The sequence below is a fragment of the Pelomonas nitida genome, assembly GCF_043555975.1.
GTDB classification, from domain to species: domain Bacteria; phylum Pseudomonadota; class Gammaproteobacteria; order Burkholderiales; family Burkholderiaceae_C; genus Pelomonas; species Pelomonas nitida.
On the sequence record NZ_JBIGIA010000011.1, the window covers coordinates 1 to 112,281 of the forward strand.

98 protein-coding genes and 2 pseudogenes (1 of these 100 only partly in view) are annotated in these 112,281 nt (G+C 70.5%); 51 read left to right on the plus strand and 49 right to left on the minus strand.

Annotated elements, in window-relative coordinates:
* On the plus strand, positions 1-840 hold an 840-nt coding region (locus tag ACG00X_RS14860), incomplete at its 5' end, for an IS3 family transposase (protein ID WP_394488974.1).
* A gap of 40 nt (positions 841-880) precedes the next feature.
* Here the strand turns inward: ACG00X_RS14860 and ACG00X_RS14865 are convergent.
* A complete protein-coding gene (locus tag ACG00X_RS14865; protein ID WP_394488975.1) occupies positions 881-2,593 on the minus strand; it encodes an NAD(P)/FAD-dependent oxidoreductase in 1,713 nt (570 codons plus the stop codon).
* A gap of 89 nt (positions 2,594-2,682) precedes the next feature.
* Positions 2,683-2,847, minus strand: coding sequence for a hypothetical protein (locus ACG00X_RS14870; protein ID WP_394488976.1), 165 nt, complete (start codon positions 2,845-2,847; stop codon positions 2,683-2,685).
* Positions 2,848-3,005: 158 nt separating this feature from the next.
* Between ACG00X_RS14870 and ACG00X_RS14875 the strand changes: the two genes are divergently transcribed.
* Positions 3,006-5,780 (plus strand): patatin-like phospholipase family protein, encoded by a 2,775-nt coding sequence (locus ACG00X_RS14875; protein WP_394488977.1) that lies wholly within the window; start codon positions 3,006-3,008, stop codon positions 5,778-5,780.
* Here ACG00X_RS14875 and ACG00X_RS14880 read toward each other — a convergent pair.
* A complete protein-coding gene (locus ACG00X_RS14880) occupies positions 5,764-7,869 on the minus strand; it encodes a putative bifunctional diguanylate cyclase/phosphodiesterase (protein WP_394488978.1) in 2,106 nt (701 codons plus the stop codon). The two genes, ACG00X_RS14875 and ACG00X_RS14880, sit on opposite strands and share 17 nt — an antisense overlap.
* 34 nt (positions 7,870-7,903) lie before the next feature.
* On the minus strand, positions 7,904-8,272 hold the full coding sequence (locus ACG00X_RS14885) for a methylglyoxal synthase (RefSeq protein ID WP_394488979.1): 369 nt from the start codon (positions 8,270-8,272) through the stop codon (positions 7,904-7,906).
* A 177-nt stretch (positions 8,273-8,449) separates the two neighbouring features.
* On the opposite strand from ACG00X_RS14885, the gene ACG00X_RS14890 reads away from it, so the two are divergent.
* The gene (locus tag ACG00X_RS14890; protein WP_394488980.1) at positions 8,450-9,238 is read left to right on the plus strand and encodes an isocitrate lyase/PEP mutase family protein; all 789 of its coding nucleotides are present in this window, start codon (positions 8,450-8,452) and stop codon (positions 9,236-9,238) included.
* Here ACG00X_RS14890 and ACG00X_RS14895 read toward each other — a convergent pair.
* The 4 genes and pseudogenes from ACG00X_RS14895 to ACG00X_RS14910 all read right to left on the minus strand — a co-directional run bounded on the left by ACG00X_RS14895 (position 9,213) and on the right by ACG00X_RS14910 (position 11,642).
* The gene (locus ACG00X_RS14895) at positions 9,213-9,872 is read right to left on the minus strand and encodes a hypothetical protein (protein ID WP_394488981.1); all 660 of its coding nucleotides are present in this window, start codon (positions 9,870-9,872) and stop codon (positions 9,213-9,215) included. The two genes, ACG00X_RS14890 and ACG00X_RS14895, sit on opposite strands and share 26 nt — an antisense overlap.
* A 10-nt stretch (positions 9,873-9,882) precedes the next feature.
* Entirely contained in the window at positions 9,883-10,770 is an 888-nt protein-coding gene (locus ACG00X_RS14900; protein WP_394489163.1) for an EamA family transporter, read from the minus strand.
* 92 nt (positions 10,771-10,862) lie between these two features.
* Positions 10,863-11,108, minus strand: a pseudogene (locus ACG00X_RS14905) (metallophosphoesterase family protein); the annotation flags it as partial.
* 51 nt (positions 11,109-11,159) lie between these two features.
* Positions 11,160-11,642: an Lrp/AsnC family transcriptional regulator gene (locus ACG00X_RS14910; protein ID WP_394488982.1), complete on the minus strand. Its 483-nt coding sequence runs from the start codon at positions 11,640-11,642 to the stop codon at positions 11,160-11,162.
* Positions 11,643-11,857: 215 nt separating this feature from the next.
* Here ACG00X_RS14910 and ACG00X_RS14915 point away from each other — a divergent pair, with 215 nt between their 5' ends.
* From ACG00X_RS14915 to ACG00X_RS14955, 9 genes are all read left to right on the plus strand, one after another.
* A complete protein-coding gene (locus ACG00X_RS14915; protein WP_394488983.1) occupies positions 11,858-15,400 on the plus strand; it encodes an indolepyruvate ferredoxin oxidoreductase family protein in 3,543 nt (1,180 codons plus the stop codon).
* A 328-nt stretch (positions 15,401-15,728) separates the two neighbouring features.
* Positions 15,729-16,625, plus strand: a complete 897-nt coding sequence (locus ACG00X_RS14920; protein ID WP_394488984.1) for a DUF2167 domain-containing protein — start codon at positions 15,729-15,731, stop codon at positions 16,623-16,625.
* A 99-nt stretch (positions 16,626-16,724) separates the two neighbouring features.
* Positions 16,725-17,642 (plus strand): DMT family transporter, encoded by a 918-nt coding sequence (locus ACG00X_RS14925; RefSeq protein ID WP_394488985.1) that lies wholly within the window; start codon positions 16,725-16,727, stop codon positions 17,640-17,642.
* 101 nt (positions 17,643-17,743) lie between these two features.
* Positions 17,744-18,280: a cytochrome b gene (locus ACG00X_RS14930; RefSeq protein ID WP_394488986.1), complete on the plus strand. Its 537-nt coding sequence runs from the start codon at positions 17,744-17,746 to the stop codon at positions 18,278-18,280.
* A 13-nt stretch (positions 18,281-18,293) separates the two neighbouring features.
* Complete coding sequence (locus ACG00X_RS14935) at positions 18,294-18,833, plus strand: YceI family protein (RefSeq protein ID WP_394488987.1); 540 nt, start codon at positions 18,294-18,296, stop codon at positions 18,831-18,833.
* A 47-nt stretch (positions 18,834-18,880) separates the two neighbouring features.
* Positions 18,881-19,447, plus strand: a complete 567-nt coding sequence (locus ACG00X_RS14940) for a YceI family protein (RefSeq protein WP_394488988.1) — start codon at positions 18,881-18,883, stop codon at positions 19,445-19,447.
* Positions 19,448-19,618: 171 nt separating this feature from the next.
* Complete coding sequence (locus tag ACG00X_RS14945; protein ID WP_394488989.1) at positions 19,619-21,094, plus strand: sensor histidine kinase; 1,476 nt, start codon at positions 19,619-19,621, stop codon at positions 21,092-21,094.
* Complete coding sequence (locus tag ACG00X_RS14950) at positions 21,091-21,498, plus strand: hypothetical protein (protein WP_394488990.1); 408 nt, start codon at positions 21,091-21,093, stop codon at positions 21,496-21,498. The genes ACG00X_RS14945 and ACG00X_RS14950 overlap by 4 nt, the downstream gene beginning before the upstream one ends.
* Before the next feature lie 19 nt (positions 21,499-21,517).
* Positions 21,518-22,354, plus strand: a complete 837-nt coding sequence (locus ACG00X_RS14955) for a LytR/AlgR family response regulator transcription factor (protein ID WP_394488991.1) — start codon at positions 21,518-21,520, stop codon at positions 22,352-22,354.
* Here the strand turns inward: ACG00X_RS14955 and ACG00X_RS14960 are convergent.
* Positions 22,341-23,252, minus strand: a complete 912-nt coding sequence (locus ACG00X_RS14960) for a LysR family transcriptional regulator (protein WP_394488992.1) — start codon at positions 23,250-23,252, stop codon at positions 22,341-22,343. The genes ACG00X_RS14955 and ACG00X_RS14960 overlap by 14 nt on opposite strands.
* A 107-nt stretch (positions 23,253-23,359) precedes the next feature.
* Here ACG00X_RS14960 and ACG00X_RS14965 point away from each other — a divergent pair, with 107 nt between their 5' ends.
* Together ACG00X_RS14965 and ACG00X_RS14970 are read left to right on the plus strand one after the other, a co-directional pair.
* Positions 23,360-24,361: a bile acid:sodium symporter family protein gene (locus ACG00X_RS14965; RefSeq protein WP_394488993.1), complete on the plus strand. Its 1,002-nt coding sequence runs from the start codon at positions 23,360-23,362 to the stop codon at positions 24,359-24,361.
* Between the two features lie 71 nt (positions 24,362-24,432).
* Positions 24,433-25,236 carry a substrate-binding periplasmic protein gene (locus tag ACG00X_RS14970; protein WP_394488994.1) on the plus strand — a complete coding sequence of 268 codons (804 nt, stop codon included), beginning with the start codon at positions 24,433-24,435 and terminating at the stop codon, positions 25,234-25,236.
* A 15-nt stretch (positions 25,237-25,251) separates the two neighbouring features.
* On the opposite strand, the gene ACG00X_RS14975 is transcribed toward ACG00X_RS14970, so the two are convergent.
* From ACG00X_RS14975 to soxR, 4 genes are all read right to left on the minus strand, one after another.
* A complete protein-coding gene (locus ACG00X_RS14975) occupies positions 25,252-27,387 on the minus strand; it encodes a TonB-dependent siderophore receptor (protein WP_394488995.1) in 2,136 nt (711 codons plus the stop codon).
* 66 nt (positions 27,388-27,453) lie between these two features.
* Positions 27,454-27,582: a hypothetical protein gene (locus ACG00X_RS14980; RefSeq protein ID WP_394488996.1), complete on the minus strand. Its 129-nt coding sequence runs from the start codon at positions 27,580-27,582 to the stop codon at positions 27,454-27,456.
* A 120-nt stretch (positions 27,583-27,702) separates the two neighbouring features.
* Positions 27,703-28,479, minus strand: a complete 777-nt coding sequence (locus ACG00X_RS14985) for a ferredoxin--NADP reductase (protein ID WP_394488997.1) — start codon at positions 28,477-28,479, stop codon at positions 27,703-27,705.
* A 69-nt stretch (positions 28,480-28,548) separates the two neighbouring features.
* Positions 28,549-29,013, minus strand: a complete 465-nt coding sequence (gene soxR / locus ACG00X_RS14990; protein ID WP_394488998.1) for a redox-sensitive transcriptional activator SoxR — start codon at positions 29,011-29,013, stop codon at positions 28,549-28,551.
* Positions 29,014-29,065: 52 nt separating this feature from the next.
* Between soxR and ACG00X_RS14995 the strand changes: the two genes are divergently transcribed.
* On the plus strand, positions 29,066-30,058 hold the full coding sequence (locus ACG00X_RS14995) for a questin oxidase family protein (RefSeq protein WP_394488999.1): 993 nt from the start codon (positions 29,066-29,068) through the stop codon (positions 30,056-30,058).
* Between the two features lie 4 nt (positions 30,059-30,062).
* Here the strand turns inward: ACG00X_RS14995 and ACG00X_RS15000 are convergent, their stop codons facing one another.
* On the minus strand, positions 30,063-32,048 hold the full coding sequence (locus ACG00X_RS15000) for an alpha/beta hydrolase family protein (RefSeq protein ID WP_394489000.1): 1,986 nt from the start codon (positions 32,046-32,048) through the stop codon (positions 30,063-30,065).
* Between the two features lie 165 nt (positions 32,049-32,213).
* Between ACG00X_RS15000 and ACG00X_RS15005 the strand changes: the two genes are divergently transcribed.
* The 4 genes and pseudogenes from ACG00X_RS15005 (at position 32,214) to ACG00X_RS15020 (ending at position 34,121) form a co-directional block, all read left to right on the plus strand.
* On the plus strand, positions 32,214-32,792 hold the full coding sequence (locus tag ACG00X_RS15005; protein ID WP_394489001.1) for a helix-turn-helix domain-containing protein: 579 nt from the start codon (positions 32,214-32,216) through the stop codon (positions 32,790-32,792).
* A pseudogene (locus tag ACG00X_RS15010) lies at positions 32,789-33,160 on the plus strand (GNAT family N-acetyltransferase); the annotation flags it as partial. The gene ACG00X_RS15005 and the pseudogene ACG00X_RS15010, both read left to right, overlap by 4 nt.
* Before the next feature lie 81 nt (positions 33,161-33,241).
* Complete coding sequence (locus ACG00X_RS15015; RefSeq protein WP_394489164.1) at positions 33,242-33,757, plus strand: GNAT family N-acetyltransferase; 516 nt, start codon at positions 33,242-33,244, stop codon at positions 33,755-33,757.
* 31 nt (positions 33,758-33,788) lie between these two features.
* Positions 33,789-34,121: a hypothetical protein gene (locus ACG00X_RS15020; RefSeq protein ID WP_394489002.1), complete on the plus strand. Its 333-nt coding sequence runs from the start codon at positions 33,789-33,791 to the stop codon at positions 34,119-34,121.
* Here ACG00X_RS15020 and ACG00X_RS15025 read toward each other — a convergent pair.
* The 3 genes from ACG00X_RS15025 to ACG00X_RS15035 all read right to left on the minus strand — a co-directional run bounded on the left by ACG00X_RS15025 (position 34,118) and on the right by ACG00X_RS15035 (position 37,826).
* Positions 34,118-36,436: an ATP-binding protein gene (locus tag ACG00X_RS15025; protein WP_394489003.1), complete on the minus strand. Its 2,319-nt coding sequence runs from the start codon at positions 36,434-36,436 to the stop codon at positions 34,118-34,120. The two genes, ACG00X_RS15020 and ACG00X_RS15025, sit on opposite strands and share 4 nt — an antisense overlap.
* Before the next feature lie 92 nt (positions 36,437-36,528).
* The gene (locus ACG00X_RS15030) at positions 36,529-36,801 is read right to left on the minus strand and encodes a BTH_I0359 family protein (protein ID WP_394489004.1); all 273 of its coding nucleotides are present in this window, start codon (positions 36,799-36,801) and stop codon (positions 36,529-36,531) included.
* 122 nt (positions 36,802-36,923) lie between these two features.
* Positions 36,924-37,826 (minus strand): hypothetical protein, encoded by a 903-nt coding sequence (locus tag ACG00X_RS15035; RefSeq protein WP_394489005.1) that lies wholly within the window; start codon positions 37,824-37,826, stop codon positions 36,924-36,926.
* Between the two features lie 33 nt (positions 37,827-37,859).
* On the opposite strand from ACG00X_RS15035, the gene ACG00X_RS15040 reads away from it, so the two are divergent.
* The 3 genes from ACG00X_RS15040 to bla are packed head-to-tail and all read left to right on the plus strand — an operon-like array spanning position 37,860 to position 40,454.
* Complete coding sequence (locus ACG00X_RS15040; protein ID WP_394489006.1) at positions 37,860-38,636, plus strand: fumarylacetoacetate hydrolase; 777 nt, start codon at positions 37,860-37,862, stop codon at positions 38,634-38,636.
* A complete protein-coding gene (locus ACG00X_RS15045; protein ID WP_394489007.1) occupies positions 38,633-39,574 on the plus strand; it encodes a nucleoside hydrolase in 942 nt (313 codons plus the stop codon). Before ACG00X_RS15040 ends, ACG00X_RS15045 begins: the two co-directional genes overlap by 4 nt.
* A gap of 19 nt (positions 39,575-39,593) precedes the next feature.
* On the plus strand, positions 39,594-40,454 hold the full coding sequence (bla, locus tag ACG00X_RS15050) for a subclass B3 metallo-beta-lactamase (RefSeq protein ID WP_394489008.1): 861 nt from the start codon (positions 39,594-39,596) through the stop codon (positions 40,452-40,454).
* Here the strand turns inward: bla and ACG00X_RS15055 are convergent.
* Entirely contained in the window at positions 40,451-43,150 is a 2,700-nt protein-coding gene (locus ACG00X_RS15055; RefSeq protein WP_394489009.1) for a bifunctional acetate--CoA ligase family protein/GNAT family N-acetyltransferase, read from the minus strand. The two genes, bla and ACG00X_RS15055, sit on opposite strands and share 4 nt — an antisense overlap.
* Before the next feature lie 159 nt (positions 43,151-43,309).
* Between ACG00X_RS15055 and ACG00X_RS15060 the strand changes: the two genes are divergently transcribed.
* Both ACG00X_RS15060 and ACG00X_RS15065 read left to right on the plus strand, forming a co-directional pair.
* A complete protein-coding gene (locus ACG00X_RS15060) occupies positions 43,310-43,981 on the plus strand; it encodes a DUF4197 domain-containing protein (protein WP_394489010.1) in 672 nt (223 codons plus the stop codon).
* Positions 43,982-44,096: 115 nt separating this feature from the next.
* Positions 44,097-45,056, plus strand: coding sequence for a ProQ/FINO family protein (locus ACG00X_RS15065; RefSeq protein ID WP_394489011.1), 960 nt, complete (start codon positions 44,097-44,099; stop codon positions 45,054-45,056).
* Here ACG00X_RS15065 and ACG00X_RS15070 read toward each other — a convergent pair whose 3' ends face one another.
* Positions 45,057-46,436, minus strand: a complete 1,380-nt coding sequence (locus tag ACG00X_RS15070) for a leucyl aminopeptidase family protein (protein WP_394489012.1) — start codon at positions 46,434-46,436, stop codon at positions 45,057-45,059.
* A 148-nt stretch (positions 46,437-46,584) separates the two neighbouring features.
* Here ACG00X_RS15070 and ACG00X_RS15075 point away from each other — a divergent pair, with 148 nt between their 5' ends.
* The 6 genes from ACG00X_RS15075 to ACG00X_RS15100 all read left to right on the plus strand — a co-directional run bounded on the left by ACG00X_RS15075 (position 46,585) and on the right by ACG00X_RS15100 (position 51,323).
* Positions 46,585-46,758 carry a hypothetical protein gene (locus ACG00X_RS15075; protein ID WP_394489013.1) on the plus strand — a complete coding sequence of 58 codons (174 nt, stop codon included), beginning with the start codon at positions 46,585-46,587 and terminating at the stop codon, positions 46,756-46,758.
* A gap of 127 nt (positions 46,759-46,885) precedes the next feature.
* Entirely contained in the window at positions 46,886-47,458 is a 573-nt protein-coding gene (locus ACG00X_RS15080) for a hypothetical protein (RefSeq protein WP_394489014.1), read from the plus strand.
* Positions 47,455-48,009: a tRNA-uridine aminocarboxypropyltransferase gene (locus ACG00X_RS15085; RefSeq protein ID WP_394489015.1), complete on the plus strand. Its 555-nt coding sequence runs from the start codon at positions 47,455-47,457 to the stop codon at positions 48,007-48,009. Before ACG00X_RS15080 ends, ACG00X_RS15085 begins: the two co-directional genes overlap by 4 nt.
* 9 nt (positions 48,010-48,018) lie before the next feature.
* Positions 48,019-50,241, plus strand: coding sequence for a protein-disulfide reductase DsbD family protein (locus ACG00X_RS15090; RefSeq protein ID WP_394489016.1), 2,223 nt, complete (start codon positions 48,019-48,021; stop codon positions 50,239-50,241).
* Positions 50,147-50,713, plus strand: a complete 567-nt coding sequence (locus ACG00X_RS15095; RefSeq protein ID WP_394489165.1) for a redoxin domain-containing protein — start codon at positions 50,147-50,149, stop codon at positions 50,711-50,713. Before ACG00X_RS15090 ends, ACG00X_RS15095 begins: the two co-directional genes overlap by 95 nt.
* 64 nt (positions 50,714-50,777) lie before the next feature.
* Positions 50,778-51,323 carry a hypothetical protein gene (locus tag ACG00X_RS15100; RefSeq protein ID WP_394489017.1) on the plus strand — a complete coding sequence of 182 codons (546 nt, stop codon included), beginning with the start codon at positions 50,778-50,780 and terminating at the stop codon, positions 51,321-51,323.
* 3 nt (positions 51,324-51,326) lie between these two features.
* Here ACG00X_RS15100 and ACG00X_RS15105 read toward each other — a convergent pair whose 3' ends face one another.
* A complete protein-coding gene (locus tag ACG00X_RS15105) occupies positions 51,327-52,241 on the minus strand; it encodes a glutaminase (protein WP_394489018.1) in 915 nt (304 codons plus the stop codon).
* A 303-nt stretch (positions 52,242-52,544) separates the two neighbouring features.
* On the opposite strand from ACG00X_RS15105, the gene ACG00X_RS15110 reads away from it, so the two are divergent.
* Both ACG00X_RS15110 and ACG00X_RS15115 read left to right on the plus strand, forming a co-directional pair.
* The gene (locus ACG00X_RS15110; protein ID WP_394489019.1) at positions 52,545-53,456 is read left to right on the plus strand and encodes a class I SAM-dependent methyltransferase; all 912 of its coding nucleotides are present in this window, start codon (positions 52,545-52,547) and stop codon (positions 53,454-53,456) included.
* Between the two features lie 38 nt (positions 53,457-53,494).
* Positions 53,495-53,710 (plus strand): hypothetical protein, encoded by a 216-nt coding sequence (locus ACG00X_RS15115; RefSeq protein ID WP_394489020.1) that lies wholly within the window; start codon positions 53,495-53,497, stop codon positions 53,708-53,710.
* Between the two features lie 3 nt (positions 53,711-53,713).
* Here the strand turns inward: ACG00X_RS15115 and ACG00X_RS15120 are convergent, their stop codons facing one another.
* A complete protein-coding gene (locus ACG00X_RS15120; protein ID WP_394489021.1) occupies positions 53,714-55,168 on the minus strand; it encodes a serine/threonine-protein kinase in 1,455 nt (484 codons plus the stop codon).
* Between the two features lie 103 nt (positions 55,169-55,271).
* Entirely contained in the window at positions 55,272-56,144 is an 873-nt protein-coding gene (locus ACG00X_RS15125; RefSeq protein ID WP_394489022.1) for a c-type heme family protein, read from the minus strand.
* A gap of 212 nt (positions 56,145-56,356) precedes the next feature.
* On the opposite strand from ACG00X_RS15125, the gene ACG00X_RS15130 reads away from it, so the two are divergent.
* Complete coding sequence (locus ACG00X_RS15130) at positions 56,357-57,292, plus strand: TIGR01777 family oxidoreductase (RefSeq protein WP_394489023.1); 936 nt, start codon at positions 56,357-56,359, stop codon at positions 57,290-57,292.
* Positions 57,293-57,301: 9 nt separating this feature from the next.
* On the opposite strand, the gene ACG00X_RS15135 is transcribed toward ACG00X_RS15130, so the two are convergent.
* On the minus strand, positions 57,302-60,034 hold the full coding sequence (locus ACG00X_RS15135; protein ID WP_394489024.1) for a M16 family metallopeptidase: 2,733 nt from the start codon (positions 60,032-60,034) through the stop codon (positions 57,302-57,304).
* 145 nt (positions 60,035-60,179) lie between these two features.
* On the opposite strand from ACG00X_RS15135, the gene ACG00X_RS15140 reads away from it, so the two are divergent.
* The 5 genes from ACG00X_RS15140 (at position 60,180) to ACG00X_RS15160 (ending at position 64,349) form a co-directional block, all read left to right on the plus strand.
* Entirely contained in the window at positions 60,180-60,848 is a 669-nt protein-coding gene (locus tag ACG00X_RS15140) for a response regulator (RefSeq protein WP_394489025.1), read from the plus strand.
* Between the two features lie 57 nt (positions 60,849-60,905).
* Positions 60,906-62,303, plus strand: a complete 1,398-nt coding sequence (locus tag ACG00X_RS15145) for a sensor histidine kinase (protein ID WP_394489026.1) — start codon at positions 60,906-60,908, stop codon at positions 62,301-62,303.
* A 189-nt stretch (positions 62,304-62,492) separates the two neighbouring features.
* Positions 62,493-62,975, plus strand: coding sequence for a hypothetical protein (locus ACG00X_RS15150; RefSeq protein ID WP_394489027.1), 483 nt, complete (start codon positions 62,493-62,495; stop codon positions 62,973-62,975).
* Between the two features lie 10 nt (positions 62,976-62,985).
* Entirely contained in the window at positions 62,986-63,717 is a 732-nt protein-coding gene (locus tag ACG00X_RS15155; RefSeq protein WP_394489028.1) for a hypothetical protein, read from the plus strand.
* 74 nt (positions 63,718-63,791) lie between these two features.
* Positions 63,792-64,349 carry a hypothetical protein gene (locus ACG00X_RS15160; RefSeq protein ID WP_394489029.1) on the plus strand — a complete coding sequence of 186 codons (558 nt, stop codon included), beginning with the start codon at positions 63,792-63,794 and terminating at the stop codon, positions 64,347-64,349.
* Here ACG00X_RS15160 and ACG00X_RS15165 read toward each other — a convergent pair.
* The 3 genes from ACG00X_RS15165 to ACG00X_RS15175 form a co-directional block, all read right to left on the minus strand.
* Positions 64,333-65,592: an MFS transporter gene (locus ACG00X_RS15165; RefSeq protein WP_394489030.1), complete on the minus strand. Its 1,260-nt coding sequence runs from the start codon at positions 65,590-65,592 to the stop codon at positions 64,333-64,335. The genes ACG00X_RS15160 and ACG00X_RS15165 overlap by 17 nt on opposite strands.
* A 133-nt stretch (positions 65,593-65,725) precedes the next feature.
* Positions 65,726-66,520 carry a carbon-nitrogen hydrolase family protein gene (locus ACG00X_RS15170; protein ID WP_394489031.1) on the minus strand — a complete coding sequence of 265 codons (795 nt, stop codon included), beginning with the start codon at positions 66,518-66,520 and terminating at the stop codon, positions 65,726-65,728.
* Positions 66,521-66,579: 59 nt separating this feature from the next.
* On the minus strand, positions 66,580-70,701 hold the full coding sequence (locus ACG00X_RS15175) for a YhdP family protein (RefSeq protein ID WP_394489032.1): 4,122 nt from the start codon (positions 70,699-70,701) through the stop codon (positions 66,580-66,582).
* A gap of 58 nt (positions 70,702-70,759) precedes the next feature.
* Between ACG00X_RS15175 and glnE the strand changes: the two genes are divergently transcribed.
* The 4 genes from glnE (at position 70,760) to ACG00X_RS15195 (ending at position 77,058) form a co-directional block, all read left to right on the plus strand.
* Positions 70,760-73,543 carry a bifunctional [glutamate--ammonia ligase]-adenylyl-L-tyrosine phosphorylase/[glutamate--ammonia-ligase] adenylyltransferase gene (gene glnE / locus ACG00X_RS15180; protein ID WP_394489033.1) on the plus strand — a complete coding sequence of 928 codons (2,784 nt, stop codon included), beginning with the start codon at positions 70,760-70,762 and terminating at the stop codon, positions 73,541-73,543.
* The gene (rrtA, locus tag ACG00X_RS15185) at positions 73,536-74,135 is read left to right on the plus strand and encodes a rhombosortase (RefSeq protein WP_394489034.1); all 600 of its coding nucleotides are present in this window, start codon (positions 73,536-73,538) and stop codon (positions 74,133-74,135) included. The genes glnE and rrtA overlap by 8 nt, the downstream gene beginning before the upstream one ends.
* 91 nt (positions 74,136-74,226) lie before the next feature.
* Positions 74,227-74,826 carry a hypothetical protein gene (locus tag ACG00X_RS15190; RefSeq protein ID WP_394489035.1) on the plus strand — a complete coding sequence of 200 codons (600 nt, stop codon included), beginning with the start codon at positions 74,227-74,229 and terminating at the stop codon, positions 74,824-74,826.
* A gap of 192 nt (positions 74,827-75,018) precedes the next feature.
* The gene (locus tag ACG00X_RS15195) at positions 75,019-77,058 is read left to right on the plus strand and encodes a S8 family serine peptidase (protein ID WP_394489036.1); all 2,040 of its coding nucleotides are present in this window, start codon (positions 75,019-75,021) and stop codon (positions 77,056-77,058) included.
* Here ACG00X_RS15195 and ACG00X_RS15200 read toward each other — a convergent pair.
* From ACG00X_RS15200 to ACG00X_RS15210, 3 genes are read right to left on the minus strand one after another with little or no spacing between them, the layout of a single operon-like run.
* A complete protein-coding gene (locus ACG00X_RS15200; RefSeq protein ID WP_394489037.1) occupies positions 77,041-77,715 on the minus strand; it encodes a hypothetical protein in 675 nt (224 codons plus the stop codon). The genes ACG00X_RS15195 and ACG00X_RS15200 overlap by 18 nt on opposite strands.
* Entirely contained in the window at positions 77,715-78,446 is a 732-nt protein-coding gene (locus ACG00X_RS15205) for a biotin--[acetyl-CoA-carboxylase] ligase (protein ID WP_394489038.1), read from the minus strand. The genes ACG00X_RS15200 and ACG00X_RS15205 overlap by 1 nt, the downstream gene beginning before the upstream one ends.
* Positions 78,447-78,450: 4 nt before the next feature.
* Positions 78,451-78,915, minus strand: coding sequence for an SET domain-containing protein (locus ACG00X_RS15210; RefSeq protein WP_394489039.1), 465 nt, complete (start codon positions 78,913-78,915; stop codon positions 78,451-78,453).
* A gap of 117 nt (positions 78,916-79,032) precedes the next feature.
* Between ACG00X_RS15210 and ACG00X_RS15215 the strand changes: the two genes are divergently transcribed.
* From ACG00X_RS15215 to ACG00X_RS15230, 4 genes are all read left to right on the plus strand, one after another.
* Entirely contained in the window at positions 79,033-81,639 is a 2,607-nt protein-coding gene (locus tag ACG00X_RS15215) for a DNA topoisomerase III (RefSeq protein ID WP_394489040.1), read from the plus strand.
* Between the two features lie 52 nt (positions 81,640-81,691).
* A complete protein-coding gene (locus ACG00X_RS15220) occupies positions 81,692-83,557 on the plus strand; it encodes an ATP-binding protein (RefSeq protein ID WP_394489041.1) in 1,866 nt (621 codons plus the stop codon).
* 102 nt (positions 83,558-83,659) lie between these two features.
* Positions 83,660-84,643 (plus strand): AEC family transporter, encoded by a 984-nt coding sequence (locus tag ACG00X_RS15225; RefSeq protein WP_394489042.1) that lies wholly within the window; start codon positions 83,660-83,662, stop codon positions 84,641-84,643.
* A gap of 82 nt (positions 84,644-84,725) precedes the next feature.
* Positions 84,726-87,578 carry a M16 family metallopeptidase gene (locus ACG00X_RS15230; RefSeq protein WP_394489043.1) on the plus strand — a complete coding sequence of 951 codons (2,853 nt, stop codon included), beginning with the start codon at positions 84,726-84,728 and terminating at the stop codon, positions 87,576-87,578.
* Here ACG00X_RS15230 and ACG00X_RS15235 read toward each other — a convergent pair.
* The 11 genes from ACG00X_RS15235 to ACG00X_RS15285 all read right to left on the minus strand — a co-directional run bounded on the left by ACG00X_RS15235 (position 87,564) and on the right by ACG00X_RS15285 (position 98,640).
* Complete coding sequence (locus ACG00X_RS15235; protein ID WP_394489044.1) at positions 87,564-88,331, minus strand: ParA family protein; 768 nt, start codon at positions 88,329-88,331, stop codon at positions 87,564-87,566. The two genes, ACG00X_RS15230 and ACG00X_RS15235, sit on opposite strands and share 15 nt — an antisense overlap.
* Before the next feature lie 51 nt (positions 88,332-88,382).
* Entirely contained in the window at positions 88,383-88,958 is a 576-nt protein-coding gene (locus ACG00X_RS15240) for a peptidylprolyl isomerase (protein WP_394489045.1), read from the minus strand.
* A gap of 8 nt (positions 88,959-88,966) precedes the next feature.
* Positions 88,967-89,296: an antibiotic biosynthesis monooxygenase family protein gene (locus ACG00X_RS15245; RefSeq protein ID WP_394489166.1), complete on the minus strand. Its 330-nt coding sequence runs from the start codon at positions 89,294-89,296 to the stop codon at positions 88,967-88,969.
* A gap of 5 nt (positions 89,297-89,301) precedes the next feature.
* Positions 89,302-89,688: a hypothetical protein gene (locus tag ACG00X_RS15250; RefSeq protein ID WP_394489046.1), complete on the minus strand. Its 387-nt coding sequence runs from the start codon at positions 89,686-89,688 to the stop codon at positions 89,302-89,304.
* The gene (locus ACG00X_RS15255; RefSeq protein WP_394489167.1) at positions 89,685-91,562 is read right to left on the minus strand and encodes a B12-binding domain-containing radical SAM protein; all 1,878 of its coding nucleotides are present in this window, start codon (positions 91,560-91,562) and stop codon (positions 89,685-89,687) included. The genes ACG00X_RS15250 and ACG00X_RS15255 overlap by 4 nt, the downstream gene beginning before the upstream one ends.
* Before the next feature lie 187 nt (positions 91,563-91,749).
* On the minus strand, positions 91,750-93,399 hold the full coding sequence (locus tag ACG00X_RS15260; protein ID WP_394489047.1) for a GMC family oxidoreductase: 1,650 nt from the start codon (positions 93,397-93,399) through the stop codon (positions 91,750-91,752).
* A 47-nt stretch (positions 93,400-93,446) separates the two neighbouring features.
* Positions 93,447-94,742 carry a cell envelope integrity protein CreD gene (creD, locus tag ACG00X_RS15265; RefSeq protein WP_394489048.1) on the minus strand — a complete coding sequence of 432 codons (1,296 nt, stop codon included), beginning with the start codon at positions 94,740-94,742 and terminating at the stop codon, positions 93,447-93,449.
* Positions 94,743-94,790: 48 nt separating this feature from the next.
* A complete protein-coding gene (gene creC / locus ACG00X_RS15270; protein ID WP_394489049.1) occupies positions 94,791-96,215 on the minus strand; it encodes a two-component system sensor histidine kinase CreC in 1,425 nt (474 codons plus the stop codon).
* 80 nt (positions 96,216-96,295) lie between these two features.
* The gene (gene creB / locus ACG00X_RS15275) at positions 96,296-96,970 is read right to left on the minus strand and encodes a two-component system response regulator CreB (RefSeq protein WP_394489050.1); all 675 of its coding nucleotides are present in this window, start codon (positions 96,968-96,970) and stop codon (positions 96,296-96,298) included.
* The gene (locus tag ACG00X_RS15280; protein ID WP_394489051.1) at positions 96,967-97,992 is read right to left on the minus strand and encodes an NAD(P)H-dependent flavin oxidoreductase; all 1,026 of its coding nucleotides are present in this window, start codon (positions 97,990-97,992) and stop codon (positions 96,967-96,969) included. The genes creB and ACG00X_RS15280 overlap by 4 nt, the downstream gene beginning before the upstream one ends.
* A 6-nt stretch (positions 97,993-97,998) precedes the next feature.
* A complete protein-coding gene (locus ACG00X_RS15285; protein WP_394489052.1) occupies positions 97,999-98,640 on the minus strand; it encodes a MarC family protein in 642 nt (213 codons plus the stop codon).
* Positions 98,641-98,849: 209 nt separating this feature from the next.
* Between ACG00X_RS15285 and ACG00X_RS15290 the strand changes: the two genes are divergently transcribed.
* Entirely contained in the window at positions 98,850-100,178 is a 1,329-nt protein-coding gene (locus tag ACG00X_RS15290; RefSeq protein ID WP_394489053.1) for a reverse transcriptase family protein, read from the plus strand.
* A 120-nt stretch (positions 100,179-100,298) separates the two neighbouring features.
* On the opposite strand, the gene ACG00X_RS15295 is transcribed toward ACG00X_RS15290, so the two are convergent.
* The gene (locus ACG00X_RS15295; RefSeq protein ID WP_394489054.1) at positions 100,299-101,198 is read right to left on the minus strand and encodes a hypothetical protein; all 900 of its coding nucleotides are present in this window, start codon (positions 101,196-101,198) and stop codon (positions 100,299-100,301) included.
* Between the two features lie 223 nt (positions 101,199-101,421).
* Here ACG00X_RS15295 and ACG00X_RS15300 point away from each other — a divergent pair, with 223 nt between their 5' ends.
* The gene (locus ACG00X_RS15300) at positions 101,422-101,964 is read left to right on the plus strand and encodes an RNA recognition motif domain-containing protein (RefSeq protein ID WP_394489055.1); all 543 of its coding nucleotides are present in this window, start codon (positions 101,422-101,424) and stop codon (positions 101,962-101,964) included.
* Positions 101,965-102,025: 61 nt separating this feature from the next.
* Here ACG00X_RS15300 and ACG00X_RS15305 read toward each other — a convergent pair whose 3' ends face one another.
* From ACG00X_RS15305 to ACG00X_RS15325, 5 genes are all read right to left on the minus strand, one after another.
* Positions 102,026-104,377, minus strand: coding sequence for a DUF5916 domain-containing protein (locus ACG00X_RS15305; RefSeq protein ID WP_394489056.1), 2,352 nt, complete (start codon positions 104,375-104,377; stop codon positions 102,026-102,028).
* Positions 104,378-104,599: 222 nt separating this feature from the next.
* Positions 104,600-105,373: an SDR family oxidoreductase gene (locus tag ACG00X_RS15310; RefSeq protein WP_394489057.1), complete on the minus strand. Its 774-nt coding sequence runs from the start codon at positions 105,371-105,373 to the stop codon at positions 104,600-104,602.
* A gap of 144 nt (positions 105,374-105,517) precedes the next feature.
* Positions 105,518-106,174, minus strand: a complete 657-nt coding sequence (lptC, locus tag ACG00X_RS15315) for an LPS export ABC transporter periplasmic protein LptC (RefSeq protein ID WP_394489058.1) — start codon at positions 106,172-106,174, stop codon at positions 105,518-105,520.
* Positions 106,174-106,752: a KdsC family phosphatase gene (locus ACG00X_RS15320; protein ID WP_394489059.1), complete on the minus strand. Its 579-nt coding sequence runs from the start codon at positions 106,750-106,752 to the stop codon at positions 106,174-106,176. The genes lptC and ACG00X_RS15320 overlap by 1 nt, the downstream gene beginning before the upstream one ends.
* Complete coding sequence (locus ACG00X_RS15325; protein ID WP_394489060.1) at positions 106,752-107,738, minus strand: KpsF/GutQ family sugar-phosphate isomerase; 987 nt, start codon at positions 107,736-107,738, stop codon at positions 106,752-106,754. The genes ACG00X_RS15320 and ACG00X_RS15325 overlap by 1 nt, the downstream gene beginning before the upstream one ends.
* A 131-nt stretch (positions 107,739-107,869) precedes the next feature.
* Between ACG00X_RS15325 and ACG00X_RS15330 the strand changes: the two genes are divergently transcribed.
* From ACG00X_RS15330 to ACG00X_RS15340, 3 genes are all read left to right on the plus strand, one after another.
* Entirely contained in the window at positions 107,870-108,577 is a 708-nt protein-coding gene (locus ACG00X_RS15330; RefSeq protein ID WP_394489061.1) for a phosphatase PAP2 family protein, read from the plus strand.
* A 51-nt stretch (positions 108,578-108,628) separates the two neighbouring features.
* Entirely contained in the window at positions 108,629-109,144 is a 516-nt protein-coding gene (locus ACG00X_RS15335) for a hypothetical protein (RefSeq protein WP_394489062.1), read from the plus strand.
* Between the two features lie 94 nt (positions 109,145-109,238).
* Complete coding sequence (locus tag ACG00X_RS15340) at positions 109,239-110,159, plus strand: PEP-CTERM sorting domain-containing protein (RefSeq protein WP_394489063.1); 921 nt, start codon at positions 109,239-109,241, stop codon at positions 110,157-110,159.
* Between the two features lie 24 nt (positions 110,160-110,183).
* On the opposite strand, the gene ACG00X_RS15345 is transcribed toward ACG00X_RS15340, so the two are convergent.
* The 3 genes from ACG00X_RS15345 to ACG00X_RS15355 all read right to left on the minus strand — a co-directional run.
* Positions 110,184-111,323: an MFS transporter gene (locus ACG00X_RS15345; protein ID WP_394489064.1), complete on the minus strand. Its 1,140-nt coding sequence runs from the start codon at positions 111,321-111,323 to the stop codon at positions 110,184-110,186.
* Complete coding sequence (locus tag ACG00X_RS15350; RefSeq protein WP_394489065.1) at positions 111,320-111,790, minus strand: thioredoxin family protein; 471 nt, start codon at positions 111,788-111,790, stop codon at positions 111,320-111,322. Before ACG00X_RS15350 ends, ACG00X_RS15345 begins: the two co-directional genes overlap by 4 nt.
* Before the next feature lie 374 nt (positions 111,791-112,164).
* Positions 112,165-112,281: the final stretch of an efflux transporter outer membrane subunit gene (locus ACG00X_RS15355; protein ID WP_394489066.1), read on the minus strand. The gene runs 1,269 nt beyond the window's last position; only the last 117 of its 1,386 coding nucleotides appear in the window; its start codon lies beyond the right edge, outside the window — the gene reads right to left on this strand; its stop codon occupies positions 112,165-112,167.

A 112,281-nucleotide genomic window follows, 5' to 3' on the forward strand; every position in this document is an offset into this window, starting at 1 on the left:
CGGGTCTTGCAGGTCAGCGTGGCCGGGTATCACGAGCACTTCGTGCGCCGAGCCAGCCCGGCCCAGCGGCGCCACCTCAGCGATGACGCGCTGCTGGTGCACATCAAGGCCATCCACGCCGAAACGCGCGGCGGCTACGGCTGGCCGCGCACGTGGAAGGAGCTGTTGGCGCGCGGCATCCGCGTGGGCAAGGAGCGGGTGCAAAAGCTCATGCAACAGCACGGCATTCGCGCCAAGGGCAAGCGGCGCTTCAAAGTCACGACCGACAGCCAGCACGACCTGCCCATTGCCTCGAATCTGCTGAACCGGGAGTTCGCGGTGACCGAGCCCGACAAGGTCTGGGTGGGCGACATCACCTACATCGCCACGGACGAGGGCTGGCTGTTCCTGGCCGTGGTGATCGACCTGTTCAGTCGTCAGGTGGTGGGCTGGTCGCTGAGGCAAGACATGACACGCGAGTTGGTCATCGACGCGCTGCGCATGGCCTGGTTCAAGAGGCATCCAGCCAAGGACGCGGGCCTGATCTTCCACAGCGACCGGGGCAGCCAGTACGCCAGCAAGGACTTCCGCGACGTGCTCACCGAATACGGCATCACCGCCTCGATGAGCCGGCGAGGCAACTGCTGGGACAACGCCTGCAGCGAGACCTTGTTCGGTTCGCTGAAGGTGGAGCGGCTGCACGGGCAGCGCTTCAAGAGCAGGCGCCAGGCCATGGACGAAGTTGTGGCCTGGATGCTCTGGTACAACCGAACTCGGCTGCACTCGACGCTGGCCTACGTCAGCCCGATGCAGTTCGAAGAAAACTGGCTCGCCGGCCAACGCCGGCAAGTCAACGCGTAGTCCAGCTATGGGATACGGAATTCAGGGGCAAGGTCATACCTCACACCTGCCCGCCCGCCTTCGCCCCCTTGCCCTGCAGCACCGGCGCATCCGGCAGCCCCAGCAGGTCCGCTGCCAGCGCCTCGGCCACTTCAATGCCGTCCACGCCGGCCGACATGATCCCGCCCGCATAACCCGCGCCTTCACCGGCGGGGAACAGCCCGCGCACGTTGACGCTTTGATAGTCGCGCCCGCGGTTGATGCGCAGCGGTGACGAGGTGCGCGTCTCCACGCCGGTCAGCACGGCATCCGGGCGGTCGAAACCGCGGATCTGGCGGGCGAAGGCGGGGAGGGCCTCGCGGATGGCTTCCAGTGCATAGGTCGGCAGCGAACCGTTGCCCTTGGCCTGCAGGTTGGTCAGCGTCACGCCGGGCTTGTAGCTGGGCTGCACGTCACCGAATTCCTTGCTGACCTGGCGCTTGATGAAGTCGCCCACCAGCGAGCCCGGCGCGAGGTAGCCGCCGCCGCCCAGCTCATAGGCGCGGCTCTCCCAGATGCGCTGGAAGGCCATGCCGTCCAGCGGGTTCACGGGGCTGCCGTCGCGCTTGCCGTCCTGGCGGTAGTCCTCGGGGGTCAGGCCCACGACGATGCCGGCGTTCGCGTTGCGCTCGTTGCGTGAGTACTGGCTCATGCCGTTGGTGACGACACGGTTTTCCTCGCTGGTGGCCGCCACCACGGTGCCGCCGGGGCACATGCAGAAGCTGTAGACGGCGCGGCCGTTCTTGGCGTGATGGACGAGCTTGTAGTCGGCCGCGCCAAGGATCTCGTTGCCGGCGTTCGCGCCGAAGCGGGCCGCGTCGATGAGGCTCTGCGGATGCTCGATGCGGTAGCCGATGGAGAAAGGCTTGGCCTCCATCTGAACGCCGCGTTCGTGCAGCATCTGGAAGGTGTCGCGCGCGCTGTGGCCCAGCGCGATGACGACGTGCGTCGTGCTGATCTGCTCGCCCGATGCCAGCTGCACGCCGCGCACGTGCTTGCCATCGGCGCCGTCCTCGATCAGCAGGTCCGTCACCTTCTGCTGGAAGCGGATCTCGCCGCCCAGCGCCTCGATGTCGGCGCGCATCTTGATGATCATGCTGACCAGCCGGAAGGTGCCGATGTGGGGCTTGCTGACAAACAGGATCTCTTCGGGCGCGCCGGCCTTGACGAACTCTGTCAGCACCTTGCGCGTGAGGTGGCGCGGGTCGGAGATCTGGCTGTAGAGCTTGCCGTCGGAGAAGGTGCCGGCGCCGCCCTCGCCGAACTGCACGTTGCTTTCGGGGTGCAGCTTCTGCTCCCGCCACAGGCCCCAGGTGTCCTGCGTGCGCTCGCGCACCGCCTTGCCGCGCTCCAGCACGATGGGGCGCAGGCCCATCTGCGCCAGGATCAGCGCGGCGAACAGGCCACAGGGGCCGAAACCGACGACGACCGGGCGCGGGCCGGTGTGCTCGCCGACTTGCGCGAGGAAGTGGTAGCCGGTGTCGGGCGTGGGGCGGATCTGGTGGTCGCCGGCAAAGCGGGCCAGCACGGCGGCCTCATCGACGCCTGGGGCGACGGTGCAGTCCAGCGTGTAGACGAGCTGGATGTCGCTGCGCTTGCGGGCGTCGTAGCCGCGGCGGGCGATGTGGACGCTGGCGAGATCGGTGTCGGCCAGCTTCAGGCGTGCCAGCACGGCCGGGCGCAGCTCGCTCTCGGCGTGGGCGAGCGGCAGGCGGAGTTCGGTGATGCGGATCATGGTGTTTGGTCAGTGTCGAGCCGACAAAAACAAACAGGCCCGTCAGGGCCTGTTGTGAGGTCAAACCTTCAGGCGGTCAGCCCGAAAGATCAGCCCGAATGCGGGCGCTTGCCCGGGTTCTTCTTGGAGCGGGTGTGCGAGCCGCGCTCCAGGCTGCGCAGTTGGCCCTTGCCGGTCGTGAAGGTGACGCCCTTGGGGGCGGCGGGACGGGGAGTGGCCTTGCGGTCCGCTTCGGTGACGATCTTGTTGCCCATGAGTGGCTCCAGTGAAACTTAGCCCACAGCAGGGGCAAAACGACGAAAGGCCGGCATTTTAGCCGTTGTCCGGGCGCCCGCGCCGGGGTCAGCAAAACTGCGGATGCGCGCGGCGGCGGCGCTCGTGACAGTGGCGCCTGGTCATCGGGGAGAAAACCGTGTCGCATCGGCTGCAGCAGGGGGAATCGGGCGGGTGGACGGGTTGGCGTGGCGCCGCCCGGCGCCTGACCCGGCGTGTGGAGGCCTGGATGGGTGGCGAGCCGTCGCAGGAGGCCGTGCCGGACGAAGGCCGGCTGCTGCGTGCCCGCCGCGCCGACATGCAGCTGCCGGTGGCCGAGCAGTTCGACGCGCTGGCGCTGTCTGGCGGCGGCATTCGCAGCGCGACGTTCTCGCTGGGCGTGCTGCAGGCGCTGGCCGAGGCGCCGCGCGAGACGGCCGAGCCAGGGCCTGCCCGGCCGCCCTCGGGCTTCAGGGACTCCATGCTGGCGCGGTTCGACTACCTGTCCACCGTCAGCGGTGGCGGGTTCATCGGGGCGTTCCTGGTGGGGCTGTTCGTGCCGGGGCGGCTGCAGCGAGCCGGCAGCGGCGCGGACGACGCCGAGGCGGCCGCCGATCGCGCCCAGGCGGTGCTCGCCAGCGGGCCGCCCGAGCGCATCCGCTCGGCGATGCTCCGCGGCGAGACGGCGCTGCTGCGCGCGCCGCTGGCCTGGCTGCGCGAGAACGGCCGCTACCTGACGCCCACGGGCACGGGGGACTTTGTCTACGCCGCTGCCATGGGGCTGCGCAACTGGGTGTCGCTGCACGTCGTCATCGGTGTGGCGCTGCTGCTGGCGCTGACGCTGGGGGCGGCCGTGCGCAGCGCGCTGCTGGGGCAGCTCGGAGAGGGCTTGCTCAGCGGCCTGGAGACCCGGTTCCTCGGTCGCGCGCTGCAAGGCCTGGCCGCGCTCAAGGCAGCGGCGGCCTGCACGGGGCAATGCCCGGCGCCGTCGCTGACGGGCGTCATCTGGTGGAGCTCGCTGCTGCCGCTGGCGCTGGCGCCGCTGGTGCTGTGGGTGGTGCCCACCGGCATCGCGTTCTGGACGACCAGCCGGCGTGCGGACGGCGTGAGCCGGCCGGTCAACCGCAGCATGCTGGGCATGTCGCTGGCTGGCGGCATCTTCGCGGCGCTGGCGTGGCTGGGCACGGGGGACACGGCACGGCTGCAGCAGGTCTGGGCGGGGCTGGTAGCCGTGACGCTGTTCGGCGTGGCGCTGCATGTCGTGCTGGCGATGTTCGAGCCCGGTGCGCGCCTGCAGGCGGTGACGTTGACGCGCTGGCTGGGCGGCGGCCTGGTCATGACCGGCGTGCTGCTGTTGCTGGGGGTCGTCGAGACGCTGGGCCACACGCTGTATCTGCTGACGCTCGCCCATGGCGCCTGGTTGCCCAGCGTGCCGGCGGCGCTGGGCGCTGCCGTGGCCTGGGTGGCCAAGCAGGTCGGCGCGGCAGGCAGCGGTGCGGCCAAGAGCGCCTCCAAGGGCTGGCTGCAGAGGCTGCCGCTGTCCACGCTGAGCGGCGCGGCGGGGTTGGCGGTGCTGCTGCTCATCGCCACGGTATGGGCCTGGTGCGTGCAGTGGCTGGCCTGGCAGGGCGAGGCGCCGTCGGTGCCCGCCATGGGCAGCGTCGCGCACCTGAAGTTGCTGCTGCTGCATGCGCTGGCCTGGCTGCTGCTGGCCGTGGGGGTGGGGCAATTCCCCGCGTTCATCAACCTGTCCAGCCTGCAGAGCTTCTATGCGGCGCGGCTGATCCGCACCTATCTCGGGGCCAGCAACGGCGCGCGCTTCGACGGTGACGCGCGGCATCTGTCGGCCGCCGAGCCGCTGCCGGGCGACAACCTGCCGCTGGACAAGCTCTATGCCGGTGGTCAGTTGACGACCTGGGCGCCGCTGCATCTCGTCAACGTGACGGTGAACAAGACCATCGACCCTGCCGAGCAGCTGGTGCAGCGTGATCGCAAGGGCCAGCCCATGGCGGTGATGCCTTACGGCTTCAGCATCGACGGCTGGCGCAATCTCTTCAAGCCCTTGAGTGGCAGGCTGCCGTTGAACCCGCCCATGCACCTGGGCGACTGGGTGGGCACGTCGGGGGCGGCCTTCTCGACCGGCATCGGCCGTGAGACGACGCTGGGCATGTCGCTGCTGATGGGGGCGGCCAATGTGCGGCTGGGCGTCTGGTGGGCATCGGGCGTGCACGATGCGCCGTCGCCGGCCTGGTGGCGGCTGGGTGTGTGGCTGGGGCGCGGCCTGGGCGTGCTGTTCCGTACGCAGACCTACCTGAGCTACGAGTTCACCGCGCGCTTTTATGGCCTGCGGCGGCGCTGGCAATACCTGTCGGACGGCGGGCACTTCGAGAACACGGCCCTGTACGAGCTGCTGCGGCCGCAGCGCCGCGTGGGCTTCATCCTCGCCAGCGACAACGGCGCCGACCCGGATTACCGCTTCGACGACCTGGCCAACCTGATCCGGCTGGCGCGCATCGACCTGCGCACGGAGATCTGCGTCGTCAGCGACTTCCGCGGCTGGCAGCCGTTGCGCGACGTGTTCGGCACGACGACGCAGTTCAGCGCCGAGGCGGGCCACGCCAACCCGGCCGCGCTGCTGCTGCGCGCGCAGGGCTTGCCGGGCGAAGACGGTGTCTCGCCGCCGCCTTGCTGGATCGTGCTGCTCAAGCCCAGCAAGCAGCCCGGCGCGCCGGCCGATGTGCTGCAGTACGCCAGCACGCACCCGGCCTTCCCGCAGGAGCCCACGTCCGACCAGTTCTTCGACGAGGCGCAGTGGGAGAGCTACCGCAGCCTGGGCCAGCATGTGGCCGCGCGGGTGCTCGCGCCCGAGGTGCGCCGGGCGCTGGAGAAGTTCATGGCCGGCGAGACGCCGCCGGCCGTCAGCCCTGGGCCGTGAGCCAGGTCTCGAAGTCGGCCAGCGCCATCGGCTTGGCCAGCAGATAGCCCTGCACGAGGTCGCAGCCGGCGTTGCGGATGATGGCCAGCTCGGCATCGTTCTCGACGCCTTCGGCCGTCACGGTCAGCCCGAGCCCGTGCCCGACGCTGACGATGGAGCGCAGCAGCGCCTCGCGGCGCGGGTCGGTGTTGACGTCCTGCACGAAGCTGCGGTCCACCTTCAGCTCGTCGACGGGCAGGTGCTGCAGATAGGCCAGCGACGACTGGCCGGTGCCGAAATCGTCGATGGCCAGGCGCACGCCCCAGCGCCGGATCGCGTGCAGCACGGCGATGGGGTCGGTGCCGCTGGCCATCAGGCCGGTCTCCGTCACCTCCAGCTGCAGCTGGCCCGGGTCCACCTGGTGTTCGGCCAGCAGGGTCGCCAGCCGCGCGGGCAGCGACTGGTCTTGCAGGTCCAGCGTGGAGATGTTGACGGCGATGTAGAGCGGCGCCCGCCCCTGTGCCGCCCAATCGGCCAGCGTGCGCACGGCGCGGGCCAGCATCCAGTCGGTGATCTGGCGGATGCGGCCGCTGCGCTCGGCGAACGGGATGAAATCGCCCGGCGGCAGCCAGCCGCGTTGCGGGTGATGCCAGCGCACCAGCGCCTCGGCGCCGGTGATGCGGCCGGTCTTGAGGTCGCGCTTGGGCTGCAGGAACTGGCGCAGCTGGTCTTGCTGGATGGCGGTGTGCAGGTCCGACAGCAGGCTCAGGTGCAGCGCGCGCGCGGCCTCGGCGCCGGGGTTGTAGACGGCCACCGGCTGGCGCAGCCGCTTGGCCTCGAACATCGCCTGCTCGGCACGGCGCAGCAGCGTCTCGGTCGTGTCGGCGTGCTCCGGCCAGTGCGCCACGCCCAGCGAGACGGACAGGTCCAGCGCCTGCCCCTGCCACGAGAGCTTGTGCTCCACCTCTTCGCGCAGTTGCGCGGCCAGCGCGGTGCCGTGATCCAGCCGCAGCACCGGGGCCAGTGCCGCGAACGTGCCGCCGGCCAGCCGGCCGTAGGCGGCCACGCCCTCGAACAGCGAGGCCAGCTTGGCGGCGGCACCGCGCAGCAGCGCATCGCCGGCATCGAAGCCCAGCACGCCGTTGACGGCCTTCAGGCGGTCCACGTCGATGCAGATCAGCACCGCCAGGCGCTCCCCTTCCGGCAGGCCGGCCAACAGCCGGTCGCCGTCGGCGATGAAGCGGGCGCGCTGTGGCAGGCCGGTCAGCAGGTCGATGTCGGCGAGCCGGCGCAGCTCGGCCTCGCGTTCGCCGACGGCGGCCGCCATCGTGTTCATCGCGGTGGCCATGCGCCCGAGTTCGTCGGCGGCCCCCACCTCGATGCGGTGGCCGTACTGCCCGCGTGCGATCAGCTCGGCGCCTTGCTCCGCGCGCTTGAGCGGGTAGACGATGGAGCGCGTGACGCCCACCGCCAGCAACGCGCCGGCCACCAGCGCCGCCGCGCACAGCACCAGCACGCCGGTGCGGTCCACGTCGATCTGCTCGCGCAGCGCGCGGGCGCGCGCCATGCCCGCCCGCTCCTCGCTCGCGGCCAGCTGGTAGATGGCGCTCACCAGCTGCGACAGCGCCGACTCCGTCTCGCTGCCCAGCAACACCCGGGCGGTCTGGAAGTCCTCGTTCTCGGTGAGGTCGCGCACGTTCACATAGCTGGTGCGGTAGTCGGCCAGGTGCTGGCGCACCTCGCCCAAGCGCTCGCTGCGCGGGCCTTTGGGCAGCAGCAGCGCCAGGCGTTGCATGGCGTCGTCCAGCCGGCCGTTGGCCGCGTTGATCTCCGGGTAGGCGGCCAGGCGCAGTTCGTCGTCCGGGCTCATGACCACCAGCAGCTTGCGCGCGATGGACTCCGCGTTGCGATTGATCTCGTTGACGGCGTCGCGGATCGCGGCCTGGTCATCGATGATCTGGTTCAGCGCGTCGGACAGCCCCGTGAGGCGGTGGATGGACAGCCCCGCCAGGCCCAGCAGCAGCAGCAGCAGGCCGAAGGTCAGGCCCAGCCGGGCGCGGATGCGCAACCACCGCGACAGCCCGGGCAGCGGCTGGCCACCCGGCTTCACGGGTGGGCACCTCGCCGTGGCCGGGCGCGGCAGCTCACGCCGCGCTCCAGAGGTTCAGCATCAGCCGCGCGGTCGCCACGTTGGTGGCGCAGGGCACGTCGTGCACGTCGCAGGCGCGCACCAGCGCGTTGATGTCGGGTTCGTGCGGCTGCGGGGTCATGGGGTCGCGCAGGAAGATGACGCCGTCCACCTCGCCCACGGCGAGCCGGGCGCCGATCTGCAGGTCGCCGCCCCAGGGGCCGCTGAGCATGCGCTCGACCGTCAGGCCATGGGCTTCGGCCAGGCGCGCGCCGGTCGTGCCGGTGGCCAGCAGCGTGCAGCGGCGCAGCAGCGGCAGGTAGTCGCCGGCGAGGGCGATCATGGCGTCCTTCTTGCCATCGTGGGCGATCAAGGCGAGTCTCATCGGGCAGCCAGGCTGTCAAAAGCGGGCACGTTACACGCAGTCTGCGGCGGCCGGTGCGAAGAACTTGGCGCTTCCGGCGCTTCGCTGGTAACGCGGCGGTGCCTGACCACTGCCAGATGCTGGCAGCAGGTGCTGGCAGCATCGCGCATTCCTTCACGCTTTCGGAGCCCGACCGCCATGAACTTCCGCCAGCTTCACCAGGGCCCCGCGCTCCTGAAGATCGCCAACGTCTGGGACGCCGGCAGCGCGGCCCTGGTGCAGAGCCTCGGCGCGCCGGCGCTGGCAACGACCAGCGCCGGCCTGGCCTGGGCGCTGGGCCATGCCGACGGCAACCACCTGCCCATCGCCGAGCATGTGGCGGCCGTGCGCCGCATCGCCCGCATCGCGCGCGTGCCGCTGAGTGTGGACAGCGAGGCCGGCTACAGCGACGACCCGGCCGTCGTGGCCGGCCACGTCATGCAGCTCGCCGAGGCCGGCGCGGCGGGCATCAACCTGGAAGACGGCGCCGGCGCCCCGGCCCTGCTGGCGCGCAAGATCGAGGCCATCAAGGCGGCGACGGCGCGCGCCGGTGTGGACTTGTTCATCAATGCCCGTTGCGACGTCTGGCTGAAGAACCTCGCGCCCGGCCGTGCGGTGGACGAGGTGCTGCTGCGGGCGCGCGACTATGCGGCGGCCGGCGCTGACGGCTTGTTCGCGGCCGGCGTGACCGCCGAGGCGGACATTGCCGCGCTGGTGGCCGGCCAGCCGCTGCCGCTGAACGTCATGGCGCGCCCGGCGCTGCCGGCGCCGGACGTGCTGCAGCGTCTGGGCGTGCGCCGCCTGTCGGCCGGCAGCGCCATCGCGGAGGCGGCCTGGGGGCGCGCGCAGCGGGCGGCGGAGGCCTTTCTGGCCGAGGGCGGCGGCGCCGGGCTGTATGACGGCGCCGCGCCCTATCCGCAGATCAACGGTCTGCTGAACCGGGGTTGACCGACACGCGCAGCTGCAGCTCGCGCTCGGGTTGGCCGGCAGCGTCGCGGCTGCTGACGGTGCCACGCGACGCGGGCGCGCTGCCACCGGTGCGGGCGACGGTCTGCCAGCGGTCCAGCGGCAGGTCCAGCGTGGACTGGAAGGCGTTGTCGCCATCCTCCACATCGAAGGCCACGCGCACCGGCGCACGGCCGCCCGGCCAGGTGGGCGTGACGCTGAAGGCCTGCGTCACGCGGCGCTCGCCCTGGCGCGGCTGGGCATGAAGGCGGCGCGAGGCAGCCGCGGGCGCCGCGCCGTCGATGTCCAGCGTCACGACGGCATCCACCCACTGCAGCGGCTCCCGCGTGGTCAGTCGCATCGCGGCGCGCTGGCCGTTCAGCACGAACAGGCGCTGGGCCGGTGGTGGCGTGGCCATGGCAGTGGACGTGACGACGCCCGGCCCGCGTGGCGACACGGCGCCGGCCGTGCCCACGACGACCGCGCCGTCCCGCACGCCCGCCTGGGCCGCGGGCGGCAGGCTGCTGTCCACCCAGCGCAGTTCCACGACGAGTGGCACGGCCGGCGGCGCGGCCACCGACAGCAGCGGCAGCCACAGCGGCAGGGACAGCAGGGCGAGCGAGGTGCGGCGCTTCATGCGCCCGAGCTTATTCCTGCGCAGGCTTCGGCCGTGCCGCCAAAAGCAGCGGTCCGAACAGGTTGATCGCCAGACCGGCCAGCACCAGCCCGGCGGCGGCGAGCTTCCAGCCCGGCAGCGTCTCGCCCAGCAGCCAGCTGCTGGCGCCCATGCCGAACACCGGCACCAGCAGCGCCATCGGCACGATGCGGCCGGCCGGGTGGCGGGCCAGCAGCCAGCTCCAGCAGCCGTAGCCGAACAGCGTGTTGGCGAAGCTCTGCCACAGCACGGCGGCCCAGGTGCCCGCGCCGGCCGCCGCGAGCCCGGCGGCGATGCGGTCGGGGCCGTCCACGAGCAGCGCCAGCACCAGCAGGGGCGGCACGGCGAAGGCGCTGCTCCACACCACATAGGCCAGCATGTTGACGCGGCCGGCGCGCTTGCCCACCTGGTTGCCGCAGGCCCAGGACAGGGCGGCGGCCAGCACCATCGCCAGCCCCAGCGGCGTGGCCGAGCCGTCGGTGTGCACCACGATGACGGCGATGCCGGCGACGGCCAGCGCCAGGCCCAGCCACTGGCTGGCCTGCACGCGCTCACCGGCCAGCCGCACGGCCAGCAGCAGCGTGAAGAAGACCTGGGTCTGGATCACCAGCGACGCCAGGCCGGGCGAGATCTCGCTGCGCATCGCGAGGTAGAGCAGCCCGAACTGCCCGACGGCGACGAAGCCCCCGTAAGCCGCCAGGTTGCGCCAGCCGACCGCCGGCCGCGGCAGGAAGAAGCAGGCGGGCACGAAGGCGATCGCGAAGCGCAGTACGGCCAGCAGCATCGGCGGCAGCACGTCGAGCGCGACCTTGATGACGACGAAGTTGCTGCCCCAGATCGCGACGACGGCCATCGCGAGCAGCAGGTGGCGCCAAGGCAGCGGGGCGGTCATGGAGTGGTGGCCGGGCGGGCCGGGCAGGGCAGGGCGGTGCGAGTCTTCATCGTGGCGATGGGCGGCCGGGGAGGGGTGAGAGCGTAGCCGTCGGAGGCGCCGCCGGTGTGCGGCGTCCATTCGAGGATCTGGCGCTCGTGGTTGCCGGCCAGCACGGGCCAGCCCGAGGCCATCAGCCATTGCGCCGTCTCGCGCGGCAGCAGCGGCCCGGAGAGGTTGTCGCCCAGGCACAGCACCCGGTCCACACCGTGGCGGCGGAGGTCGGCGGCGACGGTTTCGAGCGCGGGCAGGTTGCCGTGGATGTCGGAAACGAGGGCGAGGCGCATGGTGGTTGATGTCAGGTATTGCGGGCGCCGGGCCGCCTTGGACGAAGGGCCTCATGCCGCGAGATGCCCCAGCGGCAGTGCGCCGCCGGCTTTCACCTCGCCCAGCGAGAAGCTGGTGTGGATGTCCTTCACGTTGGGCAGCTTCAGCAGCGTGTTGATGGAGAAGCGCGAAAACGCGTCGAGGTCGGTGGCCATGACCTGCAGCTCGAAGGTGCCGGCGCCCGAGATGTAGTGGCAGGCGACCACTTCGGGCAGCTGGCGGATGGCGTCTTCCAGCGCCTGCGTGGCGGAGGCGGCGCTGCGCTCGGCATCCACGCGCACGAAGGCCAGCACGCCCAGGCCGATCTTGCGGCGGTCCAGCTCGGCGCGATAGCCGGTGATGTAGCCGCGCTCCTCCAGCCATTTCACGCGGCGCCAGGTGGGCGCGGCCGACAGGCCCACGCGCGTGGCCAGCTCGGCGTTGGACTGCCGGGCGTCGCGCTGCAGCTCGGCCAGGATGGCGATGTGATATCGGTCGAGGGCGTCGGCGCTCATGGTTTGCCCTTATCGGCAATGGATCGATGGAAATCGTTCGAATCGTAGTGGTTTGCGAAAGGATATTGCCGAAATCGCCGCGAAAGTGTGGAAATGAGAAAGCACCCCGCGCCGCTGTTTCCCTAAACTGCCCGCTCTGGCCATACTGGCCCCACAGCCCGCGCGCACCGCCTCACAAGGGTCACCTCGCCGGGCCGCTATCAGGAGTACCTCCGATGAACGCCCCGCTGCCCGAGCACGTCTTGAAGTCGCTTCAGACGGTCTCGCTCGACGACAAATACGCCCTCGACGCCGGTCGGGCCTTCATGAGCGGCGTGCAGGCGCTGGTGCGGCTGCCCATGCTGCAGCGCACGCGGGATGCGATGGCGGGGTTGAACACCGCCGGCTTCATCAGCGGCTATCGCGGCTCGCCGCTGGGCACCTACGACCAGGCGCTGTGGCAGGCCAAGAAGCACCTCGCTAAGCAGAACATCGTGTTCCAGCCCGGCGTGAACGAGGAACTGGGCGCGACGGCCGTGTGGGGCACGCAGCAGCTGGACCTGTTCCCCGAAAAGGCGAAGTTCGACGGCGTGTTCGGCCTCTGGTACGGCAAGGGCCCGGGCGTCGACCGCTGCATCGACGTGTTCAAGCACGCCAACATGGCGGGCACGTCCAAGCATGGCGGCGTCATCGCCATCGCCGGCGACGACCACATCGCCAAGAGCTCCACGGCGGCCCACCAGAGCGACCATGTGTTCAAGGCGGTCGGCTTCCCGACCTTCTTCCCGAGCAGCGTGCAGGACATCCTCGACATGGGCTTGCACGCCTTCGCGATGAGCCGCTTCTCCGGCCTGTGGGCGGGCATGAAGACCATCCAGGAGATCGTCGAGTCGTCGGCTTCGGTCAGCGTCGACCCCGACCGCGTCAACATCCTGCTGCCCGAGGACTTCGTCGTGCCGCCGGGCGGCCTGCACATCCGCTGGCCGGACCCGCCGCTCGAGCAAGAGTCGCGGATGATGAACTTCAAGTGGTACGCGGCGCTCGCCTACATCCGCGCCAACAAGCTCAACTACAACGTCATCGAAGGCAAGAACGACCGCTTCGGCATCATCACCAGCGGCAAGGCCTACAACGACACCCGCCAGGCGCTGCACGACCTGGGCCTGGACGACGACACCTGCCGCCGCATCGGCATCCGGCTGCACAAGGTCAACGTCGTGTGGCCGCTCGAGGCCCAGGTGGCGCGCGAGTTCGCGTCAGGACTGCAGGAAATCCTCGTCGTCGAGGAGAAGCGCCAGATCATCGAGTACCAGGTCAAGGAAGAGCTCTACAACTGGCGCGCCGACGTGCGGCCCAACGTGCTGGGCAAGTTCGACGCCGGGGACGGCGAGGGCGGCGAGTGGAGCGTGCCCAACCCCAGCGACCACTGGCTGCTGCGCCCGCAGGCCGACCTGACGCCGGCCCTCATCGCCCGCGCCATCGCCAAGCGGCTCAAGCGCATGGGCGTGGACGGCGACATCGTCGCGCGCCTGGATGCACGCCTGGCCATCATCGATGCCAAGGAAGCCTCGCTGAAGGCCGAGGAAAAGACCGCCGGTGGCGCCGACCGCACGCCGTGGTTCTGCTCCGGCTGCCCGCACAACACCTCCACCCGCGTGCCGGATGGCTCGCGTGCCGTCGGCGGCATCGGCTGCCACTACATGGTCACGTGGATGCCGGGCCGCAACACCGCCACCTTCACGCAGATGGGCGGCGAGGGCGTGCCCTGGGTGGGCCAGGCGCCGTTCACGAACGAAAAGCACATCTTCAGCAACCTCGGCGACGGCACCTACTTCCACAGCGGCAGCCTGGCCATCCGCCAGAGCATCGCCGCGGGTGTCAACATCACCTACAAGATCCTCTATAACGACGCCGTCGCAATGACCGGCGGCCAGACCGTGGGCGAGCGGCCCGAGGGCCACACGGTCATCCAGATCATGAACAGCGTGATCTCGGAGGGCGTGAAGAAGCTGGTCATCGTCACCGATGACCCGGCCAAGTACGCCGGTGTCGCGCTGGCGCCCGGCGTGACGGTGCACCACCGCGACGAGCTCGACGACATCCAGCGCCAGTTCCGCGAGATCGAGGGCACCACGGCCATCATCTACGACCAGACCTGCGCCACCGAGAAACGCCGCCGCCGGAAGCGCGGCAAGCTGGTGGACCCGGCCAAGCGCGTCGTCATCAACGAGCTGGTCTGCGAGGGCTGCGGCGACTGCTCCGTGCAGTCCAACTGCCTGAGCGTGGAGCCGCTGGAGACCGACTTCGGCCGCAAGCGCCAGATCAACCAGAACAGCTGCAACAAGGACTACTCCTGCGTGAAGGGCTTCTGCCCCAGCTTCGTCACCGTCGAAGGCGGCGAGCTGAAGAAGCCCAGGAAGGAAAGCCGCAAGAGCCCGTTCGACGCGGGGCTGCCCGCATTGCCGCTGCCCGTCATTCCGAACGCTGAACAAGCCTGGGGCATCGTCGTCGCCGGCGTGGGCGGCACGGGCGTCATCACCATCGGCCAGCTGCTGGGCATGGCGGCGCATCTGGAAGGCAAGGGCGTCATCACGCAGGACGCCGCAGGCCTGGCGCAAAAGGGCGGCGCGACCTGGAGCCACATCCAGATCGCCAACACACCGGAGGCCATCCACTGCACCAAGGTCGGCACGGCCGAGGCGGATCTCGTCATCGCCTGCGACGCCATCGTGGCGGCCAACAAGGCCACGCTGGCGGTCATGCGCGAGGGGCGCACGTATGTGGCGCTGAACACCCACGGCTCGCCGACGGCCACGCTGGTCAACAACCCCGACTGGAGCTTCCCCGGCGCCGCCTGCGAGCAGGCGCTGGGCGCGGCGGTGGGCCCCGGCCACCTGGGCTCGTTCGACGCCGAGGACGTGGCCGTCAAGCTGGTGGGTGATTCGCTCTACACCAACCCGCTGATGCTGGGCTATGCGTGGCAGCGCGGCCGCATCCCGCTGAGCTACGACGCGCTGATGCGCGCCATCGAGCTCAATGGCGTGCAGATCGACAACAACAAGGCCGCGTTCGAATGGGGCCGCCGCTGCGCGCATGACCTGGCCGGCGTGCAGTCGCTGTTCGCCGCGCAGGCGGTCATCCAGCTCGTCAAGCGCCAGAGCGTCGACGAGATCGTCGCCAAGCGCGTCGAGTTCCTGACCGGCTACCAGAACGCCGCCTATGCGGCCCAGTACAAGGCCTTCGTCGACCAGGTGCGCGCCGCTGAGGCGAAGCTGGGCAGCAAGACCGCGCTGACCGAGGCCGTGGCCCGCTACCTGTTCAAGCTGATGGCCTACAAGGACGAGTACGAGGTGGCCCGTCTGCACACCGATGCCGCCTTCACCGCCAAGATCGCCGGCATGTTCGAGGGCGACTACAAGCTGGTGCACCACCTGGCGCCGCCGCTGTTCGCGAAGAAGAACGCCAAGGGCGAGCTGGTGAAGCGCCCGTTCGGCGGCTGGGTGCGCCCGGCGTTCGGCCTGCTGGCCAAGATGAAGGGCTTGCGCGGCACGGCCTTCGACATCTTCGGCCACACCGAGGAACGCCAGATGGAGCGCCGCTGGATTGCCGACTACCGTGCGGGCGTGGAGAAGGCGCTGGCCGGCCTGACGGCGGAGTCGCTGCCCACCGCCGTCGAGCTGGCCCGCGTGCCGGAGGACATCCGCGGCTATGGCCATGTGAAGGCGCGCCACGACAAGGCGGCGCGGGCCAAGTGGGAGGCGTTGGTCGCTCGGCTGTGAATCCTGACGAGGGCCGCGGGGCCGCCTTGGCTAGTCCAGCGAATCAGTGAAATTGGTGGTGCGTGAGCCCCTGGCCAGCGGCAATCAAGGCGCAAGCGCGCAGGCGTGTAGGCACCCGGCAAGCGCTTGCAACGCGGAGTGCGGCTGGCCAGGGACTCACCCTTCGGGCAGGGGGCTGGCCGGGCCGGCCGCGTCGTTGCAGCGCTTGCCAAGGCGGCCAGCCTTGGCTGCGCACTGCGCCTAGCCGCCAGCCCGGCCAGCCCCCTGCGCACCACCGATTTCACTGATTCGCTGGACTAGACTGCCGCCCTTTCGTCAGGGAGATCACATGAAGAAGACCATGCTGCGCGGCCTGCTGGCCGCTGTCGGCCTGAGCCTGGCCCTGGCCGCCCCCGCAGCCGACGCCCCGGCCGACAAGCCCGCCGAGAACGCTGCGTGGGCGGAGGCCAAGGCGGCAGCCCAGCAAGGCCCGACCGACATCGCCATCGCCGGGCAGGCCACCTTCCATCTGCCCGCCGGCCGCGTGTTCATTCCGCAGCCGCAGGCCGGCAAGCTGCTGCGCGCCATGGGCAACCCGGGCGAGCACAGCGAGCTGTCGGGCCTGGTCTTCCCCACGGGCGACGGGCAGTGGTTCGCCACGCTGCGCTACATCGCGTCCGGCTACGTGAAGGACGGCGACGCCAAGGAGTGGAAGGCCGACGAGCTGCTGGCCAGCTACAAGGAAGGCACCGAGGCAGGCAACGAGGAGCGCCAGAAGATGGGCGTCGCGCCGCTGGAGATCACCGGCTGGGCCGAGGCGCCGGCCTACGAGGCCAGCACGCACCGCCTCGTCTGGGCCATGAGCTCCAAGGAAAAGGGCGCGCCGGCCAGCGCCGAGCAGGGCGTCAACTACAACACCTACGCGCTGGGCCGCGAGGGTTATCTGAGCCTGAACTTCGTCACCGGGCTGAAGGAGTTGCCCGCGCAGAAGCCCGACGCCAAGGCGCTGCTGGGCGCGCTGGAGTTCGACAGCGGCAAGCGCTATGAAGACTTCAATGCCGCCACCGACCATGTCGCCGAGTACGGCCTGGCCGCGCTGGTGCTGGGCGTGGGCGCGAAGAAGCTGGGCCTGCTGGCCGTCATTGCCGCCTTCGTCGCCAAGTTCGCGAAGATCATCTTCATCGCCGTCATCGGCTTCGGCGCTGCCATCGGCAAATTCTTCAAGCGCGACAAGGCCACCGGCTGATCGGCGAGGGCCGCGCGGCGGCCTGCATGCCCGAGCGGGCGAAGCGGTCATGCATGAGGCGCAAAGCCTGGCGCTCACCGCTGCAGGCACCATGTCGCCATGTCCGCCTCGTTCCCGCTCGTCGCTCCCTCTCGCCTGAACGGCACCGGCCTGGCATTGGCCATGCTGGGGGCCATCGGCTTCTCCGGCAAGGCCATCATCGTCAAGCTGGCCTACCGTTACGGCGTGGATGCGGTGACGCTGCTGATGTGGCGCATGCTGCTGGCGCTGCCGTTCTTCCTGGCCATGGCTTGGTGGGCGGGACGGGATAAGCCGGCGCTGACGCGGCGCGACTGGCGCGACATCGCGGTGCTGGGCTTCACCGGCTACTACCTCGCCAGCTATCTCGACTTCGCCGGCCTGGCCTACATCTCGGCCAGTCTCGAGCGCCTGATCCTGTATCTCAACCCCACGCTGGTCTTGCTGCTGTCGGTGGTGTTCTTCCACCACCGGTTGCAGGCACGGCAGGTGCTGGCGCTGGCGATCAGCTACGCGGGCGTGGTGGCGGTGTTCGCGCACGAGCTGAGCTTCGAAGGGGCCAGCACGGCCATCGGCGCGGCGCTGGTGTTCGGCAGCGCGGTGAGCTATGCCGTCTACCTCGCGCTCTCCGGCAAGGTCGTGCAGCGGCTGGGGGCGCTGCGCCTGACCGGGCTGGCCAGCACCGTGGCCTGTGCGCTGTGCATCGGGCAGTTCCTGCTGCTGAAGCCGCTGTCGGCTGCGGTGGTGCCCGCGCCGGTGATGTGGCTGTCGCTGCTCAACTCGACGGCCTGCACGGTGGCGCCGGTGTTCATGGTCATGCTGGCCATCGCCCGCATCGGGGCGCCGCTGTCGTCGCAGGTGGGCATGGTGGGGCCGATGAGCACGCTCATCATGGGCGTCTTCATCCTCGGCGAGCCCATGAACGGCTGGGTCGCGCTGGGCACGGTGCTGGTGCTGGGCGGCGTCTTTCTCGTCGGCTGGAAGCCGGCGCCACGTTAACGGGATGGCCAGTTGGCACCGGCCTGTTCAAATTCGCTGAACAATGGCGTCAAGACCGGTGAACCGCCTGCCGGCCGACGAGGAACACACTGCGAGCCATCATGAGCAATGCCACCCGCTACACCCCCGTCGCCGTCGTGCTGCACTGGCTGCTCGCGCTGGCCATCGTCGGCGCGTTCTGCGTCGGCGTCTACATGTCCGACCTGCCGTTCTCGATGACGCGGGTCAAGCTCTACAACTGGCACAAGTGGGCCGGCGTCACCATCCTCGCGCTGTCGGCACTGCGCCTGCTGTGGCGCCTGGCGAACCGGCCGCCGGCCGACCCGCCCATGCCGAAGTGGCAGGCGCGTGCCGCGCACGGCGTGCATCTGCTGCTTTATGTCGCCTTCTTCGCGGTGCCGCTCACCGGCTGGGCGATGAGTTCGGCCAAGGGCTTCCCCATCGTCTGGTTCGGCGTGCTGCCGCTGCCCGACTTCGTTCCCAAGGACCACGATCTCGGCGAGTTGCTGACGCAGGTCCACGGGGCGCTGGCCTGGGGTCTGGCCCTGCTGGTGTTGGCCCATGTGGGTGCCGCGCTCAAGCATCAATTCATCGACCGCGACGGCCTGCTGGCCCGCATGTCCCTGCGTCGCTCCTGAACTGGAATCCATCATGACGAAACTGCTTTCCGCCCTGTTGATCGCTTCGGCCGCCGTCGTGCTGCCGGCCCACGCCGCCACGCTGCAGGCCGACAAGAGCGAACTGAGCTTCACCTTCAAGCAGATGGGCGTGCCCGTCGACGGCAGGTTCAAGAAGTTTGACGCCCAGCTCGATTTCGACGCCAAGAAGCCTGAGGCCGGCAAGATCGCCTTCACGGTGGACCTGGGCAGCGTCTCGCTGGGCGACCCGAGCTTCGACCGGGAACTGGCTGCCGCCACCTGGTTCGACACCAAGCGCAACGGCCATGCCACCTTCGTGTCCAGCGGCATCAAGGCCACCGGCCCCGGCAAGTACGACGTCGCCGGCAAGCTGACCATCAAGGGGGCGGTGCGCGACGTGGTCGTGCCCATCACCCTCACCAACGGCGTGGCCCAGGGCAGCCTGCCCATCAAGCGCCTGGACTTCAAGATCGGCGACGGTGAATGGGCCGACACGTCGGTCGTCGCCAACGACGTGGCCGTCAAGTTCCGACTGGCCTTCTCCGGCCTCTGAGCCGGTCTTTTCCTTCCCAACCTTTTCCCACCCCCGGAGATTCCCTGATGAAGAAAGCCCTGCTGCTCACCGCCCTGTTCGCCGCTGCCGGCGTTGCCCAGGCCGAGAGCGTGACCTACACGATCGAGCCGACCCACACCCAGGTCTTCTTCGAAGCCAAGCACTTCGGCACCAGCACCAACCGCGGCCGCTGGGACAAGAAGGAAGGCACCGTGACGCTGGACAAGGCCGCCAAGACCGGCAAGGTCGAGCTGACGCTGGACACGACGTCGATCTCCACCGGCATCGGCCCGTTCGACGGCCACCTGAAGAGCAAGGACTTCTTCAACGTCGCCGAGTTCCCGACGGCCAAGTTCGTTGGCGACAAGTTCACCTTCAACGGCGACAAGGTCACGAGCGTGGCCGGCGAGCTGACGCTGCTGGGCAAGACCAACCCGGTCACGCTGACGGCCTCCAGCTTCAACTGCTACCAGAACCCCATGCTCAAGCGCGAGGTCTGCGGCGGTGACTTCGAAGCCACCATCCTGCGCAGCCAATGGGGCATGGGCTATGGCCTGCCCGGCATCCCTGACAGCGTGCGCCTGCTGATCCAGGTGGAAGCGGTCAAGCAGTAAACCCTGCCGCGCTCCCGTGCAAGGCCCGCCACTGGCGGGCCTTGTCGTTTCCGGCCCGCACGGCCTGTCGCGCGCGGGTGCAGTTCGTCACCCGTGCCGGCCGGCACGTCGCCCCGGCCCCGCGCGGCGTGGTGGCCTTGCGTACAGTGGCTCCAACGACGACCCGCTCCCATGACGCCCTCCTTCAACCCCAGCCCCCAGCAGAAGCTCTGGATCGAGCGCTGGCAACGCTTCTCCGCCACGGTGGTGAAGTATTTCCACATCTACGCCAGCTGGCTGGTGGGCATCAGCTGGAAGCGTTTCGTGCTGCTGTCGCTGGCGCTGCTGATCGGCGTCAACGTGCTGAAGAACCTGCCGCCGTTCACGTGGCGGATCAGCGAGACCGTCGAGCAGCCGGACCGCAGTGACGCCGAGCGCCGCAAGGCGCGCGCCGAGGCCGACGTGGAGAAGGCGACCGAGCAGATGCGCAAGGCGGCCGCGAAGGACAGCCGCCGTGGTGCGCCCTCCGCCGACAAGGACCCGGGCCTGCACTATGAGGTGAAGATCGACGAGCGTGGCGTTCGCATACAGCCGGTGCGTGCCGCCTCTGCCGCCAGCGCTGCGGTTGCGGCCGACGGCGAGCCCGCCGAGCAGGCCGATGCGCAGGCCGACGCAGCCTCGGCACCGGCCATCATGCTGGACTTCCCGAAGAGCGCCCGCCCCGAGGACATCCGCGAAGCTGTCGAGCAGGCCACGGAGCAGCTCAGCCAGCTCAAGCAGGAGGCCGTGGAGGTCAAGGAGGCCCAGGAAGCCGCCGTCGAAGCGAAGGTCGCGCTGCGCGAGGCCATTGCCGACCTGAAGGAGGCGCAGTCGCACCGCCGCGTGACGGTGGTGCAGCTGGGCGACTCCCTCGTCGACCTGGCCTTGCTGTGGGTGCTGGCCTCGGCCGTCATCAAGGCCATGTACAAGGGCCGCATCCAGGCCGAGGTGAAGGCCGCGCAGGCCACCGAGAACGCCGAGGCCGAGGCGCTGAAGCGCCAGGTCGTCGAGGCCCGCATGGCGGCCATGCAGGCCCAGGTCGAGCCGCACTTCCTGTTCAACACGCTAGCCAGCATCGATCACCTCATCGAGGTCGATCCGCCCACGGCCAGCAAGATGCAGAAGAACCTCATCGCGCTGCTGCGTGCCTCCATGCCGACGATGCGCGAGGCCAACGCCAACGGCGCCGTGCGCGACCTGGGCCGCGAGCTGGCCGTCATCCGGCCCTATCTCGAGATCCTGAAGATGCGCATGGAAGAGCGCCTGCAGACCGAGATCGACGTGCCCGAGGGGCTGATGTCCGCCGAGTTCCCGCCCATGATGATCCAGGGCCTGGTGGAGAACGCCATCAAGCACGGACTGGAGCCCAAGGCCGAGGGCGGCACGCTGAAGGTCAAGGCCGAGATCCTGCACGGCAAGCTGGCCGTCACCGTGGCCGACACGGGCCTGGGCTTCGGCCGCGCCGCCACCAGTGGCACCGGCGTGGGCCTGGCCAACATCCGCGAGCGCCTGCAGCTGCTGCATGGCCCCCGCGCCAGCGTCACCGTCACCGAGAACCAACCCTCGGGCACCGTGGTCACCATCACCGTGCCTTACCGCAGCCGCAACGACGAAGGAGTCGCCGCATGAAGACCCTGTTCAAGATCCTGTTCGTGGGCACCGCGCTGATGGTGCTGGCCGCACTGCTGGGCGGCTACGCGCTGCTGAACCACCACGGCGCGGACATGCACATCGTCGTGAACGACGACGAGCTCCTGTTCGGCAGCGGCATCGGTGACTGGCTGGGCGCCAGCATCGGCCTGCTCGTGGCGGGCGTCGTCTGCCTGGTGGTGGTGCCGCTGGTGCTGCTGCTGGGCGTGGCGCTGCCGCTGCTCATCGTGGGTGGCGTGGTGGCGGTCATGCTGGCCGCGCTGCTCAGTGCCGGCGCCGTGCTGGGGTCGCCGCTCATCCTGCTGGGCCTGCTGCTGTTCGTCGTGCTGCGCAACCGCAACCGTGCGATGAAGGCGTCAGCGGCCCGCACGGAACCCGTCTGAGCCAGTAGCATCGCGGCCCATGAGCAACGCACCCATCCGCGCCGTTCTGGCCGACGACGAACGACTGATGCGCGAGCAGCTGCGGGCCCGCCTGACCGAGGTCTGGCCCGAGCTGGAGATCGTCGCCGAGGCTAAGAACGGGCTGGAGGCCGTCGAGCTGACGAAGGAGCACAAGCCCGACCTCGTCTTCCTGGACATCCGCATGCCCGGCCTGACCGGCGTGGAGGCGGCGCGGCAGATTGCCCAATTGCCCGGTGATCTGCCCGAGGACGACGACTGGGGGGTGCCGGAGATCGTCTTCATCACGGCCTACGACCAATACGCGGTGGAGGCCTTCGAGCAAGGCGTGGCCGACTACGTGCTCAAGCCCGCCGAACGCGAGCGCCTGCAGCTGACCGTGGCCCGCATCAAGAAGCGCCTGGCCCAGCGCGACGCGCCGGGCGGCGACTTCGCCGACAGCGCGCCGGTGCCGCTGCAGCAGTTGCTGCACAGGCTCTCGGGGCAGCTCAACCCGGCCGCGGCCAAGCCGCAGTACCTGCAGTGGATCCAGGCCACCGTGGGTCAGGCCATCCAGATGATCCCGGTCGAGGACGTGCTGTTCTTCATCAGCGACGAGAAATACACGCGCGTGCAGACGGCCAAGATCGAGGCGCTGATCCGCAAGCCCATCAAGGAACTGGTGGACGAGCTGGACCCGCAGCTGTTCTGGCAGATCCACCGCTCCACCCTCGTCAACGCGCGCGCCATCGACGGCATCACGCGCGACTTCCGCGGCCGCCAGCTGGTGGGCGTGAAAGGCCTGACCGAGAAGCTCGAAGTCAGCCGCAGCTACACGCACCTGTTCAAGGGCATGTAGGCGGCGCGCCGGCCAGGTCGGCGATCAGCGTCCACAGCCGCTGAGCGGCCGGCGACAGCGAGCGCTGCCGGCGCCGCGCCAGCACCACGTGCCGGCTCAAGGCTGCTTCCACCGGCACGGCCTGCAACTGATCGGTCGGCAGCGGCAGCGACAGCGCCGGCATGACCGACACGCCCAGCCCGGCCTGCACCATGCGGAACGCCGTGGCGGGGTGGCCCACGTCGATGGCCACGTTCAGGCTGACGCCCGCGCGGGCGCAGGCGCGGTCGATCAGCGGGCGGCTGCCGGAGCTGTGGTCCAGCAGCACCAGCGGCCAGCCGGCCAGGTGCGCCAGCTTCACTTCCTGTATGCCCGCCAGCGCATGTCCGGCCGGGCAGACCAGCACGAAGCGTTCGTCGAACAGCGGCTGCTGCTCGATCAGCGGGTCGTCTTCGTCCATGCCCACCAGCACCGCGAAGTCCACGGCGCCCTGGCGCACCCCTTCGATGGCCAGTTGCTGGGCCTGGTCGCTGAGCCGCACCTGCAGTTCGGGGTAGCGCTGCTGCGCGGCGGCCAGCACCTGTGGCATCAGCCCGCCGGAGATCGTTGGCGCGCTCGCGACGTGCACGATGCCGCGCGCCGCCGCGCCCAGCCCGCGTGCTTCGTCCAGCACGTCGTCCAGCTCGCCCAGCACCCGGCGCAGCGGCGCGACGAGGGACTGGCCCGCCACCGTCAGCACCACCTCGCGCGTCGTGCGGTCCAGCAGCTTCACGCCCAGCTCCGCCTCCAGGCTGCGCACGGCCTGGCTGACGGCGGGCTGGGACAGGCCGATGTCGTCGCCCGCGCGGCCGAAGCCGCTGTGTTCGGCCACGGCGAGCAGCACGCGCAGCTGGCGCAAGGTGATGGCGGAGGCGGGCATGGGGGCGGGCGGGGTGAGGTCAGGAACGTTCAATGATTTATTGGCTGGATTAAATCATCCGATCTATCCATTTCACAAAGGCATGGTGATCCGTTTCAATGCCGGCCATGAAACGACCTGCCTGGCTCCCTGACAACCTCGTCCTGTTGCTGCTCGCCACCGTGGCGCTGGCCACCGTGCTGCCCGTGCAGGGCGCGGGCGTGCCCGTGCTGGACGGGCTGACGCAGGCCGCCGTGGCGCTGCTGTTCTTCCTGCACGGCTGCAAGCTGTCGCGCCGGGCGGTATGGGAGGGCTTGCTGCACTGGCGGCTGCACGCGGTGGTGTTCGCGGCCACCTTCCTGCTGTTCCCGGTGCTGGGCCTGCTGCTGCGGCCCTGGCTGGAGCCGCTGGTGGGGCCGACGCTTTATCTGGGCGTGCTGTTCATCTGCGCGCTGCCGTCCACCGTGCAGTCGTCCATCGCCTTCACGTCGCTGGCGCGCGGTAACGTGGCGGCGGCCATGTGCAGCGCGTCGACGTCCAACATCCTCGGCATGGCGCTGACGCCGTTGCTGATGGCCGTCATGGGGCGCTGGGTGGGGGCGCAGGCCGGCTCCGGCGCCGTGCACCTGTCGTGGCATACCTTCGAGGGCATCCTGACCACGCTGTTGCTGCCCTTCGTCGCCGGTCAGGCGCTGCAGCGCTGGATGGGCCCCTGGGTGGCGGCGCACAAGGCCTGGGTGCGCGTCAGCGACCAGAGCACCATCCTGCTCGTCGTCTACGGCGCGTTCAGCGCGGCCACCGTGCAAGGCCTCTACCAGCACCTGCCGCCGGCCACGCTGGCGGCGGTGCTGCTGATCTGCGCCGTGCTGCTGGCGCTCGTCATGACGCTGCTGACCGTGCTGAGCCGGGCGCTGGGCTTCTCCCGCGAGGACGAGATCGCCATCGTCTTCTGCGGTTCCAAGAAGACGCTGGCCAGCGGCGTGCCGATGGCGCAGATCCTCTTCGCCGGGCAGGCGGTGGGGCTGCTGGTGCTGCCGCTGATGATCTTTCACCAACTGCAGCTGATGGTGTGCGCGTCGATCGCGCGGCGGTATGCGCGAGAAGGGGCGGGGGCGAGCCCGGCGGTGTGAGTCCGTCGGCGGGGTGAGGCCGGCCGATGCCCGATTTGTGCAGCAAGGCCCGGCCTGTAGCATCGTGGCCCATGATCAACGCACCCATCCGCATGCCAGGCCTGACCGGCGTGGAGGCGGCCCGCCGGGTTCGTGCGGTGGCGTGGATGTTGGCGTGGATGTTGGCGGGCTTGCCGCTCGGCGCCTGCCTGGCGGCGGGGGAGCGCATCAACATCATTGCCGAGGAGTGGGCGCCCTACAGCTACGCCGAGGGTGATGCCGTGAAGGGCCTGTCGGTCGACGTCGTCCAGGCGCTGGCTCGGACGTTGCAGGTGCCCATCAAGATCGAGCTCCTGCCCAGCATGCGCGCCGCCCTGGTGCTGGATCGCCAGCCCCGCACGATGATGATCTCCATGCTGCGTACGCCGGAGCGGGAGTCTCGATACAAGTGGATCGGTCCGTTGGCAGAGACCTCGATCTACTTCTACAAGCGCAAGGGCAGTGCGTTGGAGATCAACAGTCTGGAAGACGCCAAGAAGGTGCCCCTGATCTGTTCGCGCCAAGCCGGTCTGGCGGTTGCCCGGCTGAAGGCGGCCGGCTTCACCAACCTCAATGCCCGGGGCTACGACGGCCCGAGCGTCTACCGGATGCTGCTGTTCGGCCGCTGCGATCTGGCCGTCAGTGATACGCCCGTGGGCGTGGCACGTGCGTTGCAGCAAATGGGTTTCTCGCCGGACGCCGTCGTCCGGACGCCGCTGAAGCTGTTGTCGCTGCCCTTGTACATCGCCAGCAGCAAGGACATTCCCGACGCCGAGATCGACCGCTGGCAGGCCGAGCTGTCCGCGCTGAAGCAATCGGGCGCCTTTCAGGCCTTGCTCGGGACGTATGGCGAGTGAGCCGCGCACCGGCGCTCAGAAGCTGTGCCGGCCAGAGAGCGTGACTCGCCGGCCAGGGCCGGGCATGACCCAGGACTGCATGTAGGCGCTGGCGTAGTAGGTGCGGTCGAACAAGTTCTCGACGTCCAGCGCCAGTTGTGTCTGCCGATCGAGCTGCAGCGAGCCGGTCAGCTTGAAGGTCGTGTAAGCCGGCAGCACGAAGTTGTCGGCCGCCACCAGCGGCGCCACGGCCCCCTCGCGCGCGCCGGTGTGGTGCAGGCCCACACCCAGCGTCGCGCGTTGCCCGCCCAGTAGCCAGGCCTTCACGAGCAGCACATGGGCGCTGTAGCGCGGCACGTTGGCCAGAGGCCGGCCGACGAGGAAGGCGTTGTTGTCGCTGTGCACGCGGGCATCGGTCAGCGCCAGCGCCCCCGAAAGCCGCAGCCCCGGTAGCAGTTCGCCCGCAGCGTCCAGCTCCAGGCCCTGGCTGCGGACCTCGCCTGCGGGCACCGAGAAGTTGTTCGGGTCCAGCGGATCGGGCGTCAGCACCTGGTTCTTGGCGATGCGATAGAGCGCCAGCGTGGCGCTGAACTTGCCGTCGACGCCGTCGAACTTGGCGCCCAGTTCGGCCGCCCTGCCGCGCTCCGCCGGGAAGGCCTGGAAGCTGCGGCTGACGCCGCTGTTGGGCCGGAAGCTGCCTGCGAGGCTGGCGTACAGCGCCAGCGCGGCGCCGGGCTGGTAGACCAGCCCCGCGCGTGGCGATGTGGCACCCAGCGACTGCGCCGTGGTGATGCCGTTGCGGCGGTTCAGCAGGGCCTGGTCGTAGCGGTCATGGCGCAGCCCCAGCAGCAGCTTCCATCGCGGCGCCAGGTCCAGCTGATCCTGCGCGTAGATGGAGCGCGAGCGTTGCACCTCGCGGGTCCAGGTGTTGAGCGTCATCGGCGGCGCCGGCTGGCCATAGACGGGCGCCAGGATGTCGATCGACGCGGCCTGCGTGGTGCGCAACTGCAGGCGCTGGTCGATGAAGCGGTAGGCGTCGAAGCCGAACAGCACCTGGTGTTTCACGGTGCCCGTGCGCAGCCGGCCCAGCAGTTCCAGGCGGCCGGACAGGTCGCGCGCCGCATAGTCGCGGCTGCGCCGCTGGCGCGCCAGGCTGCGCTCGTCGTCCAGCAGGAAGCGGCCCTCGGTCGACACGCCCTCCAGCGAGCTTTCGCGCTGGCTGAGGCCTGCCTGGACCGACCAGTCCAGGTCGATCTCGTGCTGCAGGAACAGCTGGTGGCCGCGCGTGTCGGTCGTGTGCGGGCCGTCCCCGGGCTCGCCCAGGAAGCGCGAGCGCGGCACGGCGCCCAGTCGGCCCCGTATCGCCACGATGCCGCGGTCGAGCGTGGCCTGCTGCCGCGACAGCTCCATCTCATACGACAGCGTGCTGGCCGTGCCGATCATCCACAGCAGCGACGCCGCCACCAGATGGCGCTCGGAGCGGACCTGGTCGCGGTCGCTGCCGCCCGATTCGCTCGCCAGGTTGAGCCGGTAGGCGAGCTGATCGCTCAGCGGGCCGCTCAGGTCTCCCGTGGCGCGCCGCCGGTCCGCGCTGCCCGCGGACAGCTCCAGCCGGCGCTCGCTTACGAACGTCGGCTTCTTGGTCACGATGTTGACCGTGCCGCCAGGCTCGCCGCGCCCGTAGAGCGCCGACGCCGGCCCCTTCAGCACTTCGATGCTGGCGGTGTTGGCGGTGTCGCGCAGGCCGTTGTAGCCGCGGCTGTAGTTGAAGCCGTTGACCAGATAGTCGGAGCCGAAGTTCGGATCGCCGGTGAAGCCCCGCACCGCATAGCTGTCCCACAGGCCGCCGAAGTTGCTTTGCGCGGCGATGCCGCTGCCGAGCTCCAGCGCGTCCGACAGGCGCGTCACGCCAGCGTCGACGAGCAGGTCGGCAGGCAGCACGCGCACGCTCTGCGCCAGGTCGCGGATCGCCGCATCGGTCTTCAGCGCGCCGGTGACGAACAGGCTGCGATAGGGCTGCCGGGCCGCGGCGACGCGGACGGTCTCCAACTGGTTGATTGCCTCACCCGGCGCCGCGACGAGGGGTTGCGGCTGCGAGCGGGCCGGGGCGCTGGCGAGCGGCAGCAGCAACGCCGCCGTCGTGGCACAGAGGAGCGGACGCCTGGATCCCATGATGGCGCGGTGCTGGATCGTCCCGAGTTGGCCTCGGTTCAATCCTCGCACGCGCCGCCCGGCCGCTCACGCCCGCGTCAGGGAATGCGGCTGCTGAAACCGTTGCCGCAGGAGCGCGCCATGGGCCAGCAGCGGCTGGGCGTTGCTGGCGGCCACGTCCTGCAGTTGCCCGTCCGTCAGCGCGAGCCGTTCCACCAGGGATCGCCCCGACCTCTTGCCATCGGGCCCGGCACGCCGCCGTCCTGATGTGGTCCTGATGTCGCGTGTGATGGGTGCTGCGGTGCCCGCCGCTCCCGCGACGGGCATGCTGCTAATTTACTTCTCGACGAAGGCGCGCTCGATGACGTAGTCGCCCGGCGTCGTCGTGCTGCCTTCCTTGAAGCCGCGGATCTCCAGCATCTCCTGCATGTCTTTGAGCAGCGCGGGGCTGCCGCACAGCATGATGCGGTCGGTCTCGGGGTTCAGGGTCGGCAGGCCCAGGTCGGCCTGCAGCTTGCCGGTCTGGATCAGGTCGGTGATGCGGCCCATGTTCTTGTAGGGCTCGCGCGTCACCGTCGGGTAGTACAGCAGCTGCTCAGCAGCGTACTCGCCAAGGAACTCGTGCTTGGGCAGATCCACCGTGAGGTGGTCGTGGTAGGCCAGCTCGGCCACCTCGCGCACGCCGTGCACGATGACGACCTTCTCGAAGCGCTCGTAGGTCTCGGGGTCGCGCACGATGCTGATGAACGGCGCCAGGCCCGTGCCGCTACCCAGCAGGTAGAGGTTCTTGCCCGGCAGCAGGTAGTCGATCAGCAGCGTGCCGGTGGGCTTGCGGCCGACGATGATCTTGTCGCCGGGCTTGATGTGCTGCAGCTTGGAGGTCAGCGGGCCGTCCGGCACCTTGATGCTGAGGAACTCCAGGTTATCTTCGTAGTTGGCGCTGACGATGCTGTATGCGCGCAGCAGCGGCTTCCCGTTGTCGCCCTTGAGGCCGATCATCGTGAAGTGGCCATTGGAAAAACGCAGGGCCTGGTCACGCGTGGTCGTGAAGCTGAACAGGCGGTCGGTCCAGTGGTGGACGGTCAGGACGGTCTCTTCGTGGAAGGCACTCATGGGCGGTTTCATTGGCAGGTCAACCCGGGGATTTTCGCCGGGAACGGATAGACGGACTTCAGCCAAGGGTCAACGCTGTGTTTCGATGCGCAGAAGCCTCGCTCCCGAGCCCTGGCTGCACGCCTGATCGCCCGGGTTGTAGAGCGCACAGGCCTTCAGCGACAGGCAGCCACAGCCGATGCAACCGGTCAGCCGTTCGCGCAGCTGCTGAAGCGCGGCGATGCGTGCATCCAGCAACGGCGCCCAGCCGGCCGACAGCCGGGCCCAGTCGGCCTTCGTCGGGGTGCGACTGTCGGGCAATGTCGCCAGGGCCGCCTTGATCTGCGGCAAGGTCAGGCCCACGTTCTGCGCTGCACGGATGAAGGCGACGCGGCGCAGCGCGTGACGTGGGTATTGCCGGTGGCCGCCCGCGCTGCGGGTGCCCGCCAGCAGGCCTTCGGCCTCGTAAAAGCGCAGGGCGCTGGCGGCGATGCCCGCACGGCGCGACAGCTGGCCGATGGTCAGCGGCGTGCCGGCTGCCGAGCTTGACTTCAAGTTCACTTCAACTTCGAGCATGGCGGCCATGTTCCCATGAACGGAGTTGCCGATGTTGATGAAGACCGCCGCCGCACCCGCCACGCTGGCCGGGTTGCACCACCTGCTGGACGCCGGGCAGGCGTGGTCCGCCACCTACCGGGGCGCGCTGAGCAACCATCTGCCGATGGCGCAGCAGGCCCTGCTGGAGATGGGCGCCTCGGCCGAGCGGCTGCAGGCTTTCACCGAGCGCGAGGGGACGCACCTCGAACCCCGGGCCGTGGCGCGGGCAGGGCACATCGTCGTCGAGCGAGACCTGGGCCGGCCTGACAGCGACGCCGCCTGGCGCTGTCACTTCGTCGCCCGCATGGCCGAGCTGGGCCCGGCCGCCGCGCTGCGCGAGGCCCTGGCGCTGCTGCTGCCGGGTGCAGGCGCCATCGCCTTCCACGGCCTCATCCGCACGGCCCATGCCGTGCTGGCCGGGCACGAGGGCGAGCTGGTGGCGGGGCTGGCGCACTGGGCCGCTCACTTCATGCCGCTGCCGGTGCGCGATGGCGGGACGCCGCTGCCACTGGCCGACTGGCTGGCGGCGCTCTCGACACTCCCGCGCCCGTCGGCATCGGGCGGTCTCATCACCGGGCGCATGCAGGCCTGGGCCGGCTCACCGGCCTTCGCCGATCTGGCCGGCCGCCTTCACCACGGGCCGGACACGCTGCGGGAGCTGGCGCTGCTGGCGGCCCGCACCTATGCCGCCAGCGGCAACTTCACCGTCCTGCACCTGCTCACCGCCAGCCACGCGATGAGCGTGCTGCAGCCGTGCTGGCCCACGCCCGAGTTGCCGCGTGGCTTCAGCGTCGCGGCGGCGGCCGGCCTGCTGGCCAGCGGCGTGGCACCGGCCCTCGCGCTGGATCGCCTGCCCAGCCGTCCGTGGCCGGCGCTGCTCTCAGCCGCCTGCGCGCAGGACGACGCCCATGTCATCAAGCTCACCCATGCGGCCTGGCGCCTGGGCCGGCTGTGGCCCGACCCGGCCTGGCGCCGCGCGGTGGAGCGTTCGATGCCTGCCTGATCCCTCACTTCAGATGGCGCGACAGGAACTGCTCGATGCGTTGGTAATAGTCGAGCTGGTCCTCAAGCAATGGGAAGCCGTGGTACGCGTTGGGGTAGGTAACCCAATCCACCGACTTGCCGTACTTTTGCAACGCGTCGCGCATGCGCTCCCCGTTCTGGATGGGGACGCGCCGATCCTGCTCGCCGTGCACCAGCAGCACGGGTACTTTGATGCGGCTGGCCTGCTCCAGCGGGGAATTTTTCGCCAACAGCGCATCGTCCTTGACCCGGTCGCCCAACTTCTCGGTCAGCGAATAGCTCTTAGCGTCTGTTGAGATGTCGTTCCAGAAGAAATCGAACATGAAGCGCGGGTCGCTGACTGCGGCAAACGCGATCGCGCAGCGGTACTGGTTGGGGTCCTTGGCCACGCCCATCAGAGCGGCATAACCGCCGTAGCTGGCGCCCATGATGCAGACGCGCTGCGGGTCCACCCAACCGTTTCCCACGGCGAATGTCAGTGCGTCCGACACATCGTCCTGCATGGCCAGTCCCCACTGCTTGAAGCCGGCCCGGAAGTGATTCTCGCCATAGCCTTCGCTGCCGCGGAACTCGGGCTCTATGACGACATAGCCTCGAGATGCCAAGAACTGGCTCTCGGCTCGCCAGATCCAGGTCGCGCCCCGGCTCCAGGGGCCGCCATGGACCAGCACGACAGCTGGTGCGGGTTGGCCGGACAGGCTGCGGGGGCGCGTAATCCATACGGGAAGGTCCTCGCCGTCCCTTGCCTTGGTGCGGTGCAGTTGCAACGGTGCCATGCGCGCTGGGTCCACGCCGGGGCGGTTGCGACCCACCATCTGCCATTCATCGCTCGATGGTGTGAACAACAGCGTCATCCCAGGGTCGGTGTCGCTCGCGGAATGCACCACAAATCGCTTGCCTCCAGTGCATCGGGCGCTGCAGCTCACGATGTTGACCCGACCGGGCAGCTTGGCGTCGACCTTGGCCTGCACTGCGCGCATGCCGGGGTCCAGCCAACTGGTGGTCCAGGCGTCGACCAGCACATGCAAGCCCAGCAGATCGGCGGATTCACGCTCGAACAGAGGCATCAAGCTGCTCGAGAAGCCCGGCGTGGTCAGCAGCGGTTTGGCAGCCATCTGCCGGCTCTCGACATCGAAGTCACGAACTTGCGAATAGCCGTCTGCATCTGCCGTCCTGACCAGCAGGCGTTGGTCGTCGCGAATTGCCAACGGCCACCATGGCATGTCCAGTGTGGGTGCAGTCAGCAATTCAACCCACTTGCCTGATTTGGTGTCAAACCATGAAATGGTGGTCTGCCCCGCCTTGGTACTGATGGCGATGCGAGGCCGCCCGCGACCGTCAAAGCGCCAGTCGTCCGCACGTGGCGCCGACTCGATCAGCGTGGCGACCCCGGTCACGACGTCTAGGCTGTAGAGCGTCGAATCCTCGTACTCACCGTCAACGTCGAACTGGGCCTTGCCGACGAGTACGGCTTGCCCGCCAGGCGCACCGCCGCCGATGTAGTAGTAGTCGGGGGTTAGTACATTTCGGCGGAATACGTCGCGCTCTCTGCCCTTGTACCAGTCGCGCCCGATCAGCTGCCGCGACGTCTTGCCGTCACGGCTCATTACCGACAGGCCCCTGCTTAGGCGGCCGTGCCCGCGGTAGGCCGGGTCGTTGACCTCGAATACCAGCCAGTCATCAGTGACCCATTCGAAAGAGTCCACGTCGTCGCGTGGGCTGGCGCTGATGAAATGGCTGCCTTCCTTGCCTTCCAGGTCGATGATGACGAAACCCACCCGTTCGGCGATTCCACCTCGGAGAGCCGCCAGGTAGCGCCCCGAAGGCGACAGTGCTGCGGCCTGAAGCTCCGTTGGCTTGAAGAATGTCGCCAGCGGCACCGGTTCGTCCTTGGCGGCGGCCTCGACCTGGGCTGGCCATGCCGCGACGGCGACCACGACGGCAAAGAAGCACTGAATCCATCGTTTCATCATGAGTAGCACCGAGTTCGGGCATCGCAGTGCAATGCCTTCGCGTCCTGACAGGAGGCCGATTGTGTGCGGAGTTCTGCCGAACTTGTCTGGTGCGAACGTCGTAATTGATCGGGGTTGACTTCTTGTTTGTTGGAATTGTTGTCCAGTATGATGGAAATTGCTATGTCATCCGTTCACGACCGTATCGCTATCCGGCTTCGCCGGCTGCGTCAGGACGCCGGCCTGTCCCTCGACGCGCTGGCGCACAAGAGCGGCGTCAGCCGCTCCAACATCTCGCTGATCGAACGCGGCCAGAGCAGCCCCACGGCTGTGGTGCTGGACAAGCTGTCTTCGGCGCTGGGCGTCAGCGTGGCGTCGATGTTCGAGGCGGCGCCCGACACGGCCCCCGCGGCCGCGCCGTCGCCGCTGGCCCGCGTGGCCGACCAGCCCGTGTGGAGCGACCCCGCCTCGGGCTATGTGCGCCGCAACGTGTCGCCGTCCGGCGTGTCGCCGCTGCAGTTGGTGGACGTGATCTTCCCCGCCGGCCAGCGCGTGGCCTTCGAGACCTCGGCGCGGGATGCCGACATTCACCAGCTCATCTGGATGATCGACGGGGTGATGGACATCGGCTATGGCGAGGACCGATGGCAGCTGCGCGCCGGCGACTGCCTGGCCGTGCGGCTGGATGCGCCCATCACCTTTCACAACCCCGGGGCGACGGCGGCGCGCTACCTCGTCGCGTTGACGGGAGCCGGGTCATGACGCTGCGTATCGACGTGGCGGACCCGGACGATGCGGACGCGCAGGTGCTGCTGGGCGAACTCTCCGACGCGCTGCAGGCCATCACCGGCGACAGCGGCCGCAGCAGCTTCTCGGCGGACGATGTGCGCGGCCCACGCAGCCGCTTCGTCGTGGCGCGGGATGCTGATGGCCGGGCGGTCGGCTGCGGCGCGTTGCGGCCGCTGCAGCCCGGCGTGGCCGAGCTCAAGCGCATGTATGCGCGGCCGGGCAGTCGCGGCGTGGGCGCGGCGGTGCTGGCCCACCTGGAGGCCGCGGCCAGCGAGCTGGGCTATCGCGCCGTCTGGCTGGAAACCCGTGCGGTGAACGCGCGGGCCTTGGCCTTTTACGCGCGGCACGGCTATGGCCGCATCGAGAACTTTGGCCGCTACGCGGGCAACGCGGCAGCTGTCTGCCTGGGCAAGGCCTGGGCGATGACGATCAAGGAACTGGACGGCGCGCAGGCTGCAGCCCGCGTGGGTGAACTGGCCGAGGTGTTGCGCGACTGCGTGGAGGGGGGCGCGTCGGTGGGCTTCATGCTGCCGCTGGCCGAGGGGCGGCCGGAGGCCTTCTGGCGCCGCGCGGCCGAAGGCGTCGCGGCCGGCGAGCGCCACCTGTTCGTCGCCGAGGACGAGATGGGCCGCATCTGCGGCACGGTGTCGCTCGTCACCGACATGCCCGACAACCAGCCACATCGCGCCGATGTGTCCAAGATGCTGGTGCACCGCCGCGTGCGCCGGCAGGGTGTGGCCGAGCGGTTGCTGCGTGCGCTGGAGGTAAAGGCGCGTGAGCTGGGCAGGACGACGCTGGTGCTGGACACGGTCACCGGCAGCGACGCGTCGCGGCTCTATGAGCGGCTGGGGTGGCAGAGGGCGGGGGATATTCCGAACTACGCGTTAATGCCGGAGGGGCCACCGTGTTCGACGACTTACTATTTCCTAGCCCTATGAGCAAGATGCCGGTGAATGAGAAGGTTGCAGCATGAGAGCCTCGATCAAGATCTTGCTCTACGTGGTGATCGTCGCCTTCCTGCTGCTTGCTTTGATCTTTTGGCTGCAGGGCCGAGCCAAGGCGGCGGCTGGTGGATTGCTGTTTGCCGCTGTGCTTTCTCCAGCGCTGCTTGAAGCCTGGTGGCCAGGCCGCTACTCCCTGAGCAAGCCTCGTGACGGCTCGCCAGACACGTTCGCCAATCGACTGAAGCAGTTCCGCGGCGACCATCCGCGATGGGATGGTCGATTGCTCGTTGCGGTGGTGTTGTGCGTGTCCGCCGTCGCGCTGATCCAGCGGCTGATCGGTAGCTGGGTGTTGCGTTAGCCGGCCCTGAACCCCATCCCCCGCCGTTCCCTCACCTCCGGCTTCGCCCGGTGTTCAGCCTCCAGCTGCGCCAGGAACTCATCCGGCGTGAACGCCTCGCCGAGGATCTCGACCTGATGGCGTACGGCGGCGAAGTCGCCATGCGTCAGGCAGTCCATCGCGCTCAGCCTTGAGCGCTGCTCGCCATCCGGCGCCGCACCGGCCTCGCGCTCGAACATCGCCAGCCGCTGCTCGGGCCGCAGCGCCTTGAAGCGGATCTTGAACGCGAAGCGCCGCAGCGCGGCTTCGTCGAGGTCGTCGAACAGGTTGGTCGTGCAGATGAACAGGCCGTTGAAGCGCTCCATGCTGGCCAGCATCTCGTTGACCTCTGACACCTCGTAGTGGCGCTCCGCATGCTTGCGGCTGCGCAAAAAGCTGTCGGCCTCGTCCAGCAGCAGCACGGCGCCCTCGGTCTGCGCGGTCTCGAACATGCGGGCCATGTTCTGCTCGGTCTCGCCGACGAACTTGCTGGCGATGTCGCTGGCGCGCTTGACCATCAGCGGCCGGCCCAGTGCCTGGGCGATGTGCTCGGCCAGCGCGGTCTTGCCGCTGCCGGGCGGGCCGTAGAAGCACAGCTGGCCACGGCCCGTGCGGCGCAGCGCCTCGACGATGCGCGGGATCTCGAAGCGGCTTTCGCAGTTCAGCAGGTCCAGCGCGTACTGCGTGACGCAGGGGCGGGCGAGGGAGGCGCTGTCGTCGCGGCCCAGCGCCTTGTCGGCGTTGAGCAGCTGGCGTTCGATGAGTTTTTCGGCGTCGCCGGCCGAACCGGCCAATTGAGCGAAGCGAACGGCGGTGCGGATCTGCGCCGGCGTCAGGCCCGGCCGCTCGGCCAGCTTGGCGACGAAGGCCTCGCTGACCTGCACCTCGCTCAGCGCCTTGGCGACCAGACCCTGGCGCGCGCCGGGCGGTGGCGATTTCAGTTCCAGGTGGTACTGGAAGCGGCGGCGGAAGGCCGGGTCGATCTGCTCGATGCGGTTGGTGACCCAGATGACCGGCACGGGGTTGGTTTCCAGGATCTGGTTGACCCAGGCCTTGCCGCTGACCGAGTTGCCGGCGCCGCCGTCCACGCTGGCGTCCAGCCGGCTCAGCAGCGAGGCCGTGTCGCTGGACAGCGGCGGGAACACGTCTTCCACCTCGTCGAACAGCAGCGCCACGTTGGCGCTGGCCTTCAGGAACACCTGGCTGATCTGCAGCGAGCGGTAGCGGTCGCGGCCCGACAACGAATTGCCGTCGCGGTCGGCGTACTCCACCTCGTAAAGGTCCAGCCCGGCGGCGGCGGCGGCCACCTTGGCCAGCTCCGTCTTGCCGGTGCCCGGTGGGCCGTACAGCAGCACGTTGACGCCGGTGGCGTGCGTCGCGACGGCCTGGCGCAGCAAGCCCTTCAGCAGCCCGAGGTCCTCGGCGACGAACTGGAAATCGCTGGTGCCGAGCTGGCTGGCCGTGGCCGGCCGCGTGAACACGGCCATCAGGTCGTGCGGGCCCTGGTACTCGCGCATCAGCACCGGCGGCAGTTGGTCGCTGACCTTCATCAGGTCGGCCAGGTCGGTGATGTTGTGCTCGGAGATCAGGTTCTCGACCATGCCGATGCGTTCCAGCCGCGAGCCGGCGCGCAGGGCCTCGGCCACCTCGCGCTCGTCCACGCCGGCCACGGCCGCGATGGCCGCGAAGGCCTCCTGCGCCGTGTTCACCTTGAACTCCACCAGCGCCCCGCGCAGCTCGCGCTGGTAGCGGGCCAGCGTGCCGTACAGCAGGATGGCGCGCTCGGCCGGATTCAGCTGCAGCAGCTGGCCCAGCGCGTCGATGTTCTTCTCGACCAGCGTGGACTCGCGCTTGAGCTGACGGTCCAGGTGCTCGCAGGTGGTGGCCAGCAAGGCCATCATGTCCTTGGGCGCGTCCTTGACGTACTCGTCGAGGTAGAAGAAGAGGGTGGCCTCGGAGAACGGCCCGCTCCACTGGCCGAAGCGATCGAGGAAGGCCTCGTCGGACAGGGCGTCGTGGCCGCGCCACAGCTCGTTGCCGGCGCAGCGCTGCGCGAGATAGACGCGCAGCCGCTGCAGCACGCGCGTGGGCCAGACGAGGTGGCGGCCGGTGAAGGACAGCAGGCCGTTGAAATCGCGCCGCAGGTTGAAGCGGTTGGCGTGCTTGACGGTCAGCGTCAGCACGAACTGCGAGCACATGCGGTCCAGCACCGGGGCGCTGTCCAGGCCGGGAGACGGCAGCACGCGGGCAGCGGCGGCCCGGGAGGCGGTCTCTGCGGCAGCGGCACGCTTCACCATCGACAAGGCTCCTTGCCCACCAGCAGCGGTCGGCTCAGGCGATCTTGTATCAGGCTTCGCGGTGAATCAATGCAACGTCGCGCGTCGAGTGGTCAGTGCATCACGACGGGCTGCTGGCCCATCACGGCGTATTGCTCGATGAAGGCGTCCAGCTCGTCCTCGGACGGCTCGCCATCGTCGATGAGGGCCTGCACGCCTTGCTGAAACGACTCCGCCAGCGCACCCTCGATGAAGATTTCCTTGCGGGCGAACTTGTCGACGATTTCGAACCCGCCGCGGTTGAGCTGCGGCCCCGGCTGCGGCTCGGCGGCCGGCACGTCGAACTGGACGACGATGAAGCTGTCGGAGTTGTAGAGCATGTGCATGGAGTTCTCCTCGTGGCTTCAACTGCGGGTGGGCCCGTGTGTTTCAAGCCCGCTCGGCTTGAATACTGGCAGAACGGGGTGTTGTTCGGGTCATCCCATATCCCGACAACGTGTAGGAAGCGTCAGAAGTTCACAGGCCCAAGTACGATTTCGTAACCCCTGGTTTCTGGGTCGCCCTGGCGCAGCCGCACGGGCCAATAGCCGCGCGCTGGGTCCAGCCAGAGCTCCACGCCGGGGTCTTGTTCACCCAGTCGCTGGCGGCGCAGATGCAGCCAGCCGGCGTCATCGGCGCCGGGTTCGACCGCTTCGAACACCCATTCGCGCAGTTCGCCTCGCAAGCCGGCCACCCACACGCGCCAGCGCCCGCCCGGCGCGGGGCTGGCCTGCACCAGCGCGGCCAGCTGCAGCCACCAGGACAGGCGGTCCTGCACGCCATCGGGTGCCGGCAGCCTGGCGGTGCTGGCCGAGAAGCTGATGAGCCGCGCGGCCGTGTCGAAGTTGATGGCCTGGCGGTCCTGGCCGTCGCGCTGCAGCGCGAAGCGCTCGGGCGTGAGGCCGGCCATGCCGGTGCGGCCCAGGCTTTCCTGCGCGGGCAGTTCGCGCCCGCCCAGTTGCCGCGTCAGCCGCAGGCGGTAGCGGCCGTCGGCCTGCGGCTCCCATGCCAGCAGGGCCACGCCGTCCTGTCCGTCCTGGCGCAGTTGGTAGGGCCAGGTGGCCGGGCCGGCCAGGCGCAGCGGCGGCGTGGCGGGCGCCGGTTCGGGCTGGTCGGCTGGCGGCGCGGCAGGCTGCGACATTGCCGGTCTGACCGCGGGGGCGACCGGTGGCAGCGTGGTGACCGGGGTGGCTTCGGGCGTCGCCTCGGGCATGGGAGGCGCCGGTGGCTGCAGCCGTGTTGCCTGGATGGCCCGTGGCGGCCGCGCGACGTCGCGGCGTTGCGGGCCGTCGCCGAGCAGGGCCATGTGGCCGATCAGGCTGGCCGCCAGCGCGAGCCAGGCGGCGCGAACCGGGGCGGGCAGGGCGCGCATCGCACAATGCTGCCATCTCTGCGGACTGCTTTCATGAAACTCGCCAGCTATGCCGACGGCTCGCGCGACGGCCACCTGGTCGTCGTCTCGCGCGACCTCACCCAGGCTCACTACGCAACCGGCATCGCGACCCGGCTGCAGCAAGTCCTCGACGACTGGGGCTTCATCGCGCCGCAGCTCGAAGACCTCGCGGTGCAGCTCAACCACGGCAAGCTGCGGCATGCCTTCGCCTTCGAACCGGCCAAATGCCTGGCGCCGCTGCCGCGTGCCCACGGCTGGGCGGTGGTCGACGCCGAAGGCGGCGTGCGCCGCGAGGTGGGTGGCTTCGCGGCGCCGCATCAACCGCTGCGCGCGCCAGCAGCAGGCGAGGCCGTGCTGGCTGCGCTGACCGGCGATCTGGCGGCCGCCAGCGACCGCGCCTCGGCGCTGGACGCGCTGCGTCTGCTGACGCTCGCGCTGGACTGGCGCATCGGCGGGGACCTCGTCGCCACGCAATGCGCGCCGGTGGCCGTCACGCCCGATGAGCTGGGTGACGGCTGGGCCGCCGGCCGGCTGCAGGCCCGCCTCGTCGCGCTGCACAACGGCGCGAAGCTGGAGCCTCGCGACGTGACGGCAGCGCCTGGCGATGCGCTGGCCCGCCTGGCCCGGCTGCGCGCGCTGCGGGCCGGGCAGGCGGCGGGCGTCGCGCTCGGCGCGCTCGACCTGTCCCTCGCGGCGGGCGACAGCCTGCACCTGGACCTCAAGACCGCCGCAGGCCAGAGCCTGTTCGGCGCCATCGACCTCGACATCGCCCCAGCGCCCTCCGCATGAATCGCCAAGCCATCATCATCGACACCGACCCCGGCCAGGACGACGCCGTCGCGTTGCTGCTCGCCGCCGCCAGCCCGGAGCTGGAACTGCTGGGCGTCACGACCGTGGCCGGCAATGTGCCGCTGGCGCTGACGACGCTGAACGCCCGCAAGGTGCTGGAACTGGCCGGGCGCACGGACGTGCCCGTCTGCGCCGGCGCCGACCGGCCGCTGGATGTGCCGCTGGTCACGGCCGAGCACGTGCATGGCGACACCGGCCTGAACGGCGTCGACCTGCCCGAGCCGGCACTGCCCGTCGACCCGCGCCACGCGGTGGACTTCATCATCCAGACGCTGCGCGAGCGTGAGCCCGGCACGGTCACGCTGTGCCCGCTGGGCCCGCTGACCAACATCGCGCTGGCGCTGCGCCAGGCGCCCGACATCGCGCCCCGCATCAAGCACATCGTGCTGATGGGCGGCGGTTTCTTCGAAGGCGGCAATGTGACGCCGGCGGCCGAGTTCAACATCTACGTCGACCCGCAGGCCGCGCACGAGGTCTTCGCGAGTGGCGTGCCGATCACGATGGCGCCGCTGGACGTGACGCACCAGGTGCTGACCACGGCTGCGCGCATCGCCGCCATCCGCGCGCTGCCCAACCGCGTCGGCGCAGTCGTGGCGGCGTGGATGGAGTTCTTCGAGCGCTACGACGAGGAGAAGTACGGCCAGGACGGCGGCCCGCTGCATGACCCCTGCGTCATCGCGTGGCTGCTGCAGCCCGAGCTGTTCACCGGCCGGGACTGCAATGTGCGCATCGAGACCCAGAGCGCGCTGACGCGCGGCATGACCGTCATCGACTGGTGGGCCGTGACGGGCCTGCCGGCCAACGCGCAGGTGCTGCGGCACGTGGACGCGGACGGCTTTTTTGCGCTGCTGACCGAGCGGCTGGCGCGGCTTGGCTGACGATGAGTACGTGATACCGATGAGCGCCTGTTTCACCCGTTTCGCCGCTGTGGTTGCGCTGGCCCTGCCAGGCCTTGCCGCCGCCCAGCCGCTGCCCCAGCTCCAGTCCTACCAGGTGGATGCGTCCTGGATCACCCCCGTGGAGCCGCTGCGCATCAGCGACCATGTCTGGCAGATCGGCGCGCAGGACATCACGGCCCTGCTCGTGAAGACGCCTCAGGGCGCCGTGCTGATCGACGGTGGCATGCCGCAGATGGCCGATGCGCTGCTGAAGAACATGGCCAAGCTCGGCGTCGCGCCGGGCGAGCTGCGCTTCATCCTGCACAGCCACGCGCATGCCGACCACGTCGGCCCGCTGGCCGCCATCAGGCGCGCAACCGGCGCAGTGCTGGTCAGCAACGCCGAGTCCGCGGCCCTGCTCGCCCGCGGCGGCAGCCATGACATCCACTTCGGCGACGACATCATCTACGCGCCCGTCATCGTCGACCGCCTCGTGCAGGACCGTGAAGCGGTCAGTCTTGGCGGCATGGTCTTCACCCCCTGGTTCACGCCGGGGCATACGCCGGGAAGCCTGAGCTGGACCTGGACTGACACCCGTGATGGCAAGCCCGTGCGAATCGCCTACGTGGACAGCCTCACCGCGCCCGGCTACCGGCTGGCCGGCAACCCCGGCTATCCGCAGATCCAGCGCGACTACGCGTACAGCATCGATGTCGTGCGCCGCCTGCCGTGCGACCTGCTGCTGACCCCGCACCCGGGTTTCAGCGGCTGGAACTACGCCGACGCTGCCCGGCCCAACCCCGAACCCATGAGTTGTGCGGCGCTGGCGGATGCGGCGGCACAGCGCCTGCAGAAACAGGCGGGCGCCGAGGTTCGCTAGCCCTGCAGGCTCCGCGTGACCAGCCTGAAATCCGGCTCCTCCGGATAGGGCTTCACCGTGAAGCCCAGGCCGCGCATGAGCTTGAGCATGTCGGTGTTGTTGGTCAGCACCAGGCCTTCGATGTCCGAGAGACCTTTCTCGCGTGCCGCATCGGTGATGCCTTCCATCAACCGTGAGCCCAGGCCCTTGCCGCCGAAGTCGTCGGCCACCAGCAGGCTGAACTCGCAGCTGGTCTGGTCGGGGTTGGTGATGATGCGCGACACGCCGACGATGCGCTCGCGCTCGTCGAAGCCGCCGTCGTCGCGCGCCGTGCGTTCGGTGTAGACGGCCACCAGCGCCATCTCGCGGTCGTAGTCGATCAGCGTGAGGCGTGCCAGCAGTGTCGGCGGCAGCTCCTTGATGGCGCTGGCGAAGCGGAAGTAGCGGCTCTCGGGCTTCAAGCCGCGCACCAGGTCCTGCAGCATCTGCGCGTCGTCGGGCCGCACCGGCCGCACCGTCACCTCGCCGCCACCAGCCAGCGGCCAGACCTGCTCGAAGCGAGCCGGGTAGGGCAGGATGGCCAGGTGCGGGTAGTCGAGCGCCCGCGGGCCGCCGGTTTGCGGCGCGGGCTGCAGCACGATGCGGGCATCCACCGCGACGGCGCCGTGCTCGTCGACGATCAGCGGGTTGATGTCCATCTCGCGCAGCTGCGGGAACTCGCAGACCATTTCGCTCACGCGCAGCAGCACCTGCTCCAGTGCGGCCATGTCGGCGGGCGCGGCGCCCTGCCAGCCGCGGGCCAGCGTGTCGGCGACGCGGGAGCGCTCGACGAGCCGGCGTGCCAGGAACTGGTTCAGCGGCGGCAGTTCCATCGTGCGGTCGGCGATGAGTTCGATCATCGTGCCGCCGGCACCGAAGACGATGGCTGGGCCAAAGGCCTCGTCCGTCACGAGCCCCACGCAGACCTCGCGGCCGCGTCGCGCGCGGGCCATCTTCTGCACCGTGACGCCGTTGATGCGGGCCTGCGGCTGCAGCCGCTGCACGCGGGCCACCATCTCGTGATAGGTGTCGCGCGCGGCGGCGCCGCTCTGGATGTTCAGCGCCACGCCCTGCACATCGCTCTTGTGGGCGATGTCCGGCGAGTCGATCTTCAGCGCGACGGGGAAGCCGATCTGCGTGGCCAGCATCATGGCCTCGTTGGCGCTGCGGGCCAGCATGGTCTGCGTGACCGGGATGTGGAAGGCCGCGAGCAGCGCCTTGCTCTCCATCTCGGTCATCGTGCGGCGGCGTTCGGCCAGCACGCTTTCGATGAGCAGCCGCGCGGCCTCGATGTCGGGCTGCGCGAGGCTGGACAGCGGTGGCGGCGTCTGCAGCAGCAGCTGCTGGTTGGCGTAGAAGGCCGCGATGTTGCCGAACGCGCCCACGGCGGCCTCCGGCGTGCGGAAGTTCGCCAGCGCGGCCTCGTTGAGCACGCGGCGCGCCTGCGGCACGGAAGAGTCGCCCATCCAGCAGCCCAGCAGCGGCTTGCTCGTGGTGGCCTTAGCGGCGACGACGGCGCGCGCGGTCTCGGTGGCGTCGGAGCCCACCTGCGGTGTGTAGATGGCCAGCAGGCCGTCGACAGCCGGGTCCTGTGCGGCGGCCTGCACGGCGGCGCGGAAATGCTCCGGGGTGGCCGAGGCGGACAGGTCGATGAGATCGGTCAGCGACGCATGCGGCGCCAGCTGCGGTTGCAGCGCGCTCACCACCTCGGGGGACAGGTGGGCGAGCTGCAGGCCGATCTCGTCGACCCGGTCGGCCGCCAGCACGCCCGGGCCGCCGCCGTTGGTGATGATGGCCAGCCGCTTGCCCACCGGCCGGTAACGCGCCGCCAGGCATTTGGCGGCGGAGAACAGCTCGACGAAGCTGCGCACCCGCACGGCGCCCGCGCGGCGCAGCGCGGCGTCGAACACGTCGTCGCTGCCGACGATGGCGCGGCTGTGGGTCAGTGCGGCTTCGTTGCCGGCGCTGCGCCGCCCGGCCTTCAGCACCACCACGGGCTTGGCGTGCGCGGCCGAGCGCAGCGCGCTCATGAAGCGGCGCGGGCTGGAGATGCCTTCGAGGTAGACGACGATGCTCTGCGTGCGCGTGTCGGCGGCCAGGAAGTCCAGCACCTGGGCCAGGTCGACGGCGGCGTTGGGGCCCAGCGACACGATCTGGCTGAAGCCGACGTGGTTGTGCAGCGCCCAGTCCAGCATCGCCGACGTCAGCGCGCCGGATTGCGACACCAGTGCCAGCGAGCCGTCGGCCACCAGCGGCCCGGCAGCGCTGGCGTTGAGCTTCAGGTGCGGCCGCTGGAAGCCCAGGCAGTTGGGGCCCAGCAGATGCACGCCTTCTCGGCGGGCGATTCGCTTGAGCTGCGCGGCCTGGCCGGCTTCGATGCCGTCGCTGATGATGAGCGCCGAGCGGCAGGCAATGCGCCCGGCGATCTCCAGCGCCGCCGCGATTTCTTCTGCCGGCAGCGCGATGATGGCCAGGTCGGCCCGCGACCGCGCCAGCTCGCCCAGCGTGCCGGTGGTCTCGCCGTGCAGGAACAGCGGCGCGGCGCTGCCGGGCGCGGCTTCCAGGGCCGCGCGCAGCACCCGGGCCTGGCGTGTCTGCCGGGACGGGTCGTCCGGGGGGCCGGCGAACACGACGACCGAGCGGGGCATGAACAGCGGGGTCAGGAAATGATCGTCCATGGGAAAACTCTAGTCGTGTCCGGCACCGGCGAGGATGATCCCGCGCAACTTCCGTCACAGGGTGTGCGGCGGCATGGTGGAACGCGCCCCACGGTGGCGCAGGCCGGGCGGGCGCGGCCTGATGGCAAGATCGCGCGTTCTGCCGCTGATCGGAATTCCATGCAACGCCGCCTCGTCATCGCTACCGGCCCTCTTTTGCTGCTGCGCCCCGCCTGGGCCTTCAGCCTGACGGAGGGCGACGCCGCCGTCGGCATCCGCACCGCGCTGGAGCGTGGGGCCAATGCCGCCGTGGCACTGCTCGGCCGGCAGGACGGCTTCCTGGGCAACCCGCTCGTCAAGATCGAGCTGCCCGGCTACCTGAAAGACGCCGCCCGGCTGCTGCGCGCCACGGGCCAGGGCGCGCGGCTCGACGAGCTCGTCACGTCCATGAACCGCGCCGCCGAGGCGGCCGTGCCGGCGGCCAAGCCGCTGCTGGTCAAGGCGGTGAAGGACATGAGCGTTGAGGATGGCCTGCAGATCCTGCGCGGCGGTGACGATTCCGTGACGACCTTCTTCGCCGGCAAGACCCGCGAGCCGCTGGTGCAGCAATTCCTGCCCATCGTGACCCGGGCGACCGAGCGCGTGTCGCTGGCCGACAAATACAACGCGGTGGCCGGCAAGGCGGCCAGCTTCGGCCTGATGCGCGGCGAGGACGCCAACATCCAGCAATACGTCACGGCGCGGGCGCTGGACGGCCTCTACCGCATCATCGGCGAGGAGGAGAAGAAGATCCGCCGCGATCCGGTGGGCACGGGCAGCGCCATCCTGAAGAAGGTGTTCGGCGGGCTGTGATCAGCAAGCCGCCCACCGGCACGCTGGCCGGCTTTGCCGGCCTGAAACCCAAGACGGCGCCGATGGCCGACAATCCCGGCCCTTGCCTGTTTGCTGCCGCTTCGACGGCCTTGCGATGAATTCCGATCTGCCCGATCCCGTCACCCCGCCCGAGGCGCTGGTTGACACCCCCGCCGCCGCCGTGACCGAGGCTGCCCCGGACGCCGCTGCCGCCCCCGTGGCGGCCCAGGACGCTGCTGCTGCTCCGCAGGCGGCCGCCCCGGCTGTGGACGCCGCCGCCGAGCTCAAGGCCTTGTTCCCGGCGCTGTTCACCGGCAAGCCCAAGCCCGTCAAGCTGCGCGTGCAGGCCGACATTCAGGAGCGCGCGCCCGGCAAGTTCAGCAAGGCCCAGCTCAGCGCCTTCCTGCGCCGCCACACCGGCAGCACGGGCTATCTGATTGCGCTGACGCAGTCCAAGACCCGCTTCGACCTCGACGGCAACCCCGCCGGCGAGATCAGCGAGGAGCACCTCGCGGCCGCCAAGGAAGAACTGACCCGCCGCAAGGGCGCGCGCCAGGAGCGTGAGAACGCCGAGCAGGAGCGCCAGCGGCTGGAGGCTCAGCAGCGCCGCAACCGCGGCCAGCTGCTGTGGGACTTCGAGCGCACGACGCTGACCGAGGTCAACTTCTGCGCGCTCAAGGGCGTGCAGCCCGAGGAGCTGGCCGGCCTGCTGGAACTCGCCCGCAAGGAGCGCGCCGAGGCACCGCCCGCGCCGCCGCGTGAGGCTCGCCGCGAACCCCGTCGCGACGACCGCCGCCCCGGTGGCGGCCGGCCCGATGGCCGTGGCGGCCCGCGTCGCCCCGAGCAGCGCTCGGACGGCCGGCGCGAGCAGGCGCCGCGTGGCGACCGTCCGCCGCGCGGTGATCGCCCCGCGCGCGCCGAAGGCGGCCGCCCGCAGCAGCCGGCCCGCAAGCCGGTGGCACCGCAGGCCGAGCAGCCGATGCAGTCCCAGATGGCCCAGGCCCTGCAGGCGGCCCGTGCCGCCAAGGCGGAGCCGGCGGCTCAGCCACCGGCCCCCGATCAGGCCGCCGACTGATCAGGCCGTGTAGCGCTGCTCCAGATAGGCGAGCAGCGTGCGGATGGTCTGCGCCTCGCCGCCCACCGGGCGGCCGGGGCGCGGCGCGTCGTTCCACGCGAACAGGTCGACGTGCAGCCAGTCCTGTTGCGCCGGCAGGAAGTCTTCCAGGAACAGCGCCGCATTGATGGCGCCGGCCAGCGGGCTCTTGCCCGTGTTGACGATGTCGCCCAGCGTGCTCTCGATGCCGGCGTGGTACGGCGCCCACAGCGGCATGTGCCACAGCGGGTCGTCCAGCTTCAGGCCCAGGTCGACGAGGTCGCGCGCGGTGTCCATGTGCTTGGCGAACAGCGCGGGCAACTGTGCTCCCAGCGCCACGCGGGCGGCGCCGGTCAGCGTGGCCAGGTCGATGACCAGGTCGGGCTTGCCCTCCGCCGCGTAGGCCAGCGCGTCGCACAGGACGACGCGGCCCTCGGCATCGGTGTTGCCGATCTCGATGTGCAGGCCCTTGCGGGTCTTGATGACGTCGCCGGGCCGGTAGGCGTTGCCCGCGATCGAGTTCTCGACCGCCGGAATCAGCAACTGCAGCCGCACCGGCAGCTTGAAGGCCATGATGAGACCGGCCAGCGCCAGCGCGTTGGCGGCGCCGCCCATGTCCTTCTTCATCTGGCGCATGCTCTCGCCGGGCTTGATGTTCAGCCCGCCGGTGTCGAAGCACACGCCCTTGCCGACCAGCGCCAGCGTCGGGTGCTTGGGGTTGCCCCAGGTCACCTCGATCAGCCGAGGTGAGCGCGTGCTCGCGCGGCCCACCGCGTGGATGCTGGGGAAGTTCTTCTTCAGCAGGGCATCGCCGACGGTCTCCGCGAACTTGGCGCCGTACTGCTGCGCCAGCGCCTTGGCGGCGGCGGCCAGCTCGGCCGGGCCCATGTGCTCGGCGGGCGTGTTGACCAGGTCGCGCGTGGCGGCGATGGCCGTGGCCAGCGCCAGGCCGCGCTCGGCATCCGCACCCGACGGCAGCCACAGCGTGGCGGGCTCGCGCTTGGCGGGCTTGTAGAGATCGAAGCGGTAGCCGCCCAGCTCCCACGACATGGCGGCGGCTTCAGGCTGCAGCGTCAGGACGGCGGCGTCCAGCCGGTACTCGCCGGCGGGCAGGGCCAGCGGCAGCGCGCTCAGGGCGAACGGGTGGGCGGCGTGGGCTACGCCAGCGAACACCTGGGCCAGCCGGCCGTCTGCGCCGGGCACCAGCGCATGCGTGTCGGCGGCGCCGACGAAGCCGACCGTGGCCAGCCAGGCGCGCGTCGCGGCGGGCAGCGAGGCCGCCAGCGCCTCGAAGGCCGTGCGATCGACGACGGTGATGGGGGTGGCCTTCGCCGGGGGGGTCTTCTTCAGCTTGACGGTCATCGCTCAGATCCAGGGAATCGAAGCCGGCATTGTGTGGCGCGCAAGAACGCAAAGAAATGTGTGGAGCGTGTCAACCGGCGTGCGCCGGGCTGCGTTGTGCCCTCAATCGCGACGAATTCGCCGTGAGAGCCGACAAGGCCAGACAGCCATGATGAAGATCCAGACCCGCCAAGAAAACTCACAGCGCCGCCTCCCCGTGCCCGAGATGGGCCAGGACTGGAGCGCCGACAAGGGCCGCAAGCACGAAGCCTTCGACACCGGCTTCTACAGCGGCGAGCGCCGCGGCCTGGCGCGCGCCCTGCGCTTCGACCGCAAGCGTTAAGCCCGCGTCGACCCGCCCAACCCGCCCTCCGGCAGCCCCGGACGGCGGGTTTTGTTTTGCCTGCCGCAAGGCTCCGCTGGAAATCCCGGCTCGGCGCGGCCGGCGGCTGCCCTGAGAATGCCGGCTCATGAAAGCTGCCCGCCGTTCCGTTGCCTTCGTTTCCGGACTCCTGCTCTACAGCTTCTGCGTCGGCGTGGCGGTCAAGTACGCCAACACCGGGCTGCCGCGCCAGGTCTACACGCAGCTGGGCGGGCGCTCCAGCCTGGCGGTCATGCTGGGCGAGGCGGTGGCGGTGGCGGCGCTGCTGTTTCTCGTTGCCGCCGGCTGGGGCTACCTCACGCTGAGGCCGTCGCGCCGCCGCCACCGGCCCTATGTGGCCTGGATGCTGTCGGGCGTGGGTGTGGCCTGGGCTGCGTGGCTGATCTTCGGCGCCTTCAACTTCGCCCTGAAGCCGCGGGCTTACGCCGCACCGCTGCAGTCCATGCTGCTGTCGTCTAACGCGGCGCCGTTGTTCGGCGCCTTGAACATCTTCGGCGTCGTCGGCGGCGTCTGGGTGGCCGGCCGGCTGGCCAAGCGCCGCCAGCTCAGCCTGCCGAGCTCCCGCGCGCGGCCGACCGGCGATGACGCACCAGTGACCGAGAGTGGACGCGACAGCGTGCCCTCGTCGCTGGCGTCTCGCAGCACGATGCCGCCGCATTGACGCGGCCCGTCTGCCCGCGCTGCGAGCGCCCGGCGGTCACCTGCCTGTGCGCCACGCTGCCGGTGCCGCCGCTGCCGCACCGGACCGAGCTGCTCGTGCTGCAGCACCCGGCCGAGGCCGGCCACGCCAAGAACACGGCCGCCATGCTCACGCTGGGGTTGCAGTCCGCCCGGCTGTTGCGCGGCGAGGTGTTCGACGCGGCGCTGGGCGCGCCGGGCACCGTGCTGTTGTATCCCGGGGCGCCCGCCCAAGTCGCGCCGGCCGACGTGCGGCGCCTCGTGCTGCTGGACGGCAGTTGGCGCCAGAGCCGCCGCCTGCTGGCGGCCAACCCTTGGTTGTCGGCCCTGCCGCGGCTGAGCCTGCCGCCGCTGCCGGGCCGCTATGCCATCCGCCGGGCGCATCGGCCCGGGCAGCTGTCCACGCTGGAAGCCGGCCTGCATGCGCTGGCGATGCTGGAGGGCTCGGCGGAACGTTTTGCACCGCTGTGGGGCGCGTTCGACGCCTTCATCGCGGCGGCCCTGTCGCGCCGTGGGGGAAGCGGTTTGCCCTAGGATTTCGGGATGCTCCCCATCCTGCGTCTCGCTCTCCCGGCCCTGCTGGCCGCTCCGCTGCTGACCCTGGCGGCCCCTCCCGAAGCCTCGACCGACCATGTGCAGGCGCGCCTGGTGTCCAGCCTGGCCACCGTGGCGCCCGGCCAGCGCTTCACCGTGGCGCTGACGCAGGACATCAAGCCGCATTGGCACACCTACTGGCTGAACCCGGGCGATTCCGGCCAGGCGACGACGATCGACTGGACGGGCACCCAGGCCGGCGCCATCCAGTGGCCCACGCCGTCCATCCAGGCCATCGGCCCCATCGTCAATTACGGCTACGAGGGCCGGGCGGCGCTGCTGGTCGAGCTGACCGTGCCGGCTGACGCCAAGCCGGGCGCCCGCTTCCAGCCCGGCGCGGCGGTGAAGTGGCTGGTCTGCAAGGACGTCTGCATCCCCGAGGATGTCAGCCTGGGCCTGGACCTGCCCGTCGTGGGTTCGGCGGCCGAGGCCAAGGCCGGTGCTGACGCCGCGCAGATCGAGGAATGGCGCCGCGCCATTCCCCAGCCGGCGCCATTCGCCGTGCAGATCAAGCCGGCGCCGCAGGGCGTGCAGCTCAGCGGCGAGACGACGGGCATCAGCAAGGCCTATTTCTTCGCCGACACCTGGGGCGCGGTGGCCCACAGCGCACCGCAGCCGTTGAAGGCCGAGGGCGGCGGCTGGGCGCTCGAGATCCCGGCAGGCGACGAGCCCGTGCCGGCCGGCAAGCCGCTGTCGGGCGTGCTGGTGCTGACCAGTGCGGCGGGCGAGCAGGCCTGGGCCGTCAGCACGACGATGCCGGCCGGCGCCGGCAAGGGCCCGGGCGCGGCCGACCTCACGGCGCCGGCCGCTGCCGTCGAGCCGGCGGCGCCGCCGCCGAGTGAGCTCGGGCTGTTGCCGGCGCTGGCGCTGGCGCTGGTGGGCGGGCTGATCCTGAACCTGATGCCCTGCGTGTTCCCGGTGCTCTCCATCAAGGCGCTGGCGCTGGTCAACCAGGGCAATCACAAGGCCGAGGGGCTGGCCTACACGGCCGGTGTGCTGGGCAGCTTCGCGGCGCTCGCGGCCGTGCTGATCGCGCTGCGCGCCGGCGGCCAGCAGGTGGGCTGGGGCTTCCAGTTCCATTCGCCGGTGTTCGTGCTGGTGGTGGCGTACTTGCTGTTCCTCGTCGGCCTGAGCCTGTCGGGGCTGTTCGAGATCGGTGGCAGCTTCACCGGCATGGGCTCCAGCCTGGCGGCCAAGCAGGGCCTGGCGGGCAGCTTCTTCACGGGCGTGCTGGCGGCCGTGGTCGCCACGCCGTGCACCGCGCCGTTCATGGGCGCGGCGCTGGCGTTCGCGCTGAGCCAGCCGGCGGCCGTCATGCTGGCCGTGTTCCTGGCGCTGGGCCTGGGCCTGGCGCTGCCCTTCCTCGTGCTGGCGTTCTGGCCGGCGGCGCAGCGCTGGCTGCCGCGCCCCGGCGCCTGGATGGACCGCTTCAAGCAGGCGCTCGCCTTCCCGATGTACGCGGCGGTCGTCTGGCTGCTGTGGGTGCTGGCCCAGCAGGCCGGGCCCGACGGCGTCGCGTTGGCGCTGGGCGGGCTGGTGCTGATGGCCTTCGGCCTGTGGTGGCGCCATGCCAGCGGCGCGAGCGCCGTGGGCACCATCGCGGCGGTGGCCAGCGTCGTGCTGGCGCTGGGTGCGTCGACCTGGATCAAGCCGGTGGCGGCCGACGTGCGGGCGGAGTCGTCGACCGAGGCCTACAGCGCCGAGCGCCTGGCCGAACTGCGCGCGCAGAACAAGCCGGTGTTCGTGAACCTGACCGCGTCGTGGTGCATCTCCTGCCTCGTCAACGAGCGCGTCGCGCTGTCGCGGCCCGAGGTGAAGGAGGCCTTCGCGAAGGCCGGCATCACCTACCTGAAGGGCGACTGGACGCGCGAGGACCCCAAGATCACCGCCGTGCTGAAGGCCCATGGCCGCTCCGGCGTGCCGCTCTACCTCTACTACGCGCCGGGCGCTGCCGAGGCGCAGGTGCTGCCGCAGATCCTCACCCCGGGCCTCGTCATCGAGGCTGTTTCCCCACCCCCGTCGCTTCCAGGAGTTAGCCATGACCTTGCTTCGCCGCAGCCTGCTCGCCGCCCTGATCTTGCCCGCACTGGCCCACGCCGCCGCCACCGTCGACGCGCCCGCGCCGGCCTTCACGGCCACGGCCGCCGACGGCAAGACCGTCAACCTGGCTGACTACAAGGGCAAGACGGTGGTGCTGGAGTGGACCAATGCCGACTGCCCCTACGTGCGCAAACACTACGGCAGCGGCAACATGCAGAGCCAGCAAAAGGCCGCCACGGCGCAGGGCGTCGTGTGGCTGCAGGTGATCTCGTCGGCACCGGGCCAGCAAGGCCATGTCGACGGCGCCACGGCGCAGAAGCTCAACGCCGAGCGCGGCGCCGCGCCCACCGCGACGCTGCTGGACCCCACCGGCGAACTCGGCCGCCTCTACGGCGCGCAGACCACGCCGCATCTCTTCGTCATCAAGGGCGATGGCTCGCTGGCCTACAAGGGCGGCATCGACAGCATCGCGTCGGCCAGCAAGGACGACATCGCCAAGGCCGAGCCCTACGTCACCGAGGCCCTGGCCGCCGTGGCGGCGGGCAAGAAGGTCGAGAAGGCGTCGACGCGGCCTTATGGCTGCTCGGTGAAGTACGCGAGCTGATTTGTTGCTCCGGTCTGGGGTGAGCCTGCGGGCGCGGGCGACTTTGCTGGCGCTGGCGGCCCCCTTGGCGGCGCAGGCCGAGTCTTGCGGGCGTTTCCCCTCGCGCGGCTTCGAGAATGCAGATGCGCCCCAACTCGACGCCCGCTACGCCAACCCGGTGTACGGCTACGCGGTGCAACTGCCCGCGGGGTTGATCGGGCATGGCGCGCCGAGCCCGGCGCCTGACCATGGCTTCGGCATCGCGCTCTCCTGGACGCCGCGCGCCTATCTCTACGTCGACGGCAGCTACGAGGTGTTGGACGACGACACGCTGGGCAAACAAGAGACGCGACAGCGCGAGTTCCTGCGCGCTGAAGCCTTGCGCGTTCTTTCCACGCAGTCCACGAGTACGCGGCTCGGGCCGCTTCCCGGGGTGAGGATGGTGGCGCGCTACGCATGCAAGGGGCTGCGCGGCCTCTACGTCAAGGACGAGGTCGTGGCCCTGAGTCCGGACCTGCGTGTGGTCTACAGGGTGGCACTGCTCACAACGACGAAGCGCTATCGCGCGGACAAGGCAGCGCTTGATGAGCTGCTGCGCTCCTTCACGTTGCTCAGCCGGCCGGTACCGTGACGCTCAGAAAACGGACAACCCCGTCTTCGCCACGAACAGCTCCAGCGCCTGGCGGCCCAGCAGCGAGTTGCCCGTTGGGTCCAGCGCCGGTGACCACACGCACAGCGTGAGCCGGTCGGGCACGACGGCCATGATGCCGCCGCCCACGCCGCTCTTGCAGGGCAGCCCGATGCGGAAGGCGAACTCGCCGGCTGCGTCGTAGGTGCCGCAGGTCAGCATCAGCGCGTTGACGCGCCGGGCCTGCGCCGGGCTCAGCACCGGCGTGCCGGCCAGCGGATGGCGGCCGTCGCGGCACAGGTAGCCGGCGGCGCAGGCGACCTGCTCGCAGGTCATCGAGAGGGCGCACTGGTTGAAATAGACGTCCAGCACCTCGGCCACGTCGTTGTCCAGCGTGTCGAACCCTTTCATGAAATTGGCCAGCGCGGTGTTGCGAAAGCCGGTGTCGGCCTCGGAACGTGCCACTTCCGCGTCGATGGGGATGGGCTCGCCGCACAGCCGGGCGAGCATGGCCAGCAGTTCGGCCTTGGCGTCGCCCAGCGACACGAGGCGGTCGGCCACGGCGATGGCACCTGCGTTGATGAAGGGGTTGCGCGGAATGCCACGCTCGCTCTCCAGCTGCACCAGCGAGTTGAACGCGCTGCCCGAGGGCTCGCGGCCGATGCGGTCCCACAGCGCTTCGTCCAGCGAGCGGATCGCCAGCGTCAGCGAGAACACCTTGGACATGCTCTGGATGGAGAACGGCACGGCGGCGTCACCCGCCGCCGCCGTGTCGCCCGCACAGGTGCGCAGCGCAATGCCGAACTGCTGGGGCGACACGCGTGCCAGCGCCGGGATGTAGCTGGCCACCTTGCCGCCCACCTGGCCCAGGCGCGGGCGCAGTTCGTCGTTGATCTCGTCGAGGATGGGCTGGAAGTCCATGCGTTTATCCTAGTCCAGCGACTCAGTGAAATCGGTGGTGCGTGAGCCCCTGGCCAGCCGCAATCAAGGTGCAAGCGCGCAGGCGTGTAGGCACCCGGCAAGCGCTTGCAACGCGGAGTGCGGCTGGCCAGGGACTCACCCTTCGGGCAGGGGACTGGCCGGGCCGGCCGCGTCGTTGCAGCGCTTGCCAAGGCGGCCAGCCTTGGCTGCGCGCTGCGCCTTGCCGCCAGCCCGGCCTGCCCCCTGCGCACCACCGATTTCACTGAGTCGCTGGACTAGACGCGGCCCCGGGACAATCGCGTGATGCAAGCCTTGCTCGACGCCATCGCCCAGATGGCTTTCCCCTCCGACGCGCAGCGCGTCTTCCACGGCCGTGGCGGCCTGTTTCCCGGCTGTGAGCACCTGGCGCTGGATGCCTTTCCGCCGGTGCTGCTGCTGACCTCGTTCAAACCCCTGGACGACGCGTCGCTGGCCGCCGTCGGCGACGCGCTCGCCGCGCGCTGGCGGCAGATCACCGATGCACCGCTGAACTGGGTCTACCAATGCCGTGGTGACGCGGCCGAGACGCGGCTGATGGCCGGTGCCGTGCCCGAGCCGCATATCGTCACCGAGGCCGGCGCGCGCTACGTCGTGCACCTGCTGCGCGGCCAGAACCATGGCCTCTTCCTCGACATGGCCGAGGGCCGGCGCTGGGTGCGCGAGCATGTGAAGCCCGGCGCCAAGGTGCTGAACCTGTTCGCCTACACCTGCGCCTTCTCGGTCGTCGCGCTGCAGGCCGGTGCGGCCGAGGTGGTCAATGTGGACATGGCGTCAGGCGCGCTCGCCACCGGGCGCACCAACCATGAGCTGAATGGCGTGAAGGCGGGCGCCAAGTTCCTGGCCCACGACATCTTCAACTCCTGGGGCAAGCTGACGCGCGGCGGCCCCTACGACCTCGTCGTCTGCGACCCGCCCAGCTTCCAGAAGGGCAGCTTCGTCGCGACCAAGGACTACGCGCGGCTGGCCAGGCGCCTGCCGTCGCTGCTGGCGCCTGGCGGGGGGGCGTTGCTGTGCCTGAATGCGCCGGAGCTGGGGCTGGAGTTCCTGCGCGGCGCGGTGGAGGAGAACGCGCCGGAGCTGGCGTTCATCGAGCGGGTGGCGAACCCGGCGGTGTTTGCGGATGTGTCGCCGGACCGCGCGTTGAAAGTCATCGCCTATCGGGCGGCCGCCGCGTAAGCTCCACTGCACGAGTTATCACGCAACGGAGTGCTGGTGTGAAAGCTGTTTCTCAAACCATCGTCCTGCTCTTGGCGACTGCGGCAGCTCATGCTGCAGACAAGACGGAGCCTCCTGCGGGCGAGGCCTGCGCCGTTGCTCACCCGATGCCCGAGGCTACGCGCACCGATCGCCTCGATCCCGCCGTCATCGAACGGATGACCACGCGGCAGCGAGCGCCCAAGATGCCCGCCTTTCCGGCCGAGCAGCGCTGACGCTCAGGCCAACCGCCCCAGGTCCTTCAACAACTTCTCCCGCGCAACGGGATCGCTGACCGCCTCCGCCAGCCGGTTGAAGAACACTGCGCGGCTGTCGATGCCGGTGGCGGCGCGTTTGACGAGCACCTTGGCGATGGGGCCGACGTGCTGGGCCAGCAGGGGGACGGCTTTCTCGATGACCGCGTCGGTCAGCGGGCCGCCGAGGGTGGTGCCGGCGGCCGAACCGGCCGAGCCCGTTGCCGCCCGTGAGGCGGGGGCGGAGGGCGTGCCGCTGGTGCCGCCGGCCGTCTTGCCGGCGCCGCTGGTGGCGATGCCGGCCTGGGCCAGGAAGGCGTCGCGGGCGCGCGGGTCGGCGACTTGTTCGGCCAGCTTGGCGTAGAGCCCGGCCAAGTCGGTGCATTCGCGCGCCGCGCGGCGCACCAGCACGCTGGCCAGCGGGCCCACGTGGCGGGCGAGTGTCTGCTCGGCCTGGGCCAGCAGGGCCTTGTCCCAGTCGGTCGGCGGCAAGCCGCTGGATGCCCCGGCGGTGGAGGGCGGCGCGAGCGTGGGCGACAGCGGCGTGCGCGCGGGGCGCGGCGGCGCCGTCATCAGCGTGCGGTCCCAGGCGGTGTCGTCCAGCGCGGCGCCGGCGCCGTCGAGCAGCGCCTGCTTGAAGGCCTCGGCGTCGGCGAAGCGGTCGTCCGGGCGCTTGGCCAGCGCGCGGGCGACGATGGCGTCGAACCACGCCGGCCGGTCGGCGCCGTCGACGCGCGACGGCGGCTGCGGCTCCTCGTTGACGACCTTGTACATGAGCGCCTCGGTCGTGCCGGCAAACGGCGCGCGGCCGGTCAGCAGTTGGTAGAGCACGACGCCGGCACCGTAGATGTCCACGCGCCGGTCCATGGCCTTGCCGAGGAACTGCTCGGGCGCCATGTGGCTGGGCGTGCCGACCATGTAGTGGGTCTGCGTGAGGTTCTGCGACTCGATGCGCGCGATGCCGAAGTCGGCCACCTTGAGCCGGCCGGTGCCCATCAGGATGATGTTGCCGGGCTTGACGTCGCGGTGCCAAACGCCTTTGTCGTGCGCATGACCCAGCGCGTCGAGCAGCTGGCTCATGATGCCGGGGATGTCGGTGTCGGTGAAGCGCACGCGGGCGCTCAGGTAGCTGGCCAGCGAGCGCCCTTCGACGAACTCCATCGCGATGTAGGCCACCTGCTCGGTGCGACCGAAGTCGTAGACGGCGACGATGCCGGGGTGGCCCAGCCGGCCCGCAGCCTGCGCCTCGTTGCGAAAGCGCGAGGCCGGTGCGCCGGGGCTGTCGTCGTCGGCGTCCAGGCCGGCGCGGATGGTCTTCAGCGCGACGGTGCGCTGGATGTCGGGGTCGAAGCCCTTGTAGACCACGCCCATCGCGCCCTCGCCGAGCACGTCGGTGATGCGGTATTTGCCGAGCTGCGCGGGATGTTTCTTGTCGCTCATGCCATGACGCCGGGTGTTCCCAAGCGGCTGCCGTGGAACTGGCTTGGCCTGGCCACTGGCAGCGCCTCCTTGAGGGGGCCGGCGAAGGCGGTACGGGGTGGGCTCATGAATCCAGAAGCTTCATGGCCTGCACGACGCTGGCGCGCATGCGGGAGAACGAGTCGGACAGTGTGGCGATCTCGTCGTGGCCACCGGTCTTGAACTCGGGGGCGTCGAGGTCGCCCTGGCTGACGCGGTCGGCCAGCACGGACAGGCGCGTGACCGGGCGCACGACCAGCAGCCAGATCATCAGGTTCAGCACGACGCCGACGGCGACGAACACACCCACCAGCGACGTGATGAAGACCTTGAAGGTCTTGCCCGCGCGTTCCAGCGGCACGCCCAGCGGCACCGAGACGATCTGCGCGCCGATGACCTCGTTGAGCTTCCAGCCGAAGCCGTTGGCAGGCCCGTATTGCGCCACCATGGTGGCGGGCGCGGCCTCCACGCTGCTGTGGCAGGCCAGGCAGGCGGGGTCGGTGATGCGCAGCGGCCGCGCGATGTAGAGCGAGGGGCCGGCGGGCGTGTCGCGCGTGCCGATGGCTTCGGGCAGGCTGGCATCGCTGCGGAACTGGCCGACGATGTCGGCCTCCCAGCTCGTCGCGCGGTCGCGCGGGTTGGTGGGGTTGAGCGCCGCCTCCTTGTAGGCGAACTCGGGGTGCCTGGCCAGCAGCGTGCCCAGCACTTCGGTGGCGGAATAGCTCGGCACCGTCTGCGGCAGGAACTTCTCGGTCATCTGCGACACCAGCAGCGGCTTGATCTGCGTGTTGGTGTAGTTGCGCACGGCCAGCGCCTTCTCCATCAGCATCTGCGCACTGGCGACGGTTTCCTGCTTGGCGTTGTCCTGCAGCAGTTGCCGGGCGATGTAGCCACTCAGCGCGATGCCCAGGCTCATGACGAGCAGGTAGACCAGGTTGAATTTGACGAGCAGTTTCATGGCAACCCCGTGGCGGCGGGCCATGTTAGTGCCGGCGTCGCGCCGGTTGAGTTCGGCCCCGGGCGGGGATCCGCTGCATGTACGACGAAAGGGCGGCCGACCGCCGTCAGCGTTGAGTACCGGCGTTGAATGCAGACGTTGTTCTTGAGCGCATGCGCCGCGTTCGCGCGTTCGCATGGCTCGCCGTGCGCCGATTGCGTAACCTTCGGGCCATGACGACACGCCCCCCTCCCACGCCCCTTCAACGCGCCGTCCTCATCACCGGCGCCACCGGCTTTGTCGGCCGGGCCTTGGTGGCCGAGTTGGGCGGCCAGGGGCGTCACGTCATCGTGCTGAGTCGCGACCCGCGTCGGGCGAGCGCGACGTTCGGGCCGGGCGTGTGGGCGGTGGACACGCTGGCGGCCGTGCCCGCCGATACGCGCATCGACGCCGTCGTCAACCTGGCCGGCGCCCGCGTGCTGGGCCTGCCATGGACGGCCGCGCGGCGACAGGTGTTGCTGGCCAGCCGCGTGGGCGTCACGCATCAGGTCGTGGCGCTGATCCGCCGGCTGGCGCACCAGCCGCAGGTGCTGGTCAGCGCGTCGGCGGTGGGCTTCTACGGCGCGGTCAACAGCGACCAGCCCTGCACCGAGGCCAGCCCGCCGCGGCCGGGCGAGTTCCAGTCGGACCTGTGCGCCGCCATCGAGCACGAAGCGCGCTGCGCCGAGGCGCTGGGCGTGCGCGTCGTGCGCTTGCGCCTGGGCGTGGTGCTCGGGCGCGAAGACGGGGCCTATCCCATGCAGGCGCTGGCCGCCCGGCTGGGCCTGGGCGCGGTGCTGGGCAGCGGCCGGCAGCGGGCGCCGTGGCTGCATCTGCAGGACGCCGTCGGGCTGATCAGTTTTGCGCTCGGCAACGAGGGCCTGGCCGGCGCCGTCAATGCGGTGGCACCGCAGACGCCGACGCAGGCGGAGTTCGTGCAGGCGCTGGCGGCGTCGTTCGGCCGGCGCGTCTGGCTGCGCATGCCGGCCTGGCCGCTGCGTCAGCTGGCCGGCGAGATGAGCAGCCTGCTGCTGGACGGTCAGAACGCCGTGCCTGCCGCCGCGCTGGCGGCAGGCTACGAGTTCCGGCATCCGACGCTGCCGTCGGCGCTGGCCGATCTGGCCGGGTGAGGTCGGCTTCTACTGGGGCTTGGCCGGCGCCTTGTCGAAGTCTCCGGCCCACGACCAGTTGGCCTTGGTCGGGTCGATCCAGCGCTTGATAGCCGCGTTCACTTGCGCCAGCGTCAGCGCTTCGCCGCGGGCGTCCAGCTCGGCGTCCCACTTGAACTGGCGGCCGCGCTCCAGGTGGCCCGCAATGGCGCCGGCCACGGCCGCGTCTTCGCTGCGCCAGGTGTCGCTCTGCGCCTTCATCGCGCGCTTGGCGGTGTCCAGCTCGGCCTGCGTGATGCCGTCACGCACAAAGCGGGTCAGTTCGTCGTTCAGCGCCGCCTCGACGCGCCCCCGCGCTTCGGGCGCGAAGATGGCATAGGTGCCCAGCGTGGCGCTGGGTTCGCGGCTGGAGACGCTCATCCAGGCGCCCGCGCCGTAGGAGGCGCCTTCCTTCTGCCGCAGTCGCGTCATCAGCCGCGAGTCGAAGCCGCTGGCGCCCAGCACATGGGCGGCGATGCGCAGCGCGGCGTGGTCGACATCGTCGTCGCGCATCGGCAGCAGCAGGCCGCTGATGACCATCGCGTTGACCTTGTCCTTGAGCTTGGCTTCGAGCTTCAGGCCTTGCACGGGCGGCAATGGCATGGGAATGCGCGTGTAGGCCTGCGGGGCCGTCCAGCTGCCGAACAGGCGCTCCAGCAGCGGCTTGATCTCGGTCGCGTCGAAGTCGCCCACCAGCACCAGCTCGCCGTGGCTGGCGCCCAGGAAGTCGCGGTGGAAGGCCTGCAGCTTGTCGGCCGTCATGGCCTTCAACGCAGCGGCGCTCTCGGCGAAGCTGGCGACGTGGCGCGGATCATCGGCCGGGTATTGCGCGGCGATGGCGCGCTGCAGCCCGTGCGAGGCCACCGCCTGCGGCTGCTGCGCGGCTTCTTCCAGACCGGCGATCTGCTGGCGCGTCAGCTGCTCGACCTCGGCGGCCGGGAAGGTCGGCTCGCGCAACATCTCGGCCAGCAGCGCCAGCGCTTCGGGCAGCTGCGGCCGGCGGCTGCTCAGCACGATGCGCGTGCCGCTGACCGGGCCGCTCTGCGCGCGCACGCTGGTCTTGAGCTTGTCGAAGGCGTCGGCCAACTGCGCGCGGCTGTGCTGCTTCGTGCCCAGGCCCAGCGCGTCGCCGATGAGCGCCGCCTCGGCGCGCCGGCCGCGCAGGCTGTCCACGGTGCCGTAGTGCAGGTTCAGGGCCAGCTCCACCGTCTCGCCGCGCGAACGCTTGGGCAGCACGGCGACCTTCAGGCCGTTGGCGAGCTGGAAGCGCTGCGTGCGGCGGTCGATGTTGGCCGGGCTGGTGTCGAACACCTCGCCGGCCGCGACGGCGGCCTTGGGCACGTAGTCCTTCAGCGCCTCGGCGGCGGCGATGGGCAGAGCCAGTGGCGTGCGCTCGGGCGCGGCCGTGCCGTACAGGCTGCCCACGGTGCGGTTGCTGGGCAGCAGCCACTGGCGCAGCGTCGCGTTGACACTGTCGACCGTGGCGGCCTCGACGCGGTTGCGCAGCTGGAACAGCAGCCGCCAGTCGCCGGCGGCGATGGCTTCCGACAGCGCCACGCACAGGTTCTGCGGGTTGGCCATCAGCTCGTCGAAGCTCTTGGCCCATTGCGCCTGGGCGCGCTGCAGTTCCTCGGCGGTGATGGGCTCCTTGACGAGGTTGTCCGCCGTGTCGGCGAGCAACTGCCGGGCGCGGTCCACGTCGTTGTCGGACTTCAGGATCAGGCCCAGGTTCAGCAGCCCCGGCTCGGCACTGCGGTTGGCCCAGCCGAAGGTCTGCGCCGCCAGACCGGGCTCGACGAGGCGCTTGTGCAGGCGGCCGCTGGGCGTGTCGGCCAGCGCGGTGACGGCGACCTCGAAGGCCGCGTAGTCGGGGCTGGCCATGGCGGGGATGTGATAGCTCGCGAACACCGCCTGCATCGCGCTGACGCGACGCAGCGCCACCTGGCGCTCGCCCTCTTGCACGGGCTCGACGGTGTAGGTCGGTGGCAGCACGCGCTTTGGCTTCGGGATGGCGCCGAACACGCGGGTGATCTCGGTCAGCGTGCGGGCGGGGTCGAACGCGCCGGCGACCACCAGCGTCGCGTTGTCGGGCTGGTAGTGGCGTTGATAGAACGCCTGCAGGCGGGGGATGTCGACATGCTCGACGTCGGAGCGCGCGCCGATGGTGCTGCGGCCGTAGGCGTGCCACTGGTAGGCCGCCGCCTGTGTGCGCTGCATGAGGATTTGGACGGCATCGTTCTCGCCGGCTTCCATCTCGTTGCGCACGACGGTCATCTCGGTGTCGAGGTCGCTCCTCAGCACCTTGGCGCCGGTCATGCGGTCGGCCTCCATGCCCAGGGCCCAGCTCAGGTGGGCCGGGTCGGCGGGGAAGGTCTCGAAGTAGTTGGTGCGGTCGGCGTTGGTCGAGCCGTTGAACTGCATGCCGCGTTTGGATAGCTCGGCGCCGACGTTGGCGTATTTGCGCGTCGTCTTGAAGACCAGGTGCTCCAGCAGGTGGGCCATGCCGGTCTCGCCGTTGCCCTCGTGACGGCTGCCGACGCGGTAGGTCACGTTGACCGTGACGGTGGGCTTGGTCGCATCGGGAATGAGCAGCACCTGCAGGCCGTTGGCGAGGCGGTATTCGGCCACCCCTTCGGCCTCGCGGACCGGGGTGTTCGAAGGCGCGGCCGCGGCCAGCAATGGCAGGGCGAGCAGGAGGGCAGCGTGGCGGGGCAGCAATCGCATGGGAAGGCGGTGCTCGGAGTCGCGGGGCAGGCAGCATAGCCATGCGTGGTGGCCGTCTGTCGGAGGTCATGGGCGCCACGGCGCCCGTCCGGCAGCGACAGCCCGGCGTCAGCGCACGGCAGCGAGTCGCGCCATACTGCCGCCCATGCGCATCCTGCTCGTCGAAGACGACGACCAACTCGTCGAAACCACCGCCCGCGCCCTGCGATCACAGGGTTGGGTGGTGGACTGCACCGCACGCGGTGAACCGGTGCCGCGGTCGCTGCGCGAAGACGCTTATGACCTGCTCATCCTGGACATCGGACTGGCCGGCATCGACGGCTTCGAGACGCTGCGCCGCGTGCGGGTCGAGGGGCTGCCCGTACCCGTGCTCATCCTGACTGCGCGAGACGCCGTCGAGGATCGCGTGCGGGGCCTGGAGGGCGGCGCGGACGACTATCTCGTCAAGCCCTTCGCGCTGACCGAGCTCGTGGCCCGCGCCCGCGCGCTGGTGCGCCGCAGCCAGGCGCGCACCAGCAATCAGCTTCAGCTTGCGCGTCTGCGCATCGACCAGGAAGCCCGCCGCGCCTATATCGAGGACGAGCCCCTGGCGCTGTCGGCCCGGGAGTGGGACGTGCTGGGTTTCCTGATGGCGCGCGCCGGCAAGGTGGTGCCCAAGGAGCACATCGCGCTGGCGAGCAATGCCTGGGACCAGGGCGTCAGCGACAACGCCATCGAGGTGTGCCTGTCGCGGCTGCGAGCCAAGATCGAACCCGGCGGTGTGCAGCTGCGCACGGTGCGCGGCTTGGGATACCTGCTGGAAGAAATTGGCTGAGATGAGCGGCGCGGCCTCGACCCGCCCAGCGTCGCGTTTGGCCCAGGGGCGCTGACCTTGGATCGCGGTTCGAGGTCGAGTCTGCAGGGCCGGCTGTTTGCCTGGCTGATGCTGCCGCTGCTCGTCGTGCTGCCCGTGCTGGGCATTGCGCTGTATGAGCAGGTGCAGAAGAGTGCGCAGAGCTGGCTGGACGAAGGGCTGGAGGACACGGCGCTGACGCTGGCGGGGCAGATCGACCTGCGCAGCGGCGCGCCGGGCATCGATATCAGCGTGACGATGGACCGCGCGCTGCGGTTCGACCGCCAGGACGATGTTTTCTACCTTGTGCTGGCGCCCGGCGGCGAGGTCATGCAGGGGGATGCCGGCCTGACCGAGGTGTTGCCGCGCCCGCAGGCGCTGCCGCCTGGTGGCTCACGGTTCGGCGATGTGCGGCTGCGCGGGCGCGAGCTGCGCCTGGCGCAGCTGGGGCGTGACTGCGGCGGCGGTGCGGCCTGCCAGGTGATGGTGGCCGAGACGCTGCACAAGCGTGACGCGCTGCAGCGCGAGATTGCCGGCTTCGTGGCGCTCACGGGCTTGGTGCTGGCGTTGTTGCTGGCACTGGCCGGCTGGGCAGCGGTGCGCCAGGGCCTGGCGCCGCTGACCGGCATGAGCCTCGAGCTGGAGCGGCGCGACCTGCTTCACCTGACGCCACTGACCTCCCCGTTGCCGCGTGAGCTGGTGCCGCTGCAAGCCGCCTTCAACCGGCTGTTCGAGCGCCTGAACCGGGCGGCCGAAGCGCAGCGGGAATTCCTGGCCGATGCCGCGCACCAGCTGCGCACGCCGCTGACTTCGCTGCAGACCGAGATCGAGCTGGCCATGCTGGAGCCGCACGACCAGCGCGTCGACCCGTTGCTGGAGCGGCTGCGCCAGCGCGTCGTGCGCAGTGCGCGGCTGGCGCAGCAACTGCTGTCGCTGGCGCGTGCCGAGGATCGCACGGTGGATGTCGGCCAGCGCATCGACTTGCGCGACATTGCCACCGAGAGCGGGCAGGACTGGGCGCACCGCAGCCTGCCCAGCGGCGTGGACCTGGGTTTCGAGCTGGCGGATGCGCCGGCGCTGGGCCATGCCTTCCTGTTGCGAGAGGCGTTGGAAAACCTCATCCACAACGCCGTCAGCTACGCGGGCGCCGGGGCGCGCATCACGGTGCGCTGCGGCAGCGGGCGCGATGAGGGGGCGTGGCTCGAGGTCGAGGACAACGGGCCCGGCATCGCACCGGCCGAGCGGCCCGTGGCCATGCAGCGTTTTCGGCGCGGCGAGGGCGCGGTGGGCGCGGGCAGCGGGCTGGGCCTGGCCATCGCGGCTGACATCGCGACCCGCCACGGCGGCCGGCTGGAGCTGCTGGATGCCCATGGCGAGCATGGGCTGCGCGCGCGCCTCAGCTTGCCCGCAGCGCCGGACTCCATCTCCACCGTCTGACCGTCGGCGCCCCGGGGCGGGCCCGCGACGCTGTCAATCCGAGGGGCGTCCCTGTTTCCGGGGCCATGCCGTCACGGAGACGCAATGGCGCGTCGGCACGCTAGCTTCTGCACCGAGCGGTGCCGTGGGTTCGGCATCACTCCGCCGTCCCGGCCATGGCCGGTCCCCCGACTTTCTCGAGGAGCTGACTTGAAGCAAGCACTGATCGCGACCCTGCTGCTGGGCCTGGCCGCAGCGGCCGCTGCCTCCGAGCAGAGCAACTGTTCCGCGGCCAAAGGCGCCTTCCTCACGGGCACCGTGACCAAGGCGCCGAAGTTCACGGCCGCCACGCAGACCATCCAGGGGGTGCAGCTGTCACACACCCACCTCAGCCTGGTCGCCGACCAGGACGGCAAGACCTATGACGTGGCCATCGACAACGTCTTCGCGGTCGACTACGTGAAGAACGCCAAGACCGTGCCCGCCTCGCTGGCAGCGATCAAGGTGAACGACCGGCTGGAGTTGTGCGGTGCCAAGTACACCAGCGGCGTCGGCATCCACTGGGTGCATACCAACTGTGGCGACACGCCGACGAAGAGCGCCCCCAACGGCTGGGTCAAGCGTTTCACGTCGAGCACGGCGGTGGGCAGCAACCTGGAGCGCAGCCAGACCTATTGCTACCTGTGGGACTGAGGGGCGTGGCGTGACGAACGGCTGGCTGGGGGTGCTGGGCGCGGCGGGCCTGCTGGCTGCGCTGGGCCTGGTCTTCGTCGCCGTGCCGGCGCCACCCCCGGCCGGTGGCGCGCCCGCCGCCCCGCGGCTGGCGGCCTTGGCGTCGCCTGCACAGGTGCCGATGCCGGCCGCACGTCCACCGGTGGCACCGCCACGGCGGGTGCCGGCGGCGCTGGCGCCGGCCGCACCGGCGGAACTGGACCGCGTCGTCGCCGCCGCCCGCCTGGGCGACCGGCGGGCGGGCTACGCCGCCTACCGTTTGCTGTCGCCGTGCGCCGAGGCAGCTTGCCCGGGGGTGCCGCTGACGCTCGTCAACGAGAGGCTGCGCTTCCTGGCCGAGGCCGCCCGGGCGGGCGTGGCCGGTGCGCAGGTCGACTTCTTCCTCGAAGGCCCGGACGCCGTTCAGGCGGCCGATGGCGAGGGCCTGCAGGCCTGGCGTGAGCAGGCGTTGGGCGGGCTCAAGGACGCAGCGGCGCAGTGCGAGCCCTTTGCGATGGGCCAGCTGGCCACGCTGCTGGACGCGGGCGAGCTGACGCCCCGGGATGCCATCGCCGCCGTGGCGTATGCCGTGGCCGAAGGGCAGCTGCGCCACCGGCCGCCCAGCGACGAGTCGCTGCGCGATCGCCTGGGCGAACCCATCGCCGACGCAGACCTGGAGGCTGCGCGTGTGCGCGGGCTGGGCCTGGTCGCTGCCTGCCGCTGAACGCCGAAAAGCCGGCGCCCGTGAGGGCTTTTCTGGAGCATGCCAAGGCCGGGCAGGCCTAGCATGGGTCAGCCATGTGTCGCTTCGCCCTGCCCACCATCGCCACTGCCGCGCTGCTGACGCTGGCCGGCTGCGGCACGCCCAGCCAGACGGTGCCCATGACGCTGTCGCCGGTGGACGCGCTGCAGATCCGCGGCTGGGTGCCGGCGATGCTGAAGGCGAGCGTGGCCGTGGCCCCTGTGAACGGAGGCGCCGAGACGGGGCGGTGGTGGGGCTCCAAGGTCAGTGCGGTGGCGCTGCAGCAGGCGCTGGAGGAGTCGCTGTTTGCCGTCGGCATGCACCCGCTGGCGCCCGACCCCGAGCCCCGCTACGAACTGCAGGCCGAACTGCTGGCGCTGGAGCAGCCCCTCGTGCCCGTGCGCGGCGCGACCGTGGGCGTGGCGGTGCGCTATACGCTGGTGGACCGCATCGCCGGCAAGGTGGTCTACCAGCGCCGCGTCGCCAACGCCGAGGAGGCGCGTTTCAGCGAGTCGATGCTGTCGCCGTCGGAGCGGCTGCGCATCGCCAACGAGCGCGCGCTGCGGGCCAACATCAACCGGCTGCTGCGCGAGCTCGTCACGCTGGCGCCTTGACCTCGTGGCGCCGGCGCCCGGCCGTCAGCCACAGCATCAGCGCGCAGACGCAGCCCAGCAGGCTGGCGATGCCGAAGAATTCCATCATCGGCGCGTAGCCCGCCGGGTTGGCCGCGCTGGCGCCGGCCTGGTCGTTCAGCCAGCCGGCCGCGAAGTTCGCGCCGCTGATGCCGGCGTTCTGCGCCACCCACATCAGGCCGATGGCGGTGCCGAAGCGGCTCGGCGCCACGATGCGGCTGGCCATGGGCCACATGACGGCCGGCACCAGCGAGAAGCTGATGCCGATCAGCGCCGTCGACACCCACAGGCTCCAGTGCGTCAGCGCCAGCACGCCCAGCGCGATCGGCAGCAGCAGCGCGCCGAAGGCCAGGAACGGGGCGTAGCGCTGCAGGCGGTCGCACAGCCAGCCGAAGGCCGGCGTCGCGAACACGGCGGCCAGGAAGACATAGCTGTTCATCTCACCGGCGGTGGCCAGGTCCAGCCCGTGCACATGCTGGAAGTACTTGATCGAGAAGGTGCTGCGAAAGGCCAGGATGACGGAGTACCACAGCACGCACAGCGCCAGCAAATACCAGTAGGCACGGCCGAAATGCAGCAGGTCGCGCCACACGAACTTCTCGGCGGTCTTGCCGGTGGGCAGCAGGCCGGCCGCGCGCGGGCCGCGGTCCAGCCACCAATACAGCAGCGACGCGGCCAGCGACGCGGCCGCAATGCCTGCCGCGATGGCCAGCGGCGGCTGCCAGCCCTGCGCATAGGCGCTGGCGAACCAGGTCGGCGACATGTCGGCACTGGCGGAGCCCAGCCGGCCCACACCCAGCGCGAGGCCCATGGCGAAGGCCAGGCTGCGGCCGCCGAAGTAGTCGGCGATGGCCGCCAGCGTCGCGATGTTGAAGGTCTCGGCGCCGATGCCGAACAGCAGCCGCCCGGTCGCCATGCCGAAGAAGTTGGGGCTGAAGGCCGTCAGCGTTGCGCCGGCCAGGCACACCAGCGCCGTCCACAGCGTCATGCGCGCGGCGCCGAAGCGGTCCACCAGCACGCCGCCGACGAGGATGAGCACGACGTTGGGCAGGCTGTAGATCGCGTTCAGCAGGCCCACCTGGCTGTCGCTGAAACCGCGCTGGCTCTGCAGCAGGTCGGCCACCGGGCCGATGGAGTCGTAGACGTAGTAGTTGCCGAACAGCGCCATGGCGACCAGGGCGCCGATGAGCCAGGCGGTGCTGCGACTGGGGAGTTTGTCAGTCATGACGAATGAATGGGGGGTGTGGGAGAGTCTTGGCGGCGCGGTGTCGCGCCGGGCCCGGTGACGGCGCTGCGGCGATGGCGCCCTCGGCCGGTGGCCCGTTGACGAAGCAGCGGGGGCAGGGGTCTGCGAGCGGCTACAGCTTGCGGTGCGCCAGGGCCGGGAGTTGCTGGCGCACCTGCGCGAGGCGTCGCGGGTCGATGTCGGCGCAGACGACGCCTTCGCCCTCGGGCAGCACGGCCAGCACCTCGCCCCAGGGGTCGACGATCATGCTGTGGCCCCAGGTGCGCCGCCCGTTCTCGTGCCGGCCGCCTTGCGCCGGCGCGATGACATAGCACTGGTTCTCCACGGCGCGGGCGCGCAGCAGCAGTTCCCAATGCTTCTCGCCGGTCGTGTAGGTGAACGCGGCGGGCACGGCGATCAAATCGCAGGGGTTGTAGCGCCGGAAGAGCTCGGGAAAGCGCAGGTCGTAGCAGACCGACAGGCCGGTGCGCACGCCACCGGCGTCGAAGGCCGTGGGTTGGCTGCCGGCTTCCAGCACGCGGGCTTCGTCGTAGCTCTCGCGGCCGTTGTCGTAGGCGAACAGGTGGATCTTGTCGTAGCGCGCGGCGACGTCGCCGGTCGGCGAGAACACCAGCGTGGTGTTGCGCACGCGGCCCGGCTGCTCGGCGCGGATGGGCAGCGTACCGCCGATGATCCACAGCTGCAGCTCGCGGGCAGCGAGCGACAGCATGGCCTGGATGGGGCCGTGGCCGAGTTCCTCGGCCAGCGCCAGCTTGTCGCTGTCGTGCTGGCCCATCAGGCAGAAATACTCGGGCAGGGCGGCAAGGCCTGCCCCCTGGGTGGCGGCCGATTCGAGCAAGCGGCGCGCGGTTTTCAGGTTGGCCCCCACGTCGGGGCCGGACACCATCTGGCAGGCGGCGATCTTCATGCGCGAATGCTAGCGCCGCGCGCGGTCGATCGGCGGTCGCCGCGACGCGCGTGCCGACGTCAGTCGCCCGTGCCGCTGGCCGCAGAGGCCGCACTCGTGGGTCGGGAGATCGCCGCCGGCCCGTCGACCTTCTCGACCTTGGGTTCGTTCCAGCTACCGGTGATGTGGAACTCGCGCGTGCTGGCGGCGGCCATCGGGCGGCTGAGGATCATCTGCGCCAGGAAGGCGCCCAGCGCGATGGCGGGGTTGATGGCCGCGTAGGCCAGCGACGCGCCGCCTGCCGACACCTCGGGCACGACCACGACGCGCAGCTTCTGCGTCTCGGCGGCCAGGTCGGTGCTGCCTTCCACGAGCACGGCCGCCTGCAGCCCGCGGATGCGGATGTTGTCGCTGCGCGCCACGCCGCCGGCGATCTTCACGTCGCCGGTCACGCCGTCGAAGGTGAAGCCCTCGGCAAACACGTCACGGAAGTCCAGCAGGAAGCGGCGCGGCAGCGACTGCAGGCTCAACACGCCCAGCAGCCGCCCGACGCCCGGCTCCACCTTCAGGAAGGTGCCGGAATCCAGCTGCACGTTCAGCGCGCCGGCCATGCTCGGGAAATGCGGCGCCAGTGGCGAGCCGTCCCAGCCGATCTGGCCGGTCAGCTGACCCTTGCCGCCACGCAACACATGGCCCTGGCCCATGCGTTCCAGCAGCTTGCCGGCGTCGGCGATGTCGAGCTTCCAGTCCAGCTGTGTGCGGCGGGCGCCGGCACCGGTGAAGTCGCCGCCCCAGCGGCCGCTGGCGCTCAGCGTCGCGTCGGGCGAGTGCATCAACAGCTTCTGCAGCTTCCAGTCCCGCGCGGCGGCGGGGGCCTGGGCCAGCACCTCCAGGCGCCCCAGGCGCTTGCCGCGCAGCTCGAAGTCGTCGACCTCGATGTCCAGCGACGGCAGCGGGCTGCTCGAGGCCGCGGCGTTGGCGGGGTCCATCATCTCGCTGACGGTGTCGGCCTCGGAGCGCGGCAGCGACAGGCGCGTGAGCCGGGCCTGGACGGTGTCGACCTGGGCGCCGCGCACGCCCTTGAGCTCGATGCGGCCACTGAGCTGCTCGGAGTCGATGTCCAGCCGCCAGTTGGCGCCGTCGCGCGCAGCCATCGCCGACACGCGGCCGAGCTGCCGGCCCCCGACCTTGAGCGACTGGCTGCGCAGGGCGATCTGGCTGGGCAGCAGGCCGCCGTCGCTGCCGTCGCCGCCCTCGGCGCCGCTGCCAGCATTGCCGGTCAGCGCACCCAGCCGCTGTTGCCAGGCGTCCAGGTCCAGCGTTCCGACATTGGCCTGCAGCAGCACGCCGCTGACCGGCAGCGCGGGCAGCTTCTCCTGCACGGCCAGCGCGGCGCGCAGCACCTGCGGCGTCGGGCCGGACAGGTCGCGCTGCATCTGCGCCTGCAGCAGCGGCGCCGGCGCGCTGCCCACTTCCAGCCGCAGCTCGTCGCGGCCGCTGCCGGTGGGCGTGATCAGCAGGCGCAGCGGCAGCGCGGCGTCGGCGTCCTTGTGGGCCGGCGCGGGCAGGTCCAGCGCCATGCCTTGCAGCGTGCTGGACACGCTCAGTTCCGGCTGGCCATCCTTGACGGCCAGCTGGAAGCGGTAGCCGGCCTGGCCGCTGGCGGCCTGGGCCAGGCGTGCGACGGCCCCCAGCTCGGTGGCGCGGCGCAGGCCGTCGGCCGTGGCCTGGCCCTGCACGGCAAAGCGCAGGCTGCCGTCGCGCTGTGTGCCGCCCTCGATGCCGGCGTCGCCGCCCAGCAGCCGGGCGGTCATGCCGGTCAGCTGCACGCCCTTGCGGTCGAAGTCGATGCGGCCGCGGGCGCCGGCCAGCAGCGGCATGTCCGGGCGCATGCGCACGTCCACACCGCCGAGCTGCAGCTGCCCCTTGACGGTGGACTGGCCGATGTCGTCCAGCGGCAGGGTCAGCCCCAGCTTCAGCGCCATGGGGCCCTGGGCCGTGGCCGTGCTCAGCGCGTGGCCCAGCCAGTCGTCCAGCGGCGACGCGCGCACGAAGTGCAGCAGGTCGCCGCCCTGGCCGCGACCGGTGCCGTCGAGCTGCAGCACGCGGCCCCGGTGCAGGTCCTTGATGCCGCCGTTGACGTTGGTCAGCTCGTAGCCCAGCACGCGGGCGTGGGCGTCCTTGATCTGCAGGCCGCCGCGCTCGAAGATGACCTCGGCGTCCACACCGTCCATGACCGGCCAGTTCGACGAACCCCCAGCCGCCCGAGGCGGCGAGGTCGCCTCGGGGTGGCCCTTCGCCGGCTCGCTCGGGTCGCTGTGCGGCACATAGGCCAGCGTGACGCCCTGGGCCTGCGTGGAGACGCGGAAGAGCCCGGGGGACTTGGGCGCGTCGAACGGGAAGTCGGCCAGTTCGCCGCGGATGCGGACGTGGGTGTTGAGCGCCTCACCGGCCAGCAGCGCGCGGGCCAGGTAGCTGCGCGTGTTGGGCATGCCCTGCGGGATGTAGCGGGCGATGCGGGTGGCGTCCACCCGCTGGGTTGCGTGGCCGGTCAGGTCCAGAAAGCCGGCCGTCGTGGCGCCGGCCGGGCGTTTCCACAGCACTTCGAAGTCGCCGCTCAGGTCGGGCGTCTGCAGTTGCAGTTCGCGCAGCCTGATCTGCACGTCGCCGGCCGAGCGGCCGCCAGGGCGGGGCAGCTGCCAGCTCAGTTGCGTGGACAGCCGCGTGATCGGCAGGTGCGGGTCTTCGAACAGGCCCGGCAGCTCGACTTCGCCTTCGTGCACCGTCAGCCGCGCGCTGCCGCCGCGCTCGGTGGCGTCGAGCGCCAGGCTGGCGCCGTTCAGCCCGGGGCGGCCGATGTGTGGCGCCGGCGCGGGTTTGGCGGCGATGGCCAGGCCGTCGATCTGCGCGCGGACCCGGTAGCTGGCGGGCGTGTCCAGCGGCCCCTGCCACTGGCCCGACAGCCCGCTCAGCACGCCGCGCGGCTCCAGCTCGGCCAGCAGCTGGTGGGTTCGCTCGCCCAGCGGCAGGCGCTGGCCGATCTGGGCCATCAGCGCGAAGTCCAGGCGTTGCGCGCTGACCTCGCCGCCCAGCACCTTGTCGCCCGCGCCGAGCTGCAGCGACACGCCCCAGTCGGAGCGCGGCCAGACGACGCCGTCGCCGCTGACGAAGCCGAGCTGGTGCGCCTGCAGCGACAGCCGGTCCTGACTGCGGGCCAGGTCCAGCCGGCCCTCGATGTGGTCCAGGTCCAGCTCGGGGGCGGACGCCAGCAGCCGCAGCCGCACGGCGCGCAGCGCCAGGTCCAGCGTCGCGCCCACCGCCTCGCCGTCGCGGATCTGGCCCCAGGCCCGCACGGCACCGTCACCCTCGCTGAGCTGGAAGGGCAGGTCCACGTGGCGGCGCAGCTGGCGCAGGTCGGCGCGCGGCAGCTCGGCGTAGAGGTCGCCGCTCCAGTACTGGAATTCGGCCGGGCGCTTCAGCACGCTCTGCCGGAACTGCCCGCGCAGCGTGAAACGCCGGCCCCAGTCCGCCGGCGGCGTCGCGTCCAGGCGCAGCTGGTGGCGGCGCAGGCTGTTGCGCATGATGAAGTTCAGGTCCGACAGCTCCAGCGGCTGGGCCTCGGCGCGCTTTTCGTCGACCCAGCGCACGCGGCCGGCCATGATGGCCAGCTCGGGCTGGCTGAACAGCCAGTCCAGCCCGGCCTCGGTGGTGCCGGTGTCGGCGCGGCCGGCGTCGTCCAGCCCCATGCCGCCGACGAAGAGGCGGCCGCTGATATCGCGGCGGATGACGAGCTCCGGCTTGTCGATGAGCAACTGCGAGAAGCGCGGCTGCAGCACCACCAGCGACTGCGCCGACAGCACCGCCGTCACGCGCGGCAGCGTCAGCGCCGGGCGGCCGTTGATGTCCAGCACGCGCACGTCACCCAGCTCCATGCGCGGCATCCAGCCACCGGATTCGACCTGCAGGCGGCCGATGCGGAGTTCTACCCCCAGAGCCTTTGAGGCTTCCTTTTCCAGCCAGGGACGCCATTCATTGGCGTGCGGGAGAATGGCCCAGTGCAGTACGGACCACGCCACCACGCCCAGTGCCCACAGGATCGCCAGCAGCAGCAGCGCCCAGCGCAGCGTGTGCCAGCACAGCCGGATGTGCCAGCGTGCGGCGCGGGTGCAATGGTGAAGGGCGGCCGAGTAGAAGGCAGGCACGTTGTCTTGAGGCACGTGGAGAACCGGGATCGGCCGGCGGGCAATCTAGCACAGGGTCATGAGCGAACTGTTTCCTGTTTTTGCTGAACACAGCCGGTATGTGCAACGTGTCCGCCGCCGCTATGCGGCGGAGTTGTCGCGGCTGCCGCCCGGGCTGCCGGATCGCGCCGTCATCGACGCACTGATCGAGCAATTGCTCACGGATCGGCCGCTGGCCAGCGCCTTGCGCGTGGCCCGCCACCTGGTGCTGGAGCGGCTGGCGGTGCTGGACATCGAGCAGGGCGCCAGCGTGTCGGATGTCACGCTGGCCATGACCCACCTGGCCGAGGTGACGCTGGACCGCGCGCTCGGCGCGGCACGCAGCGAACTCGACGAGGTGCACGGCGCGCCCCGCACGGCGGCCGGGGCGGACATCGCCTTCTGGGTCATCGGCATGGGCAAGCTCGGCGCGCGCGAGCTGAACGTGTCGTCCGACATCGACCTTATCTACGTCTACGAGGACGACGGCGAGACCCAGGGCCCGCGGCCGATCAGCGCGCACGAGTATTTCTCCAACGTGGCCCGGCGGCTGTATGCGCTGATCGGCGAAGTGACCGACGACGGCCAGGTCTTTCGCGTCGACCTGGCGCTGCGCCCCAACGGCAAGAGCGGCCCGCCGGTGGTGAGCCTGGCGATGCTGGAGGAATACTTCCTCGTGCAGGGGCGGGAGTGGGAGCGCTTCGCGTGGCTGAAGAGCCGCGTGGTGGCGCCGCTGGCAGGCATGGGCTCGCCCGCTGACCCGCGCACGCTGGCGCTGCGCGATCTCGTCGCCCCTTTTGTCTACCGCCGCTATCTCGACTACGGCGTGTTCGAGGGGCTGAGGCAGCTGCACGGCAAGATCCGCAGCGAGGCCAAGGCGCGTGCCGCCGGCCGCCCGGAGCGCGCCAACGACGTGAAGCTGTCGCGCGGCGGCATCCGCGAGATCGAGTTCATCGTGCAGTTGCTGCAGGTGGTGCGCGGCGGGCAGTTCCCCGAGATCCGCACGCGCTCGACCGTCAAGGCGCTGGGCCGGCTGGCCGAGCGCGGGCTCATGAAGGCGGAGACGGCGCAACGGCTCACCGATGCTTACGTTTTTCTGCGTCGTGTGGAGCACCGCATCCAGTTCCTGGACGACCAGCAGACCCACTGCCTGCCGCAGGCCGACGCCGACCTGGCGTGGATCGCCGCGTCGCTGGGCCTGAAATGCTGGCGCGCCGACGCGCCGCCGGACGCGGCGAATACCGGCCAGGCGCCGGGCGCAGACCCCTGGGGGGCCGATGCCTGCTGCGAGCTGTTCGAGCAACTGGGCGAAGTGCGCGAACTGGTGGCGACGGAATTCGATGCGCTGCTGCACGGCGCTCCGCCGGGCGGCGCCTGCAAGGGCGGCCAGTGCGGTGGCCCGAAGCCGACGGTGGATGGCGAGGACTTCCTGCAGCGCCTGCCCCCCGCGCTGGCGACGGCGGTGCGGGCGCTGGCCGAGACGCCGCGCGTCCAGGGCTTGCGGGAGGAGTCGCGCCAGCGGCTGGCCAAGCTGTTCTACCGCGCCGCGCAGGCGGTGCAGGCCGAGGAGTGCTCGCTCGACGCGGCGGTGCGCTTCGTCGACTGGGTCGAGCCGCTGCTGCGGCGCGAGAGTTATCTGGCGCTGCTGGTCGAGCGCCCGGCGGTGCAGGCACGGCTGCTGCGGCTGCTGGGCCTGGCGCGCTGGCCCATGCGCTACCTGATGCAGCATCCCGGCGTCATCGACGAGCTGGCCGACCCGCTGCTGCTGCAGGCCCGCTTCGACCGCGACGCCTTCCTGGCGGACCTGCGTGACCGCGAACAGGGCTGGGCACGCAGCGGCCAGGCGGACGAGGAGTCGTTGCTGGACACGCTGCGCCGCGCCCACCATGCGGAGGTCTTTCGCACGCTGGTGCGCGACGTCGAGGGCTGCCTCAGCGTCGAGCAGGTGGCCGACGACCTCTCGTCGCTCGCCGACGCCGTGCTGCAGATCGCCATTGCCTGGGCCTGGGCCAGGTTCGCCAAGGCCCACCGCCCGCAGCCCCGGCTGGCGGTCATCGCCTACGGCAAGCTGGGCGGCAAGGAGCTGGGCTACGGCGGCGACCTGGACGTGGTGTTCGTCTTCGACGACGACGATGAGAACGCCAGCGAGATCTACGGCGGCTTCGTGCGCCGGCTCATTAACTGGCTGACGCTGCGCACGGCGGCCGGTGAGCTGTTCGACATCGACACCGCGCTGCGGCCCAACGGCAACTCGGGGCTGCTGGTCACGTCGCTGGCCCACTTCGAGGCCTACCAGACCGGCCGCGGCAGCAACACCGCCTGGACCTGGGAACACCAGGCCATCACACGCGCGCGCTTCTGCGCCGGTGACCCGAGCCTGGCCGAACGCTGCGAGGCCGTGCGCCGCCAGGTGTTGACGGCGCCGCGCGACGCCGAGGCGCTCAAGCGCGAGGTGCAGGCCATGCGCGAGAAGGTGCGCTCCGCCCGGCCGGTGAGGAACGGGCTCTTCGACGTGAAGCACAGCGAGGGCGGCATGATGGACGTGGAGTTCGCCGTGCAATACCTCGTGCTGGCGCATGCCGCGGCGTACCCGGGCCTGCAGGACGACCTCGGCAACATCGCGCTGCTGCGCTTGGCGCAGAGCTTCGGGCTGTTGCCGGCGGGGGTGGGCGAGGCGGCGGCCACGGCCTACCGCGAGCTGCGCCGCGTGCAGCACAAGGCCAGGCTCAACGAGGAATCGACGGCGCTGGATGTTGCCGCGTGCGCGCCGCTGCAGCCGCATCGCGAGGCCGTCAGGGCGCTCTGGCAGGCCGTGTTTGGCTAGGCGCGCCGCGACCTGCTGGCTGCTGCTGTGCGCCGCGTTCGCGGTGCTGTCGCTGCTCGTCGCCGTGCTGCCGTCGGACCGGCTCGATTGGCGGCCCACCCACTTGGCCGCCGAGCCGTGGCGCGTCGTCACGGCGGCCTTCGTGCATCTCTCGCTCACGCATCTGGCGGCCAACCTGGCCGGCTGTGCGGTGCTGGCCTTGCTGGGCTGGCGGGCCGACCTGGGCCGGCGCGATGTGGCCGCCGCGCTCGCCGCCCTGCCGCTCACGCAACTCGGGCTGCTGCTGCGGCCCGACCTGCTGCGCTATGCCGGGTTGTCGGGCGTGCTGCACGCGCTGGTTGCCATTGCCGTGCTGACGCTGCTGACGCGACGCGGCCGCGACCCGCTGATCGGTGCCGCCATCGCGGCCGGGCTCCTGCTCAAGCTCGTGACGGAGCATCCGCTGGGGCCGGCCCTGCGCCCCACGCCGGGCTTTGATTTCGCCGTGGCGCCCTTTGCGCATCTGAGTGGTGTGATGGCGGGCGTGGCCGGCTGGGGGCTGGTGCGCCTGTGGGCGGCGCTCGCGGCCCATCGCCGCCTCAACAGCGCCTGACCGCGGGCGAGCCGGCGCCAGGCCCGAGAATGCACGGCGGGCGGCGCGCCCTTGCAGGCCCGTGTTCAAGACCAGGAAAGAGAGAACGACGATGGGACGTGAAGCCCTTTGCACCGCCCGTGTGGGCGCCGAGACCGCCGAGGCCACCGCCCTGCTGGAGTCCACCACCGTCGTGCTGCGCGGTGCGCTCAAGCGCAAGTGGGACATCGCGGCGCTGCAGAACCTGCGTGTCGACGGCGACGAGCTGCGCTTCGAGGCCGCCGACGAGGCGGTCGCGCTGGGGCTGGGCGAGAAGGAGGCCGGCAAGTGGCTGACCAAGCTGCAGACGCCGCCGCCCACGCTGGCCGCCAAGCTGGGCGTCAGCGCCGAGAACCCGGCGCTGCTGATCGGCCCCACCGTCGGCACGCTGGACCCGGCGCTCGCCGAGGCGCTCTCGCATGGCCTGACCGGCAACGTGAAGGCGGCACGCATGCTGGTGGCCGTCATCAGCAAGCCCGGCGAGCTGGAGCGCATGGCCGACTTCCACGCGACGATGCTGTGCAAGACCGTCTGGGTGGTGCACCAGAAGGGCCGTGATGCTTTCCCGTCCGACGCCGAGATCCGCATCGAACTGCGCAGCCGCGGCTACGTGGACAACAAGACCAGCGCGGTGTCGGACAAGCTGACGGCGACACGGTACGTCAGGCGCTGAGGCGCTGGTCGCGTTGCTTGGCTGCGCTGCCTTCCAGCGGTTGGCGGAGAAGACGGAGAAGACGGGGAAGACCTGCGGCTGCCAGGGCAGGCTGGCGGCCCGATCGCATCGGTCCCAGGGCTGGCTTAGGGCCTGGCGCGGCGTTGACGGCCCTCTAAACTGAGTGCCTCATCACCGCCGGGAGTCGTTGCCATGATGTCCTCGCGCCTGTTGCTGATCACGCTCGTCACCGTGCTGGCCGGGCCGGTGCTGGCCCAGCCCCCGTTGCCGGCCGATGGAGAGGCCCGCGTCATCGTGCGCTTCAAGCCGCAGGCTGGCAGCGTGCGCGCCAAGGCCATGGGTGCGAATGCCAGCCGCGCCGAGGCGCACGAGGTGGCGCAGGCGCGGGCCACTGCGTTGGGTGGGCGGGCCGGGCGGGTGTTGACCGCCGGCCGCAGCCTCGACGAGCGCACGCATGTCGTCACGGCGCACGGCTTGTCGGCGGCGCAGCTTGCGCAGCAACTGGCGGCCGACCCCGAGGTGGAGCTCGCCGTGGTGGACCAGCGGCGCAAGCACCTGGCGCTGCCCAACGACCCGCTGTTCGGCGGCGAGTCGCCCAGCGCCGAGACCAGCTCCCCCGGCATGCAGGACCGCGTCATCGACCAGTGGTACCTGAAGAAGCCGGGCGGCGCCTTGAACCCGGCCGTCGTGTCCAGCATCAACGCGCCGGCGGCCTGGGATATCACGCCCGGGTCTTCCGGCGTCGTCATCGCGGTGCTGGACACCGGCGTGCGCCTGGATCACCCGGACCTGGCCGGCCAGTTCGTCAGCGGATACGACTTGATCGGCTTCGACAGCCCGGCCAGCATCGCCACGGTGATTGCCAACGATGGCAACGGGGCGGACGCGGACCCCGCCGACCCCGGCGACTGGGTCACGTCCGCCGAGGTGGCGGCCGGCTCGCTCGGCAGCACCTGCACGGCAGACGACGTGGCCGGCAGTTCATGGCACGGCACGCGCGTGTCCGGCCTGCTCGCGGCGGTGGCGAACAACGGGCTCGGCATGGCCGGCGTCGGCCGGTTCAAGCTGCTGCCGGTGCGCGTGCTGGGCAAGTGCGGGGGCTACGACAGCGACATCATTGCCGGCATGAAGTGGGCCGCCGGCATCGCCATGCCGGGCCTGCCGACCAACGTGAACAAGGCCAAGGTGCTCAACCTCAGCCTGGGCGGCAGCGGCAGCTGCAGCGCGCTCTATGGGGAGGCGATCGCACAGGTGAACGCGGCCGGCGCCGTCGTCGTGGTGGCGGCGGGCAACTCCGAGGGCATGGCCGTGGGCGCGCCCGGCAATTGCGCCAACGTCATCACGGTGGCGGCGCTGCGGCATGTGGGCACACGGGCCGGGTTTTCCAGCGTGGGCACCGACGTGTCGATCGCCGCGCCGGGCGGCAACTGCGTGAATGCCGGCACCAGCCAGCCCTGCCTCTACCCCATGGTCAGCACGACCAACAGCGGCACGACGACACCGGTGGCTGCAGACGACGCCTACACGGGCAGCAAGCCGTCGGTCGGCACGAGTTTCGCCACCCCCATCGTCAGCGGCATCGTGGGCTTGATGGCTTCGGTGCGGCCGGGCCTCACCGCGGCGGAGGCGGCCGACATCCTCAAGCGCACCGCGCGCCCGTTCCCGTCGAGTGGTGAGCCCGGGCTGCTGCAGTGCCAGGCGCCGAGCGGCGTGGCCCAGGGCGAGTGCTACTGCACCACCACCACCTGCGGCGCGGGCATGGCGGATGCGGCCGGGGCGGTCGCGAGGGCGCTGGAGCTCAGTGGCGGTGCGCTGCTGCTGACCGAGTCGCCGGCCCGCAGTCTGCAGAGCGGCCAGACGCTGACCTTGACGGCGAGCGCCATCGGCCTGCCGAGCAACCGCGCCATCGTCTCCACGGCGTGGGTGGTCGTGGCGAGCGGCGGCATCGTCGGCAGCTTCGCGTCGTCCAACACCACCAGCGCGACCATCGTTCCCACGGGCGGCGGCACCTTCACCGTGCGCGCCGATGCCACCGACAACCTCGGCACCGTCTATCACCAGACCGCCACGGTCAACGTGACCGGGTCGGCGCCGACGAGCGGGACGACGACGGAGACCTCCTCGTCGGGCGGCGGCGGGGGCGCGGTGAGCGCCGTCTGGCTGGCGTGGCTGACGCTGGCGGCACTGGGCTTGCCGCGCCAGCGCACCAGGCGGTCAGCTGGACGCCGCTGAAGCGGCTGATGTGGCCGTTGCCGGCGCGCAGGCCTTGAAGCCGGCCGCCAGGGCCGGGTCCTTGCTGCCCTTGAGCCGGCCGGTGAGCAGGCCGTCGGCCTGGGTGACGACCAGCGTGTAGCGGGCTTGCGGCGCCTTCAGCGTCAGCACGCGCAGCCCCTTCAGGCCGCGGCGGTCCAGCGCGGCTGCCTCGGCGGCGGCTTCGGCCTCGCTGGGGTGGCGGCTGAGCACGAAGGCCGGCTGCTCGGCGGGCAGGCCGTCCAGCGGCTCGAACGGGATGCGCAGCTGCTTGTAGGTGGCTTCCTTGCGGGCGCGGAACTCGGGGTCGGCGAGCTTGATGGTGGCCACCACCCACACGCCGGGCAGGTCGGCGCTGCGCTGCTGGAACTCGGCGCCGGCGTTCTTCAGTGCCGTTTGTGCAGCGGTCAGCGCGGCGTCGGTGTCCAGCGGGCCGAGTTCCAGGCAGCTGAACTGGGCGAGCGCGGCCACGGCGCTGGCGCCCAGCGGCTGGATGCGCTCGGGGTGCTGCTGGTTCTCGACCCGCTGCGGCTCGTGGCCTGCGTGGGCCGGCAGACCCGTCACGCTGTCGAGCCAGCCCTGGGACCAGACGAAGAACAGCCCGTTGGCTGCCAGCAGCAGGATCACGACGAGGCGCATCAAGGGGACTTCTCCAATCGCAGACTCAGCTCGCCGGCACTGATGGCCACAGGACCGGTGGGGGTTTCGAGCAGCAGTTCGCCGCGCAGCGTCACGCCACGGGCGATGCCCAGCTGTTCGCCGACGCGCACGCGCTCGCCGGCCGTGAGGTCACGCCGCGCGAAGGCGGCCTGCCAGGGCGCAAAGCCCAGCGTCTGGAAATCCGCCAGCAGCGCGCGCAGCGCCGGCGCCAGGCGGTCCAGCGTGGTGGCGGCGGTGGCGGTGGGGTCCAGCGTGGCCAGCGCGGCGTGGCCGCTGGCGAAGGCCTGGCGGTCGGCCTCGGGGGGCAGCGGCTGCAGGTTCAGGCCGATGCCGATGACGACACCGCGCAACTGGCCCGGCAGCGGCACGGTCTCGATGAGGATGCCGCCCAGCTTGGCGCCGTCCAGGAACAAGTCGTTGGGCCACTTCAGGCGGATGCGCTCGGCCGATGGGTCCAGCACCTCGGCCACCGTGCAGCCCACCGCCAGCGACAGGCCTGACAGATCCAGCTCGGCCGGCAGCGGCAGGGCCAGCGAGAAGGTCAGGGCGGCGCCTTCCTGGGCAGGCTGGCTCTGCCAGGCGCGGCCCAGGCGCCCGCGGCCGGCCGTCTGGCGCGTGGCCGACAGCAGCAGCGGGCCGCCGCCTTCACGCAGATGCTGCAGCGCGTCGGTGTTGGTCGAGCCGCATTCGTCGAGGTGGCGCCGCTCCATCGTGTCAGCGTCGCTTGGGCGCCAGCATCGTGCCGCGGCAGGTGGCCGCGCCGCACCAGCAGGCGAACTGCTTCTTGACCTTGGCCGTGTGGCGCTCGTCCAGCACCAGGCCGTAGTCGTAGAACAGCTCCTCGCCGGGCTCGATGTCGCGCAGCGCGTGGATGAACACGCGCCCGTCCACCTCGTCGGCCTCGCAGTTGGGCTCGCACGCATGGTTGATCCAGCGCGAATCGTTGCCGCCGTACAGCGCGTCGATGACGAGGCCGCCGTCGAGGTGGAAGTAGAACGTGTGGTTGGGCTGCGCCGGGTCGTGGGGGTGGCGGTCTACCGCCACGTCCCAGGTGATGCGCTCGCCGGTGTACTCGATGATCTTGGTGCCCGCCGCGATCGGCGCCACCGCATAGACGCCCCGGCCGTGCACGCCGGAATCTCGGACCTCGATCTTGCGGCGGGGGGTTTTAGGCGTCATCGGCGCTGTGGTACGGTGATTTCATGGGTGCGCGCGTGCGTGGGCATGCGCGCGAGGCCCGGATTGTAGGCAGGGGATTTGGTGTCCCCGGCCGGGAAGAACGAAGAGACAGACCTGATGAGCAAGACACTGATCATTGCGGAGAAGCCCTCCGTCGCGCAGGACATCGTGCGGGCGCTGACTCCCGTGGCCGGCAAGTTCGACAAGCACGACGATTACTTCGAGAACGAGCAGTACGTCGTCAGCTCCGCCGTGGGCCACCTCGTGGAGATCGCCGCTCCCGAGGAGTTCGACGTCAAGCGCGGCAAGTGGAGCTTTGCCAACCTGCCGGTGATCCCGCCGCACTTCGATCTCAACCCCATCGACAAGAACAAGGGGCGGCTCAACGCGCTGACCAAGCTGATCCGTCGCAAGGACGTGACGGCGCTCATCAACGCCTGTGACGCGGGCCGCGAGGGCGAGCTGATCTTCCGTCTGATCGAGCAGTACGCGCAGCCGGCCAAGGGCAAGCTCAACAAGCCTATCCAGCGGCTGTGGCTGCAGTCCATGACCCCTGCGGCCATCCGCGAGGGCTTCGAGAAGCTGCGCAGCGACGAGCAGATGCTGCCGCTGGCCGACGCCGCCCGCTGCCGCTCCGAGGCCGACTGGCTGGTGGGCATCAACGGCACGCGCGCGATGACGGCCTTCAACTCGCGCGACGGCGGTTTCTTCCTGACCACGGTGGGCCGCGTGCAGACGCCGACGCTGTCGGTCGTCGTGGAGCGCGAAGAGAAGATCCGCAAGCACGTCGCCCGCGACTACTGGGAGCTGCGCGCCAACTTCGACGCCCAGGCCGGCCAGTACGAGGGCAAGTGGTTCGACCCGGCGTGGAAGAAGAACGACGACGCCGAGCGCCGCGCCGACCGGCTCTGGACGCAAGCCCAGGCCGACGAGATCGCCAAGGCGGTGCTGGGCCAGCCGGCCGTGGTGACGGAAGAGAGCAAGCCCAGCACGACGAGCTGCGGCGGCCTCTACGACCTGACGACGCTGCAGCGCGAGGCCAACTCGCGCTTCGGCTTCTCGGCCAAGACGACGCTGTCCATCGCGCAGGCGCTGTATGAGAAGCACAAGGTGCTGACCTACCCGCGGACGGACTCGCGCTTCCTGCCCGAGGACTACCTGGCCGTGGCCAAGGACACGGCCAAGATGCTGGCGCAGGAAGACCTGCCCGGCCCGCTGGCGGCGCTGTCGCAGCACGCGGCCAAGGCCCTCAAGGAGGGTTACATCAAGCCGACGAAGAAGGTCTTCGACAACGCCAAGGTGTCGGACCACTTCGCCATCATCCCGACGCTGCAGGCGCCCAAGGCGCTGACCGAGGTGGAGGCCAAGCTCTACGACATGGTCGTCAAGCGCTTCCTGGCGGTGTTCTTCCCGCCGGCGGAGTTCCTGGTCACGACGCGCATCTCCAAGGTTCTGGACAAGCATCACTTCCAGACCAACGGCAAGGTGCTGGTGAAGCCGGGCTGGCTGGCCGTCTACGGCAAGGACGTGGACGACGAGGACGCCAACCTCGTGCCGGTGCAGCCGAACGAGGTCGTGCGCACCGAGAGCGTGGACGTCAAGGCGCTGCAGACCAAGCCGCCCGCCCGCTACACCGAAGCGACGCTGCTGAGCGCCATGGAAGGCGCCGGCAAGCTCATCGACGACGATGAGCTGCGCGAGGCCATGGCCGAGAAGGGCCTGGGCACGCCGGCCACGCGCGCCGCCACCATCGAAGGCCTGATCACCGAGAAATACATGCTGCGCGAAGGCCGCGAGCTGATCCCGACGGCCAAGGCCTTCCAGCTGATGACGTTGCTGCGCGGCCTGGAGGTGGAAGACCTGACCAAGCCCGAGCTGACCGGCGACTGGGAGTCCAAGCTCGCCGCGATGGAGAAGGGCAAGCTCAAGCGCGAGCAGTTCATGGCCGAGATCGCGGCAATGACCGAGAAGATGGTCGCCAAGGCCAAGGGCTATGACCGCGACACCATCCCCGGCGACTACGCGACGCTGAAGGCCCCGTGCCCCAAGTGCGGCGGCATCGTGCGCGAGAACTACCGCCGCTTCACCTGCAACGGCAAGAGCGGTGGCGGCGACGACGCCTGCGGCTTCAGCATCGGCAAGATCCCCGGCGGCCGCAGCTTCGAGCTGGCCGAGGTGGAGACCTTCCTGCGGGACAAGAAGATCGGCCCGCTGGAGGGCTTCCGCTCCAAGGCGGGTTGGCCGTTCACGGCCGAGCTGGCGCTGGTCTACGACGACGAGATCGCCAACTGGAAGCTGGAGTTCGACTTCGGCGAGGACGCCAAGAAGGCCGAGAACGATGGCGAGCCGGTGGACTTCTCCGCCCAGCAAAGCCTGGGCGCCTGCCCCAAGTGCCAGGGCCATGTCTACGAGCACGGCGCCAACTACGTCTGCGAGCACTCGGTGGGCGAGAAGGTGACCTGCGACTTCAAGACCGGCAAGGTCATCCTGACCCAGCCTATCGAGCCAGCCCAGGTGACCAAGCTGCTGGCCGACGGCAAGACCGACCTGCTCGAGAACTTCGTCTCCAACAAGACGCGGCGCAAGTTCAAGGCCTTCCTGGCTTACGACAAGAAGGAAGGCAAGGTCGTGTTCGAGTTCGAACCGCGCGCCGGCAAGCCGGCTGGCAAGGCCGCGCCGGCCAAGAAGGCTGCAGCCCGGAAGACGGCTGCGGCCAAGGGCTGATTGCGCCTATGCTCGTCCTTGACGCCCCGTCGGCGGGTCAAAGGGAGCGCGGATGGCCTGGCCGCCGTTGAGCATCGGCATACAGACGCGCCTGACGGCGGGCATCGCCCTGGTGGTGAGTCTGCTCGTGCTGGCGGTCGGCTGGAGCTGGACGTCCTACGAGGAGGACGAGCTCATGCAGGCGCTGCGGCAGCGCGAGGACCGCATGGCCGGGCTGATTGAGCGCGGCTTTGCCGGGCCGATCTGGAACCTCGACCACGTGGCCATCGAGAACCTGCTGGACGCCGTCATGGCCGACCCCGAGGTGCATGCCATCGAGCTCAAGGGCCTGGGGTTGCGCGGCGGTCAGGGGCATCGCGAACGCGACCATCCGCCGGTGGGGCCACTGCGGCGTGAGTTCCCCATTCACTACCAGGCCTCGGCCGAAGCCACCGGCGCGCCGATCGCCTCGGCCGTGCTGACCTTCACCCGGGGCCGCGTCGATGAGCAGATCCGCCGCACGCGGCTCTTTGTCGTCGAACTGCTGGCGGTCGTGCTGGTGGGCAGCATCGTCGCGACCTCGCTGCTGGTGCACTGGCTGGTGCGCCGGCCCGTCGCCCGGCTGGGCGCGCTAGCCCAGCGCGTGGCCGCGGGCGACCTGGGCGCGCAGGAGCAGGTCGAGCGCCGCGACGAGATCGGTGAGCTGACGACGCGCTTCAACGCCATGAGCCTGAAGCTGCGCAGTGCGGCCGACCAGGTGCAGCTCAGCTCCCAGGGGCTGCGTGCCAGCGAGGCGCGCTACCGCAGCCTGTTCGAGAACGCGACCGAAGGCATCTTCCAGGCGGACGCGCAGGGGCGGGTGCTCGGCATGAACCGCGCCTTGACGCAGATGCTGGGGCTGGGCACGAACAGCCTGGTGGGGCGCCGGCTGCGCGAGGTGACGGGGTTGCGGCGCGACGAGATGCTGCGCGTCGTGAAAGTGCTCAACGAGCAGGGCAAGATCCAGCAGGCGCAACTGCAGCTGCGCGGCGCCGCCGGGCGGCCGCTGTGGGTGGAACTCAGCGCGCACTGGGTGGAGGGCGAAGGCGGCCAGCGGCGCATCGAAGGCATGGTCAGCGACATCTCGCTGCGCCGCCAGGCCGAAGCCGAGCTGACGCGCCACCGCGACCACCTCGAAGACCTGGTGGCCGACCGCACGGCCGAACTCAGCGAGGCCAAGCTGCGGGCCGAGGCCGCCAACCAGGCCAAGGGCCGGTTCCTCGCAACGATGAGCCACGAGTTCCGCACGCCGCTCAACGCCATCCTCGGCTTTGCGCAGCTGATGCAGATGGACCCCAGCATGCCCGTGCCGCAGCAGGCGCGGCTGCAGCTGATGCGTGACTCGGGCCTGCATCTGCTGGAACTCATCAACGACGTGCTGGACATGGCCGCCATCGAGGCTGGCAAGGTGATCCTCAAGCCCATGCCGGTGGACTTGCGCGCGCTGCTGGAGATGGCCAGCGACAACGTGCGACTGAAGGCCGAGCAGAAGCAGCTGGCCTTTGCCGTCGACATCGACCCGCGCCTACCGGTCCAGGTGTTGGCGGATGGCCAGCGGCTGCGTCAGGTGTTGCTGAACTTGCTGTCCAACGCCGTCAAGTTCACCGACGGCGGCGCGGTCAGCCTCACGGCCTGTGTCGTCGACCCGCCGGTGCCCGGCCAGGTGCGTGTGTACTTCAGCGTCATCGACAGCGGCATCGGCATGACGGCGGCCCAGCAGGCGCGGCTGTTCCAGGCCTTCGAGCAGGTGTCCGAGGACTCGCGGCACCTGGGCGGCACGGGCCTGGGCCTGTCCATCAGCCAGCAGCTCGTCAAACTGATGGGCAGCCAGATCGTCGTGCAGAGCACCGCCGGGCAGGGCAGCCGGTTCAGTTTTGAGTTGAGGTTGCCACTCGCGTGACTGTGAGCCCCTCGTCCAATCGCGCGGCGCTGAACGCGCGCGCACCTGACCGACGCGGGCCGGCTTGGGAGCGGCCCGGCGCTCTGTCCGCAAAACACTGAGATGACCTGGGCCATTGCGTTCAAGCTGCTGGCCATCCTGGTGGCCGTGGCCATCGGCTGGGCAGTGGGGCGCATGCGCTGGCTGGGCGGCGGCGCGGCGGGCAGCGACGGCGACCCCGCCCGCGTGCTGGGCAACGCGGCCTTCTACATCTTCGTGCCCGCGCTGCTGTTCCGCACGACGGCGCGGCTGGACACGGCGGCACTGCCCTGGGCCTTCCTGTTCGCCTTCTTCGTGCCGGTGCTGGTGCTGGTGGCGTTCATCTACCTGTTCGAGCGCTGGCGGCTGCGGCCGGGCGAGCCGGTCACGCTGCCCAGCGTCAAGGCCATCACGGCGGGGTTCGGCAACACGCTGCAGGTGGGCGTGCCGGTGGCGGCCGGCGTGTTCGGCGAGCAGGGGTTGGCCATCCACATCGCCGTCGTCAGCCTGCACTCGCTGACCATCCTGACGCTGCTGACCGCGCTCGTGGAGCTGGACGTGGCGCGCGGCCGCAGTTCGCGGTCCTTCCGTTCCACGCTGGTGCAGACGGTGCGCAACACCGTCATCCACCCCGTCGTGCTGCCGGTGCTGGCCGGCCTGACCTGGAACGCGACGGGCTGGCCGCTGCCTGCCGTGCTCGACGAAGTGCTGCAGAACCTCGGCACGGCCGTCGTGCCGCTGTGCCTGACACTGATCGGCATGTCGCTGGCCTATTACGGCTGGCCGCGCTCGTGGCGGGGGCTGTCGGGGCTGGTGTCGGCCAAGCTGCTGCTCATGCCGGCTGTCGTCTTCGGCATCGCGCACTGGCTGCTGGGCCTGCAGGGCCTGCCGCTGGCCGTCATCGTCATGCTGGCCGCGCTGCCCACGGGCTCCAACGCGCTGATCTTCGCGCAGCGCTACCGCACGATGGAGCCGGAAGTCACCGCCGCCACGGTGCTGTCCACCGTGCTCTACGTCGGCACGGCGCCGATCTGGCTCGCGCTGCTGGCCTGGATCTCGCCATGGTGAAAGCGGCCGCCGGCTGACCTCACGCGCCTACCCACATGCCGCGCGCCCCCATTCGATGCATCACTGTCAGGACTTGAAGCCCATGAATGCTCCCGCCCCTCGCCGACTCGTCACGTTGCTGGCCCTGGCCGGCGCGCTGTCCCTGCCCGCCTGGGCCGCTCCCGCCGCTGCCGTGGCGCCGCAGGGCGCCGTCAGCGCGGAGGCCGGCCGGCTCGCCATCCGCCACGAGAAGTTCACGCTGACCAATGGCTTCGAGGTCATCCTCGTCGAGGACCATCGCCTGCCGCTGGTGGCTTTCAACCTGTGGGTGCACGCCGGGCCGCGCAACGAGGCCAAGGGGCAGACAGGCTTTGCCCACCTCTTCGAGCACCTGATGTTCGCCGGCAGCCGCCACGTGCCGCGCGGTGAGTTCGACAAATTCGTCGACGCCGCCGGGGGCACCGACGCCAACGGCTCCACCAACTTCGACCGCACGAACTACTTCTTCACGCTGCCGTCCAATCAGCTCGCCATGGGCCTGTGGCTGAAGGCCGACATGCTGGGCTGGATGTTCGACGAGATCGACGCCGTGTCGCTGGCCAACCAGCAGGACGTCGTGCGCAACGAGCGCCGCCAGAGCGTCGAGAACCGCCCCTACGGCGTCGTCGAGGAGGCCGCCTACCAGGCGCTGTTCCCCGAGGGCCACCCCTACCGTGCATCCGTCATCGGCTCGCACGCCGACATCCAGAGCATCCAGCTCAAGGACGTGAAGGACTTCGCCCGCACCTATTACCGGCCCAACAACGCGACGCTGGTGCTGGCCGGCGACTTCGATCCCAAGGAGGCCAAGGCGCTGGTGCAGAAGTACTTCGGCACGCTGAAGGCAGGCCCCAAGCCGCCCGAGGTGCAGGTGGCCACGCCCGAGATCACCGCTGAGCGCCGCCTCGTCGTGACGGACCGCATCGAGCTCGGCCGGCTCAACCTGTCCTGGCACACACCGGCCATGTTCAAGCCCGGGGACGCCGAGCTGGACATCGCGGCCCACGTGCTGGGCGGCGGCAAGGCCAGCCGGCTCTACGGCCTGCTGGTGCGCGACAAGCAGCTGGCGCAGAGCGTGCAGGTCAGCCAGGGCTCGCAGTCGTTGAGTTCGGTGTTCGACATCGAGGTCGTGGCCCGCCCCGGCGCGTCGCTGGACGACATCGAGACGCTTGTCGACGCCGAGATCGAGCGCCTGGCCAAGGAGCCGCCGACGCCCGCCGAGGTCGCGCAGGCCCGCGCCACCATCGAGACGCAGCTGCTGCAGCGCATGGAGAAGGTCACTTCGCTGGCCGACCTCGTCAACCACTACAACCAGATGGCCGGCGACCCCGGCTATGTGGGCCAGGACCTGGCGCGTTATGCCGCGCTGGCGCCGGCCGACGTCAGCGCCACCGTCGCGCGGTACCTGCAGAAGCAACGCCGCGTCGTCGTCATCGCCAAGCCCGGTGAGCAGGTGCTGGCGGCCGAGGTGCCCACCCCGCCCATGCCGACCCAGGTCGCCAAGGGCGAGCGCGAGGCGCTGAACGCGCCGGAGGCCTGGCGCGCCAAGCCGCCCGCGGCGGCCAAGGCCAAGCCGCTGACGCTGCCGGCGGCGCAGAGCTTCACGCTCGCCAACGGGCTGACGGTCATCCACTCGCCCAAGCCGGGCCTGCCGCTCGTCAGCGCCAGCCTCGTGCTGCGCGCCGGCCAGGCGGTGAACCCGGCCGACAAGCCCGGCCTGGCCGGCTTCACGGCGGCCATGCTGCCCGAGGGCACGACGACACGCAGCGCCCAGCAGATCGCCGAAGGCAGCGCGCTGCTGGGGGCCACGCTGACCGCCCAGGCCGGGCCTGAAGAAGCGCGTGTGGATTTCTCGGGCCGCAAGGCGGCCGCCCGGGAGGGCTTCGCGCTGCTGGCCGACCTGGCGCTGCACCCGGCCTTCGCCAACGCCGACATCGAGCGCATCAAGGCGCAGCGCCTGGCCGCGCTGGCGCAACAGCGCGAGCAGGCGCCGCTGCTGGCCAATGCCGTGGGCAACCGCGTCACCTACGGCGAGGGCCATCCGCTCGCCGCCAATGCGCTGGGCACCGAGGCCAGCATCCGGGCCATCGACGCCACCGCACTGCGGGGCTTCTGGCAGGCCCACTACCGGCCGGAGCGCGCGGCGCTGGTCGTCGCCGGCGACCTGAGCGAGGCCGAGCTGCGTGCGCTGGTGGAGCCGCTGTTCGGCGCCTGGCAGGGCGAGGGCGCGGCGCCGGCCGACACGCGGCTGCCGCCCGCCCGGCCGGTGGCGGCGCGCACGGTGCTGGTCGACAAGCCCGGCGCACCGCAGACGGCGCTGGCCGTCGTCGCCCCCGGGCCGTTCGCCGGCGCGCCTGACACGGCCTCGCTGAAGGTCATGAACGCCGCTTTGGGCGGCCTGTTCACCTCGCGCATCAACACGCAGCTGCGCGAGGTCAAGGGCTACACCTACGGCATCTACTCGGGCTACACGCTGGGCCGCGAGCGCGGCCAGTTCGGCATTCGCGGCAGTGTGCGCACCGACGTGACCGGCGCCGCTCTGGTGGACATGTGGAAGGAGATCGAAGGCATGCGTGCCAAGCCCATGGGCGCGGCCGAGCTGAACCGGGTGCGCAATGCGCAGCTGCTGTCGCTGCCGGGCCTGTTCGATACCAACGTCGCCGTCGTCAACGGCTATGCGGGCAACTGGTCCGCCGGCCAGCCGCTCGCGGCCATCACCGACCTGCCGAAGAAGTATGGCGCGGTCACGGCCGCCTCGGCGCTGAAGGCCGCGAAGGAGCGGCTGGACCCGGCCCAGCTCATCGTCGTGGCCGTGGGCGACAAGGCCAAGGTGCAGCCGCAGCTGGAGGCCATCGGCCGCAAGCCGGCGGTGCTCGGTGCCGAAGGCCGGGCCGAGGCGACGTCAGCCGCCCAGTGATTCGTACAGCGCCACGAGCTCCTGCGTGAGCTTGTGGCGCGGGTCGAGGTGGATCATGGGCCGCGACAGCTCGTGCGACTCCTTGACCTTGACGCTGCTGGAGAGATACGGCTCCAGCACGGGCAGGCCCTCGTCCAGCAGTTCCTGCACGACACGCTGCGGCAGCGACGCGCGTGCCTGGAACTGGTTGACGATGATTCCCTCCACATGCAGCTCGGGCGCGTGGTCGGCCTGGATCTCCTGCACGGCTTCCAGCAGCCCATACAGCGCGCGGCGCGAGAAATCGTCGCAGTCGAACGGGATCAGGCAGCCCTGCGCGGCGATCAGCGCCGAGCGCGTGTAGAAGTTCAGCGCCGGCGGGGTGTCGATCCAGATCTCGTCGTAGTCGTCGGCCAGCGCCTGCAGCGCATCGCGCAGCTTGTAGATCTTGTAGCGGCTCTCCAGCTTGCCGTGCAGTTCGTCCAGCGCGGCGCTGGCGGGCATCAGGTGCAGGTGTTCCCACGGCGTCTCGACGATGAATTCGCCGGTGGGCTGCGTGCGCACGCTGAATCGCAGCGTCGATTCGAAGAACTCCGCCGAACCGGGCGGCGTGTCGTCGGCGGCATCGCCCAGCAGATAGCGCGTCGTGTTGCCCTGGCAGTCCAGGTCGATGACCAGCACCCGCTGCCCCTGCGCGGCGGCAATGGCCGCCAGGTTGCTTGTGATCGTGGACTTGCCCACGCCACCCTTCTGGTTGAACACGACTCGCCGCATCGCCGTTTCCTCCTTCGGAATGCGGCGATTGTGCATTGCAGCAATGACGCGTCAACTGCGCGTGACGGGCCCGATGCCGATGGGGTCGGCCAGCCACTGCTCGGTGCCGGCGCGGGCGTGCAGCGCGCGCACGACGGCCATGCCCTGCACGACCTGGCCGAAGGCGGCAAAGCCCTGGCCGTCGGGGTTGCGCCGGCCGCCGAAGTCCAGCTCCGGCTGGTCACCGATGCAGATGAAGAACTCCGCCGTCGCGGTGCCGGGCGCGCCGCGCGCCATCGAGATCGTGCCGTCGCGGTGGCGCAGGCCGGTCTGCTGTGTGGTCTCGTGGGCGATGGGCGGGCGCCGCGGCGGCGCATCGTCCTTGAGGTTCAGGCCCCACTGCACGACCTCGATCTTGTGGGCGTTCTGCGGCTGGTTGGCCAGCGACACCAGGCGATAGACCCAGGCCTTGTCGAGCAGGTGTTGGTCCACATAGGCCAGGTAGTTGGCGACCGTGATGGGGGCGGCAGCGGGGTTCACCTCGATGACGAAGGGTCCCAGCGGGGTGTCCACCCGGGTGCGCACGGTTGTGGCGGCATGGGCCGCCAGCGGCAAGGCGGCGAGCGAGAGCAGATGGCGTCGTTGCATGGCAGTCGTCAGCGGCGGTTGATGTCGGCGAGCGGATGCGCGATGCCGCCATCGCCGTAGGTGCTCACCACCTCGGCGATGACGACCTGGTAGCCCTTCAGCCAGCGCGCCTGGGCCTGCTTGGCCTCGCGGTGGGTGGCATGGGCCATCAGCTGTTGCAGGGCTTCCATCGAATCCCAGTAGTAGACGTTGGAGATCAGCCCGGTCGCCGGGTTCTCCCAGGTCTCCTCGCCGCGGTAGCCGGGGATGGCACGGGCGACCTCGGCAATGCGCGCGTCCAGCGCGTGGAACTCGTCGTCGTAGGTGCCAGCGGCGAAGGTGAAGGTGGCGGTGAACATGTGGTTCACGGGGCCCAGTGCTTGAGCGCTCGTTCGGTCTGCTGTCGGTCGACGAGCCGATCCGTGTCCAGGCACCAGTGCAGGAAGTCCGCGACAACGCGCCTCTGCTCTGTGGAGCAACGGTGTTTGAAGTCCAGCCACGACGGCACAGGCGATTTGGCCCTGCCTGTGTTCGCCAAGGCATCAATCGTGTAGTCGATGACCAGCGAGGTCGACTCCGGATTCCGCAGGCACCAGGCCATGTGGGCCGGGATCGTCTTCAGCAGATCTGGAGCGTTGCCGTGCAGAAGCAAGTGTGCATGCTCTTCGATGTGCGCCTCGTCGTGTCGCCCGGGCTCCAAGGCGAAGAGCTGAACGACCTTGTCCAACAGGGTGGGTGCTTGGACGCTCATGCCCGTGATCCGTCGAACTGGAGCGCCCGCTCGACAAACCGCCGCGGTACCGTCGTCTTCGGCACGCGCACCGGGAACCAGCTGCGGATGTCGCTGTCGATGCCGATGCCGTGCATGAAGTTGTAGAGCCCCTTCTTGAGCCCCTGGCCCAGGCCGTCGTGGTCGGTGGGCGTGGGGTCGATGAAGGCGATGTCGTTCTTGGCGAAGCGGGCGTCGGCCGGCAGGGGTTGCAGCGTGACGCCGTATGCGGCCGGGTTCATGCCCACGGGCGAATGCACCGTGCAGGCGAAACGGTGGAAGAAGCCGCTGTGGATGCAGCCGTTCTCGAACAGCTGGCGCACGTACTCCAGCGCGTCCACGGTGTCCTGTGTCGTCTGCGTCGGGAAGCCATACATCAGGTAGGCATGCACCAGCACGCCCGCGTCGGCGAACGCCTTGGTCACGCGGGCGACCTGCTCGACGCTGACGCCCTTCTTCATCAGCTTCAGCAGCCGGTCGCTGGCCACCTCCAGCCCGCCGGAGATCGCGATGCAGCCGCTGTCGGCCAGCAACTGGCACAGCTCGGGCGTGAAGGTTTTCTCGAAGCGGATATTGCCCCACCAGCTGATGGCCACACCGCGCCGCAGCAGCTCCTCGGCCAGCGCCTTGAGCGCCTTGGGCGGCGCGGCCTCGTCGACGAAATGAAAGCCCGTCTGCCCGGTCTCCGCCACGATGGCCTCGATGCGGTCCACCAGCACCTCGGCCGATGCCGCCTCGTAGCGTGAGATGTAGTCCAGGCTGACGTCGCAGAAGCTGCACTTCTTCCAGTAGCAGCCATGCGCCACGGTCAGCTTGTTCCAGCGCCCGTCGCTCCACAGCCGGTTCATCGGGTTGAGCATGTCCAGCAGCGACAGGTAGCGGTCCAGCGGCAAGCCGTCCCAGGTCGGCGTGCCGACGTCGTCGAAGGGCACATCGGGCTCGACGAAGTTGGTGTACCTGACTTCATGGCCGTCACGCCAGAACGTGCGCACCAGCCGGGTCTTGGAGCGTTTGCCGGCCACGTGCTCCAGCAGCGCCAGCAGCGGCCGCTCGCCGGCGTCCAGCGTCACGTAGTCGACGAACTCGAACAGCCGCGGCTCGCTCAGCTCGCGCAACTCGGTATTCACATAACCGCCGCCCAGCACGGTGACGACCTCGGGCCGCGCGGCCTTGATCGCCTGCGCGATGCGCAGCGCCGCGTAGACCGAGCCGGGGAAGGGCACCGACAGCAGCACGACGTCGGGCCGATGCTGCTCCAGCGCCTCCAGCGTCAGCCGCTGCAGCGTGCGGTCGATCAGATGCGGTGGCTCGGCCAGCGCCTCGGCCAGCGGGTCGAAGTGCGCCTGAGCGGCGGCCAGCTTCTCGGCGTAGCGCACGAACTCGAAGCGCTCGTCCACCGCGTCGCGCAGCACGTCGGCCAGGTCGTTCAGGAACAGCGTCGCCAGGTGGCGGGCGCGGTCCTGCAGGCCCAGGGCGCCGAAGGCCCAGGCCAGCGGGTCTTCGCCTTCCTCGCCGATGTAATGGTCCAGCGACGCGAAGCGTGCGCCCTCGGGCAGGAAGCTGCGCGTGTTGATGCGGTGCGCCAGCGTCGGGTCCTGGCCCTGCAGAAATCGCAGCACGCGCGGCGTGGCGGCCGCGATTGAACTGAACTCACCGTCGAACCAGGCGGTCTGCGGCGTGTGCTTCGCGACGGGCAGCGCCTGGACGGCTTCACGGATCTGCGCGAGCCCGGCGGGAGAAAAGAGTTCCAGCACCAGCGCCAGCGCGAGGTCCACCTGATGCGCGGCGATCTGGCGCGAGCGCAGGAAGCCGGTCAGGTAGGCGGTGGACGGGTAGGGCGTGTTCAGCTGCGTCATCGGGGGGATGACGGCGAGCACGCGGGGCTGATTGGGAGAAGACGAATCCACGGCCGGGATTGTCGAGCACGGTTGCCACGTTGCCCGCCCAGGAGCTGGCAACGCCACGAGGGCCATGGGCCTGGTGCCGGTCAGGACCTGTTCTGCGTGATCCGTGCGCCGACCCGTCTGCCGACCGGAGTCGCCGTCACGCGGTCATCCAGCCCGCCAGCTTCTCCGCAATCATCAAGGTCGGCGACGCCGTGTTGCCGCTGGTGATGGTCGGCATGACGCTCGCATCAGCCACGCGCAGGCCGGCGACGCCGCGCACGCGCAGGCGGGCGTCGACGACGGCACCGGGGTCGTCTTTGCGGCCCATGCGGCAGGTGCCGACCGGGTGGAAGATGGTGGTGGCGATGTCGCCGGCCGCGCGGACGAGTTCGTCGTCGGTCTGGGCCAGCGGGCCGGGGCGGTGCTCCTCGGGCCGGAAGCGGGCCAGCGCCGGCCGGGACATGATCTGCCGCGTCATGCGCAGGCTGTCGGCGGCCACCTTGCGGTCAGCGTCGGTGGACAGGTAGTTGGGCCGGATCGCCGGGGCGACGGTGGCGTCTGCCGACTGGATGTGCACGCTGCCGCGGCTGGTGGGGTTGAGGTTGCACACGCTGGCGGTGATCGCGTCGAAACGGTGCAGTGGCTCACCGAAGGCATCGAGTGACAGCGGTTGCACGTGGAACTGCAGATCGGGCCACACCTTGGTGGGCACGCTGCGGGTGAACACGCCCAGCTGGCTGGGGGCCATGCTCATCGGGCCGCTGCGCCGCAGCGCGTATTCGATGGCGATCGAGGCCTTGCCCAGCAGCGAGGCGCTGCGCGTGTTCAGCGTGCGGGCGCCTTGCAGCTTGTAGACGGTGCGGATCTGCAGGTGGTCCTGCAGGTTGGCGCCCACGCCGCGCAGTTCGCGCTCCACCGGCACGCCGGCCGCCTGCAGCACCTCGGCCGGGCCCAGGCCCGACAACTGCAGGATCTGCGGCGAGCCGATGCTGCCCGCTGCGAGGATGACTTCGCCGCCCACATTCAGCCACGGCTGCTCCACGCCGTGCGGCGTGCGCACCTCCACGCCGCCGCAGCGCAGGCCCGCGTCGTCGCGCAGCAGGCGCAGCTTGCGCACCTGTGCGCCGGTCCACAGCTCGAAGTTGGGGCGGCCGAGGCAGGTGGGCCGCAGGAAGGCCTTGGCCGCGTTCCAGCGCAGGCCCTTCTTCTGGTTGACCTCGAAGTAACCCACGCCCTCGTTGTTGCCGGCGTTGAAGTCGCCGGTGGAGGGAATGCCGGCCTCATTGCAGGCAGCGGCAAACGCATCGAGGATGGGCCAGCGCAGGCGCTGCTGCTCGACGCGCCACTCGCCCTTGTGGCCGTGTAGCTCGGCAAAACCTGCCGGCGCTGACTTCGGGTCATCCAGCCGCCAGTGGTGTTCGTGGCGGCGGAAGGCGTTCAGCACGCGCTCCCAGCGCCAGGTGTCGTCGCCGGTGAGGTCGGCCCAGTGCTCGTAGTCGCGGCGTTGGCCCCGCATGTAGATCATGCCGTTGATGCTGGAGCTGCCGCCCAGCACCTTGCCACGCGGATAGCGCAGCTTGCGGCGGTTGAGGCCGGGCTCCGGTTCGGTGTTGAAACACCAGTCCGTGCGGGGGTTACCGATGCAGTGGAGATAACCCATCGGTATGTGTATCCAGTGGTAATCGTCGTTGCCGCCTGCTTCGATGAGCAGCACGCGCTTGTCTGGTTTGGCGCTGAGCCTGTTCGCCAGCAGGCAGCCGGCGGTGCCGGCGCCCACAATGATGTAATCGAAGCCTTGTTGGGACATGGATAGCTGCAAGGTGCCGCACGGTGCGCGGCTCTCGCAAGCGTAAATCAACCGGCCTGTGACAGCCTGTTAGCGCTGATGCCATACCAGTCCATCCGGCGGGTCACGGTCATGACAGTTGCCAGCACCGCAAACAGCAGCACGGCGCCGATGACGAGGGCCGTCTGTTCGCGGCTCAGCAGCACATAGAGTGCGCCGTACAGAAGCGTTATGCCGCCGCCGAAGGCCAGGCCGCGCAGCCAGGTGCCGAGCATGGCTGCGGCGTACTGCGTCAGCACGAGCGCGGCGGCACCGGCGGCGATCAGGTACGCCACGACGAACGGCAGGTGCTCGGACAGGCTCAGCAGCAGCAGGAAGAACAGGCTCAGCGCCAGGCCCACGAGCAGGTACTGCACCGGGTGCACGCGCCGCCCGGTCAGCAGCTCGGTCAGGCCCACGGTGACGAAGGTCAGCGCGATGAACATCAGGCCGTACTTGATCGCGCGGTCGGACATGACGTAGGGGTTCACGGGGTCGATGAGGTCGACGGCCAGCGTGTCCAGCCCGGCCTTGCCGGCTGCGACATCGGCCGCCGCGTTGCTCGCCAGCTCCGACACCTGCCAGCGCGCCGAAAAACCGCTCTCGCCCACCTCGCGCTCGGCGGGCAGGAAACGGCCGCCGAAACTGGGGTGCGGCCACGAGGACTGCAGGTTCACGGCCGTGCTGCCGGCAGCGGGAATGACGGCCAGGCGCTGCGTGCCGATCAGGTCTACGGTCAGGTTCAACTCCAGCGTCTCGCCGCTGCGCGGCAGGGCGATGACGGCGTGCAGCCCCGCGGCGTGGGCCGCGTTCGTCGTGCCGGGCTTCACGGCCAGCGCTTGACCATCGCGCTTGAGTTGCACGTCGCGCAGGCCGCGCGCATCGCTGGTGGAGAACATCGCGGCGACGGCGCCGCAGTCGACGCGGCCGCCGGCGTTTTCGGCCGGCGGCGTCAGCCGGTCAAAGTCGTCCCAGCGTGCCAGGATGCTCAGCTTGCCGGCATAGCTGTTGATCTTGAACAGGCCGCGGTAACGCGGGTCGGGCGTCACGCGCCCGCTGACCTGCAGCTGCGACGGCGGCAGCACCACCGTGAAAGCCCGGCGCTGCAAGCCATCCTTGACGGCCCAGTTTTCCCTGCAGCTGCGTGTCAGCAGCGGCCCCAGCAGCGTCTGCGGCCCGGCCTGCGACTGCTCGACGCTCTGCGCGGCCTCCTGCTGGCGAGCCTGGCGTTCGCGCACCAGCCCGCCGATCTGGTTGAGCACGATGATCAGGATGAGGGTGACGGCGGCCAGGATGGCCAGCTTGGTGAGCAAGGTTTTGTTCATGCCACCAGCATCGCGAGACGCCGTGAGGCGATGACGAGCGGTGTGAAGTCAGTGTGAAGCGGGCAGCACCAGCGTGGCCCGCAGGCCGGGCTCCGCCGCCTCGAATTCCAGCCGCCCGCCGTGCAGCTCGGCCACACGGCGGGCGATGGCCAGGCCCAGGCCCGAGCCTTTGACGAGGCTGCCGGGCCGGGCCGTGGAGAAGAAGCGCTGGCCCAGCTGCGAGAACACGCTGGCCGGCACGCCGGGCCCGTGGTCGCGCAGCGCGAGACGCACCGTTGTGGGTGTCGTGCTGACGGCCAATTCGAGCGTCGAGCCGGCGGGTGCGAAGTCCAGCGCATTGACGAGCAGGTTGCCGAAGGCCAGCTCCAGCAGCGCCGCGTCGGCGTCGATGACCACGTCCTCGCGCGCCGTCCACGCCACGGTCAGCCGCTGCTGCGCCAACCGCGGCGCCTGCCGTTCCAGCTGCGCGTCAACCCAGGCGGCCAGCGCCACGCGCCGCCGCTCGCCCAGCCCCACCTGCGCCTCCAGCTGCGACAGCGCCAGCACGCGCTCCACCAGCGTCTGCAGCCGGGCGGTCTGGTCCAGCACCTGGGCGGCGAAGCGCTGGCGGTCGGCGGCGGGCAGCTCGTCCTGCAGCAGCTCGCCGCTGGCGCGCAGCGCGGCCAGCGGGCTTTTCAGCTCGTGCGTCAGGGCGCGCACGTCGTGCTCCAGCTGCTCGCGGCCCTCCAGCCGGCGGCGCATGTCGTCCATCGCGTGGGCCAGGTCGCCCAGCTCGCCAGGCACGGCCGGCGGCGCGAGGTTCTGCCCGGCCTGCACCTGCTGCGCGTAGCGCCGCAGCCGCCGCACGGTGACCACCAGCCACAGCGTCACAGCCACGCCCACGATGAGGCTGGCGGCCAGCAGCGCGGCGCCCGCCAGGAACACGCGGCGTTCGGCCCGGTCGATGAAGCGCTGCACGCTGGCCACCGGCTTGGCCACGCTGACGACGCCCAGCGTGCGGCCCGCCTGCAGCACCGGCGCGGCGACCACGAGCACGGTGCTGTCGTGGCGGCCGTAGGGGCTGGCGCGTGCACCGTAGTCGCCGCGCAGCGTGCGGGCCACGTCGTTCCACTGCGAGTAGTCCTGGCCCACGGCCGAGGGCTGGCCGGAGTCCAGCACCACGCGGCCCGCCGCGTCGGTCACGTAGATGCGCAGGTCCAGGCGCTGCTTGCGCAGGCCCCAGATGACGGCATCCACGTCGCGCTGCGCGTAGCGCCGCAGCTGGTTCGCCAGCCGGCCGTCCGGCGCCGGTGAGCCGGCGGCCAATTCATCCACCGCCACCTCGGCCAGCAGGTTGGCCGTCTCCACCATCAGGTCTTCCATGACCTCGCGCACGCTGGGCTTCACCTCGGCGAGGAAGACCTTCAGCAGCAGCACGGCGCTGAGGCCGGCGATCAGGAAGAAGCCGAAGAAGACGCGCAGGCCCAGGCGCATGTCAGTGCTGCTCGTCCGCCCGTGGGCGCTGAATTGCCGCGGCGGCGGGCCGTGAGCGGCGCGAGCGTGGCGGCTTCACGTCAGGGCTCCAGCGAGTACCCAAGGCCCCGATGCGTCTTGATCGGATCGCGCGTCGGTGCGGCCTCGCGCAGCTTGGCGCGCAGCGTTTTGATGTGGGTGTCGACCGTGCGGTCGCCGCTGTCGGCGCTCGTGCCCCACACGGCGTCCAGCAACGCGTCGCGCGAGTGGATGCGCTGCGGCGCGCCCAGCAGCTTCAGCAGCAGGCCCAGCTCCAGCTTGGTGAGGTTGAGCAGCGCGCCGTCCAGCCGCACGCGTGAGCCGTCGACAACGAAGCCCGAGGGCGACACCGGCGCCGGTGCGGCCTGCGCGCGGCGCAGCAGCGCACGCACGCGCGCCACCAGCTCGCGCGGACTGAAGGGCTTGGCGAGGTAGTCGTCGGCGCCCAGTTCCAGCCCGAGCACGCGGTCCATCTCCTCGCTGCGCGCGCTCAGCACGATGACGGGCAGATGCCGCAGCGGCCCGGCGCGCAGCTCGCGGCACAGGTCCAGCCCGTGCCCGTCGGGCAGGCCGATGTCGAGGATGAGCAGGGCGGGCGCCGGCGCCTGGTGCAGTCGCTCGCGCGCCTCGGCCAGCCAGCTGCGGTGTTCGACGGCATAGCCCTCGCGCTGCAGCGCGAACACGACGGTGTCGGCGATGGCCGGGTCGTCCTCCAGCAGCAGCAGCGTGGCCGTCAAGGGCGCCAGCCTTTCGCGAGCGCCGCGACGAGATCGGCCGCCGGCCTGCCTGCGCGGTTCAGCGGCAGCGCCTGGCCGGCCCACAGGCTGATGAAGTCGGCATCGCCGGCCTTGGCGGCGGCCTGGCGCATGGGGCGGCTGGCCGCGTTGGGTTGCGGGAAGGCGGGGAGGTCGGCGCCCTCCAGCGCGCGCGTGACGCGGTTGGCCACGCCGCGCGCCAGTCGGCCGGAGAAGGCGCGTGTCAGCGTGGAGTCGGCGTCACGCGCCGCCAGCAGCGCCGCGCGGTAGGCCGGCGACAGCGGGCATTCATCGGCCAGCAGGAAGGCCGTGCCCACCGCCACGGCACTGGCGCCCAGCGCCTGCGCCGCCGCGACGCCGCGTGCATCGGCAATGCCGCCGGCCGCGATGACGGGAATACCCAGCGCGTCGACGAGCTGCGGCACCAGCGCCATCGTGCCGATCAGCGCGCCCTCGGCCGTGCCGAGAAAGCCGCCCCGGTGGCCGCCGGCCTCGTAGCCCTGCGCGACGACGGCATCCACGCCGCTGGCCTGCAGCAGCAGGCCCTCGGCCACCTGCGTGGCGGTGCCGACGACGAGGAAGCCCTGCGCCTTCAGCGCCGCCACGCGGGCCGCGCCGGGGTCGCCCATGACGAAGCTGATCACGGCCGGGCGCGCGGCCACGGTGGCGGCCAGCTGGGCCTCGAAGTCCTCCTCGAAGCGCTCCGGCCGCGTCGGCGCCGCCAGGCCCAGCGCGGTGTGCCAGGGGGCGAGGCGGGAGAGGTAGTCGTCCAGCGCCTCGTCATCGCGCACCCAGGGTTGGGGGCAGAACAGGTTGATGCCGAAGGGCTGCGTGGTGCGGGCGCGGATGTCGGCCGCGACCTCGGCGATGCGTGCGGGGCTGAGGTAGGCCGCCCCCAGCTGGCCGAAGCCACCGCTACTGCAGACGGCGGCCACGAGCGCAGCGCTGGCGGCCTCACCGGCCATCGGCGCCATCCAGATGCGGGGCAGCTCGCTCAGGCGCATGGCCGCTCAGCTCATCGTCCGCATGGACAGCACCGGGAACAGCTTGATGAGCCCGTCGGCCAACAGCTCCACGGCCAGCGCGGCCAGGATCAGGCCCATGAGCCGCGTCATGATGTTGATGCCCGTTTGGCCCAGCACCTTGGCGATGCGGCTGCTGGCGGAGAAGGTCAGGAAGGTCACGGCGGCGACGACGACGCCATAGCCGCACAGCACGGCCAGCTCCCACCAGACGCGGGTCTTGTCGGCGTAGATCACCATCGTCGAGATGGTGGCCGGCCCGGTCAGCAGCGGGATGGCCAGCGGCACGACGGCGATGCTGGCGCCGGCATCGGCCTTGCTGCTGCCCTCGGAGACGTCTTCCTTGCGGGCTTCGGCGGGCTGGGCATTGAGCATCTGCAGCGAGCTGATCAGCAGCAGGCAGCCGCCGCCGACCTGGAAGCTGGCCAGCGAGATGCCGAAGAACTCGATGATCTTCAGCCCGAACAGCGCACTCAGTGCGATGACGATGCCGGCCGTGCAGGCGCTGACGAGGATGGTCTTGCGCCGCTGCTCACGCGAGAAGCTGCCGGTGAAATGGATGAAGAAGGGCACCACGCCCACGGGGTTCACGATGGCCAGCAGGGCCACAAGGGGTTTGTAGATATCCATGCCCCTCATTGTCGCGGCTAGGATGGCGGTGCGGCCCTGTCCGAGGCCTTCGCCAGCCTTCGGGCCTGGCACTCCGGGGCACCCCCGGGGGTCTTGAATCTCTCGTCCTGCGGGGCGCGAGAACACCGGGCGCGCAGGCGCCCGCCCTCTCACGCATCACCCGTCGCTCGGGCAGCGCCGCACCTTCTTCAAGACCATGGAGACACCGCATGGATGACGCCGGCCGGACGACCGCCCGCGCGCTGGCCCTGGCGATGCTGGCGGGCGCGCGCGCCGAGCCGGCGCTGGCGGCCCGCATGGCGGCCTGCCTGGACGTCCGACTGGAGGCGCGGCCGCCCTGGCTGGCCGACCTGGCACGGGCGATGGCCCGCATCCCGGGCGAGGTGTGGCGGCGCCTGGATGTGCCGTCGCTGGCGCGGCGCGTCCAGGCCCACGCCGGGTTTGCGCAGGCCTGCGCCGACCGTTCCTGCCCCGCCGTGCGCCGCTGGCTGCTGCGGCCGCCCGACACGCTGGTGGACGCGCCGGCCGGGCTGGAGCGCCCGCACTGGCCCACCGTGGGGGCGCTGGCCCGCGGCCTGGGCTTGTCGCCCGCCGGTCTGTGGCGGCTGACGCTGCCGGCCGACTGGCAGCGCCGCCGGCCGTTGGTGCAGCAGCATTACCAGCAGCGGCTGTGCGCCAAGCGCAGCGCGGGCTGGAGGCTGCTGGAGGTGCCGGCACCGCATCTGCGCGCCGTCCAGCGGCGCCTGCTCGGCCAGTTGCTTCACGGCTTGCCGCCGCACGACGCGGCGTTCGGCTATGTGCCGGGCCGCTCGGTCGTGCAGCATGCGGCGCGCCATGCCGGGCAGGGGCGGGTGCTGCGTTTCGACCTGAGCGACTTCTTCTCCACGGTGCGCGCGGCCCGCGTGCACGCGCTGTTCGTGACACTGGGCTACTCCAGCGCCGTGGCCCGGGCGTTGACGGCCTTGTGCACGACCTCGACACCCGAGGCCTGGCTGCGCGACGAGCCGCGCCTGAGCTGGCAGCAGCGCCAGCGCCTGCGTGACGCCCATCTGCCGCAGGGCGCGCCGACGTCACCGGCCGTCGCCAACCTCTGCGCCTTCGGCCTGGATGCGCGGCTCAGCGGCCTGGCGGAGGCCTTCGGTGCGCGCTACAGCCGGTATGCCGACGACCTGGTCATCTCGGGCCCGGCGTCGCTGCCGGCCGCCACCATCGCAGCCTGGGTCGCGGCCATCGCTGCCGACGAGGGCTTCGCCATCAACCCGCGCAAGACCCGCAACCTGGGCACCGCGCAGCGTCAGTCGGTGTGCGGTATCGTCGTCAACGCGCATCCCAACCTGCCGCGCCGGGAGTTCGATCGGCTCAAGGCGCTGCTGCACCGCTGCGTGCTGGAGGGGCCGGCGTCACAGAACCGCGAGGGTCACGCCGATTGGCGCGGGCATCTGCAGGGGCGGGTGGCCTGGGCGGCCCAGATCCACGCAGCCAAGGCCGCCAAGCTGCGGGCGCTGCTGGACCGCATCGCCTGGCCCGATGTGGCCTGAGCCCGCGCTGTCAGGGGCGCTGAAGGCGCCCGTGAGTGAAGACTCAAGCGACGAGCATCAATGCTCGCGAAAGTCCAGCGCTGGGTGAATATTCACGCCGCAGCTTGCCCGCTTCGGATCTCAGTCGTCCTCGGTCAGCGCAAGGTAGACGGCGCAGCAGCCGCGTAGCCAGACCAGCGTCGGCAGCACCAGCGCCAGTGCGAACACCACGCCGCCGCCGATCAGTGCCGCCTGCCCCAGGTTGCCGCCCTCCAGCGCGACGCCGTTGGCGCTCAAGCTGCGCGGCCCGAGCCCGGTGAGGCCCGCCAGCAACTGCCGGGCCGGCAACTCGATGCCGGCGCCCAGGATAGCCAGGCCCGCCAGCAGCTTGCCGCCGGTCACGACGACGAAGCTGACCGCCGCCGTGGTCAGCGCCACCAGCAGGTAGACGGCGGCCATCAGCAGCGCAGTCTCCGGCAGGCCATGCCGCAGCCGCCGGCGCAGGAAGGCCAGCACGCCACTGCTGCGCTGCCCGGCCCACACGGCGGGCCCCGCCAGCGGCCCGACCAGCACGACGATGATGAAGGCCAGGCCTCCCAGCAGGAGCACGCCCACCGGCAGCACCACGGCCATCAGCGGCGCGCCCACCCAGGGCCAGCGCGTCGCCCACAGCAGGCCCGCCAGCACGGCCACGCCGGCGGCGGCCAGCGCCAGGCAGGCCAGCAGCGTCAGCAGCACGCGGTGGGCGCTGCGCAGCGCGTCGGCGAGGGCGTCCTGCGGGTCGCGGATGGGCAGGCCGCGGGCCTGATCCATCAGCAGCAGGCCTGTGGTGTTGACGCCAAAAAAGGCGACAGCCAGGGCGAGCCCCAGCCAGACGGCGCTCAGCAGGGTGTCGCCGCGTGCGACGGCGGACTGCGCTGACGCCAGCAGCAGTCCGGCCAGACAGAATCCAGCAAGCAATGCGTAAAGCGCGCGCAAATTCCTTGGCGCGTCCACGCTGGCCAGCACGCGAGAGAGGGCGGAAAGGGGTTGGAAACTCATCGGTAGCGCCGTATTAGCGATGACATGAACATGAGAAACGGGACCCGACAGGGTTTGTGCTAGCTCTGAAAAACAACACTTGTCAAAGGGGCTGCGTGCAATTGTTAACCCCGACACCATAATGATTCGCCTGTGTTTGGACGCCGCACCTTCGCTTGAATGGTTCACGATGGGTTGAAGCTCCACATGGTTTATTGGTTTTGAGTTAGAGAAGGGCTTCCCCATGGGAAACAAGCTTTATGTGGGCAATCTGGCCTACAGCGTGCGTGACGAATCGCTGCAAGAGTCGTTCAGCCAGTTCGGCACGGTGACCTCCGCGAAGGTCATGATGGACCGCGAAACCGGTCGTTCCAAGGGTTTCGGCTTCGTTGAGATGGGTTCCGACGCCGAGGCGCAAGCCGCCATCAACGGCATGAATGGCCAGGCCCTCGAAGGCCGCGCCATCGTCGTGAACGAAGCGCGTCCTCGTGAAGAGCGTCCGGGCGGCTTCGGCGGCGGCGGTCGCTCCGGCGGCGGCGGCTACGGCGGTGGTGGCGGCGGCTACGGCGGCGGTGGCCGCTCTGGCGGCGGCTACGGCGGCGGTGGTGGCGGCGGCTACGGCGGCGGCGGTGGTGGCGGCTACGGCGGCGGTGGCCGTTCCGGTGGCGGCGGCTACGGCGGCGGCGGTGGCGGCTACGGTGGTGGCGGTCGCTCCGGCGGCGGCGGTGGCTACGGTGGTGGTGGCCGCTCCGGTGGTGGCGGCGGCTACGGCGGTGGCGGCTACTAAGCCCTTCGCAACATCACGCTGAACAAGGCGCCTTCGGGCGCCTTTTCTTTTGCCCGTGCCGTCAAAAACCCAGCGCGAGCTTGGCAAACAGTTCGCGGCTGCGCAGTCGCCCGGGCCGTTCGCTGGCCCGGTTCAACCCGACGCTGAGGAGCCGCGCCAGCCCCACGCGGTGCTGGAACATCAGTGCCAGCTGGCGTTCGCGGCTGTCAGCGGCGGAGAGGTTGGCGGCGGCGTCGGCCCGACGTGTGAAGTGAGTCTGCTGGTGGATGAGGCGTAGCGAGTCGCGCGCACTGAGGTGCCACACGACGAGGCTCTGGGCGCTGCGGTCCGTGAAGGCGCGCTGACCGTCGGGTGCGTTGACATAGCCCAGGCCCAGCCGTTGCTCCAACTCCAGCCATCCGCCGCCGGGCAGCGCGAAGCGCAGCTTGGCCTCGGTCTGTGCCTGCAGCCCGTTGCCAACACGATCGGCCTCCACATCCAGCCGGCGGCCCCATTCAATTTCGGCCGTGACATAACTCAGCATTTCGCCGGGATTGGATTCGACACCCAGCAGCAGCGTGCGTGTCGGATGCAGCGTGCCGCCGCTGCGGGCGCGATGCTGGTCCAGCCCGACATGGCCCCAGACGCCCGTGTTGCGCGCCGCAGCGAACCAGAAGCCGGGCCGCAGCTGCCGCTCGACGACTTGGCCGGCCGCGACGCCCAGCAGCGGGTCGCTGAGGGTGCGCGTCTCCTGCAGCGTGAGCTGGGCTTCACTCTCGTGCAAGGCCAGGCCGGCGAGCTCCTGTTCGCCCAGCCGCAGGTAGCCGAAGGCGGAGGCGCGGCGGATACCGCTCTGGTTGACGAAGCCGTTGTCGTTGGCGAAGCGCGGGCTGATCTCCTCGACGTTGACGTTGGCGAACCAGTCCGCGTCGAGATGGCGCCAGCCCAGCCAGGCGCGGTGGCCGCGGTCGGTGGGTACGCGCAGCACCTGGCCGTCGGCATCCAGGCCCAGCGTGGTGGCCGACAGCAGCAGATGGCCGCGCCACTGATCGTTGTCGCCGGCCCGCCAGACGCCGTCGCTGCCGACGACACGCGTCGTCAGGCCGTCGCCGAAGTCGCGCAGGGACACCAGGCCGGCCAGGCCCAGCTGACCGTTCTCGCCGAACTGCCGGCGCCCGCGCGCAAAGCTGGCCTGCGAGTCGCGCGGCTGCTCGCCCGTGCGCGTGGCGAAGGCGCTGGCGCGCAGCACCGGGCCGCCACCGGCGTCGCGCAGGTGCAGCGCCGTGGCTTCGGCGCCGGTGCCACGCCAGGTGGCGCGCAGGCCCCAGTCGGGGTCGGTGATGGCGCGCGTGTAGAAGGCCGCGAGGCTGCGGTTCTCGCCGGACTCGTCGGGCTGCGTCGGGCCCACGACGTCGGCGCTTTCCAGGAAGAAGTGGCGTTTCTCCGGCACGCTGAGCGCGAAGTGCGTATTGCCGGCGAGCTGTGGCTCATCCAGTTCCACCTGCGAAAAGTCGGGGTTCAGCGTTGCGTCGATGACCCAGTCGGCGCGTGGCCGCCACTTGAGCTCGGCGCCCAGTGATGCCTCGCGGCTGCGGCGGGTGCCGGTCTCGTCGCTGCCCTGCGTGCTGCGCAGCGTCAGCTCGGGGCGGAAGGTGATGAAGCTGCGTTCGCGCACCTGTTCGACGAGGTCGGCCAGGCCGTCCAGCGGCTGCAGTTCGGCGATGAAGTGCAGCGCGTCCTTCGTGAGCGCCGGCGCGCTGACGTTCAGCGTGCGGTCTTCGCGCGGGATGTTGCGCGTGACCATGACGCGCCAGGGCAGGCCGTCGGCGCAGGTCGGCCCGACGCCTTCGGGGGGCAGCTGTCGGAGGCCCGCCGCCTGGGTGCACGCCTGGTAGGGGAAGCGCAGTGCCGCCAGCGGCCAGCGCAGCTCGACGCTGTAGCCATCGGCCAGCCGCACGGTGGCGGCCTCGACGTCGAAGTCGGGTGCGGCGTCCTCGCTGGCCTCTTCGGCGGCGAACAGGCCGTCGTCGATGGCACCGGCCGCGCTGACGCGCACGTACTGCGCGGTGCGCCGGCGGCCCACCGGGTCGATGAAGACGGCGACGAAGTCCTGGTCGGCCTTGACCTGATCACGCCGGGCGAGCGGCGCGCGGATGCGCTCGGGTTCGGGGTCCCACGCTCGGATGCCGAAGACGAGTGCGTCGTCGGTCACCAGGACCTGAACCGTCGTGCGCCAGCGTGCCGGCAGTTTGTCGGTGGGCAGGAACTGCGCGAACTGCTCGTAGACGGGCGCCTGCTGCCAGGCGGGTTCGTCGAGGCGGCCATCGATGGCCGGGGGCGTGGTGCCGGCCGCGAGGCGCAGGGCCACGGGGTGGTCGGCCCAGGTGGGCAGGGCCAGGGCGAGCAGGCCCAGGCCGAGGAGGCGGAATGTCATCGTAGGAAGAGACCGAAGGCGCAACGACGCGGATGCCTGCGGCATCAGGTCGGCGCAATGCAGGGCGCCCGGTACGGGCGGCACAGGCGCGGGCTGGCTAGGCGTCAGCGCGCGGGCGTCAGCAGGGGTGAAGAACCTTCAGCATGGTGACCTCCTCGGCCGCTTCGGTGCGGCTGCAATCGGTGCGAGGCGCGCAGTGTAGCCACGCCACGCGCGATGCGGTTATTCCGCCGCGCGCTTCTTGCGGCCGCGGCCGGCCAGTGCACGGTCGTAGAGCCAGTTCGGCAGCACGCGCAGCAGCTTGGCGACGACGCCCATCTGCCACGGAATGACGCGGTAGCTGACCTGCGCACGGATGGCGCGCACGGCGCGGTCGGCGAAGTCCTCCACCGGCATCAGGAAGGGCATGCTGTAGCGGTTGCCACGGGTCAGCGGCGTGTCGATGTAGCCGGGCAGCAGCGTGACGACGCGCACGTTGTGCGGCCGGCATTCGCCGCGCAGGCTCTCGCAGTAGGCGACGACGGCGGCCTTGCTGGCCGAGTAGGCGCCATGGCCCGGCAGGCCGCGGATGGCGGCGACGCTGGCAATGCCCACCAGCGTGCCCGAGCCGCGCGCCTTCATGGCGGCGAGGAACGGGTGGAAGGTGGCCGCCACCCCGACGTTGTTGATCGCGAACGTGCGGCGCATGACGTCGAGATCGTCGAAGTAGGTGGTGTCCATGCCGATGCTGACGCCCGCATTGGCGATGACCACATCCGGCAGGCCCTGCGCCTCGGTGCACTCGCGGCCGATGCGTGCCATGGCGTCGAGATCGACCACGTCGGCTCCGTAGACGCGCAGGCGCGCCATGTCCAGCCGCTGCTCGGCGGCCCAGCGCGTGACGTCCGCCGTGCGGCGCGCGACGAGTGCGAGCCTTGCGCCGTCTTGGTAATAGCGCAGCGCCAGCGCCTGGCCGATGCCGCTCGATGCGCCGGTGATGAAGACCAGCTCAGTCATCTCAGTGATCCATCCTGTTGTGGGCCGAGCGCCGGGCCGCGCTGGCGATGTGCTTGCCGGTCCAGCCGGCGAGCATTGCCGTCCCCACGCGGGGCCGACCAGACTCGCTCGCGTGCAGCGACGCGAGTTTGGGCGAGGGGTGCCTCATTTGCTGGGTCGGGCGGCAATGCTGCCCTGCGTTTCGCCGCTGAAGGTGACGCGACCGGTCAAGTGGCGGTACTCGAAGTTCTGCGTGTTCAGCGTTGTGCCGCCTTGCCGGATGGTCACGGGCAGGTGGGAGCGCAGCACTTCGCTGTTGGAGAGCGCCTGCAGGAACTCGCCGCGCACTTCCATCAGGGCCGGGCTGTTCTCGTTCGCGCCCGTGGCCAGTCGGCGCAGCCGCACGTCGCCCAGCAGTTGCAGGTCGCTGCCGTCGCCATTGCTGAGGGCGCGCTTGGCCTCGGCAATCGCCAGCGTGCCGTCGGGAGCCACGGCGCGCACGCGGGCCTGGTCGATCTCGACGGTGTCGGTGTCGGGGTAGTGGCGCAGCTCGGCGCCAGCGATCTGCACGTTGAGCCGGCCGTCGGCGCCGATGCGCTGGATCTCGAAGTTGGCCATGCGGTAATCCGGCACGTGACGCGGCGGCGCGGGTTCGCCGGGGTCGCCCAGCAGCGGCGTGTTCTTCACGAGCCACCAGGTGCCGCTGGCGAGCAAGGCCATCAGCAGCAGCGGCAGGTAGTTGGAGAGCAGGCTCTGCACGCGCCACGTCCAGGGCTGGGGCGGGCGGCGGCGCGGCGTGGGCGCAGGCAGGGTGGCCGGCATCACGCGGTCCGGCCGCCGTCGAGCGTGGCGTGGTGGGCGTTCAGCAGGCGCTCGTAGTGGCCGGCAGCCATCAGCAGCAGGTCGCAGAACTCGCGCGCGGCGCCATGCCCGGCCGAGGCGCGGGTGACGTGGTGCGCGGTGGCCAGCACCTCGGCATGGGCGCCGGGCGGCGCACAGGCAAAGCCGGCGCGGGACAGCAGCGGCAGGTCGGGCCAGTCATCGCCGATGGCGGCCACCTCGCCCCAGGGCAGGCCCAGTTGCTGCAGCAGCGGCTCGGCGGCGGCCAGCTTGTCGGCGATGCCGTACAGCGCGTGCTTCAGCCCCAGGTCTGCGACGCGGCGGCGCACGGCGGGGCTGTCGCGGCCGGTGATGACCACGGGCGTGATGCCCACCTGCTGCAGCGACTTCAGGCCATGCCCGTCCAGCGTGGAGAAGGCTTTGAACTCCTCGCCGCGCTCACTGATGTAGATGCGGCCGTCGGTCAGCACGCCGTCGACGTCGAAGATGGCCAGCTTGATACCCAGGCCACTGCCTTGGGCCTTGACGAGGAGTTCCGTCGGGAATTGCAACGCAGCCATTAGATGACCTTGGCCCGCATCAGATCGTTGATGCTGATCGCGCCGAGCAGCTTGCGCTCGGCATCGACGACGAGGACGACCGTGATGCGCGCGGCTTCCATCAGGTCGGCCGCATCGACGGCCAGCGCATCGGCGCCGACGGTGCGGGGCTTGGCGTGGGCCACTTCGGCGGCGGTCAGTGCGCGCAGGTCGCGGCCCTGCTCGACAAGGCGGCGCAGGTCGCCGTCGGTGAAGATGCCCTGCACGCGGTCGTCGGCGTCGACGATCACCGCCATGCCCAGCGCCTTGGCGCTCATCTCGCGCATCAGCTCGGTGAAGGGCGTGCCTGCGGCCACGCGGGGCAGGGCGTCGCCGCTGCGCATCAGGTCGCGCACGTGCGTGAGCAGCTTGCGGCCTAAAGCGCCGCCGGGGTGGGAGCGGGCGAAGTCCTCGGCGCGGAAGCCGCGTGCGTCCAGCAGCGCCACGGCCAGCGCGTCGCCCAGCGCCATCTGGGCGGTGGTGCTGGCTGTGGGGGCCAGTTGCAGCGGGCAGGCTTCCTCGGCCACGGCGCTGTCGAGCACGACGTCGGCGTGGGCGGCCAGGCTGGACTCGGCGCGGCCGGTCATCGCCAGGATGGTGATGCCCAGGCGCTTGAGCACCGGCAGGATGGCGTTGAGCTCGTCGCTCTCGCCGGAGTTGGACAGCGCCAGCACGATGTCGCCGGCCGTCACCATGCCCAGGTCGCCATGCGCGGCCTCGGCGGGGTGAACGAACAGGGCCGGCGTGCCGGTGGAGGCGAGCGTGGCGGCGATCTTGCGGCCCACATGGCCACTCTTGCCCATGCCCATGACGGCCACGCGGCCCTGGCAGCCGAGGATGGTTTGCACGGCGCGGGCGAAGGCGTCGCCCAGTCGGGGAGCCAGCTGCGCCAGCGCGCGGGCCTCGACCTCGAGCGCCTGGCGGCCGATGCGGATGGCGCTCTCGGCGGCAAAGACGGAAGAACTCATCCGGCCAGTGTAGACAACGCGTTGGCGGGCAGCCCCGGGGCCGTGAATTTGCGGCATATGCGGGTCTGCCCCTAGGCCGGCAGCCAGCCAACTGCAAGGCTCGCACAGGGGGCATCCACACAATTCCAGCGATGCACACCATTCTGGATGCCCACCCTTCGCGACCCGCGACGTTGCCCGCCGGCGTGGTGGCGGTCGTGGCCGGCCTGGCCACCTTGCTGGCCTGGGATGCCAGCGGGCTCGACCTGTGGGTCATGCGGCATGTTGGCAGTGCGTCGGGCTTCGCGTTGCGCGAGGCCTGGTTCACGTCACAGCTCATCCATCAGGGCGGGCGGTTGCTGTCGTGGGTGGCGGTGGTGGGCATCGTGCTCGTCAACCTGCAGCCGGCGCGGTGGCTGCCGGCGCTCACGCGCCGTGAACGGGTCACGTGGCTGGTGGTCACGCTGCTGTGTCTGGCGGCGGTGTCGCTGGTCAAGCGTGTCAGCCTGACGAGCTGCCCCTGGGATCTGGCCGAATTTGGCGGGACGGCGCGCTACGTGTCGCACTGGGCCTTCGGCCTGCGCGACGGGGGCGGCGGGCATTGCTTCCCGTCCGGGCATGCCAGCGCGGCCTTCGCCTTCCTGAGCGGCGGCTGGGTGCTGGCGCGTGCCTACCCGGGCGCCGCGCGGGCCTGGCTGGTGGGCGTGGTGGCGCTGGGCGTGGTGTACGGCGCCGGCCAGATGCTGCGTGGCGCGCATTACCCCAGCCATACGTTCTGGACGGCCTGGATCTGCTGGGCGGTGACGGTGGCGGCCACGTCCATCGGCCCTGGGCGCCTGCGCCGTCGATCGGCAGACTGAGCGCCGCCGCCGGAGCCCGCCGAGGCGCCGACCTGAGATGATCGGCCCGCCATGCGTCTACATCCCCTCACCCTTTCCGTCGCGGCCGCGCTCATGTTGGCCGGCTGTGCCAGCTCGAGCCAGGACAAGGTCACCAACGCGGCGACGACGCCGCTGAGCGACCTGAACGTCGTGCGCGCCGACATCCCGGACGTGCTGAAGGCCGCCGCTGCGGCCCCTTACGCCGAACCCGCCGACACCAGTTGCCCGGCCCTGGCCGCCGGCATCCGGGCGCTGGACGAGGTGCTGGGCCCGGATCTGGATGCACCCGCCGGCAAGGGCGGCCCGGGCCTGCTGGAGCGCGGCGAAGACGCCGCCACCGGCGCGCTGCAGCGCACGGCCGAGGGCGTCATTCCATTCCGTGGCTGGGTGCGCAAGCTCAGCGGCGCCGAGCGCTACGCGCGGCAGGTGAGTGCGGCCATCACGGCCGGCGGTGTGCGCCGGGCGTTCCTGCGCGGGCTGTCGGTGGCCAAGGCCTGCGTGGCGGCGTCGCCGGTGGCACCGGCGAAGCCTGCCAAGCCGTCCTGAGCGCCCGCACACGGCGCTTTTCAAACCGTCAACAGCCCGGCAACGGCGGGCGGCCAGACTTGCGCCGCAGTTGCACGCCCGCCGATTGACGCCCATGCCCCGCCTGACGCTGTTCCGCCTGTTCCGCCCGCTGCTGGCGGCTTCGCTCATGGGCGCGGCGCTGGCCGCGTCGGCCGGTGGCTGCGATCGCTCGGCCGACCCGTTGCCGCCCGGGCCGCAGCGGGTGCTGTTCGTCGGCAACAGCTTCTTGCATGGTCACGCGGCGCCGGTGCTCCGCTATCACGCGGACCGTGTGACGGACCTGAACGGCACGGGCTACGGCGGCGTGCCGGCGTTGTTCAAGCAGCTGGCCGACGACGCCGGCCTGCAGGTGGAGGTCAGCAGCGAGCTGGTCAGTGGGCAGACGCTGCGCTTTCATGCCGACCGCAAGCTGCCGCTGATCGCCGGCCAGCGCTGGGACGCCGTCGTGCTGCAGGAGAACAGCCTGCTGGACCCTCACCACCCGGGCGATGCCGGGGCGTTCGTGGCGGCGGCCGGCCGCATCGAGGCGGCCGTGCACGAGCGCCATGCCGGTGCACGCGTCTATCTGCTGGAAACCTGGGCGCGTGCCGATCAGGTCTATCGCACGCCGGGCGGCCGCTGGGCCGGGCAGACGCTGGAGGCGATGCAGGCCGACCTGCGTGCCGGCTACGCGCAGGCGGCGCGGGCGGGCTGCATCGCCGGGGTACTGCCGGTCGGCGACGCGACGTTGCGGGCCGTGCAGGACGGCGTGGCCAGCCGCAACCCCGATGGCCCCATCGACGACGGCAAGCTCCGCCTGTGGGGCTCGGACCGGCACCACCTGAGCGCCTGGGGCAGCTACTTGGAGGCGCTGGTGATCTTCGGGCGGCTCACCGGCCGGGACCCGGCCAGCCTGGGCGCCGACAGCCGCGCCGGGCGCGACCTGGGCCTGAGTGCGGCGCAGGTCGAGGCCGCGCAGGCGGTGGCGTCGCGACAGCTGCGCGCCGGGCCCTGACGGCGGCCCGACGGCCGCAGCAGGTCAGCCGCGCAGCGCGCGCTTGGCCGACAGGCCCATGAAGATCGCGAACACGACGACCACCAGCAGCCCCACCGTCAGCGAGGTGTGCTCGGCGATCAGGCCGATCAGCGGCGGGCCGGCCATCATGCCGAGGTAGCCCACGCCCGACACCGCAGCGATGCCGTGCGCCGGCGACACGCCGGGCACCTGCGACGCCGCACTGAACAGCATGGGCACGACGTTGGACAGGCCCAGCCCGACCAGCGCGTAGCCGATCAAGCCCACCGCCGGCGATGGCACGGCCAGCGTGAGCGCCATGCCGGCGGCGGCCAGCGCGCCGCTGGCGCGCAGCAGGCGGCGCGGCACGACACGGGCGCGCACCCAGTCGCCGGCGAAGCGTCCCGCAGCCATCGCGGCGCTGAAGGCGGCGTAGGCCAGCGCCGCGGTGCTGGCATCGCTGGCGCGCTCCTGCTTCATGAACAGCACGCTCCAGTCGTAGATCGCGCCCTCGGCGATGAGGCCCATGGCGGCCAACGTGCCCAGCAGCGCCAGCGGGCCGCGGGGCAGGCTCAGCGGGTGTTTTTCCTCGCCGGCGTGATCGGGCACCGGCAGCATCGCGCGGCTCGCGACGATCACGGCCAGCGCGCAGGCACCGGTGGCCGTCAGCAGGTGAGCCTGCGGCGACAGGCCGAGCGCCGGCACCGCGCTGCCCAGCCCCGCGCCGGCCATGCCGCCCAGGCTGAACATGCCGTGGAAGCCACTCATCAGCGGCTTGCCCGTGAGGCGCTCGATCTCGCTGGCCTCGGTGCTCAGCGACACGTCGAACAGGCTGCCGAAGCTGCCGAACACCAGCATGACCACGAGCAGCGCGGCGTACTGGGTCGACACCTCCAGGCTCGCGATGGCAACGCAGCTCACGCAGCCCATGACGCCGGCAACGGCGCGCGGCCCGAAGCGGCCGACGATGCGCCCGGCGTAGGCCAGCGCGGCCAGCGCTCCGATGCCGCTGGCCAGCATGGCCAGCGCCAGCGACTGCTCACCCAGCCCGTAATGGGCCTTGACGATGGGCACGTGCACGCCCCAGGTGGCGAACAGCACGCCCATGACGAAGAACTGGATGCGCAGCGCACGCGAAGCGCCGCTGAGGGACGGTGGGGTCACTTGGCCTGGGCGGTGATGCGGGTGAAGAAGTCGTAGACGCCCTGGTCGCCCATCGAACGCGCGTTGGCCAGTTCGCCGCCTTCCGTCGCGTAGATCAGCTTGCCCTGCGGCGACAGCACGGCCACGGCCGGGATGCCTTTCTTCAGCGGCACGCGGTAGCTCTCGGCGATGTCGACGTTGCGGTCGAAACGGCCCACGTCCACCTTCACGACCTTGAAGCTTTTGGCGATCAGCGGCGCGCTCGGGCCGTTTTTGAAGGTCGCGTCCAGCATACGGCAGTCGCCGCACCAGTTCGCGCCGAAGACGACCAGCACCGGCACGCCGGCCTTCTCGGCGTCGGCCAGCGTGGCGCGCACGGCGGCCTTGGCGTCGGCGCCTTCGTCATAGATCGCCGGCGGGCCGGCGTGGGCGGACAGACTGGCCGCGAGGCCGGCAGCGAGCAGCAGGGTGGAAGGCAGTTGACGCATGGTGATGAGCTTTCTACAGCGAGGCGACCCGAGGAAGGGTCAACTGAAAGCGCTTTCAAGGCAATCATGCCAGGCGATTGACAACGTTGTCAAGCTGTCGTTCGGGGCGACTTTCGAGGAGGGAACACGGTACCGGATGGGAAGCGGGTGCTGGGGCGACGAGGACGGCTGCCCGGCGGAGCGCCAGATCTCTCGGTGGCCGGCGGGTGCAGGCGAGAGGCTTGCGCGCCAGCCGCCACAGGCCTGCGCAACCCGGTCGACCTCGGGCCGAACGGCCGGGAGGGAGGTGATCGGCCGCGTCGCCGGCCGATCCAGCCTGATGCCCGGCAGGGCGGCGCGTGCGCGGGCGCGACGCCACCCGGCCGGGCGCCAAGTCACAGCCCGCCGCCCAGCACGCGGTAGGCGGCCACGAGGTTCTGCGCGCGCTGGCTTTGCACCTGCACCAGCGCCTGCTGGGCCGTGAAGAGCGAGCGCTGCGAGTCGAGCAGGTC

What these genes read in the sequence shown, in the direction of transcription:
- ACG00X_RS15090 (WP_394489016.1), top strand. Translation starts at nt 48,019, where the DNA reads ATGCTCCCCATCCTGCGTCTCGCTCTCCCGGCCCTGCTGGCCGCTCCG.
- ACG00X_RS15160 (WP_394489029.1), top strand. Translation starts at nt 63,792, where the DNA reads ATGTGTCGCTTCGCCCTGCCCACCATCGCCACTGCCGCGCTGCTGACG.
- creD (WP_394489048.1), bottom strand. Translation starts at nt 94,742, where the DNA reads ATGAACAAAACCTTGCTCACCAAGCTGGCCATCCTGGCCGCCGTCACC.
- ACG00X_RS15205 (WP_394489038.1), bottom strand. Translation starts at nt 78,446, where the DNA reads ATGGAGCGGCGCCACCTCGACGAATGCGGCTCGACCAACACCGACGCG.
- ACG00X_RS15135 (WP_394489024.1), bottom strand. Translation starts at nt 60,034, where the DNA reads ATGCGATTGCTGCCCCGCCACGCTGCCCTCCTGCTCGCCCTGCCATTG.
- ACG00X_RS15310 (WP_394489057.1), bottom strand. Translation starts at nt 105,373, where the DNA reads ATGACTGAGCTGGTCTTCATCACCGGCGCATCGAGCGGCATCGGCCAG.
- creC (WP_394489049.1), bottom strand. Translation starts at nt 96,215, where the DNA reads ATGCGCCTGGGCCTGCGCGTCTTCTTCGGCTTCTTCCTGATCGCCGGC.
- ACG00X_RS15340 (WP_394489063.1), top strand. Translation starts at nt 109,239, where the DNA reads ATGCCCCGCCTGACGCTGTTCCGCCTGTTCCGCCCGCTGCTGGCGGCT.
- ACG00X_RS14885 (WP_394488979.1), bottom strand. Translation starts at nt 8,272, where the DNA reads ATGAGACTCGCCTTGATCGCCCACGATGGCAAGAAGGACGCCATGATC.
- ACG00X_RS14910 (WP_394488982.1), bottom strand. Translation starts at nt 11,642, where the DNA reads ATGAGCGCCGACGCCCTCGACCGATATCACATCGCCATCCTGGCCGAG.
- ACG00X_RS15165 (WP_394489030.1), bottom strand. Translation starts at nt 65,592, where the DNA reads ATGACTGACAAACTCCCCAGTCGCAGCACCGCCTGGCTCATCGGCGCC.
- ACG00X_RS14985 (WP_394488997.1), bottom strand. Translation starts at nt 28,479, where the DNA reads ATGAGTGCCTTCCACGAAGAGACCGTCCTGACCGTCCACCACTGGACC.
- ACG00X_RS15190 (WP_394489035.1), top strand. Translation starts at nt 74,227, where the DNA reads ATGGGACGTGAAGCCCTTTGCACCGCCCGTGTGGGCGCCGAGACCGCC.
- ACG00X_RS15295 (WP_394489054.1), bottom strand. Translation starts at nt 101,198, where the DNA reads ATGAGTTTCCAACCCCTTTCCGCCCTCTCTCGCGTGCTGGCCAGCGTG.
- ACG00X_RS15255 (WP_394489167.1), bottom strand. Translation starts at nt 91,562, where the DNA reads ATGACGCAGCTGAACACGCCCTACCCGTCCACCGCCTACCTGACCGGC.
- ACG00X_RS15320 (WP_394489059.1), bottom strand. Translation starts at nt 106,752, where the DNA reads ATGGCTGCGTTGCAATTCCCGACGGAACTCCTCGTCAAGGCCCAAGGC.
- lptC (WP_394489058.1), bottom strand. Translation starts at nt 106,174, where the DNA reads ATGCCGGCCACCCTGCCTGCGCCCACGCCGCGCCGCCGCCCGCCCCAG.
- ACG00X_RS15210 (WP_394489039.1), bottom strand. Translation starts at nt 78,915, where the DNA reads ATGACGCCTAAAACCCCCCGCCGCAAGATCGAGGTCCGAGATTCCGGC.
- ACG00X_RS15045 (WP_394489007.1), top strand. Translation starts at nt 38,633, where the DNA reads ATGAATCGCCAAGCCATCATCATCGACACCGACCCCGGCCAGGACGAC.
- ACG00X_RS15000 (WP_394489000.1), bottom strand. Translation starts at nt 32,048, where the DNA reads ATGAAACGATGGATTCAGTGCTTCTTTGCCGTCGTGGTCGCCGTCGCG.
- ACG00X_RS15005 (WP_394489001.1), top strand. Translation starts at nt 32,214, where the DNA reads ATGTCATCCGTTCACGACCGTATCGCTATCCGGCTTCGCCGGCTGCGT.
- ACG00X_RS15305 (WP_394489056.1), bottom strand. Translation starts at nt 104,377, where the DNA reads ATGACATTCCGCCTCCTCGGCCTGGGCCTGCTCGCCCTGGCCCTGCCC.
- ACG00X_RS14915 (WP_394488983.1), top strand. Translation starts at nt 11,858, where the DNA reads ATGAACGCCCCGCTGCCCGAGCACGTCTTGAAGTCGCTTCAGACGGTC.
- ACG00X_RS15290 (WP_394489053.1), top strand. Translation starts at nt 98,850, where the DNA reads ATGGATGACGCCGGCCGGACGACCGCCCGCGCGCTGGCCCTGGCGATG.
- ACG00X_RS15070 (WP_394489012.1), bottom strand. Translation starts at nt 46,436, where the DNA reads ATGACCGTCAAGCTGAAGAAGACCCCCCCGGCGAAGGCCACCCCCATC.
- ACG00X_RS15055 (WP_394489009.1), bottom strand. Translation starts at nt 43,150, where the DNA reads ATGGACGATCATTTCCTGACCCCGCTGTTCATGCCCCGCTCGGTCGTC.
- ACG00X_RS15125 (WP_394489022.1), bottom strand. Translation starts at nt 56,144, where the DNA reads ATGAAACTGCTCGTCAAATTCAACCTGGTCTACCTGCTCGTCATGAGC.
- ACG00X_RS15280 (WP_394489051.1), bottom strand. Translation starts at nt 97,992, where the DNA reads ATGCGCCTGAGCGAGCTGCCCCGCATCTGGATGGCGCCGATGGCCGGT.
- ACG00X_RS15240 (WP_394489045.1), bottom strand. Translation starts at nt 88,958, where the DNA reads ATGCAACGACGCCATCTGCTCTCGCTCGCCGCCTTGCCGCTGGCGGCC.
- glnE (WP_394489033.1), top strand. Translation starts at nt 70,760, where the DNA reads ATGAGCGAACTGTTTCCTGTTTTTGCTGAACACAGCCGGTATGTGCAA.
- ACG00X_RS15225 (WP_394489042.1), top strand. Translation starts at nt 83,660, where the DNA reads ATGACCTGGGCCATTGCGTTCAAGCTGCTGGCCATCCTGGTGGCCGTG.
- ACG00X_RS15300 (WP_394489055.1), top strand. Translation starts at nt 101,422, where the DNA reads ATGGGAAACAAGCTTTATGTGGGCAATCTGGCCTACAGCGTGCGTGAC.
- ACG00X_RS15230 (WP_394489043.1), top strand. Translation starts at nt 84,726, where the DNA reads ATGAATGCTCCCGCCCCTCGCCGACTCGTCACGTTGCTGGCCCTGGCC.
- ACG00X_RS15120 (WP_394489021.1), bottom strand. Translation starts at nt 55,168, where the DNA reads ATGAGCGACAAGAAACATCCCGCGCAGCTCGGCAAATACCGCATCACC.
- ACG00X_RS14930 (WP_394488986.1), top strand. Translation starts at nt 17,744, where the DNA reads ATGAGCAATGCCACCCGCTACACCCCCGTCGCCGTCGTGCTGCACTGG.
- ACG00X_RS15260 (WP_394489047.1), bottom strand. Translation starts at nt 93,399, where the DNA reads ATGTCCCAACAAGGCTTCGATTACATCATTGTGGGCGCCGGCACCGCC.
- ACG00X_RS15140 (WP_394489025.1), top strand. Translation starts at nt 60,180, where the DNA reads ATGCGCATCCTGCTCGTCGAAGACGACGACCAACTCGTCGAAACCACC.
- ACG00X_RS14970 (WP_394488994.1), top strand. Translation starts at nt 24,433, where the DNA reads ATGATCAACGCACCCATCCGCATGCCAGGCCTGACCGGCGTGGAGGCG.
- ACG00X_RS15035 (WP_394489005.1), bottom strand. Translation starts at nt 37,826, where the DNA reads ATGCGCGCCCTGCCCGCCCCGGTTCGCGCCGCCTGGCTCGCGCTGGCG.
- ACG00X_RS14870 (WP_394488976.1), bottom strand. Translation starts at nt 2,847, where the DNA reads ATGGGCAACAAGATCGTCACCGAAGCGGACCGCAAGGCCACTCCCCGT.
- ACG00X_RS14975 (WP_394488995.1), bottom strand. Translation starts at nt 27,387, where the DNA reads ATGGGATCCAGGCGTCCGCTCCTCTGTGCCACGACGGCGGCGTTGCTG.
- ACG00X_RS15110 (WP_394489019.1), top strand. Translation starts at nt 52,545, where the DNA reads ATGCAAGCCTTGCTCGACGCCATCGCCCAGATGGCTTTCCCCTCCGAC.
- ACG00X_RS15200 (WP_394489037.1), bottom strand. Translation starts at nt 77,715, where the DNA reads ATGCGCCTCGTCGTGATCCTGCTGCTGGCAGCCAACGGGCTGTTCTTC.
- ACG00X_RS14890 (WP_394488980.1), top strand. Translation starts at nt 8,450, where the DNA reads ATGAACTTCCGCCAGCTTCACCAGGGCCCCGCGCTCCTGAAGATCGCC.
- bla (WP_394489008.1), top strand. Translation starts at nt 39,594, where the DNA reads ATGAGCGCCTGTTTCACCCGTTTCGCCGCTGTGGTTGCGCTGGCCCTG.
- ACG00X_RS15350 (WP_394489065.1), bottom strand. Translation starts at nt 111,790, where the DNA reads ATGCGTCAACTGCCTTCCACCCTGCTGCTCGCTGCCGGCCTCGCGGCC.
- ACG00X_RS15015 (WP_394489164.1), top strand. Translation starts at nt 33,242, where the DNA reads ATGACGATCAAGGAACTGGACGGCGCGCAGGCTGCAGCCCGCGTGGGT.
- ACG00X_RS15105 (WP_394489018.1), bottom strand. Translation starts at nt 52,241, where the DNA reads ATGGACTTCCAGCCCATCCTCGACGAGATCAACGACGAACTGCGCCCG.
- ACG00X_RS15170 (WP_394489031.1), bottom strand. Translation starts at nt 66,520, where the DNA reads ATGAAGATCGCCGCCTGCCAGATGGTGTCCGGCCCCGACGTGGGGGCC.
- ACG00X_RS15030 (WP_394489004.1), bottom strand. Translation starts at nt 36,801, where the DNA reads ATGCACATGCTCTACAACTCCGACAGCTTCATCGTCGTCCAGTTCGAC.
- ACG00X_RS15330 (WP_394489061.1), top strand. Translation starts at nt 107,870, where the DNA reads ATGCACACCATTCTGGATGCCCACCCTTCGCGACCCGCGACGTTGCCC.
- ACG00X_RS15235 (WP_394489044.1), bottom strand. Translation starts at nt 88,331, where the DNA reads ATGCGGCGAGTCGTGTTCAACCAGAAGGGTGGCGTGGGCAAGTCCACG.
- ACG00X_RS14950 (WP_394488990.1), top strand. Translation starts at nt 21,091, where the DNA reads ATGAAGACCCTGTTCAAGATCCTGTTCGTGGGCACCGCGCTGATGGTG.
- ACG00X_RS15075 (WP_394489013.1), top strand. Translation starts at nt 46,585, where the DNA reads ATGATGAAGATCCAGACCCGCCAAGAAAACTCACAGCGCCGCCTCCCC.
- ACG00X_RS14935 (WP_394488987.1), top strand. Translation starts at nt 18,294, where the DNA reads ATGACGAAACTGCTTTCCGCCCTGTTGATCGCTTCGGCCGCCGTCGTG.
- ACG00X_RS14945 (WP_394488989.1), top strand. Translation starts at nt 19,619, where the DNA reads ATGACGCCCTCCTTCAACCCCAGCCCCCAGCAGAAGCTCTGGATCGAG.
- ACG00X_RS15040 (WP_394489006.1), top strand. Translation starts at nt 37,860, where the DNA reads ATGAAACTCGCCAGCTATGCCGACGGCTCGCGCGACGGCCACCTGGTC.
- ACG00X_RS15025 (WP_394489003.1), bottom strand. Translation starts at nt 36,436, where the DNA reads ATGGTGAAGCGTGCCGCTGCCGCAGAGACCGCCTCCCGGGCCGCCGCT.
- ACG00X_RS14920 (WP_394488984.1), top strand. Translation starts at nt 15,729, where the DNA reads ATGAAGAAGACCATGCTGCGCGGCCTGCTGGCCGCTGTCGGCCTGAGC.
- ACG00X_RS15195 (WP_394489036.1), top strand. Translation starts at nt 75,019, where the DNA reads ATGATGTCCTCGCGCCTGTTGCTGATCACGCTCGTCACCGTGCTGGCC.
- ACG00X_RS14960 (WP_394488992.1), bottom strand. Translation starts at nt 23,252, where the DNA reads ATGCCCGCCTCCGCCATCACCTTGCGCCAGCTGCGCGTGCTGCTCGCC.
- ACG00X_RS14925 (WP_394488985.1), top strand. Translation starts at nt 16,725, where the DNA reads ATGTCCGCCTCGTTCCCGCTCGTCGCTCCCTCTCGCCTGAACGGCACC.
- ACG00X_RS14940 (WP_394488988.1), top strand. Translation starts at nt 18,881, where the DNA reads ATGAAGAAAGCCCTGCTGCTCACCGCCCTGTTCGCCGCTGCCGGCGTT.
- ACG00X_RS15325 (WP_394489060.1), bottom strand. Translation starts at nt 107,738, where the DNA reads ATGAGTTCTTCCGTCTTTGCCGCCGAGAGCGCCATCCGCATCGGCCGC.
- ACG00X_RS14965 (WP_394488993.1), top strand. Translation starts at nt 23,360, where the DNA reads ATGAAACGACCTGCCTGGCTCCCTGACAACCTCGTCCTGTTGCTGCTC.
- ACG00X_RS15060 (WP_394489010.1), top strand. Translation starts at nt 43,310, where the DNA reads ATGCAACGCCGCCTCGTCATCGCTACCGGCCCTCTTTTGCTGCTGCGC.
- ACG00X_RS14865 (WP_394488975.1), bottom strand. Translation starts at nt 2,593, where the DNA reads ATGATCCGCATCACCGAACTCCGCCTGCCGCTCGCCCACGCCGAGAGC.
- ACG00X_RS15020 (WP_394489002.1), top strand. Translation starts at nt 33,789, where the DNA reads ATGAGAGCCTCGATCAAGATCTTGCTCTACGTGGTGATCGTCGCCTTC.
- ACG00X_RS15285 (WP_394489052.1), bottom strand. Translation starts at nt 98,640, where the DNA reads ATGGATATCTACAAACCCCTTGTGGCCCTGCTGGCCATCGTGAACCCC.
- ACG00X_RS14955 (WP_394488991.1), top strand. Translation starts at nt 21,518, where the DNA reads ATGAGCAACGCACCCATCCGCGCCGTTCTGGCCGACGACGAACGACTG.
- ACG00X_RS14995 (WP_394488999.1), top strand. Translation starts at nt 29,066, where the DNA reads ATGTTGATGAAGACCGCCGCCGCACCCGCCACGCTGGCCGGGTTGCAC.
- ACG00X_RS15245 (WP_394489166.1), bottom strand. Translation starts at nt 89,296, where the DNA reads ATGTTCACCGCCACCTTCACCTTCGCCGCTGGCACCTACGACGACGAG.
- ACG00X_RS15065 (WP_394489011.1), top strand. Translation starts at nt 44,097, where the DNA reads ATGAATTCCGATCTGCCCGATCCCGTCACCCCGCCCGAGGCGCTGGTT.
- ACG00X_RS15080 (WP_394489014.1), top strand. Translation starts at nt 46,886, where the DNA reads ATGAAAGCTGCCCGCCGTTCCGTTGCCTTCGTTTCCGGACTCCTGCTC.
- ACG00X_RS14895 (WP_394488981.1), bottom strand. Translation starts at nt 9,872, where the DNA reads ATGAAGCGCCGCACCTCGCTCGCCCTGCTGTCCCTGCCGCTGTGGCTG.
- ACG00X_RS15335 (WP_394489062.1), top strand. Translation starts at nt 108,629, where the DNA reads ATGCGTCTACATCCCCTCACCCTTTCCGTCGCGGCCGCGCTCATGTTG.
- ACG00X_RS15220 (WP_394489041.1), top strand. Translation starts at nt 81,692, where the DNA reads ATGGCCTGGCCGCCGTTGAGCATCGGCATACAGACGCGCCTGACGGCG.
- ACG00X_RS15130 (WP_394489023.1), top strand. Translation starts at nt 56,357, where the DNA reads ATGACGACACGCCCCCCTCCCACGCCCCTTCAACGCGCCGTCCTCATC.
- ACG00X_RS15215 (WP_394489040.1), top strand. Translation starts at nt 79,033, where the DNA reads ATGAGCAAGACACTGATCATTGCGGAGAAGCCCTCCGTCGCGCAGGAC.
- ACG00X_RS15250 (WP_394489046.1), bottom strand. Translation starts at nt 89,688, where the DNA reads ATGAGCGTCCAAGCACCCACCCTGTTGGACAAGGTCGTTCAGCTCTTC.